Source organism: Pseudodesulfovibrio portus (assembly GCF_026000375.1).
In the GTDB taxonomy this organism is placed as follows: domain Bacteria; phylum Desulfobacterota; class Desulfovibrionia; order Desulfovibrionales; family Desulfovibrionaceae; genus Pseudodesulfovibrio; species Pseudodesulfovibrio portus.
In genome coordinates this window covers 2,214,057-2,325,000 of sequence record NZ_AP026708.1, presented here as the reverse complement: position 1 = coordinate 2,325,000, position 110,944 = coordinate 2,214,057, and the positions used below count along the sequence as shown (strand labels likewise).

Here is a 110,944-nt window from a genome sequence, read left to right as displayed (position 1 = left end):
CGGCCCCCAGCAGCTGGTACACGAAATACCCGCACACGAAGAGCAGGATGAGCGGCAGCCGCTGCCACAGGTAGGCCGTGATGTCTCCCAATGATTCCATGGTGGCAATGGACCGTTTTCACGGGAGAATGTCAATGGCGGCCCACCCCGGGAATTGGTTGTGGCAGTCCGCCGCGCACTCTGGTATCATTTGCGACCAACACGGAGGAATCATTTAAGTGGCCGAATTCGTTCATCTTCACGTCCATACCGAATACAGCCTGCTGGACGGGGCGATCCGCATCAAGGACCTGCTCTCCCGGGCCAAGGACCTGGGCATGCCCGCCGTGGCCATCACGGACCACGGGTCCATGTACGGTGCCGTGACCTTCTACATGGCGGCCCTGGAAATGGGCATCAAGCCCATCATCGGCTGCGAGGTCTATGTGGCCCCCGGCGACGTGGACGAAGAGAACGCCCACCACAAGAAGGACCACGGCGGCGGCTACCACCTGGTGCTGCTGGCCAAGAACCAGCGCGGCTACAAGAACCTGATCAAGCTCGTTTCCTCCGGCTACCTGGACGGCTTCTACTACAAGCCGCGCGTCTGCAAGAACCTGCTCAAGAAATACTCCGAGGGGCTCATCGCCCTGTCCGCCTGCCTGGCCGGCGAGGTGCCGCGCAAGCTCATGAACGAGGGACTGGAAGCAGGCTGCGAAATGGCCCGGACCTACGAATCCATCTTTCCGGGCCGGTTCTACCTGGAGCTTCAGGACAACGGCATCGGCAAGCAGACGCGGCTCAACGAACTGCTCATCAAGTGCGCCGAAAAGACCGGGCTGCCCCTGGTGGCCACCAACGACTGCCACTACCTGACCGCCGAGGACTACGAGGCCCACGACACCCTGCTCTGCATCCAGACCCAGACCACGGTTGACGCGGAAAAGCGGTTCCGCATGGAGACGCAGGAGCTGTACTTCAAGACGCCCGAGGAGATGGAACAGGCCTTCGCCCACGTGCCCGAGGCCATCGCCAACACCCAGAAGATCGCCGAGCAGTGCAACCTCGAGATCGAGCTGGGCAACTACTATTTCCCTGAATACGAACTGTCCGAGGGCGTGTCCGACCTGAACGAGGAGTTCGAACGCCTCTGCCGCGCCGGGCTGAAGCGGCGTTTGGAGAAGATCACCTACACGGTGGACGAGAAGGTCTATTGGGACCGGCTCGACTACGAGCTGGGCGTGATCAGGGAAATGGGCTTCCCTGCCTACTTCCTCATCGTCCAGGACTTCATCAACTGGGCCAAGGACAACCGCATCCCGGTGGGCCCGGGCCGTGGCTCGGCAGCCGGTTCCATCGTGGCCTGGTCGCTCAAGATCACCAACCTCGACCCGCTCCCCTACGACCTGCTGTTCGAGCGCTTCCTCAACGTGGAGCGCGTGTCCATGCCTGATATCGACGTGGACTTCTGCGAACGCCGCCGGTTGGAGGTGGTCAAGTACTGCGCCGACAAGTACGGCAGCGACCGCGTGGCCCAGATCACCACCTTCGGCACCATGAAGACCAAGGCGGTCATCAAGGACGTGGGCCGGGCCCTGGGCATGACCTTCGGCGAGACCGACCGCATCGCCAAGCTCATCCCGGAAGACCCCGGCGTCATGGCCAAGCTGCTGGGCGTGGAAAAGGCCAAGATCACCGTGCCCAACGCGGTCAAGGCCGTGACCGAGCTGGACGACATGGTGGCCACCGACCCCAAGGTGGCCAAGCTCATCGACATTTCCACCCGGTTGGAGGGATTGTGCCGACACGCCTCCACCCACGCGGCGGGCGTGGTCATCTCCGACAAGCCCATGACCGAGTACCTTCCTCTCTACAAGGGGAAGAAGGGTGAAATCGTGACCCAGTTCGACATGAAGAAGGTCGAGAAGGTCGGCCTGATCAAGTTCGACTTCCTGGGTCTTCGCACCATGACGGTCATCGAGGACTGTTTGGACATCATCCGCGAACAGGGCAAGGAAGCGCCCGACCTGGACACCCTGCACCTCGACGACCCGGACACCTTCGCCATCTTCGCCAAGGGCGACACCGACGGCATCTTCCAGGTGGAGTCCTCGGGCATGCGCAAATACCTGCGCATGCTCCGCCCGGACTGCTTCGAGGACATCGTGGCCATGCTCGCCCTGTACCGGCCCGGCCCGCTGGGCATGATCGGTTCCCACGGCGTGTCCATGGTGGACGAGTTCATCATGCGCAAGCACGGGGACATCGAGGTCACCTACCCGCACCCGTCCCTGGAGGAGACCCTCAAGCCCACCTACGGCGTCATGGTCTACCAGGAACAGGTCATGGCCACGGCCATGGTCATCGGCAACTACTCGCTGGGCGAGGGCGATCTGCTGCGCCGCGCCATGGGAAAGAAGATCGCCGAGGAGATGGCCAAGCAACGGTCCCGCTTCCTGGAGGGGTCGCGGGAAAACGATATCCCGGACAAGGTCGCCAACGAAATCTTCGACACCATGGAAAAGTTCGCGGCATACGGCTTCAACAAGTCCCACTCCGCCGCATACGCGCTCATCTCCTACCACACCGCCTACCTCAAGGCCCACTTCCCGGTGGAGTTCATGGCCGCGCTCATGAGCTCGGAAATGAACAACACCGAAAAGATCATCATGTACATCAACGCCTGCCGGGACATGGAGATCACGGTCAAGCAGCCGGACATCAACGCGGGCATGGCGCGCTTCTCGGTGAAGGACGGGGACATCCTGTTCGCCATGGCCGCCATCAAGAACGTGGGCGAAGAGGCCATCAACGAGATCGTGGCGGAGCGCAAGGAAAACGGCCCGTTCACCAACATTTTCGACTTCTGCGAGCGCGTCAATCTCCGGCGCGTGACCAAGCGCGTGCTCGAATCCCTGATCAAGGCGGGCGCGCTGGACTGCTTCAACTGCTCCCGCGCGGCCCTGCTCCAAGACCTGGAAAAGGCCGTGGCCCTGGGCCAGAAAAAGGCCAAGGAAAAGGATTCCGGCATGCTCAACATGCTGGACATGCTCGGCGGCGGCGGACAGCCCGACGCGTCCACCCAGCCCACCTGCTCCCTGTGCGAGGAGTTCGAGGACCGCGAGAAGCTGGCCCTGGAGAAAGAGGTCCTCGGCTTCTTCCTGTCCGGCCACCCGCTCCTCGCCTACCGCCAGGACATGCAGCGGCTCAGGACCTCCACCCTGGACGACTGCAAGTCCATGCCCAACGGCACCGAGGTGCGCGTGGCCGTGATCATCCCGGACTACAAGCAGTTCATCACCCGCAAGGGCGACCCCATGGCCTTCTGCACCGCCGAAGACCTGACAACGTCCGGCGAGGTCACCATGCTGCCCAACGTCTACGCCGAGGCGCGCGAGCTGCTCGACGCGGACCGCCCGCTCATGATCCAGGGGAAGATCGACCAGCGCGACGACCAGCCCGGCCCCGAGGACGCGCCCAAGTCCGCCAAGATCCTGGCCGACAAGGTCCTGTTCCTGGCCGACGCGGTCCAGGGATCGGACCAGCCCGTGTCCCTGTGGATCGGCGAGAAACGGGCCGAGGACAACCACCTCAACGCCCTCAAGGCGATCCTGCAGCGCTATCCCGGCAACACCACCGTCAACCTGGGCATCATCACCCGCGAATCGGTCATCAACCTCAAGCTCGGAAACGGCTGGAAGGTCTACCCGGGCCGCGACTTCTGGAAGGACGTGGAGGCCTGGCAGAACGGCGACGCCGTGCGCTTCCGGGCCGAGCAGGAGTGACGCCTCGCGGGAGAACGGGTGCGGAAACAGGACGGACTTATACTCGGAACGCCCATCGACCATGATGGAAAAGGATCACAGGATGGACTCACTCAAGGAACTCGACGAGCGCCACCGCCGGTTCGTGGAAGAGCGCCACTGGCAGAAACACCAGTCGCCCAAGAACCTGGTCATGGCCCTGACCGGCGAGGTGGGCGAACTCAACGAGCTGTTCATGTGGCTCACGACCGAGGAGAGCTGGAAGCTCACGGGCGACAAGAAGCGGGCCGTGGCCGAGGAACTGGCCGACGTGCTCATCTACCTGACGCGCATCGCCGACGAGATGGACATCGATCTGGTTGCGGCTGCCCACGAAAAATGCGACCTGAACGAGCGCAAGTACCCGGTCGAGGCATTTCAGGGCAACGGCAAGCGCCCGCACGAATACAAGAACGAACAGGAATAGGCTGTCGTCGGGCTGCCCGGATGGAAACCGGACCGCAGCCGGGAGAAGGTATCATGGCAGGAAAGTGGAAGCTGACCATCACGCAGGACTTTTCATCCTCGCACCAGCTGCGCAACTACGGCGGCAAGTGCGAGAACATGCACGGCCACAACTTCGGAGTGGAGGTGGTGGTCGAGGGCGACAGGCTCGACAACAGGGTCGAGTACCTGGTGGACTTCAAGGAGATCAAGCGGCGCACCAAGGCGGTGCTGGAAAAGCTGGACCATAAACATCTAAACGACGTCCCGCCGTTCACCGACATCAACCCGTCGTCCGAGAACCTGGCCCGGTTCATCTACCAGGAACTGGCGGACGACATGCCCGAAAACGTACGCCTGGCCGAAGTGTCCGTGTCCGAGAAGGACTCGTCCAAGGCCACCTACTGGGAAGAATAGATGGCTGAGAAAAAAGAAGAGAAACGCGGCGAAATCAACGGCATGTCCTATGGGAAGATCATGACGAGCATGCTCATCCCCAAGGACTCGCGCACCAACCCCAAACGCATCCTGGGCGGCATCGCCTTCATCGCCTTTGTCTGCCTCTTCCTGTTCTCGGCGCTCTCCCGCAGCTGCAGACAGGAACAGCCGCAGGAGGAACAGCGTACCGGCCAGGCTCCGACCGTCACCGAGATTTGGCGGAGCTGATCCATGCGCGTCGTCATCCAGCGCGTCTCGGACGCCAAGGTTTCCGTGAACAACAAGGTCGTGGGTGAGATATCCACCGGGTTGCTGGTCCTGGCCGGGTTCGGCAAGACCGACGACACGGACTTTGCGGACTCGCCCAAGTGGCGCAAGATGCTGGACAAGATTTTCAACCTGCGCGTGTTCCCGGACGACGACGGCAAGCTCAACCTGTCGCTCATGGACATCAAGGGCGACCTGATGCTCATCTCCCAGTTCACGCTCTACGCGGATTGCAAGAAGGGCCGCCGCCCTTCCTTCACGGACGCCTGCCACCCCTACGTGGCCGAGTCCCTGTTCGACCACTTCGTGGAGGAGGCCGGAAAGCGCGCCCCCGGACAGCTGGCCACCGGCAGATTCGGGGCCGAGATGCACCTGGACTTCACCAACTGGGGCCCCGTGACCATCATCCTCGATTCGGACGAGCTGTAAGTCGTTGAACAGGCAAGCCGGTTACGATAGAGTCGCCCCATGACCCTCAAGTCCAAACTCATCCTCGCCCTCTCCCTGATCCTGGCCGCGACCTTCCTGTTCACCAGCCTGATCAACTACGAAGTCACTCGCCGGACCATCCGGGAAGAACTGCTCCACTCCTCCCTGCCCCTGACGGGCAAGAACATCTATTCCGAAATCCAGGGGGCTCTGATTCGCCCCATCATGGTGTCCACGTCCATGGCCAACGACGCCTTCCTCAAGGACTGGGTGCACGCCGGGGAAAACGACACCCGAATGATCAAGCGCTACCTTGCCGGGATCAGAGACAAATACGACTTCCTGACCACGTTCTTCGTGTCCGTTAACTCCGACAGGTATTACAACCAGGACGGCATCCTGAAGACCATCGGGGCCAGGGACCCGCGCGACGTCTGGTTCTTCGCCTTCACCCGCATGGGCAAGGAGTACGACCTCAACGTGGACCTGAGCGAGGGCGACAACGACACCCTGTCCATCTTCGTCAACTGCCGCGTGGAAGATGCAAACGGCCGCCTTCTCGGCGTGACCGGCTCCGGGGTCAACGTCGACCAGGTCGCGGCCCGGATCGAAAAAGTCCAGAAGCAGTATTCGCGGACCATCTACCTGGTGGATCAGGACGGGCTGGTCCAGGTGCACCCGGACAAATCGCGCATCAAGCGGTTCTCCATAGCCAAGGCCGGAGGCCTCCGCGACGTGGCCGAGGCCATCCTGAGCGAGCGGGACAAGGTCACCTCCCACGAGTACGACTGGGACGGCCAGCACCACCTGCTGTCCGCGCGCTACATCCCTGAACTGGAATGGTTCCTCATCGTGGACCAGGACGAGGCCGTGGCCCTGAAATCCGCCAAGCGCAACCTGATCCGCACCCTGGCCGTGGGCGGCGGCGTGTCCGCCCTGGTCATCCTGCTCTGCGTGGCCGTGATCAACCACTTCCAGACCCGGCTGGAGGACATGGCCCAGACCGATCCGCTCACCGGCACCGCCAACCGGCGCGCCCTGGAAGAACGCTTCGACCAGGCCGCGTACAAGGCGGACCGGTACGGCATCGCCTTCTCGACCATCATCATCGACCTCGACAAGTTCAAGGAAATCAACGACACCCACGGCCATATCCAGGGCGACGCCGTGCTGAAGAGGGTGGCCGACACCATCGCCGACACCATCAGGCCCTCCGACCTGCTGGCGCGCTGGGGCGGGGATGAATTCATCATCCTCATGGACGGCGAGCTTGACGATGCCCTGACCCTGGCCAAACGCATGCTTGAGGCCGTGTGCCAGTCTCCCGATGAACCGACCGTGTCGTTCTCCTACGGCCTTGCCGAATACGAAAAGGGCGACGACCTGGGGTCCATCACCATGCGGGCCGACAAGAACCTGTATCTGGCCAAGGGCCGGTGCTGATGCCGGACACCCTGTAGACAAACCCTTTCCCTGCCGATAGGTTGGGAGCAATGCAGAAATCCCAGGCCACTCCATCCCTCCAGGGGACGCCCCCGCGCATCCTGCTGCTGACCAGCCAGTATTTCCTCATCGGCGAACTGGAGGCCGCCTGCGCTCGCCTCGACGTGCCCCATCAGGTCATGAACCTGGAAACCAAGGAGATGACCCTCGACGACTTCGTGAACCGCATGACCACCGCCCTGACCGGGTTCAAGCCGGATTTCGTGCTCACGGTCAACCACCTTGGCGTGGACCACGAGGGCGTGCTGGCCTCCCTGCTCAAACAGCACAAGGTGCCGCTGGCCTCCTGGTTCGTGGACAACCCGCATCTCATCCTGGGCGCGTACGCCAACCTCTTCGACGCGCCCACCGCCCTGTTCACCTGGGACTCGGACACCGTGACCTCCCTCAAGGACATGGGCTTTGCCAACGTCTTCTACCTGCCCCTGGGGGCCGACCCGACCCGGTTCACGCCCCAGCGGAGCCAGCCGGTGGAAACATGGCGCGCACCCATCTCCTTCGTGGGCAACTCCATGCTCACCAAGACCATCAAGCGCATCGAGGCCGCCGGGCCTTCCCAGCGTCTGCTCCAGGCGGGCATGCTGGTGGCCAAGGCCTTCGGCGACTCGGGCGAGCCCATGGCCGGTGCCTTTCTGCGGCGGGAGTTCCCCGAGCTGGCAAGCGAATACGATGCCCTGCAGCCGCGCGGACGGCAGTTGGCCTTCGACACCTTCATCACCTGGCAGGCGACCATGCTCTACCGGCTGGACTGCGTGCTGCGCATCCTGGATTTCAACCCGCTCATCGTGGGCGACCCCGGCTGGATGGAACTGCTCAAGGACCGCACGGGCTGGCGCTACCACCCGGAGCTCTCCTATTACAGCGACCTGCCGGACTTCTATCCCCTGTCGGACATCAACTTCAACTGCACCAGCCAGCAGATGAAGGGCGCGGTCAACCAACGCGTGTTCGACGTGCCGTGCGCGGGCGCGTTCCTGCTCACCGACCACCGCCGCCAGATGGAGGAGCTGTTCGAGCCGGAGACCGAGATCGTCTGCTACACCCACCCGGACCAGATCCCGGCCCTGGTGGACCGCTACCTGAACGCCCCGGAAGAACGACGCCGCATCGCAGAAGCCGCCCGCAACCGCGTCCTGGCCGAGCACACCTACGACCACCGCATGACTTCGCTCATGGAGACCATGCGCCGGACCTTCGAGTAAGATGAGCAAAAAGCCCATACTCATATTACAGATGCAGCGGATGGGGGACCTCATCCTGACGTACCCGCTCATGCTCTGGCTGGCCCGGCGCTATCCCGGCCACCCGCTGTTCGTGGCCGCGGAGAAGTCCTTCTACCTGCCGCTGATGAAGATATCGCCGGAAGCGACCTATTTCCCCTATGACGGCGCACGCCATCTCAAGCAGCACGGCTACGAGCTGGTCATCAACCTGTCCATCCAGGAAAAGGCGGCCCTGCTCGCGGGCGAGGTCAAGGCCGAACACAGGGTCGGGCCGGTGCAGGCCGAAAACGGCACCCGGTTCGTGCACGGAGACTGGCAGCTCTACCGGACCTCCCTGGTCAGGAACAACCTGTACAACCGATTTCACTGGGCCGAGCTCAACGGGCTGGACGCCGCCCCCTTCCCGGACATGAAGGCGACCGTGTTCGCCCACCCGCGCACCCTGCCCGACTCCAACAAGATCGGCCTCTTCCTCGGGGCCAGCGACGAGGCCAAACGGCCGGACGCCCGATTCTGGGCATCCCTGTCCGACGAGCTGCACGGCCGCAACCTGCGCCCGGTGCTCTTCGGCGGCCCGGCGGAAAAGGACCTGGGCGCGGAAGTCGCCCGGCTGGCCAAGGGACCGGTCCTCAACCTGTGCGGCACCCTCGGCCTGGACGAATTCGGGGCCGTGGGCCAGACCATGGGGCTGTTCATCACCCCCGACACCGGCCCCATGCACCTGGCCGCCTGGACCGGGCTGAAATGCCTCAACCTGTCCATGGGCAACGTCAACCCGTGGGAGACCGGCCCGCTCAATCCCGGCCACTTCGTGCTGCGGGCGGACATGGACTGCGCCAAGGGATGCTGGACCTGCACCCGCGACCGGCTCCACTGCCACGACCCGTTCAAGCCGGGCCGCGTGGCCGCCCTGGCCCACCGGATGATGCAGGACAACACCCCCGACAGGCTCGCGGGCCTCGACCTGCCCGGCCTGGCCCTGTTCGGGACCGGAAAGTCCGGACTCGGCCTCTATCACCTGAAACGGCTCGACCGGAAGCCGCCGGACACGGAACGGCTCGCCGCCCGGTTCTGGCAGACATACTTCGGCCACCTGTTCGGCCTCTGGGACGACACCCGGCCCAGGGCGGCCTGGACCGATCTGGCCGCTCAAGCGGGCCGGGTCTCCGAAGACCTGCTCGCCCACCTGCCGGAGATGGGCCGCCAGTTCAAACACGGGCTCAAGTCCGGCGCGCTGCTCGACGAGTCCTTCTGGGCCGACAGCCCCCCCATTGCCCGACCGTTGACCGGCTACGCCCAGATGTATCTGCAAAACCATGATTACTCCCGACCGGCCTGGACCCACGCCCTCGGTCTCATGGAACGGCTGATGGCCTGCCAGCAGTAGGCCTACCCCGTGGCCGGAACACCCCGGCCGCCCTTCCCCTGTTCCGCTCCTCGCCCGGCACAATTCCCCCTCCCACGCTCCGTTTCCGCCGTGAGCAATCACCCGGACACGGTCAATTCTGCCTACCCCATGCGGATGCTTGCCCTTGTATTTGCAGGATTTTCACTTTGGCACAGCTTTTGATTGAAAGAGTGCCGAAGGAGAAAACCATGCAGAATATTCCCGGCATTGCCCTTGAAAAAGCCGAAGAACAGATCGCGGCGGTCAAGATTGCGCCCGCCAAGAAGCGCGACCAGCAGGAGCTGTTCGCCGACCTGTTCAATGAACACGCCGACATGGTCGAGAACGAACTCGCCCTCGCTCCCGTCTCCCACAACGAAAAAATGCTCGACGCCGTTCCCCACGCGGAAACGCGGGAAGAGCCCGTCAACGCCGCCGGGACCAAGGTCCCCGTGAAGGACAACAAGGAAAAGGACATCCGGGACAACGAAGCCCGCGTCACCGAGGACGATTTCGAGGAGCTCAAGGACGATCTCAAGGGATATGGCATGTCCGACGAGGAGATCGCCAGGCTCGAGGACAAGGTCAAGTCGGAAAAGGGCATGACCTGGGGCCAGATGGCCGCCGCCATCGCCCAGAAGATGGCCGCCACGCGCACCGCCGAGATGACCGACGATCAGAAGGTGGAGCTGAAGTCCTTCTTCTCCAAGTTCGGCTTCACTGAAAAGGAATCCGACAAGCTCATCGCGCAGCTTGAGAAGGGCAACTTCTCAAAGGTCATGAAGGAACTCCAGACCAAGGTCGACTCCATGCCGCAGGACAAGTCCCTGCTGCTCGAAAAGACGGAGATCGAAGCCTTCGCCGCCGCCCTGGCCTTTTCCAAGGAATTTACCGCCAAGATCAAGGAAATGCTGGGCAACAACGCCCTGCCCAAGGACATGAAAGAGGCCTTCACCCTGATCCGCCAGGAAATGGCCGACATGGACAAGAAGGACCAGGAACTCGCCCGCGCCGTGGGCAAGGTCTTTGCCAGGGCCATGGGCGACGAGTCCAAGGCCACCACCGCAGCCCGGCAGATCACCGAGGCCGTGGACCTGAAGCCCCGCGTGTCCGATGAACAGATCGAGACCGAGGCCAAGGAAGAGCTGGCCGAGGCCGTCAAGGTCCGCAAGGACGCCATGCCCGAAGCCTCGACCCGCAAGACCGCCACGGAATCCATGGCCAACAAGGTGGAGATCAAGCCCGAGGCCGATCCCAAGACCGCCACGGACAAGCAGGAAGACGATTCCGAAGAAAACTGGGACAACCTTTTCGGCAAGATGCGCGACGACAGCGGATCCACCGGCAAGGAGCAGGGCACGGCACAGACCCAGGCACAGGCGCAGACCGAAAGCTCCACCCTGAACGCCCTGACCAAAACCAACGCCGCAGAAATGGATTCCAAGGCCAAGGCCTGGGAAAAAGTTTCCGCCCCCAAGGTCATGAAACAGGTGGACAACGCCATATTCAAGACCCTGAACAACGGAACCAAGCAGCTCACCCTGCAGCTCACTCCCGAGAACCTGGGCAAGCTCTCCATCGTGCTTCAGGTCAGCGGCAAGGAAGTGGGGGCCACCATCCGCGCGGAGAACGCGGACGCGGCCAAGATCATTGCCGACAATATTGATATTCTTAAGAGTTCTTTAGAATCGCACGGGCTGAAAGTTGACAAGCTGGAGGTCCAGACCGGCCTGACCGGGAACCAGGACTACCAGGATTGGTTCGGTGAAAACGAGCACAACCTGGCTCGTGAACGGGAAGCCATGATCGCCATGCGCAACCACATGAAGCAGATGCGCGAGGGAAAAGGCGGCGTTCTGGCTCAGGACCTGCAACAGCTCCGTGACCAGGCAATACATGCCGATCACGGGTTACACATCATTGCTTAAGCGAGGTCTATCATGGGTTACACAGACACCACAGGCGTGCTGCTGGGACAACAGGAATCCCGGCTCGCAGCTTCCAACTCACCGACGGAACACGAAACGTCGCTGGACCAGGACGCGTTCCTGACCATTCTGGTGGCCCAGCTTACCCACCAGGACCCCCTCAATCCCATGGAAGACACTGAGATGACATCCCAGCTGGCCGAATTCTCGAGCCTCGAGCAGCTCACCAGCATCAACGACGGGATCGCCACCCTGGCCACTTCCATGCAGCAGACCGACATGCTCTCCGCCGTCAGCTTCATCGGCAAGGAAGTCAAGGCCGAGGGCTACAAGATCGCTCTCAACGAGGGCAACGCGTCCACCATCTACTACGGATTCGGCGAAACGGTCTCCGGCATCATGATGAACATTTACGATTCGGAAGGCGCCATCGTCCGCACCGTGGAGCTCGGCAGCAAGGAAGCCGGTTCCTACCAGTACGAATGGGACGGCAAGAATGACGCCGGACAATTGTTGCCGGACGGCCAGTACGGCGTCGGCATCCTCGGCGAGGACACGGAAGGCGGCTACGTCATGGTCCAGACCGAAATCTCGGGCGTCGTGGACGCCGTGGTCAACGACAGCGGCACCCAGTACCTGCGCCTCAAGGACGGCCGGTACCTGAACTTCCTCAATGTCAAGGAAATCGTGGATCCGGGCAGCGCAGCTGTCGTGGACCCCGAAGAAAGCGCCGAGGAAGAGCAGAGTTAAAGGAATTTCACTGCGGGTCAAACCGCAGATCTCTGGAGAAGAGTTTAGGAGGTTACAATGAGTTTAGGAGCATCGTTGTTTTCAGGCATCTCGGGCCTGACCGTCCATTCCGAAAGGATGACGGTTATCGGCAACAACCTCGCCAACGTCAACACCACGGGCTTCAAGGGTGCACGAATGCACTTCGAAGACCTGATGAGCGCCGATTTCGCCACGGTCAACGGCATCGGTCAGGTGGGACGCGGTGTGCGGGTGTCCACCATCTTTTCCGACTACGGGCAGGGGGCCTTCGAGTCCTCTACCGAAGCCACGGACCTGGCCATTTCCGGCGACGGATTCTTCGTGGTCTCGCCCAGAGGGGAAGACAACAAATACTATTCCCGGGCGGGCAACTTCCGGTTCGACTCGGACGGTTATCTGGTCGACCCGCACGGATACATCCTCCAGGGATGGGAGATCGAGCGCAGCGGCACCTCGGTGACCACCACCAGTTCGGAAACCGCAAGCGAAACGAACTCGGCCCGCATCATCGGCGTGCCCACGGACATCCGCATGGAGAATTTCCAGTCCGAGCCCAACCCGACAACCAGCGTGACCATCGTCACCAACCTGGACCCGTCTTCCGAGGACAGCTCCACCAGCACGACCAATCCATACTTCGCCATGTTCAACAACTGGGACGGGTCCGCAGACACGCCCCTGGCATCGACCCTGTACGGGTACTCCACCACCCTGAAGGTCTACGACGACATCGGCACGGCGCACAACCTGACCGTCTATTTCGACCAGGTCACCCTGTCCAATGCGGGCGGCGACACGGTCTGGGAATACATGGTCACCTGCGAGCCCAATGCCGACCGTCGCGTCCTGGATGGTCAGGACGGCAACACGACCCGCATCGGCGAAGGCCGCACCTCTGCGGCGGGCCTGCTCATGATGGGCACCCTGACCTTCACCACGGGCCAACTGTCCGGCATGTCCGCCTACACGCTCAAGAGTAACGGCGGCACCAACATCAAGGACCTGAACAACTGGGATCTGGCGGACTTCTCGACCGGCGGCTACCCGGTCTGCACCGCCAACTTCCTGGGCAAATCCAACGCCAGCACGGCAGAGTCCACCAACGCCACGCCGATCCAGATCGACTTCGGCATCAGGAACAAGGACCTGTCCAGCAACGGCGGCGGTGCCGTGAGCATCGGCTGGGCCGGTGGTCTGGGCACCCTGCCCACCAATGCGGCCATGGTCGGCAACGCCATCAACAACACCGGCTACCTTGCCAACTTCAAGGACCCGGCGGTCAGCGCCCTGGCGACCCAGAGCTATGACACCGGCGGTTCCTCCACCCTGTTCCAGTCCCAGGACGGCTATGCCGCAGGCATCCTGCAGAACGTATCCGTTTCCCGTGAAGGCGTGCTCAGCGGCCATTACTCCAATGGCCAGGTGCTGGAGCTGTACGCCGTCACCCTGGCGACCTTCACCAACAAGCACGGCCTGCGCCGTGAAGGCGGCAACCTCTTCTCCGAGACCCTGGAATCCGGACCGGCACTGACCGGCCAGGCAGGCTCCTCGGGCAAGGGCACCATAGACGGCAACTCCCTGGAGATGTCCAACGTGGACATGGCAACGGAATTCGTGCGCATGATCACCACCCAGCGCGGCTTCCAGGCCAACACCAAGGTCATCACAACCACGGACTCGATGCTCGGCGAAGTCATCGCCATGAAGCGTTAAGTCATATAAAAAGAGGTCTTAAGTAACCCATACTATAGACTCCTTCTCCAACCACCCCCCTGACTGACCCCCAGGGGGGAAATGAAGACCTCGCAGCCCCGCTGTCTGAAAAGACGGCGGGGCTGCATCGGTTGTGCAGCTGTGGATTGTGGCGCTTCGAGCAGCGAGCCTGAAAAAGCAAGGAAGACCGCTCTGACGGGGCGGCCAGTTGATTTTTTGGAAAAGAAAGGCACCTCCAGGTTTTCTGAAAGCCGGACGCGGGAGGAGGAGGAAAGACCCACATGAGGCAGGGAGACTTCCGCGCGCTCCGCGACATACAAAGCCCTTCATTCTTGCTGTGTGTTTCGCCTTTACGGCGACTTACTTTTGGGCCGGAGCGACCAAAAGTAAGCAAAAGTCGCTCTTCTTTGCTTCGCTTATCCGCCTCCAAACCGGCTGAGAATCTGATCCGAACAGCCCGCTCCCGGATCGCCATGTCTTCGCTGCGCTACGACGCGATCCGAAAAAGCCGCTTTCGCTGTTTGGTCAGCTTCTAGGCCTTGTTTGGTTTAAGGATATGCTCAATGTAATTAATCGGTGTCAGTTGGTTATTCATAGCCATGGTCGCTCCTGCGAGCATCATTTAATTATGGTTCATTCTATACAACATGCTTCCCGACAGAAAACCCATAAGCCAACTGGACTAAAATTCGTACACACTCCCCTTCCACCCGAAGACCTATGCCAGCCCTGTTCCGGAGGCTTAGAAACCGACCGCGAGGGGGCGGCGGCTCCTTAGCCGTTGCCAGCACATACCCCATTGGCGGTTGAATCTCACGGAGAGGCACAGTGTATCGCCCACCCCGGATGGGAGCCGTCCCATCACGGATCAGATTCTTGCCGCCAAACTCGGGCGGCCAAGTTCGTAACAGCGCTTTTTGGTTCCTTTTTGGGGCTGCCAAAAAGCAACCGCAGTCCGCGAAGGACTCGCCAAAGGCGAAATGCCTTTAACTCTTCTCTCTTCATCTCTCATAAATACCGCAAGGCCGCCCTCTTCAGGCTGCTGCTCGAAGCAAAATCTTCTCTATCCACGACAAACCCTTGACAGATAACGCTTGCAGGCCCTTTTAGGGGCGGAAAAAATGTCCTTTCTAGAGTTTCTTTAGATACTTATATTCTTAATATAACTTAATAAAATGAAGTTGGCATGCATGATGCTGTACATGTCGCAAATGGATTTGAGAATCGAACAAGGAGGGTTCTGATGTCTTTAGTCATTAACCACAACCTCATGGCGATGAACGCCCAGAGGAATCTGTCCGAGCATTATGGACGGCTCGGCGTTTCCACCCGGCGTTTGTCATCCGGTCTGCGAGTCGGCACGGCTGCCGACGATGCGGCCGGCCTGGCGATTCGCGAACTCATGCGTTCGGAAATCAGCTCCCTGCATCAGGGCATCCGAAACGCGTCCGACGCGATCTCGCTGATTCAGACGGCCGACGGCGCCCTGCAGGTGGTCGACGAAAAGCTCATTCGACTGAAAGAGCTGGCCATGCAGGCTTCCACGGGTACCTACAACTCCGATCAGCGCCTGATCATCGACTCCGAGTACCAGGCCATGTGTTCGGAAATCACCCGTATCGCCAACGCCACTGACTTCAACGGTATTTATCTTTTGAACGGCAACCTGTCCGGCGACCCGTCCGTGGACCACGACGGCACCGGCCTGCAGTCCACCGGCCCGCTGAAGATCCACTTCGGCACCAGCAACGACTCGTCGGAAGACTACTACTATGTTGCCATCCAGGGTTCGAGCGCCTCCGCTCTCGGCCTCGGACACGCCTCGGCGGTGAACGCCAACGGCGCCACCTGGGAAATCCAGCACGCCGGTCAGTCGGTCTCCACCCAGGCCCTGGCCCAGGCGGCGATGGACGCCATCAACCAGGCCATCATCTCCAAGGACAAGATCCGCGCCAACCTCGGTTCCATGCAGAACCGGCTGGAAAACACCATCACCAACCTGGAAATCCAGGCCGAGAACCTGCAGTCTGCGGAATCCCGCATCTCCGACGTCGACGTGGCGCAGGAAATGACGGAATTCGTCCGCAACCAGATTCTCACCCAGTCCGCTGTCGCCATGCTCGCCCAGGCCAACTCCCTGCCGAGAATGGCCATGCAGCTCATCGGCGGCTAGTCGTAAGACACGCCCCGCGACTGAAGACGATCGGAAGCCGGCCCCGTGGAGTATTCCACGGGGCCCGATTTCCGGTCGTTTTCGGGTTGTTGTTCCTGAGTCTTATTCGTCGCAGAGGTAGTCCAGCGCGATCTTGGCGGATTCCTGTTCCGCCCGCTTCACGCTGGTGCTGGTGCCGCGGAAGACCTCGCCCTCGGGCAGGGTCACGTCCACCTTGAATATCTTCTCGTGCTCCGGCCCGCTCGTCCCGGCCAGGACATAGATCGGCCTGTCCCGGAACCGCTCCTGGGCCACTTCCTGCAGCCGGCTCTTGTAGTCCTTGGCCTCGGGCAGCATGGTCTCCAGCGGCCAGAGGTCCTCGAAGATGGCCAGGATGGACCCCTTGGCTGCCTCGAACCCGCCGTCCAGGAACACGGCCCCCATGACCGCTTCGAAGGCGTCCGCCAGGAGCGCATCCCGTTCCCTTCCGCCCTGCAGCTCTTCGCCGCGCCCCAGCCGGATGTATCGATCCAGCTTCAGCGACCGGGCAATGGCGGCCAGGGACCGCTCCTTGACCAGCTGGGAACGGATGCGCGTGAGCTGCCCTTCTGCGGCAGAAGGAAACCGGCGGAATCCCTCTTCCGAGATGCACAACTCAAGCACGGCGTCCCCGAGGAACTCCAAACGCTCGTTGTCGTCAAACCCGTCCTGTTCGTTGGCGAACGAAGAATGGGTGAGCGCGGTCTCCAGGAACTTGACTTGCCCAAACCGATGGTGGATAGAAATCTGTAGTTCAGCGGAATCCATTCAACCCCCCTTTTTTATGTTATCAGACGTCAACCTGCGCTCGCTATTCAACCCGGAATCCATCGCTGTCGTGGGCGCCTCCCGCAGTGGTCACAAGCTGGGCAACGTCATTCTCTCCAATTTGGTCTCGGCAGGGTACAGGGGGAAATTAATGCCCGTCAATCCCGCAGGGGGAGAAATCCTCGGCCTGGCCGCCAGCCCGTCCGTCAGGGAGCTGCCCCATCCGCCGGACCTCGGCATCATCGTCCTGCCCCGCGAGCAGGTGCTCACCGCCATGGAAGAGCTGGCCGACGCCCACGTCAGCGCCATCTGCGTCATCACCGCAGGCTTCCGCGAGACCGGGCGCGACGGCTTCGAGCTGGAAATGGAGATGGCGGACCTTGCCCGGCGCAGGAACGTCACCCTGCTCGGCCCCAATTCCCTGGGGCTGGTCAACACGGCCATCGGCCTGAACGCCACCATCGCCCAGGCAAAGCCCTCCAGGGGGTCCATCGCATTTTTCTCCCAGTCCGGCGCTCTCTGCTCCGCCATCCTGGACTGGGCCGACGGAGAAGGCATCGGCTTTTCCAAGTTCGTCAGCCTGGGCAACAAGGCGGGCGTATCCGAAGCGGACGTCTTGGAATCCCTCGGCAACGACCCGGAGACCAAGGTCATCATCGGCTACCTGGAGTCAGTGGACGACGGCCAGAAGTTCCTGTCCAAGGCCCGGGCCGTGACCGAGAAGAAACCGGTCATCATGATCAAGGCGGGCACCACCCCGTCCGGCGCACGGGCCACGTCCAGCCACACCGGCTCCATGGCAGGCAGCGTGGTGGCCTCCACCGCCGCCTTCAAGCAGGCGGGCATCATCCAGGTGGAATCCCTGGAATCCCTTTTCGACCTGGCCCGCGCCTTTGCCGAGCAGCCCCTGCCCACCGGGCCCAACCTGACGGTGGTCACCAACTCCGGCGGTCCCGGCATCCTGGCTGCGGACGCCTGCGAAGATGCCGACCTCCACCTTGCCCGGCCGACCATGGAGACCCTGGAAGTCCTGAGCAAGGCCCTGCCGCCGTTCGCGGCCATCTACAACCCCATCGACATCATCGGCGACGCCGATGCGGACCGCTACCGGGTCACCCTCGAGGCCGTGGCCAAGGACGAGATGAGCAACGCCATCCTGGTCCTGCTCACGCCCACGGCGTCCGCCCAGATCAAGGAGACCGCCCAGGCCGTCATCGACATTGCCGCCGACTGCGACAAGCCCGTGTTCGCCAGTTTCATGGGCGACTCCCGCATCGGACCGGGCCGCGACATGCTGCTCGATGCGGGCATCCCCTGCTACGGCTACCCCGAGCCCGCCATCCGGGCCATCTCCGCCATGCTCGCCCACCACAGGTGGAAAAACCGCCCCTATCCGGTGGAAGTCTGTTTCCGCCGCGACCAGGGCCGGGCCTCGCGGGCCATCAAGCGCGCCAAGAGACTCGGGCTTTCCGAGCTGCCCTTCAACGAGGCCATGGAGATCGCCACGGCCTATGAACTGCCCGTGCCGGAAATCCGGCTGGTCCGGACCAGCGACCAGGCCGTGCGCGCCGCCAAGAAACTCGGCTACCCGGTGGCGCTCAAGATCGTGTCCCCCCATATTTCCAGTCGTTCCGACGTGGACGGCGTGGCCCTGAACCTGGCGACCCCGCGCGATGTGCGCGACGCCTGGCTCGACATCACCAGCCGCGCCCAGCGCAAACGGCCCGACGCCTACATTACGGGCTGCCTGGTCCAGACCATGGGCCCGGTCAAGGCGCGCGCCGTGGTGGTCCGGTTCACCCAGGACCCGCAGTTCGGCCCGCTGGTCTCGTTCTCCCTGGCGGGGCCCTCCGCAGAGGTGCTGGGCGACATCAGCTACCGGCTGGCCCCGCTGACCCTGCAGGACGTGCAGGACATCGTCCGCGAGATAAAGAGCTTCCCGCTCCTGCGCGGGGTGCGCGGCGAGGAGCCGGTCAACCTGGCGGCCATCGAGGACATCCTGCTGTCCATGTCGCAGATGGCCACGGACTTTCCGGAAATCCGGGAGATGGTCCTCGACCCGGTGCTGGTGGACAGCGAGGAAGCAATGGTTACCGACATCCGGCTGACTGTCGGATAAAATTTGGCGCTTGTACTTTTCAGGCGGTCTATTATAGGAATGAAGAATGGGCGTGCGCCCCATTCAGACTCAGGAGGAAACACGGCATGGCAGGTCTCTACATCGGATCGACAACGGGATACTCGGGCAAGAACATGATCGTCATGGGCCTGGGACTACGCCTGCAGAAGGACGGTTTCAACGTCGGCTACATGAAGCCGGTGGGCGCCATGCCCATGGAGATCGACGGCAAGCTCGGAGACGAGGACGCCGCATTCGTGCAGGACGTGCTCGGGGTCCAGGCCGATCCTGAAATGGTCACCCCCGTGGTGGTCACCCAGGATTTCAAGGTCAAGGCTTTCACCGGCAAGATGACGGGCCTGCTGGACAAGATCGCCGAAGGCTACGCGACCGTGTCCGAAGGCAAGGACGTGACCCTGGTGGCCGGCTCGGGCTCCATGTACTCGGGCAAGTACTGCGACACCGACGCCATCTCCGTGATCAAGAAGCTCGGCACCAAGACCATCATCATCGACCGCTTCCAGAAAGAGCTCAAATACGACTACCTCATGGTCATGAAGGAGATTCTGGGCGACCTGATGGTCGGGGTCATCCTGAACGACGTGCCGCCCAATTTCATGGACGAGATCGACCAGCTCCTGGGCCCGGCCCTGGAGGCCAAGGGCGTCAAGATTCTGGGCGTGATCCCGCGCGACCCGCTCATGGGCGCCATCAAGGTGGGCGACCTGGCCGACCGGCTGGGCGGCAAGATCATCTCCGCCCACGGCAAGGCCGAACGGGTGGTCGAGACCTTCCTCATCGGCACCATGCAGGTCGAGAACTTCATGACCCACTTCCGCAAGAAGAAGAACTCCGCCATCATCGTGGGCGGCGACCGGTCCGACGTGCAGCTGGTGGCGCTGGAAGGCGACTGCCCCTGCCTGATCCTGACCGGCAACCTCTACCCCAACGACATCATCCTGACCCGCTCCGAGGTCCTGGAAACGCCCATCATCATGGTCCGCGAAGACACCTTCACCGTGGCCAAGAAGATGGACGACATCCTGTCCCGCCACAAACTGCGCGACGCCATCAAGATCAAGCAGGGCGCCGAGCTGGTGTCCGACAACATCGACTTCGAATTCCTGAAAAAGGAACTCGGGCTCAAGTAGTCCGTTTCATCAATTCACATACAGGGTCCCGAGCGGGGCCCTTTTTTTTGCGAGGCTGGCAATGAAACCGAGATTGATGGTTCACGGCGGCACCGGCGCGACCCGGGCGCGGATCAAGCAGGGTTAGCCCCTTCTCCCCAGCCAGACACCGAAGCCGATCACGCTGCAGGCGATCAGCTGCATGGGGGTCATGGACTCCCCGAGCAGGAGCCAACCCGCGATGAGCGCCACCGGCGAAACCAGGTTGATGGCCATGGCCGCCTTGCCCGCTGGCATGAACGTCATGGCCATGTTGTACAGCCCGAACGCGCCCAGGGTGACGAACAGGCCCAGATACCCGACACCCAGCCAGGCGGCGACGGGAATGTCCGCCAGGGGCATGGAACCGCCCAGGAACACGCCGGGCAGGAAAAATATTGCCCCGGCCACGCACTGCATGCCGGTCAGCCACCACGTGGAATAGCGCACGCTCAACCGTTTCATGACCACCATGTAGATGGCCGCGCAGGTCAAGGCGGCCACCTCAAGCAGGTTTCCCAGGGCGGGGTTCGGTGCCGACTCGTCCGGCGCGCCGCCCAGGGACAGCCAGACCACCCCGCCGATGGAAGTGACCAGGCCCACGATGCCCATTATGGACATGGGCTCCTTGAGCACCACCCACGCCCCCACGGCCACCAGCAGCGGCACCAGCGCCGAGAGCATCCCGGCCTGGCTCGAGGTGGTCAGGCTCACCGCATACCCTTCGAACAGGAAATAGAGACACGGCTGCATCAGGCACAGGAAGCCCAGCACCTTCCAGTCTCCCTGTTTGTACCGGGGCGCGGGAATCCGCTTGCGGACGCACAGCACGACCAGCGAGGCCAAGGCCATGCGCAGCCACATCGCCGTCATGGGCGCAAATCCCGCAAGAGCCGATTTGGTCGCCATGAACGAGGTGCCCCAAAGGAACACCGCCCCGGCAAGGCAGAGGGGGGCCACGAATTCAGCATATCGCCGGGCAGGATTTCCTGCTGCGGAAACGTTCTCTTCCATGATTTTCTCCTGATCTGTTTCAGGAGACACTATGGAACACGGATTTGTTTATATTGTACGAAATTGCGGATTACGCCGAGGCGTCCCGATACTGCTTGGGGGTCGCGCCCGTGTACTTCTTGAAGATGCGGGAGAAGTGGCTCTGATCGCCGAACCCGGCCTCCACTGCGGCCTGACTTATGGCCATGCCCCCGGCCAGCAGCTTTTTCCCCAGGTCCACCCGCAGCTGGTTCTGGTAGGCGTGGGGCGGCAGGCCGACGGCCCCCTGGAAGACCCTGAGCAGGTGGTAGCGGGACAGGTGGGCCACTGCGGACAGCTCGTCCAGGCTGACCCGGCCGGTCAGGTTGGCGGCCAGGTGATCCTTGACCTTGCGCACCGCCGCCTCGTTTCCCGCCGGTTCCCCGGGGCCGCCCATTTCCGCATGCCGGGCGATGACGTCGGCCAGCCCCTGTACCAGCAGCGACTCCTTTTCCAACCGGTCCGCGCCGTCCATGATGGCCTCGTGCAGGGTGCGCCAGAGCGCCGCCAGCTCCGGGTCGTCGGCCACGGGGCGGGGAAAGGAAACCGCGTCCACGGGATGCCCGAAGACCTCCGTCGCCACCGAGGACAGCCAGTGCGGGTCCACGTAGAACATGCGGTAGGCCATGTCCGAATCGGAATCCGGGTTGCAGGCGTGGACCATGTGCGGCCCGATGAAGACCATCTGCCCGCCAACGGCGGCGTGCGGCTCGCCTTCCAACTGGAAGACGGTCCGGCCCGACTCCAGGAACCCGATGGAGTAGGCGGCATGCGCATGGTCTCGGAACGCCTCCTCGTTGTACGAGGAATAGCGCACCTCCACGCCCGGCAGGTCCGGGTCGCGCCAAAAGCGCACGTCAGTGTTGGCCGGTGTCTTGCCCATGGGACGAGTCATAGGAACGAACGGGCACGGGGTCAACAATTGCCTCGGCTTGACCTCTCATTTCTGCTACCTTTCGGGCATGGCAGACAAGACCGATCTCACCACGCGGCCCATACCGGAGGTCATCCGCCAGATCGCCGTTCCGGCATCGACCGGCTTCTTCTTCAACACCATGTTCAACGTGGTGGACACCTTGTGGGCGGCCCGCATCGACACCGAGGCTGCGGCCTCGCTGGCCCTGTCCCTGCCGGTCTATTTCATCATCACGGCCATGGCCGCAGGCATCGGCACCGGCTCCACGGCCCTGATGGGCGCGGCCCTCGGAGCCCGTGACCGCGACCAGGCCTCGCTCATCGCCGTGCAGATGCTCAGCTTCGGCATGGTCATCTCCGCGCTCCTGGCCTGGTTCGGCCTGACATACTCCCCGGTCATCTTCGGCTGGCTCGGGGCCGAGGGTCCCTACCTGGACACCTGCCTGAGCTACATGAACCCCATCTTCGCCTGCAACGCGGTGACGGTAGCCCTGTTCCTGTTCAACGCCGTGCTCCAATCCCTGGGCGACACCAAGAGCATGCGCAACGTGCTCATTTTTACGGCCACGCTCAACGTGGTCCTGGACCCATGGTTCATTTACGGCGGATTCGGCCTCCCGGCCATGGGCCTGCAGGGCGTGGCCTGGGCCACGATCATCCTGCAGTTCCTTGGCGCGCTCTACCTCCTGGCCAGGGCGCGGGCCACCGGCCTGATCAAGACCGACGCCGGGCGCAACCTCATCCCCCGCCCGACCATCTACACGGACATCGCCCGGCAGGGCTTCCCGGCGGCGCTCAACTCCATGACCATCGCGCTGGGCTTCTTCGTCATCTTCCGGTTCGTGTCCCGGTTCGGCCCCGAGGCGTCGGCGGCATACGGCATCGCCACCCGCATCGACCAGATCGTGCTCCTGCCCACCATCGGCCTGGGCACCGCAGCCCTGACCATCACGGCCCAGAACTTCGGCGCGAACAGGATCGACCGCATCCGCGAGGCCATGAGGAAGAACCTCCTGTACGGCGCGGCCATGCTCCTGCCCCTGTCCGTGCCCATCTTCCTGTTCGCCGAGCCCCTGATGCGCCTGTTCACCCCGGACCCGGCGGTCATCGCCATCGGCGCCGAATACCTGCGCATCGACGCCTTCACCCTGTACGGCTACGTCCTGATCTTCGTGCCCACCTCCACCCTCCAGGGCATGAAGCGCCCCCAGTTCGCCATCTGGCTCGGCCTCTCCCGCCAGGTCGCCGCCCCCTACCTCCTGTTCACCCTGTTCACCAAATACCTCGGCTACGGCACCCTCTCCCTCTGGCTCTCCATCCTCTTCATCGTCTGGACCTCCGCCGCCATAGCCCTCTGGTTCACCCGAAAAACCCTCAAGGCCCTCCAGGAATAACCCCCCTCAGCGCGGAAGCGAAGCGACCCCGCGCCTCCCCCTCTTCGCGCTCCCCCAGCGCGGAAGCGAAGCGGCCCCGCGCCTCCCACCGCTCTTCGTGCTCCCCCAGCGCGGAAGCGAAGCGGCCCCGCGCCTCCCACCGCTCTTCGTGCTCCCCCAGCGCGGAAGCGAAGCGGCCCCGCGCCACCCACCGCACACCGTGAGGCTTGGTAGAGTGGGTCAGATGTGGATTTTCCGAGTGCGCGGCTCCCGCAGCGTACTCCCTGTACGCGAGGACAGCCGCGTGCTCGGAAAATTCGCAGATGGCCCGCTATCCCAAGCCGCTATTGACACCAAGACCGCTTACGGCTAAGGTGTCCAACTCACGGAGAGGGCCAGTAGCTCAGTTGGCAGAGCCACCGGCTCATAACCGGTCGGTCCCAGGTTCGAATCCTGGCTGGCCCACCATCGCCCCCCTGCCGGGAGAGCCTATTTGAATCGAATTGATACTGGACAACAGTTCTACGCACATATCCTGAAATTTCCCGAAAAGGCCGAAGGCCGGGTTATAGAAGAGGAACGAGATGCTCCCGAGGGGGAAACCCTACGGGAGCATCCTCTTTATGGTAGGTGGTCATAAGTATATGAAAATACAGAATATTTTGACGATTTTCAGAAAGTTGGCCCCGGAGGAGAATCAGAGTTCCTGGGACAATTCCGGCGTCCAGATCGCGGGCGCGGCCCAAGATGCGGACAAGGTCGCCGTGACCCTGGAACCGACTCCCGAGGCTGTGGCCCGGTGCCTTGAATGGGGCGCGCAGGCGGTCATCACCCACCACCCGCTGTACATGGAGCCCAAGGCTCCGGACGCGGAGGGGATGTACCTGGACGTGCTGCGCCGGGTCATGGGCGCGGGCGCGTGGCTGTACAGCGCGCACACGTCGCTGGACACGCGGCCCGGCGGCCCGGCCTTCTGGCTGGGGCAGGAGTTGGGACTCGAGAACGGGCGGCTGCTGGAAGTCGAGACCGGGCGCGCGCCGGTGGAGGCCTCCTTCTACACCGAGGAATCCATCACCCGCGAGGCCGCCGACATCTGGGCCAATCACGACGGCGTGCACTCGGTGTCCCAGAGCCGCACCGGCGAGGTCCGGCTGGTCTGCGACGAGCCGCACTGGAACGAGGTGGCGGACAGGATCGAATTTTCCCTGGGCAAACGCCCGCTGTTCTACCTGCGTTCCCTGACCGCGCCCAGGAGCGAGGTCGGGTTCGGCGAGGCGGGCGACCTGCCGCAGCCCATGGGCTGGGACGAGTTCCTGGCCCGGGTGGACGGCCTCGTGAAGCGGGACGCGCTGCTCATCTCCGGCCCGCAACCGGAAACGGTCAGCCGCGTGGCCTACTGCGGCGGGTCCGGATCGTCGCTTATCGACAAGGCGGCGGCAGCCGGAGCGGACGTGTTCATCACCGGGGACATGAAATACCACCCGGCCGTGGAGACCCCGGTCTGCGTCATCGACGCCGGGCATTTTTCGCTGGAAGAGGAAATGATGCGCCGCTTCGGCGCGGAGCTGGACCGCGAGCTGGACGGTGTGGAAGTCCGGTTCTTCGAAGGCGTGGACCCGTTCAGGGTGTACGCCCGGAAAAAATAACCAAGCGTAATTTTTACGTAGTTAATAGTAGCGAGGTAACAATGTATCAGAAACAGATTGAACAGTTGATCGTGCTCCAGGAAGTGGACGACGAGATTCTCACTCTGCGTTCAGAGGTGGAACAGGCTCCCCAGGAGCTGGCCGACCTTGAGGCGCAGATGGATGAATTCCGGGAGCGCCGCAGCCGCATCGATGAGAAGATGGACATTCTCAAGGAACAGCAGAAGAAGCTGACCAACGAGATCGAGGAAGACGCGGGCAAGATCAAGAAGTCCAAGAACAAATTGATGCTGGTGGGCAACACCAAGGAATACCACGCCATGATGCGCGAAATGGATTCCCTGGAAAAGCTCAACCGCATGCGCGACGACGAGCAGACTGCGGTCAGGGAAGAACTGACCCGCCAGACCGACGCCACCTCCTCCCTGACCGAGGAGATGAGCGACGTGCAGGAGCAGTACGGCGCGCTCAAGACCACCCTGGACGAACGGCTGGAAAAGGCTTCCAAGAAGCTGGATTCCCTGGGCCGCAAGCGCAAGAAGGCGTGCAAGGCCGTCCCGCCGCCGATCCTGGGCCGCTACGAGTTCATCCGCGAGCGCATGGAGAACCCGGTCATCGTGCCGGTTTCCCACGGCGTGTGTTCGGGCTGCAACATCATGATTCCGCCGCAGTCCTACAACGACCTGCAGCGGGGCCAGCAGATCCTGAGCTGCCCCAACTGCCAGCGCCTCATCTACTGGAAGGCCCACGTGGAGCCCGAGGCTGCGGAATAAAGCTGGGATACAGACGACATCAAGTTCGGAGTCGGACAGGTCATCGCCGCGATCTTTGATCGGGGAGGAAAGTCCGGGCTTCACAGGGCAGGACGCTGGGTAACGCCCAGGGGGAGCGATCCCCGTCAAGTGCAACAGAAAGCAGACCGCCTCCGGGGTTTCCCGGCGGTAAGGGTGAAACGGTGGGGTAAGAGCCCACCGGCTGTCATGGCGACGTGGCAGGCCAGGTGAACTCCGTCCGAAGCAAGACCGAATAGGACAGCGCTTGAGATCGGCCCGATCGAAGCTGTCGGGTAGGTTGCTCGAGCCGGTCGGCAACGATCGGCCTAGATGAATGATGACCGCCCCGCAAGGGGAACAGGACCCGGCTTATGACCGGCTCCGACTTGACTATACCGTCCGGGGGAGGCGTCCCCTTTCCCGGACGGCCAATTTTCATGAAGGTTTCCATGGACAGACCGCTCAAGAATATCTGGGGAATCATCCTCGCCGCCGGGTCCGGCTCCCGGCTGGCAGACGCTGCGGGGGGCACGCGCAAGCAGTATCTCGAATACAAATCCGCTCCCCTGTTCTGGCACAGCGCCCGGACGTTCTCGCGGGTGGCCCCGGTGCAGGGAGTGGTCTTCGTATTCCCGCCCGACGACGTCGCGGCCATGGAAAAGACGCTCCGCCAATACTTCAAGTCCGAGGACCTCGGCATCCGGTGGGCCGTGGCCCCCGGCGGCGACCGGCGGCAGGACTCGGTCCGCAACGGCCTTTCCGCCCTGCCCGCCGATTGCGGCGGCGTGCTGGTCCACGATTCGGCCCGCCCGTTCGCCTCGGCCCGCATCCTCACCGACCTCATCGACGCCCTGCAGGACGGCGCGCGCAGCGTGATCCCGACCGTCCCGGTGACCGACACCGTCAAGCGGGTGGCCGGGACCACGGTCGCCGAGACCCTGAACCGGGCCGAGCTGGCTGCGGTGCAGACGCCCCAGGCGTTCGAGACGGGGCTGCTCAGGGAGGCACACGACCGGGCCGACAAGGAGGGCTGGGAGGTCACGGACGACGCGTCCATGGTCGAGCGGCTGGCCGAGGTGGTCACCATCCCCGGCGAGGCGGCCAACATCAAGATCACCGTGCCCGAGGACCTGAAACGGCTCGAAGAGGCCGGGACCACGGTCCCGTGCGTGGGCTGGGGCTACGACGTGCACCGCTTCGGCGGGGACAACGACCGGCCCCTGGTGCTCGGCGGCGTGCCGATCCCCGGCGGCCCGACCGTCATCGCCCACTCGGACGGCGACGTGCTCCTGCACGCCCTTGCCGACGGCATTCTCGGCACCTTCGGCGGCGGCGACATCGGGCGCCATTTCCCGGACACGGACCCCAGGTTCAAGAACGCCGACAGCGGGGTGCTCCTGCGCGAGACCCTGGCCATGGCCGAACAGGCCGGGGTGCGCGTCGTACACGCGGACCTGACGGTGGTCACGCAGATCCCCCGGCTCGCGCCCCATGCCGCCCAGATAGCCAAGAACATCTGCCGACTCCTGGGGCTGGAAGCGCATCAGGTGAATTTCAAGGCCACCACCGAGGAAACCCTCGGCTTCACCGGCCAGAAAAAAGGCATCAAGGCCGTGGCTTCGGTCACCGGCCTGCGGGAGATGTGATCCATGCGGCCGATCTGGAAATTTCTCATCTCCTTCGTCATCTTCGTGGCCGTGTGCGCCGCCGGAGTCGGCTGGTTCATCGAAAACGAGGTGGAAAAAGGGCTCAACAAGGCCGTGGCCGAGACCAAGGGGCTGCGGCTCGACTATGCGGACTGCTCGGTCAACATCCTGGACCACACCGTGGGCCTGACCGACGTGCGGGCCACCCTGCCCTCGGGCCACCATTTCACGGCGGCCAAGCTCCTCATCCTCGCCTTCGACCAACTCAACCCGCTGCCCTACTATGCCACGGCCACCTGTTCCGGTCTGGACATCCCGGTCACCTACGCGAATTTCGGCAGCTGGGCCGCGCCCATGCAGAAAATGGGCATCTCCTCGGTCAAGGGCGAGGCGTCCCTGGACTACACCTACTCCCCGGACACGGCCACCCTGACCATAAAGGAACTCTCCCTGCACGACGACGACCTGGGCCGCGCCCGGCTGAGCGGCCAGATCGACCAGCTCGACATGGTCACCCCGCGGCTGGAGCAGCTCATCGGCGTCCGCATCAAGGCGGCGACCCTGGATTTCACGAACCTGAGCCTCATGGACCACCTGATCGCGGACTGGGCCAAGAAGATGGACTCGTCCACCGACGTGACCGTGGCCCGCATCGCCGCCGAACTGGGCGGGCTGGCAGACTACGCCCGCGCCCAGGACAACGCCCAGGCCGAGAACGTCATGCTCGGCCTGAAACGGTTCGTGACCGACCCCGGCACCATGACCGTCTCGGCGACGCCCGAGGACCCGGTGCCCGTGCTCTATTTCTTCATGGGCCGCGACCTGATGGAAAACCTGCGTCTGCTGGACATGAAGATAGAAACCGACTCGGACGACCAAATTTAATTAAAACATAATGATTCCAATAGCGTAAAAACGGAGTAAATCAATGAGATTGTACAACACCCTGAAACGGCGAAAAGAGGACTTCGTCCCGGCGAACGGCAACGACGTGAACATGTACGTCTGCGGCATCACGGCCTACGACCTCTGCCACATCGGCCACGCCCGCTCCAGCGTGGTCTTTGACGTGCTCTACCGCTATCTGAAGCACAAGGGATATGACGTCACCTTCATCCGCAACTTCACGGACATCGACGACAAGATCATCAAGCGCGCGGGCGAGGTGGGCAAGGAAGCCGCCGAGATCGCCGAAAAGTTCATCGGCGAGTTCTACGTGGACATGGACCGGCTGGCCATCCAGCGCCCTTCTGTCGAGCCCAAGTGCACCGAGCACATCCCGGAGATGATCAAGCTGACCGAACATCTCATCGAGAAAGGCCACGCCTACGCCACCCCGTCCGGCGACGTGTATTTCAAGGTCCGCTCGTTCGACGGCTACGGCAAGCTGTCGGGCCGCAACATCGACGAGCTGGAGTCCGGCGCGCGCATCGCACCGGGCGAGGAAAAACAGGACCCCCTCGACTTTGCCCTGTGGAAGGCGGCCAAGCCCGGCGAGCCGTCCTGGGAATCCCCGTGGGGCCTCGGTCGCCCCGGCTGGCACCTGGAGTGCTCGGCCATGAGCGAAAAATACGCCCCCCTGCCGCTGGACATCCACGGCGGCGGCCAGGACCTGGCCTTCCCCCACCACGAGAACGAGGTGGCTCAGAGCGAGGCGGCGACCGGCAAGCCGTTCGCCAACTACTGGGTGCACAACGGGTTCGTGCAGATCAACTCCGAAAAGATGTCCAAATCGCTCGGCAACTTCTTCACCATCCGCGACATCCTGGACAAGTTCCTGCCCGAGACCCTGCGCTATTTCCTGCTGACCATGCACTACAGGAGCCCGCTGGACTTCTCCTTCGACGCCCTGGAAGAGGCCGAAAAGGGCATTCGCCGAATCTACTCCGCCCTCAATCAGGTGGACGTGGAGCTGGCCAAGTCCAAATGGAAGAAATCCCCGTTCCCCGAGGAGCTGACCGGCGAGCTCGACCAGATCGAGAAAAGCTTCATAGAGGCCATGGAAGACGACATGAACACCGCCGGGGCCCTCGGCCACGTGTTCTCCGCCGTCCGCCTGGCCGGGCGCGTGTGCGAGGACAAGAACCTGCGCAAGTCGGAAGGCGGCCGCGACCTGTTCGAGCGCCTCAAGAAGGACGTGGCCCAATGGGGAGCCGTCCTCGGCATCTTCGAACGCGAGCCCGTCGAATTCCTGACCGAGCTGCGCGACAACCGCGCCGCCCGCGCCGGCATCGACCCGGCCAAGGTCCAGGAACTGCTGGACGCACGCCAACAGGCCCGCAAGGACAAGGACTTTGAAAAGTCCGACGCCATCCGCGATGAGCTGGCCGCCATGAACGTGGAAGTGAAGGACACGCCACAGGGCGCGACCTGGGACGTGATCTAGGGCCGGGAACCCCCGCCCCCGGATCTGCGTAACGCACAATTCCGATTCACCGGCCTTTGGGCAAGCCTGCCCAAAGGCCGGATTCCGTTTATCCGCATGCGCCCGCGCCTTCGGGCGTGATCAACGGTGCTTCCCCCCGGAACGGGACAGGATTCGCCGCCGCCACTTGGTGCCCTCCCAAACGGCGAGGAAGACGGCAGCCGCGCCCAGAACGTGGAGCCAGTCCCGGGCACCTATGGGGGCGAACTCCAGAAAACGGTCGATGCCGGGGGCATGGACCGCAACAATGGTCAACACCGCCGAGATAATGACGGACGCGAGCAACACCCTGTTTGTCAGGATGTTGCGGTTGAAGATGGTCGTGTTCCGGTATCGGCAGGACAGGATATTCACGAATTGGCAATAGGCCATGGTCAGCCAGGTCATGGCGCTGGCCCGCGCATACTCCAGCGTGCCGATGGCGTCCGGCCCGAGCGTCAGGTCGTGGCGATATATGTAGAAAAAGAAGTTCGCCACAGCCAACACTCCCATGAGCGCGCCCAGAAAGCCGACTTCCAGGCCGGTTGCGAAATTCAGAATGTGCTCGTCGCGGTCCCGGGGCGGCCGCTGCATGTCCTCGGGCGTGGGCGGGTCGAAACACAGGAAGGTCAAAGGCAGGATTTCCGCCATCAGGTCGATGGCGAGAATCTGAATCGTCAGGATGGGGATGGCATAATTGCCCATGGCCATTCCGGCCAGCCCCAGAAGCACGGCCAGAAGCTCGGCGATGTTCGCCGTCAGGGAGGCAAGCACCACCTTGCGGATATTGCTGTATATTCCCCGCCCCTCCTCCACGGCATCAACAAGGGTGGAAAAATTGTCGTCCAGCAGCACGACCTCGGCGGTCTCCTTGGCCACGTCCACGCCGGTCCTGCCCATGGCGACGCCGATGTGGGCCCGTTTCAGCGCCGGGGCGTCGTTGATGCCGTCGCCGGTCACGGCGACCACCCGGCCCAGATCGCCGAGCAGCCGGACCACCCGCAGCTTGTGCACCGGGTCCATCCGGGAAAAGACCAACGCGGAATGCTCACGCATCATGTCCGAGAGTTCCTCATCGGACAAACCCTCCATTTCCTTCCCCCGCACGACACGCATGTGTTCCCGGGCCCGCGCCAGCCCGATGTCGTTCGCAATGGCCTCGGCCGTGGCCGCGTGGTCGCCGGTAATCATGTAAATGTCTATGCCCGCACCGTGACACTTGCCCATGGCCTCCCGAACGCCGCTCCGGGGCGGATCGATCATGCCGACAAGGCCGAGGAAGATCATGTCCCGTTCGGCTTCCTCCGGCGAAAGGGGCTCCGGGGCGCTGTCCAGCGGGCGATAGGCCACGGCCAGCACCCGCAGGGCCTGGACGGAAAAGGCGACGTTCCGGTCGCGGATGCGCTCCTTGTCCGTCTGCGTCACGGGCCGGACTTCCCCATCCCTCAACGTGAAGCCGCAGACATCGAGCACCTGATCGGTGGCGCCTTTCAGCACCACGAGAGGCCCTTCGGGGAAGCGCCGTATGGAGCTCATGCGCTTTCGGACCGAGTCGAATGGGAAGCAACGCAGTTCCGAAAATTCTTCGCCCTCGCCCGAATCGAATATCCCGGCCTTCATGGACATGACGACCAGCGCTGCCTCGGTGGGATCACCCACGGCATACCAGCCTTGGTGGAATTCGTCCGGCGGGTGAACCGTCCCTGCGGACGCCAGGGTGGCGGCCCGAAAGAACAGCGACATCTTCCGGATATCCTGCTCCGGCACAGGGGTTTCCCCCGTATCCAGCACCTCGCCTTCAGGTCGGTAGCCGACGCCGGTGAAGACCAGGTCCCTCCCATTGACCCATGCCCGGGTCACGGTCATCTCGTTGCGGGTGACGGTTCCGGTCTTGTCCGTGCAGATGACGTTGGTGGAGCCGAGGGTCTCCACGGTGGGCAGGCTCTTCACCACGGCGTTCTTCGCGGCCAGATGCTTGCTCGCCGTGGCCAGGGCCACGGTCAACTGAGCCGGAAGGGCCTGGGGGACGCAGGCCACGGCCACTCCCAGGGCATAGGTCACCACCACCAGCCAATCCAGCCCCAGCCACAAGGCCAGCGCCAGGATGCCCCCGCAGATGACCACGACCACGACCGTCAGCCGCATGGCCAGCACGTTCAGTTCATCCTGAAGCGGCGAGCTGACCTCCATGGTCTCCTCGGCCATGGATGCTATCTTCCCCAGCTCGGTGTTCATGCCCGTGTGGGTCGTCACGCCCAGCCCGCTCCCGCTGGCGACCGTGGTTCCGGCGAACGCCATGTTCCGGCGATCCCCCAGAGTCAGATCGTCCGCCAGGCGGTCCGTCATCTTGCCCACAGGCATGGATTCACCGGTCAGGCTGAATTCGTTGGTGCGCAGGTTGCCGGCTTCGATGATGCGCAGGTCGGCCTGGATCTTGTCCCCCTCCTCGATGCGGACCACGTCGCCCGGCACCAGGGACTGAAGGGGAATCTCCTTGAGCATGCCGTCGCGGATGGCGCGCGACGGAGAAAGGATGAGCGAATGGAGCTTGCGGACGATCTGGCTGGCCTTGTATTCCTGGTCGAACCCGAGAATCGCGTCGATGACGACGATGAGGAAAATGATCACGCCGCTGCGAAAATTTTCCCACGAATCCTCGACAATGGCGAGGCCGAAGGAAATGACGCCCGCCAGGATCAGCACGACAACCAGCAGATCCTTGAACTGCGACAAGAGGATGGCAAGGCGGGATCGGGGCTTGGCCGCCACGAGGTCGTTCGGGCCGTGAAGCGCGAGCCTTTGCTCGGCCTCGTGCGAGGAGAGTCCCTGCGCGGAAGAGTCCAGCGCGGCAAGGGCTTCATCCACCGACAGGGTGTGGAATGCGGTTTCGGCCATGCCATGCTCCGTTTTGCGGATACGTTTCCCGCAAACCCTAGCACAACAGGTCTGAACTACTCCACCGCCGACAAGGAAATATCTTTCGCAAAAACACGCCCGGAGGCCAGCCTTACCGTACCTTCAGCGACCAGAAATACCGCTCTGCCCCGGCAGCCGGATAGCCAGCCACGTCGCCGAGCAGCCACCCTTCGGGGATGTCGGCTTCGGCGGGCGGCGGGTCGTTGGAGAGAATGACGGCGACACCGCCGCGTCCCGGCTCGTTGCGGAGCATGGGGTGGATGAAATCGAGGAGCCTGGGCCAGGGCATGAAGGCCCGGCTGAGGATGAGGTCGGCGGTGGCGTGGTGACCGGCCCCGGCAAGACGGGCCAGGGCGTCCTCGGCCTTGCCGTGGAACACGTTGGTGGCGGGCAGCTTGAGTCTGCCGAGGGCGCTTTTCATGAACAGGGCCCGTTTTTCGCGCACCTCCACCAGCCAGTACTCGCCGTCGGGCCAGAGGGTGCGCAGGGGGATGCCGGGCAGTCCGGCCCCGGCCCCTAAGTCCAGGCACAGCGGCTTGCCGGGAAGCTTCAGATTGGCCAGGAAGTCGGCCAGGAACAGGGAGTCCACGACCAGGGTATCGAACACGGTGCGCCAGTCGGACTTGCCCACCAGGTTCATCTTCTTGTTCCACTTGATGAGCTGGTCCAGGTAGACGGCCAGCAACCCGGCCTGGCGGTCGTCCACGGGACGGCCCAGGGCGCGGGCGGCCTTGGTCACGGCTTCGGGTGTCGGAGAGGTGTGGGCCATGGGGTGCAAATACGTTTTTTCCCGAAAACAATCCAGCCAATCCCATCCTGATTTCCGCATCCAAAACAACCGCCTCAGCATACCCCCACGCCCCTTTGGCGAGGGTGAGTGTTTATCGGACCGGTCATTTCCCGGTTGGCGAGAGTGGGTCGAGTGCAAGGCGCAAGCAACGGGCTAGGCCGAAGCGTATCCCCAATACGCGAGGATTTGCCCGTTGCGCAGCAACGCCGCAATCGGCCCGCTATCGCCAACCAGGAAGGCCGCCCACGCGGACGGCCTTCTTGAGGAGGAGGTGTGTGATGACGATTATGGCCGGGGATGGCGGTCCGGCCATGGAGAGTGTGTCGTCACGGATGTTCCGGAGGGGTTCCGGCCCATCCTTGAGTCCCTTTTACGCCGCCCGGCCATGAAAAACATTGACCTGGGTCAAGAAACCTCAACTTTCCGGTTTTTCGTCCGATAGAGACTGAGTGCCAATTCCCCTGAGCTCTTTGACTTTTTTTACAAGGGGATATAGGGACACTTATTGGAGTGAAACAGTTCGACCTGCGGGGGTATTGCAGGGCCGGGCTGTAGGGGAACCATTTTCACATTCAGGAGGGAGTGTACAATGAAACGACTGCTGATGCTCTGCCTCGCGGCGGGCATGCTCATGCTGGCCGCGTCCGCCTTTGCCGCCGGGCCCCATGACATGGAATGTATGGAATGTCACAGCACCCACTACGCCAAGGGCGACTATGCCGTGGGCGTGAAGCCGCTGTATGCCGACAACCCGGCGCGCACCCGCGTGGGCATGAAGATCGTCAACATCGACGCCCTGTGCCTGGGCTGCCACAACGAGGAAGAGGGCATCCTGCCGGTCAACATGCACACCACCCACCCCACCGGGGTGACGCCCACCTACACCAAGGTGCCGCGTGAACTGCTCAAGGACGGCGTGTTCTCCTGCGTGAGCTGCCACAACCCGCACCCGTCCAACGCCAACTACAAGTACCTGATCCTGCCCACCGCAGACGGCGGCAACATGGGTACCTTCTGCGCCAAGTGCCACCCCAACCAGTCCGATCCCGAATCCGTGGCAGCGGCCCAGTCCCTGCCCCTGACCACCGACGGCCCCGGCGCCACCATCGTCAAGGTCAAGCCCGCCGCCGAGTAACACCGAATCACCGACCACAAAAAGGGCGCAGCCACCAGCTGCGCCCTTTTTTCTATAAATTTCACTACCGTAAGCGACTTGGGTGCCAAGGGCACCCAACAGCGAGTCACCCCCCCCCAGCTCATCCGCCCCTCGCACACCCCGCCACGCCGTCAGGCTTGCAAGACCGGCCCATCGCCAAGGCCAAACCCGCCGACCACAACAAAAAAGCGCAGCCACCAGCCGCGCCCTTTCTCTTCAATACCAACACCGTGAGCGATTCGGATGCCAAGGGCATCCGACAGCGGGTCACCCCCCAGCTCATCCGCCCCTGCGCACACCCCGCCACGCCGTCAGGCTTGCAAGAGTGGGTCAGATGTGCATTTTTCGAGTGGCCGGCTCCCGCAGCGTACTCCCTGTACGCGAGGACAGCCGGGTGCTCGAAAAGTGTGCAAATGGCCCGCTATCGCAAGCCGCGACCTACGCGTCCTCGTCTACCGGGCGCGTATAGCCGCACCCCTTTTTAGGACAGGCGATGTGCTCGCCCTTGTCCTTGGTTGTCTTGCGCGTCAGGACCGGATGCTTGCACTCGGGGCAGGCCTCGTTGATTGGCCAGTTCCAGACCGCGTAGTCGCACTTGGGATAGGTGGAGCAGGAATAGAACAGCTTGCCCCGGCGCGAGGACTTTTCCACCAGCTCGCCTTCGCATCCTTCGCGCGGGCAGGGAACGCCCGTGGAGAACGGGGCGGCATAGGTGCAGTCCGGGTAGTTGGAGCAGGCGATGAACCGGGAGCCGGTGCGGGCCTTCTTGAGCAGCAGCTCGCCGCCGCAATCGGGGCAGGTGCCGACCACCTCGGGTTTCTCGGATTCCACGACCTTGATCTTGCCGTCCTCGTCGCGGGTGAAGTTGACGATGGACTTGCAGTCCGGGTAGCCGGTGCAGCCCAGGAACTCGCCGCGCCGGGACTGCTTGATGGCCATGGGGCGACCGCACTTTTCGCAGTTGACGCCGGTATCCTCGGGCTTCTCGCGCTCGGTGACGTGGATCTCTCCCTGCTCGTCGCGGGAAAAATTCTTGATGGTGCGGCAGGCCGGGAAACCCGTGCAGCCCAGGAATTCACCGGTCTTGCCGAACTTGACCGCCATGGGCTTGCCGCAGTTCTCGCACATGATGTCCGTGACCTGCTGGGTGCGGGCCATGCCGGTGCGCGCCTTTTCCAGGGTGGGATAAAAATCGTCGCCAAAGGACTTGAGCAGGTCCTCCCAGTTCTTCTTGCCCTCGGCCACGTCGTCCAGGTCGGACTCCATGCCCGCAGTGAAGCCGACGTCCATGAGCGCCTTGAAGTGCTCGGAGAGCTGGTCGGAAACGGTGAAGCCGAGTTCCGTGGGCACGAACCGCTTCTCCTCCTGGATGGCGTACTCGCGATCCAGCAGGGTGGAGATGATGGCCGCATAGGTGGACGGCCGTCCGATGCCCAGTTCCTCCAGGGTCTTGACCAGGGAGGCTTCCGAGTATCGCGGCGGCGGCTGGGTGAACTTCTGTTCCTTTTTCAGCTCGTTGAGCGCCAGGACGTCGCCTTCCTTGAGCTTGGGCAGTTCGGTGTCGTCGTCGCTGCTGCCCTTGTCCATGGCCGCCAGAAAACCGGCGAAGAGCATGCGCTCGCCCTTGGCGCGCCAGATGGTGTCGGGCGCGGCGACCAGGACCGTGGTGTCCCAGAAGGTGGCCACGGCCATCTGCGAGGCCACGAACCGCTGCCAGATGAGCCGGTACAGCTTGTACTGCTCGGCGGGCAGGTACTGCTTGACGTCCTCGGGCGCGATGGCCACGTCAACGGGCCGGATGGCCTCGTGCGCGTCCTGGGCGCCGCCCTTGGTCTTGAAATTCCGCGTCTTGGACGGGTAGTAGTCCGCGCCGAACCGATCCAGGATCAGTTCCTTGGCCGCGTCCTGGGCATCCTTGGCGATACGCACGGAGTCGGTACGCATGTAGGTGATCAGCGCCGTGGTGCCGCGCGCGCCGAGCTCGACGCCCTCGTAGAGCCGCTGGGCGATGGACATGGTCCGCTTGGCCGAAAAGCCCATGCGCCGGTTGGCGTCCTGTTGCAGGGTGGAGGTGATGTACGGCGGCAGGGGCGAACGCTTGCGCTGCTTCTCCTGCACGGAGTCCACCTTGAACTCGCCCTCGGTGAGTGCCTTTTCGAGCGATTCGGCCTCGGTCTGCGTGGAGACGTGATTGACGCCGGGCTTGACCGCCTTGCCCGAGAGCTTGTGCAGGTCCATCCAGAACGGCGGCGGGTTCTCGCCCGCGAGCAGGACCTTGAACGGCCAGTACTCGTCGGGCCGGAAGGCGCGGCGTTCCTTTTCCCGTTCCACCAGGATCTTCAGCGCCACGGACTGGACGCGCCCGGCGGAGATGCCGCGCTTCACGTTCTTCCACAGGATGGGGGAAATCTTGTAGCCCACCAGCCGGTCGAGGATGCGACGGGCCTGCTGGGAGTCGAACAGGTTCTCGTTGAGTTCCTGCGCGTTCTCGAGCGCTTCCTTCACGGCCCGGGCCGTGATCTCGTTGAACTGGATGCGCCGGATGTTGTCGTTGTATTTCTTGAGCAGCTCGGCCACATGCCAGGCAATCGCCTCTCCCTCGCGGTCCGGGTCAGGTGCCAGGTACACGGTCCCGGCCTTCTTGGCGGCGGACTGGAGCCTCTTCACGACGTCCTGCTTGCCCTGGATGACCTCGTAATGCGGGGCGAAGTTGTGCTCTTCGTCAACCCCGAGTTCGCGGGTGGGCAGGTCACGCACGTGGCCCACCGAAGCGTCGACCACATAGTCCTTTCCCAGGAACTTGGAGATGGTCTTAACTTTGGCAGGGGACTCGACGATGATTAAATCTTTCGGCATGTTCGGCTCTCATATCAGGCTCCTGAAAAACGCACGATCGCACTTTTCCACTTCGGCACTCGCGCGCTCTTGAGCAGCCTGCTAGATGTTTCCCGGTCAGTTGATAGGCGGTGTTTGGGGCTTGGAACGCTCCGCAACCCGTTCCCGCCGTGTGAGGGGGCTCTATGCACACTTTTCCGGCGGCACGTCAACCCTCTATATATTGATAATGGGTGAAATCCCGTTTTCTCCCTGCCCGTCATGTCACCACATGTCCATGAATCCGACACGTTCGGTCACAGCCCCGTAAGGCGTGGTCCCTCCAGATAGCGTACCACCGGGAAAAGTATCAATCATTTCTTTTCCAAGGAGAAAATCATGCCTGCTGAACGACTGAAACGCCGCGACTTCCTGAAGCTCGGGGCCATCGCGGGGGCCACCGCCGTGGTCGCGTCCATGCCCGCCCCCGCCTTTTCCGCGCCTGCCCGGCGCACCCTCGCCGAGTGTCTGGAACTGGACCACGTGGCCATGGCCGACGCCTCGGCCCCGGTATCCGCAGCCTGGCGCTCCATCCGCCTGACCGCCGCCGAAATCCGCAACCCCGCCATCCGGACCAGGGTCGAGGCCATCCTCGACAACCCCGCCCCCACCCTGGCCCGATCCATGGGCAAGGGCGAAAAAAAGGCCATATACAGGGAACTGACCGCCAAGGGGCTGCTCAAGGACGTCACGGAAGCGGACTTCATGCCGCCCGTCGGCAACGCGGCCAAAGCCCCGCAGCCCTTCCGGTCCGCGCCGGGCAGCGGCTACCAGTCCCATCACTCCTATCCCGGCGGCCTGGCCACCCACACCGATCTCAACACGCGCGTGTCCCTGGCCCTCTACGACGGCTACCGCCAGGTCTACGACTACATGCTCGACCGCGACGTGGTCATCGCCGCCCAGCTGCTGCACGACCTGCACAAGCCCTGGGTCTTCCAGTGGGATGAGCACGGCGAATCGCGCGGCGAGATGAAGCTCGGCGGCACCGGCGAACACCACCCGCTGGGCGTGGCCGAATCCATCGTGCGCGGCCTGCCCGCCGAGGTCTGCGTGGCCCAGGCCTGCGCCCACAACCACCCGCGCACCGAAAAGGACGAGGCCCAGGTGGTCGGCTGGCTGACCGCCGCCTCCGTCATCGCGGGCGTGGACCCGGTCAAGCACGGCCTGCTCGCCGCCGACGGCAAGACCCTGCCCATGCCGCGCCGCCAGGAAGGATTCGTCACCCACCTCGGCGACCATGACTGGGTGCTCACCGTGCCCGCGGCCCAGTGGCTCATCCCGGTCATGGAAAAGGTGGCCGTCCGCGACTACAAGATCAGCGAAAACGATCTCAGGAAAAAGCCCTTCAACCAGTTCCGCAACTACGTCTTCTCCCAGGCGACCATCATGTCCCTGTACGAGACCTACGCCGCCAAGGGCGAAGCCGAACTGACCCGCACCATCCACTCCATCGTCCGGCCCGCGTAGGCTGGATGCCTCCGGCGGCCGGGGAAGGGGAGAAGGAAACCCTTTGAAAAGGGTTGTCCCTCTCCCCTTCCCCGGACCCCATCCCCTCTTCCTTCCCAAACTTTTTGTGCCGCCTTCGGCGGGGGGCGCGCCTGCTTGGGCTGTGCGCCTTGATTTTGGCCCGGCCAATCATTTGTAGACTAAATCTAGACATAAGGTTTTGAGAAGACTGCGCTTTTGCCGGAACGGGCACTTTGACCGAAAAATCGAGTGGTTACGGGACGGGTAATCGTGGTATACCCGTACCTGTGGATGGGGAATGGAAAAAACATCATTAATTCATTAAACTAAATAAAGATCGGGCCGATAAGACAGAACGAGCATAAGGCCCGGTATTCGGATATGTTATGAATGATCGCAAACAGGAATTGGCCCAGCGCGCCGCCGAGGTGCGCGAAGCCCTGGCCGACGCCGCCAGGGAAGCGGGACGCAAGCCCGAAGACGTGACCCTGGTGGCCGTGTCCAAGCTGCACCCTGCCTCCGACATCCGGGCCCTGGCCGAGACCGGGCAGGCGGACTTCGGCGAGAACTATGTCCAGGAGGCGCTGGGCAAACTGGAGGAACTGGCCGACCTGGACGTCAACTTCCACTTCATCGGGGGGTTGCAGTCCAACAAGGCCAAATTCGTGGCCGGGAATTTCGCGCTCGTGCACAGCGTGGATTCGCGTAAGCTGGCCCAGGCATTGCATAAAAAGGCGGAAAGCCTTGGCGTGGTTCAGGACATCCTGATTCAGGTGAACATTGCGGGAGAAACGCAAAAGTCCGGAATCACAGTAGATTCATTGCCCCAACTGGCCAACGAGATCATGGGGCTTGCGGGAGTGCGGGTCGTCGGTTTGATGACGATGCCGCCGTTTTTCGACGAGCCGGAACGGGCCAGGCCTGTTTTTTCCCGGCTCAGGCAGCTGAGGGATGAGCTGGAAAAACAGCTCGGTTCACGCCTGCCGCACCTGTCCATGGGCATGACCGGGGACTTTGTCCCGGCCGTGCAGGAAGGGGCGACCATGGTGCGGATAGGAACACGGATTTTCGGGGTGCGACCTCCGAGATAGGCAGGAGAAAGGGAACGGTATGGATCTAGGGACCGTAATCGGGATTGTCCTCTCCTTCGGGCTTGTGCTGTCGGCCATCATGACCGGCTCCAGCCTGATCATCTTCGTTTCCGTGCCGTCACTCCTCATCGTCGTGGGCGGCACCATCGGCGCGGGGCTGGTCAACTACCCCATGAACTACGTCATCGGCGTGGTCGGCGTCATCAAGAACACCTTCTTTTCCAGCCTGGAAGCACCCGCCGACGTCATCGAGCGCTTCAAGGAATACGCCAACCGCGCCCGCCGCGAAGGCATCCTCTCCCTGGAGCCGCTGATCAAGGAAATAGACGACGACTACATGCGCAAGGGGCTGCAGCTCACGGTCGACGGCCTGGAACCGCAGACCATCCAGGAAATCCTGGAGACCGAGATATCCTACCTGGCCGAGCGGCACTCCACCGGCGCGGACGTGGTCGCAGCGCTGGGCACCCTGGCCCCGGCCATGGGCATGATCGGCACCGTCATCGGCCTGGTGCAGATGCTCCAGACCATGTCCGATCCGTCCTCCATCGGCCCGGCCATGGCCGTGGCCCTGCTCACCACCCTGTACGGCGCCATCCTGGCCAACCTCGTCCTCAACCCCATGTCCGGCAAGCTCAAGGCGCGAAGCAAGGAGGAAGTCCTGCTGCGCGAAATGATCATGGAGGGCATCCTGTCCATCTCCAAGGGCGAGAACCCTCGCATCATCGAGGAAAAGCTGAACAGCTATCTGCCGCCCAAGGACCGGATAATGTCCGACCAGTAACCTCGGAAGGGGCGCGTCATGGCCAAAAAGAGAAAACTCGACTGCGAAGAGATCCCCCCGTGGATGGTCACGTTCGCCGACGTCATGACGTTGATGCTGACATTCTTCATCCTGCTCGTGTCCATGGCCACCATCGACCAGCGGCGCAAGCTGGTGGCGCTCGGCTCCATCATCGGCACCTTCGGCTTCAACAAGGAGAGCTACGAGCTCTACTCCAAAAAGGACACCAAGAAGACCGTTGAGCCCGGCCCCATGGACACCGGCGACCTGGAGCCGCTCAAGGCGCTGAAGTGGGAGAACGTGGACGACGACATCAATTTCAGTTCCAACCGGTTCGTCCAGATTCTGTCCATCGACGCCAGCCTGCTTTTCGAGCCCGACACCACCACCCTGTCCGACCGGGGAAGGGCCACCATCGACGGGTTCCTGCCTCTGCTCAGGCAGGTGCGCTACCCCCTGCTCCTGGCCGGGCACACCTCGGAACTGCGCGACGAGTTCGGCCGCAACTACCTGCCCGGGCAGGACGAGGAAAATCCCGACCTGTCCTGGAAGCTCTCCCTGCACCGCACCCTGGCCCTGTATTCCTATCTCCTGGACAACGGCCTCCCGCCGGACATGCTCATGATGGAGGCGTTCGGAAAATTCCGGCCCCATTATCCGCAGAACACGCCCGAGAACCGGAGCCGCAACCGCCGCGTGGACATCGTGTTGGACAAGCGGTCCAGCGGGCTGGGCGACCGGATAATCGAGACCCTGCCTGATCAGGAGATCCGCAGGGACGTACTCAGCGTCGACGGCTTCGAGTTCGACGTTTCCACGCCCGAGGAGCTGCGGTAGCCATGGGCAAGAAGAAGAAAAAGGAAACCTGTCCGCCCCTGGCCCTGTGGCTGGTCACGTTCTCGGACCTGATGACGCTGCTGCTCACCTTTTTCGTGCTGCTTTTGACCATGGCGTCCATGGACAACGCCATCCTGACCACCGTCACCCTGACCACTGCGGACCTCGGCCTGCTCGACAAGCGCGGCTCGGGCCGGGTCAACGTCAAGGACCGGATGGTGGTGGAGCTGATGGAGAAACCGTGGGAGGTGCTCGACAAGGCGGACCGCATCAAGGACCTCCTCTTCCCGGACGACACCCTGCCCGACGAGATGGACAAGTCCACGCTCTACGAAAACCTGGACGTGCTCGCCCGGCAAAACGGCGTGGCCCTGGTCTTCACCAGCGACATACTCTTCGAGCCGGGAGGGAGCCGGTTGTCCGACAACGGCCGGTTCCTCATCGGCAGGCTGGTGCCCATGATGACCCAGACCGAGGCCCCCATCAACGTGGCCGGGCACACGGCCCGTGCCGAGGTCGTCGAGGACATGTACGAACTTTCGGGAGACCGGGCCCTGGCCGTGCTCTCCTACCTGGTGGAGCTGGGGGTGCCCAACAAGCGGTTCACCCTGTCCGCCTACGGAGACCACTTCCCGGTGGTGGACGAACTGGGCCGTCCCGTGGAGGACTCGCCCAAGAACAGGCGGGTGGAAATCCTGCTCAAGACCGCGCGCCCCATCGGGGGATACCAATAGGGCGCGGGCTCGAGTCTAAACTTTGTCTGGAAAAATGGGCCGAATGGCGATATAGGGTGTGCAACGTAAAAAAGAAAGGTGGCCGCCATGGCTGACGAAGAACTTGTACAGGAAAAAGGGAAAAAGAAAGGCGGAATGCTGAAGTGGATCATCATCGCCGTGGCGCTCATAGCCCTCGGCGTTGGCGGATACTTCGGGTATACCATGTTCTTTGCCTCGTCCGACGACGCGGCCGGCGAGGAAGCGGCCCAGGACGGGGCGGGCGGCGAAGCGCTCGAGGACCTGGAGGGACAACTGGTCCCGCTGCCCACGTTCCTGGTCAACCTGGCCGATCCATTGGGCCGCCGCTACCTGAAGCTCGGCGTGGAAGTGGAGGTCCGGGACGAGGAGGCGGCAGCCGCCCTGACCAAACACGAGGCCAAGGTCAAGGACACCCTGCTCCTGCTCCTCTCCAGCAAGACCTACGACTCCCTTTCCACCATGAAGGCCAAGGTCGAGCTCAAGCAGGAAATCGCGGATCGTCTCAACCAGATCGTGGGCAACGGCTCGGTTCTCAGGGTCTACATCACGGAAATGGTTATCCAGTAGCACGCTTCTTGCAAAATCCGCTTCGGGCCGTCCCGGTTTTTGACGGTCCGCATGGTGAACACCTATTTTCGCGAGGTAAGCGACATGGCTGACGATCAGGATAAACTTGCACAGGAATGGGCCGACGCCCTGATAGAAACCGGCGACGCGGAAGGCGGCATGGACCCGGACGATCCGCTCGGGGGCCTGGAAGACGTGGGCGACCCGTCCGAGGCCGGCAGCGCGGACCTGGGCCAGGACGACGAAGCCCTGGCCGACGAATGGGCCGCAGCCCTTGCCGAGACCGAACAGGACGAACTCAAGCACGAGAAGGAACAGGAATTCCTGTCCACCCAGACGCACGACTACGACCTGCCCGACATGGGGGCCGAAGCCAAGTCCGGCGGCTCGGGCGGCAAACGGGACCTGGACTTCATCCTGGACATTCCCCTGGAAGTGTCCGCCGAACTCGGCCGCACCAAGCTCCTGATCAACGAGCTGCTGCAACTCGGCCAGGGGTCCGTGGTCGAGCTGAACAAGCTGGCGGGCGAACCGCTGGAAATCTACGTCAACGGCAAGCTGGTCGCCCGGGGCGAAGCGGTCGTCATCAACGAAAAATTCGGTATCCGGCTGACGGATATCATCAGTCCCATCGAGCGGGTGAAGCAACTTGGATAGCACCACGGCTGCAACCACGGGCGCTGCACCCGTGCAGCTTCCCCCGGTGGATTCCGGCACGGCCATCCTGACCACGGCGGGATACCTGTTCCTGCTGCTGGCCGCCATTCTCCTGGCATTCTGGCTGCTCAAGCGGTTCGGCATGCCGGGTTCGCTGTCGAGCGGGAAAGGAGGGCCCAGGCTGGTCAGCCGCCTCATGCTGGGCAACCGCCAGTCCGTGGCCGTGGTCCGCTACCGGGACCGGGACATGGTGCTGGGCGTGACCGAACACCAGGTCACCCTGCTGGCCGAAGAGGAGGCCCGCGAGGAGGAAGCATCCCCCTCGCCGTCCGCCGGCTTCGCGGCCATACTGAAAAGGGGCTCCACCGATGCGGACTAGCGGCAGCCGATCCCTGACCGTCCTTCTGCTCGTCCTGGCAGGAGTCCTGCTCCCAGCCCTGGCGTGCGCCCAGGCACCGACCATCCCCAAGCTGACCATGGAGCTGGCCGCCGGTCAGGCCGATCCGACGGAGGTCTCCACCCTGCTGGAGATTCTGTTCCTGCTGACCGTCCTGTCCATGGCTCCGGCCATCATGCTGACCATGACCTCGTTCACCCGGATCATCATCGTCTTCCACTTCATCCGGCAGGCCATGGGCACCCAGCAGATGCCGCCCAACCAGATCATGGCCGGGCTGGCCATCTTCATGACCATGGTCATCATGTATCCGGTGGGCAAGACGGTCAACGACACCGCCATCCAGCCCTACATGGCGGAGGACATCAATTTCACCGAGGCCCTGGACAGGGCGCAGGTGCCCATCCGCGAGTTCATGTTCAAGCATACCCGCGAAAAGGACCTGTCCATTTTCTATTCCATAACCAAGGAACCGCGCCCGGAGAACAAGGAAGAAGTCTCCACCATCATGCTGATCGCGGCCTACACCATCTCCGAACTCAAGACCGGCTTCACCATCGGCTTTCTGATATACATCCCGTTCCTCATCCTGGACATGGTGGTGGCCTCCATCCTGCTGGCCATGGGCATGATGATGCTGCCGCCGGTCATGATCTCGCTGCCGTTCAAGATTCTCCTGTTCATCCTCATCGACGGCTGGAACCTGCTGGTGGGTTCGCTGGTCAACACGTTCCAGTGACCATGCGCACGGTCTTTACCCAGGGAGTATAGTATCCGATGACCCCCGAATTCGTTGTAGGATTTGCCCGTCAGGCAATCGAAATGACCCTGACCATAGCCCTGCCCATGCTCGGCATCGGCATGGCCGTGGGTATCTTCATTTCCGTGCTCCAGGCCGCCACCCAGATTCAGGAAATGACCCTGACCATGGTTCCCAAGATCATCGCCATCTTTCTGGCCCTGCTCATCTCGTTCCCATGGATCATGGACAAGATGACCTCGTACACCACCAACCTCTTCCTCAACCTGCCCAACTACATCCGATAGGTGCGCCCTCAGGGCAGCATCAGCTCGAAAATCCGCCTGGCCCAGAACACGGGCAGCCTCGGCACGAGCCACGTCAGGTACTCTTTGTACGACAACTTGTTCAGCGGGACATAGAGATACCGCCGCAGGGCCTTCTCATCCGAAACCAGGGTGTTCAGGAACAGCTTGGGCAGGGTGTACATGACCTTGGAAAACAGCAGGGAATATTCGAGATTGGCGCTGAACTCCGCCTTGGTGGTGCGCCGGTAGTCTTCGTGCATCATGTCGGTGCGGGAATTCCCGACTATCGCCTCGGCGGCGAGCTGGCCGGAACGGATGGCATAGGCCAACCCCTCACCGTAGAACGGGTCCACGAACCCGGCGGAGTCCCCGGCCAGGAGCAGGCTGCCCTTGCCCAGCCGCCTGTCCAGGCCGCCGCGCGGAATGGGGTGGCCCTTCACGTCCCGCAGCCTGCCCGCCAGGCCGATCCGGGCCGTGAACTCCTCCAGCGCCTTGGCGGGATTCGGGAACTTGGCCCGCAAGCCGCCCACGCCGACCGAATAATAGGTGCCGTGATGGAAGACCCACCCGTAGCCGTAGCCGGCCACGCCGAAATAGATGTCGATCAATCCCTCGAGGTGGGCGAACGGGTCCGGGGACAGGCGATCCACCTCCCCCTCCATGCAGATGCCTTCCCCGTAAACGCCGTCGCGGGGCCGGACCTTCGGGATGAACCGGGAGTTCGCCCCCGCGCAGATGATGCACCGGCGGACGGTGAACGATGCGCCGGAAGCCGTTTTCACGGCAACTCCCCGCTCTCCCTCATCCAGCGAGGCGACCGCCTCCCACACCACTTGCGCCCCGGCCTCCAGGGCCATATCCACGAGCAGCTTGTCGAACCTGGACCGGGTGACGAGTACGGCGATCCGCTCGTCGAGGCGCTCCACCAGCGTCTTGTCGCCGTAGGTCACGCGCGCGCCGTAACACTCCCAATCCACCACTTCCTGCGGCAGCTCGAAGTCCAGGTAGCTCATGGCCTGCTCGGACAGGGCCCCGCCGCAGACCTTCCTGCGGGGCATGGCCTGCTTCTCGAAGAGCACGACCGAAACACCGGCACGGGCGAGCCGCCTGGCGGCGGAGCTTCCGGCCGGGCCGCCTCCGATGACCGCCACCTCGAAATCATATCCCATGCGACCTACCCCCTGAACAGTTGCTCGAAAGTGAATATCAGGACCGGAATCATCACCGTGGCGATTATCTCGATCAGCGACTTGGTGTCATACGGGAATGTCCGCATGCCGTTGATCCTGGAATGGTGCACCACGTAATACACATACGGCCTGACAACCTGTTCCAGGGACGGGGTGTCGTTCCCGTTCATGACCCCTTCCTGCAGCCGGTACAGGACTTCCTGGGAATCGTCGTCGATGCGCATCTTTTCCGCAAGCAGCTTGTCGTGCACGTAGAGAATGGACCTGAAATACATGCCGAGCCCGAACGCGATGTAGGCAAAGACGCTGATGTAGGCGATTATCACGCTGTTTTCCTTGGAAAACATATCAAAGACTTCGGTCGCGAACGGGATGTACATCGAGCCCGAAAAATACAGGGCCGAACCGATGACCAGAAAGCGGCCCACATAGAGCAGGCCGCCGTACCCGTCGATGCAGAACGGGTCGAGCTTCAGGTCGAGGCCGCACATCCTCCGTATCAGCTTCTCCATCACCCAGATGCCCCAGAATCCGATCCCGGCCATGAACCCGGACAGGGCGAACAGCACGACCACCGCCCACTGGAGCACCGGCGCGAGACCGGCGTGCCCGGCGTACAGCTTCGCAAAAAACGTGAACACGAATAAGAGGGGAAAGGAAAAATAGAGGTGCCTGCTGGAAAATATATCCGAAAAGGTCTTTTCGCTCAGGGCCGCGTGCGCATCCGGGTCGATGAAATCCTTCAGGTACTCCAAAAACCATTCAAGGGACCTGTAGCCGTACCAGATCAGCACGGGGGAGACGACCAGCCAGAAAAAGCCGAAGGCTATCTGGTAGGAGATGTGCAGGCTGCCGGTGTCGGCGAATTCCACTGCATACGGAAGGGCGGCGGCCAGGGCCAGGGACAACGGCAAAATGGCAGGATTTTTTTTGGAAACCGAGACAATACATCTTGTGAGCACGGACTATCCCCTTCTTTAGACAGCAATATCAAGAAGTTATACGGCTAGCACACAGAAGACGTCCGCGCAACACATAAAGGGCGGAAAGCCATGCGGCGCTGCCCATGGCAGGATTTCTCCCGCTTTCCCTCCTCTTCCGGGAGATAATCACGACGTATCGAAATAACCTTCTCCCGCTTGCCATATTCCAGCTGTCTGGCTATATTAAAGAATATAAAGATTGGCGAGATAATGACAAAGAAATCTATTCCCCCGTGGCAACTTCCGCTTCTGATTCTGGCGCTCTTCCTGTGGACCGGTGCTCCGGCCGACGCCTACACCATTTTCCGGTCGCCCGGGCTGACGCCGCCGGACCGGATGACCCTCTCCGGATGGCTCGACGCCCTCCAGCCGGGTGAAAACCCGGCTGCCATGGACGTCCTGGAACCGGCCGCAGGGGCCATGGTCCCGGCGGACGCGGCCTCGCCCATCGTCCGCTGGCGGGACAACACGGCCTCGCTCTGGCTGGTGACCATGACCACGGGCAGCAGCACCGTGTGCCAGGGCATCGTGGACAAGGACGCCTGGGCCCCCGGCGAAGAGCTGTGGGCGGCCATCAGGGACAAGGCCGGGAACCAGCCGGTCACGGTCCGCATCGCAGGCATCGACGAGGACGGCCGACTGGTCAGCAGGGGCCGGACCTCCTTCTCCATCTCCCCGGACCCGGTGGGCGCGAAGATCGCCTTCCTGCGCAAGCGCCTTCCCTTCCGCAAGGCCAAGGACAACCCCTACGACAGCCAGATGGCCGTGGGCGACCCGGCTTCCTTCGGCAAGCCGCGCGTGGTGCTCCAGGACCAGCCCCTGTGTTTCAACTGCCACGCCTATTCCCTTGACGGCAAGGCCTACGGCATGGACATGGACTACAAGGGGGACAAGGGCGGATACGTCCTGGTGGACGTCAAGGAGAAGACCCGCGTGGCGGACGAGGACGTCATCTCCTGGAACTCCTACGACGCGCCCGGCCCGTCCAAGTATTCCATGGGGCTGTTCACATGCTTCTCCCCGGACGGGCGGTTCGCGGCCTCCACGGTGGGCGAATCCTCGGCCTTCGTCATGCTCGACGACCTCTATTTCTCCCAGATGTTCTTCCCGGCCACCGGGCAGATCGCCTATTACGACCGCCGGTCGAACACGGTCTCTCCCCTGCCCGGCGCAAGCGACGTCGACCTCATCCAGACCAACCCCGCCTTCTCCCCGGACGGAGCCCGCGTGGCCTTTGCCCGGGCCATGGTCCAGCCGAGCCTGGTCAAGGCCATCGAGGACGGCGTGCTCCGGAAAGAGGACCCGACCCAGAACATCCTCGACGTCAACGAAAAATATCCGGTCCAGTTCTCGCTCTACGCCGTGGACTTCAATGAAGGTCGGGGCGGTGTCGCCGCGCCCATCACCGGGGCCTCGAACAACGGGTTGAGCAACTTCTTTCCCCGGTACTCTCCCGACGGCAAATGGCTCGTCTTCACCCAGAGCAGGACCGGCCTGGTCCTCCAGCCGGACAGCAGGCTGGTCATCGTGCCCGCGCAGGGCGGCGAACCCCGCGTGCTGGCGGCCAACACGCCGCTCATGAACTCGTGGCACGCCTGGTCGCCCAACTCCCGCTGGCTGGCCTTCGCGGCCAAGGGCAACTCGCCCTACACAGAGGTCTACCTCACCCACATCAATGACGACGGACAGTCCAGCCCGAGCCTGCGCCTGTTCCGTTTCAGCCACCCCGAACTGGCGGCAATGGTGCCCGAGTTCGTTCCCGTCAACAGCGCCGAACAAATGACCATGGAGCTCGCCGACCCGGAAGCGGCAAAAGGCGAATCCATGGCAACAGACGGGCGGTGACGCGCCCATACCAAGGAGTATTTCATGCATCGAATCGGCAAATCGCCCGCGCTCTCCGCAGGCCTGATCATCTTGAGCCTGCTGCTCACCGCCGCCATGGCCTTCGCCTACGGCGGCGGCAGCGAAGGGACCTCCGGGGCCACGGGAGGCGTGGAGGAAGGCGACACCCAAAAAGATCTTTCCGTGTCCTTCGGCAGCGCCTCGCCGTCGACCGAGCCCACCAACGTCGACTCCTTCGGCGGCTCCACCATTTCCCGAAACGGCATGGCCGCCATCGGCCAAACCTTCCCCGAGACCGGCGGCGCGGACATGTCCCGCCACCTGGAAAGCATGGGCAAGACCCTTGAGGTCCTCGACCGTGCGCACCCCCGAGATCACGGCGGGCTGACCGTGGTCAAGGGCGTCCCGCTGGTCACCGGCGGCAACGATCCCGTTGAAGGCGTCGGCGCACCGGCCGAAACCCGGATCGGCGGCTTCACGCCGAGCAACGGGCCCAACGCCTTCGAGCGCGCCCGGAACGGCAGCGATCCCGAGCGCAACCCGGAGCAGGCAGCCATCCGCGCCAGGGTGGAAAGGGCGGTCGCCGCCGCCGGATCAAGACTGGCCGAGGCCGGAGTCCAACCGCCTGCGGCCACCACTCCCAACGAGGCCATCGCCGCAGCGGCCCAGGCCGTGGGCGCTCCCAACCTCGCCCAGATGCCGCGCTACGTCCCGTCCGCGACCTATGCCCCCGGCGCAGACCAGTAGCCCTTTCCGCACTCAGACTCAACGAGGTTTCCGACCCATGCGCAAACATATCCTGCTCACAGCATTGATTTTCTGCGGCCTCCTCATGACCGCGTGCAACATGCCCGACCTGCAATCCGCCCCGGTCGAGCCGCCGCCTCCCATGGACGTGCAGGCCCCCGTGGCGGTGCCCGTGCCCCCGGCCAAGGCCCCCAGCGACATCGAGCTGGTCACGGCTGCCCTCGTCGAACGGCTGCGCGGCGGCCGCATCTCCGTGGCCAACGTCACCCTCGACCCCGACGGCCGGCACGCCGTGGGCGAACTGAGCTTCGACTACGCCGGTTTCGACGTCCAGGATGTGGCCGTGACCGGCTACACGGTCAACGTCATCGAACCGGGATCGGCCCTGGTCGTGCTCGAAGGGGCCATCCTGTTCAAGGACATCATCAACCGGCGGACCGGCGTCTACTTCGCCACCCAGTACATCATGGACAAGGACGGCGTGAACATCACCAAGTCCGTCATGACGCCCATCCCGCCGGACTTCCCCCGCGTGGAAACGTTCTTCGTTCCCCAGTCCAAACTCAAGGAAGCGGCATCCTCGCTGGTCACCTACACGGACTACTACCTGTTCGCCATCGAGAACGCCGAGCCCATGACCTACGGCGAGGGCGGCTCCAAGTCCGGGTTCAAGAGCGAATACTACATCATGTCCTTCTGCAAGGACCGCCTGTTCCAGGATTCCTCCCTGACCATGACCGTGACCAGCCGCCCCAACGGCGCGGGCGACAAGCTGGCCGAGGCCATCTCCATCAACGACACGGGCTGGCGCATCCTCATCGCCGGCGGCAAGTTCGCTCCGGGCTCCTCGCGGAACAAGTTCCACGTGGGCGTGGCCTACCAGCAGAACCCCGGCGGCTATCTGCCCGAGGTGGTCGTGGGCGCGTATTCCAACGTCAAGCAGGACGCGGCTTCCCTGGCCGCCGCCGCGCAACGCGAAGTGGTCGAGCAGACCATGGAGCAGGGCGCGGCCCAACCCGACGCCACCGGGGAAGGCCCCCTGGCGCGCGGCGACGTCTACCTCAACCCCATCTTCCCGGAAGACGTGGAAGTCATCCAGGTCCGCCTCAAGGCGCTGGGGTTGTACACCGGCAAGATCGACAGGAACTACGGCCCGCTGACCAAGAAGGCGCTGAATGCCTTCAACAAACGGCACGGCTTCCCCAAGGACCAGTGGAACGTCGGCGTCCAGAAGGAGCTCTTCAAGGGCACCGGACAATAGGCCGGAGAAAACAGGGAGAGAGACATGCATCATACAGACACCACATCCCTCAAACGGATACCCGGTATCATGGCGGTGGCCTTTTTGAGCTTCTGCCTCCTGCTGCCCGCCACGGCCCTGGGCTATGGAGGCGGCGGCAACAACTCACGCGGAGAAACCGACAAACCCGAGAACAACCGCGTGTTCGACGACGAAACCCCCAACGTGCCGTCCACCCAATTCGGCGGCGATCCGATGTTCTCCTGGGACCCGGCCGCCATCCCGGACAAGAGCGACGAGAGCTTCTGGGAAAGCGACGAATGCATCGGTATGCTGACGGTCCTGGACTACGGAGGAACCGTGGCCTGCTTCTTCATCCCGGGATACGGCTGGTTCAAGGCCGTCCACTTCGTGGGCAAGGCCTACGCGTTCAGCATCGACAAGAACAAGCAGCAAAAGGCCTGGTCCGTGTTGAGCTGGATCGGGAACAAATCGCGCAGCGCCTATGAAACGGTCAAGGACGCGGCCTCCGGCGCGTACAGCCGGGTCAAGAGCGCCTTCGGCAAATAGGGGACCGACATGAAGAAAACATACGCCATACTCGCATTGTTCGCATTGGTCCTCACGGCGGCAGCCGCCGTCGCCCTCAACCAGAAGACCGAGGAAGCGCCTCCGGACGCCATGTACGCCGTTGCCGTGGCCGCCGACGAGATCATGAACAACGGCGCCAACCAGCTGGCCCAGCTCTCGCCCCAGGCCAGACAGGCCCTGCAGGCCGACACCTTCACCTACCAGGGCTTCGGCCCCGGCGTGGTCAACCTGCAGAGCTACGACGTGGGCTCGAACGGTGACAACAGCCGATTGCTGTACACCCGCATCCAGTTCACGGATGCCTGGCGGCGCGCCTCCCACACCAGGGTCTACCTGGACTACACCATGGGCAACAACCAGTTCACGGTCACCAGGGCCGGGATGAAGGTCGTGGAACCCGAGACCCCGCGCGTGGCCCTGTTCTTCGTGCCCACGGAAAAGGTCACGGCAGCGGGACAAGCCATATACGAGGATTGGACCACCCTGTTCAACTTCGCCCTGGACAACGCGGTCCGGCCCGGACAGGGGACCGAGCGCGCCCAGCACTACGGCTTCATCTTCTGCCTGGACCGGCTGGCCTCGGACGCCAAGTTCTATCCCGTGGTCTCCAGGAAGCGGAACGAGAGGCAAACGGACAACTCCATCGCCAAGACCGCCGGCCTCAATTTTGACGGCTGGCAGGTGGCCGTCATCGCCGGACGGCTGGAACTCGGCTCGGGCAGGAAGTTCTACGTCAACGTCATGTACTCGCCCGGCAGTTTCGCCGAAAACGGCGGCAGCACCAGAAAAGTGGCGTCCTACGACAGCTCGACCATGATCCTGACCTCCGAGCTGCCCGACCCGGCCCAGTCCGTCCCGCAGGCGGTCCCGGCCACAGGCCCGGTCCAGTCGGCTGCCCCGGCCCCTCAGGCCGCACCCGCACCGGCCATGGCACCGGCTCCTCAACCTCAAGCCGCACCGGCGCCCGCATTGGCGCCGCCTCCGCCCGCCCCGACTCCGGCTCCCGCCCTGGCACCACCGCCGCCCGCAGCAACCCTAGCCCCGGCACTGGCACCGCCGCCGCCTGCGGCCACGGCTCCCGCTCCGCAGCAGGCACCCGCCCTGGCGCCACCGCCCCCGGGCATGGCCCAGGCCCCGGCGGCTACACCGGCCCAGACGCAGCCCGCCCAGGGCCCGCTCGAGCGCGGCATGGCCTTCCTGAACCCGGTCTTCCCGGACGACGTGGCCATCATCCAGACGCGGCTCAAGGAACTCGGCCACTACGGAGGCCCCATCGACCGCACCTTCGGCCCCTTCACCAAGAAAGCGCTGGACAACTTCGCGGTCAAATACGGCTTCCCCAAGGGACAATGGAGCCTGGGCCTACAAAAGACCCTGTTCAAAGGCTCCGGACTGTAACATTCCACCCCCCGTATCGGGACTGCCCGGCACAGGGGTTTTCCGACAGGAGACACCATGAAGCTCTGTATCCTCATCTTCGCCGCCTGCCTGCTCATGCCCGCCAGCGTTTTCGCAACCTCCGGCGGCTCAGGCGGCTGCGGCGGCTGCGGCGGTGGCGGCGGTGGCGGCGGTGGCGGCGGTGGCGGCAGCGATGGAACCGGCGGCGGCTCATACAGCTCAAGCGGCCCTTCCATCCCCTACACCCCCGGCATCGAAGGCATGCCGGTCATCGATCCTGAGTACGGCGAATTCTACGGTGCCCCGCCCAAAAAGAAGCCCCACCAGGACAAGGCGACCGCCAAGGCCAAGCAGACCTGGAAAGAAAAGGCGTTGGAGACCCTCGGCAAGTACATCCAGGGAAAGGTGGGGGATTACCTCCAGAAGAAGCTCGCCTTCCCGCCCATCCTCCCGCCTCCCCTTCAGGTGGCCAAGGAGGCCTATGACGGCATCACGACCACCGTCGACATCACCAAGGACGTCCTGGACACCCTGGAGAAAGCACGAACGGAATTTCGCGACCCGTACACCAAGGCGGCGCAGGGCGCATACGGCTCGAACATGACCGGGTCCGGACCGGACGGCACCCCCAGCGATTCACCCGGCAGCATGAACCCCAATTCACCCGGCTGGGAGAACGTGGGCGGAGGCGGACCGGCCCAACCCCACGACTCCAACTTCCTCATGTAGCGAGGCCCTCCATGCGACATCTCAGACTGATCCTCATCCTCCTGCTGATCCTGGCCACGGCAACGCCCGTATCGGCCCGCGAGGCCAAGAAGTGGCCCCCGGACGCCATGGACGTCTCCTACACCCTGGCCGCCGAGCTCACGGGCCAGCGCGGCCTGTCCTTCATCTCCTTCGCTCCGGGCGTCCGGGACTACCTGGCGGCGGGCAGCGAGGGGGAATACAACGCCTTCACCAGAAGCCGCATCTCCCCCCTGTTCTACAGCAACTCCAACCCTGGCAACAGGTACAACGCGGAAGTGGGCGGCTCCATCCACCTCTACGACGGGTACAACCGCCTCGTGTCCATGCAGTACTCCACGCAGTACGCGGTCAACGGGAAGCGGATCAACGTCACCCAGGCCCTGGCGATCATGAGCTCGCCCTCGAACCTGAGCCTGGAGACGTACATGGTCCCCATGGAGGAGTTCAAGGACGGGCTCCCAGAGTCCAGGCGCGGCGACTGGCCGACCCTGTACACCTTCGCCCGTGAACACGCATACACCTCAGCCGACCCGGACCGGGGCCAGCGCGCCTACCTGGTCATGACCTTCGTCATGAACCGGCTGCCTGCGGACGCCCTGTTCGAGGTCGTGGTCAGCCCCCGGGAAAAGGCCTGGCGGACCCTGGACAACATCGCCAAGGACAAGCAGACCTACCTCGACTACGACGGGTGGCGCGTGCACATGTTCGTGGCCCAGCTCAACCCGTCCAGCCTGCGCCAGCGGTTCTACTGCAACTATTTCTACACCCCCGGCGCTGGCATCCCGGAAGCGGCCCGGAAGCGCATCCAGGCGGCCAGCTTCTCGTCCAAGCCCGAGGGGTCGCCAGCCGGACAATCCCGGGCCAATTACCAGGCTCCGGCTCCGCAGGCCTCGACCGCGCCCCCGGCCCCGCAGGCCGTGGCGCCCCGCCAGGCTCCCGCAACTCCCGGCGCAGCGGGAGGACAGGGTCCCGTCGGACGCGGCCTGTCCTTCCTCAACCCCCTGTTCCCGGACGACACGACCCTCATCCAGACCCGGCTCGCGCAGCTCGGCCACTACACCGGGGCCGTCGATGGCTCCTTCGGGCCCATGACCCAAAAGGCCATGGACGACTTCGCGGTCCGGCACGGCTTCCCCAAGGGGCAGTGGAGCCTGGGCCTGCAAAAGGCACTGTTCCGGGGAACTGGGCTGTAGCCGCCACCACTTCGAGCACACCGGGGCGGTCCATGCGGGCCGCCCCTTTTCGTGGTGACATCCAGGGTGAAAACCCGTAGATTCACCCTATGGTGGGCTCCACCGCGCAGAAAACAACCAGCACGAGAATTTCATGAACCAGACCACGCCCAAAGGACTCCACGGCTCCAAGCTGCGGGCCACCCTCGACCCGAAAAGCATACCCTTCGCCACCAGCGCGGACGTTCCGGCCAAGAACGTCTACGCCAAGCTCCAGCCCCGCGCCATCCAGGCCCTGTCCCTGGCGCTCAAGATCAAGGGCAACGAGCACAACATCTTCGTGGCGGGCGAGCCGAACATGGGCCGCACCTATTTCGTCAAATCGTTCCTCACGCCCGCAGCGGCCAAGGCCAAGCCGCCCTGCGACTGGGTCTATCTCTACAACTTCGAAGACAACGACCGGCCCATCGCGGTCTCCATGGCCGCAGGCCGGGGCCGCAAGTTCAAGACCGCCCAGCAGAAAGCCATGACCCACATCCGCCAGGAAATCCCCGCCCGCTTCGAGAAGGACTCCTTCCAGCAGAAGCACGAGGCCATGGTCAAGAAATTCAACGCCAAGCGCGAGGACCTGTTCTCCAGGATGGACGCCTCGGCGGAGAAGGAAAGCTTCTCCCTGAGCCTGGACGACGACGGCGTGCTCACCCTGTCGCCCATCGTGGACGGCGAGGTGGTCTCGGACAAGGACTTCGACAAGCTCAAGCCCGCCGTGCGCAAGAAGCTCAAGGCCAAGGGCGAGGAGCTGCTGGCCGGGGTCAGCTCCATCCTGCGCCAGATCAACCAGAACGAAATGGACATGCGCGACTCCGAGTCCCTCCTGCACAAGGAAATGGCCCAGGTGGTCATGGAGGACTGTTTCGCCCCGGTCAAGGACAAGTTCGGCGACATAAAACGGCTGGCGGAATACTTCACGGCACTGGCGGACGAGGTGGTGGAGAACGTGGACCAGTTCATGCCGCGCGACACCTCCCTGGCCGGACTCATGCCCGACGGCATGCAGACCGGAGAGGACTTCTTTTCCCGATTCGAGGTCAACCTGTTCGTGGATCACGGCAAGACCAGGGGCGCGCCCGTGGTGACCGAAGACCACCCCACGCCCTTCAACCTGCTCGGCTCCATCGAGCGCGAGGCCGAGATGGGTGCGCTGTACACGGACTTCACCCTGATCAAGGCGGGCTCCCTGCACAACGCCAACGGCGGTTTCCTCATCGTCAACATGGAGGACCTGCTCACCCACCCCAGCTCCTGGGAGGGGCTGCTCCGCGCCCTGCGCACCGGCCAGTCGCGCATCGAGGACCCGGTGGACCCGGAACAGGTCCGCGCCCGCACCATCCAGCCCGAGCCCATCCCGCTGGACATCAAGGTGGTGCTCATCGGCACGGACGAGAACTACGAGATCCTGCTCTACAACGACGACCGGTTCGCCAAGTTCTTCAAGCTCAAGGCGCACTTGCAGCACGCGGCTACGCGCAACGCCGCCAACATCCGCAATTTCATATCCATCATCGGCCAGACCGCCCGCGAGTCCGACGTCATGCCGCTGACCCGCGAAGCCATGGCCGGGCTGGTGGACTTCTCCTCCCGGCTGGCCGAAGACCAGAAGCGCCTCTCCCTGTTCATCCCGCTCATCCGCGAGCGCATGATCGAGGCCACGGCCCTGGCCCGCATGGCCGGGAAGAAAAAAGTGGACCTGGCCACCCTGAACGAGGCCGTGTTCGCCAAGGACTACAGGGCCAACCTGTACGAAGAGGAGTTCATGGCCGACTACGACCGCCAGGTGATCAAGGTGGCCACCGACGGCCAGGCCACCGGGTTGTGCAACGGGCTGTCCGTGACCCTGTTCGGCAACTACGAATTCGGCCTTCCGCACCAGATATCCTGCACCGTGGGCGTGGGCCACGGCGGCATCCTCGACCTGGAGCGCGAGGCCCAGCTGGGCGGCCCCATCCACACCAAGGGCATGATGATCATCAAGTCCTACCTGGTGCGCCTGTTCGCCCAGGACAAGCCCATCGTGCTCACCGGGTCGCTCTGCTTCGAGCAGTCCTACGCGGGCATCGAGGGCGACTCCGCGTCCGGCGCGGAGCTGGCCTCCCTGCTCTCGGCCCTGTCCGGCGCGCCCGTCAACCTGTCCTACGCCTTCACCGGCGCGGTCTCGCAAAGCGGATCGGTCATGGCCGTGGGCGGGGTCAACCGCAAGATCGAGGGATTCTTCGAGGTCTGCCGCCGCCGCAAGCTGACCGGCAAACAGGGCGTGATCCTGCCAGCGGACAACGTGGTCAACCTGATGCTCAAGGACGAGATCATCCAGGCCGTGGACGCTGGCAAGTTCCACATCTTCCCGGTCAAGACCATCGAGGAGGCAATGCTCATCCTCACAGGCCTCAAGTGCGGCAAACGCGGCGCAAGCGGCAAATACCCGCTCGGCAGCCTTTACCGCCGCGTGGACGACCGGCTGGCCGAACTGACCGGGCTGGCCGTGCCGGGCGACTGCAGGAAGTAACTCTCCCCGGCCGGTTGGCCCGCCGTTGACGGAGCAAAGTCCGGGCGGTACTGTCGGTCCAACTTTTCGGAGAGAGCGCACCATGCAATTCATAGCCTTCGGCGACGTCCACGAATCAACCGGCCTGATTACGGCCATCCCCGGCCTGGCCCAAGCGGACGGCGTCATCATAACCGGCGACATCACCAACCGCGGCAGCCGCGAGGCCGTGGACCGCGTGTTCCGGGCAGTGGCCGCCGTGAACCCGCGCATATTCGCCCAGCCCGGCAACATGGACACCGACACCGTGCAGACCTTTCTGACCGAACAGGACGCGGACATCCACCTGCGGGTGCGCGGGCTCGCCCCCGGCCTCGGGCTCATGGGCGTCGGCCTGTCCACGCCCACGCCCTTCGGCACGCCCGGCGAGGTGTCCGAGGAAACCATCGTCCGCTGGCTGGACGAGACCCACAGGCTGGCCGCCCATTTCGACCACCTCGTCTGCGCCATCCACGAACCGCCCGCCAACACCCGGCTCGACATGCTCGGCAACGGCCAGCACGTGGGCAGCCCCGGCGTGCGCGCCTTCATCGAGCGCGTGCAGCCCGCCCTGGTCGTCACCGGCCATATCCACGAGGCCACCGGCACCGACATGATCGGCAATACCCCGGTCATCAATCCCGGCATGCTGGCGGGCGGCGGCTACGTGCGCATCGACTTCAACGGTCAGACCGTCAGCGCGGTACTCGAGAGCGTGTGATGAGCAAGATCGGTTTCATCTGGGTGGGCAAGCTCAAGGAGCCCTTTTCCCGGGAAGGGTGCGCCCATTACCGGAAGAAACTGTCGCGCTTCTTCAAACTCGACGAGACCATGGTCAAGGACGCGCCCGGCAAGCTGCCGCCGCCCGACAAGGTCAAAAAGGAAGGCGAGGCCATCCTCTCCAAGATCAAGCCCGGCGACATCGTCATCCTCCTCGACGAGTTCGGCGACCGCCTCACCTCGCGCCAGCTGGCGAAACATCTCAAAAAATGGACCGACGCGCCCAACCAGCGCCCCGTGTTCGTCATCGGCGGCCCCTTCGGACTGGCCGACGAGGTCAAGGCCGTTGCCCGCCATTCCATCCGCCTGAGCGACATGACCCTGCCCCATGAACTGGCCCGTCTGCTGCTCCTCGAACAGCTCTACCGGGCCGGGACCATCCATAAAAACATGCCCTATCATCACGATTAACGGAGATTTCACCCATGCTCGACATCGATTACCTTGAACGCGTGGCCCACTATTTCGAGTCCGGCGACTGCAAATTCGAGTTCGAAAACGGCGAGGAAGAACGCCGGCTGCTCATCCTCGACTTCCTCGAACACCTCATGGAACTGGGCGAGCAGGCCGACGAACTGGCAACCAAACTCATCTTCAAGGACGCCTACGCCTCCCTGATTACCGAAGAGGGCGCAGCCGCAGCCGAGGCCGCGGAAGCTGAGGAGAAGGGGGAAAAGCAATAGGCGGCTTCCGCAAGAGCCGCTGTCGAGGTGCCTGGGCGGCACCCGAATCGCTCCGGGAAGAAAAAGCCCCGCCATTACTGGCGGGGCTTTTTTTGTACGGGAGTTCAGAAGCGATCTAGTTGACCAACTTCGCCAGGTCGGCTTCGCGGATTTCCTTGCGTTTGATCTTGCCGGAGATGGTCTTGGGCAGGTCGGTGACGTATTCGATGACGCGCGGGTACTTGTAGGGCGCGGTCAGTTCGCGGACGAACGCCTGCAGTTCCTTGGTCAGTTTCTCGTTCCCTTCGTAGCCGGGCGCGAGCACCACGGTGGCCTTGACCAGCTGGCCGCGCACCTCGTCGGGCAGGCCGGTGACCGCCGCCTCGATGACCGCGTCGTGGGCGACCAGGGCGGACTCGACCTCGAACGGCCCGATGCGGTAGCCCGAGGACTTGATCAGGTCGTCGGTGCGGCCCATGAACCAGAAGAACCCGTCCTCGTCGGCCCAGGCCTTGTCCCCGGTATGGTACCAGCCGTCGTACTTGACCGAGGCGGTTTTCCCGGGCTCGTCCATATAGGAGTCGAACAGGCCGAGTACCGGCTTGTCGATCTTGATGCAGATTTCGCCTTCCTCGCCCTGGGGCACCTGGTTGCCTTCCTCGTCGAGCAGGGCGATGTCCCAGCCGGGAACGGGCTTGCCGATGGAGCCGGGCTTGGGCTTCATGAACTTGAAGGTGGCCACCTGAAGCGTGGTCTCGGTCTGGCCGTAGCCCTCGTAGAGCGGCATGTTGAAGGCCTTTTGCCAGGCGTGGAACACCGAGTCGTTGAGCAGCTCGCCCGCCGTGGTGCAGTGGCGCAGAGCGGACAGGTCGTACTTGGTCAGGTCTTCGCGCACCAGGAACCGGTAAACCGTGGGCGGCGCGCAGAAGGTGGTGATCCTGTTGTCGGCCATGATCCTAAGCAGTTCCGCAGGCTCGAACTTGCCCCGGAAGTCCCAGACGAACACGGTGGCCCCGGCCATCCACTGGCCGTAGAACTTGCCCCACACGGACTTGGCCCAGCCGGTCTCGGACAGGGTCAGGTGGATGTCGCCGTCCTCCAGGTCGTGCCAGAGCGCGCCGGTGGTGAAGTGGGAGGCAGGGTAGTCAAAGGTATGCAGCACCATCTTGGGCAGCCCCGTGGTGCCGGAGGAAAAGAAGATGACCATGGGATCGTCGCCGCACGGGGAGTCGCCGGTGCGCGGGAAGGCCGCGTCGCCGGAGGCCATGAGTTCCTCGTAGTCGAACCAGCCGTCATTGGTCTGGCCGTCGATCTGCACGAACAGCTTCAGGCCCGGACAGTCGGGCTTGGCCTGATCCACGCGCTCGCAGATGGAGTCCTCGCAGATGACGGCGGAGATGCCCGCGTAGTTCACGCGCTCGACGATGTCCTTTTTGGTCAGCAGGGACGGGGACGGGATGGGCAGCGCGCCGAGGCGATGCAGGGCGAGCATGACGGTCCAGTACTCGTACCGGCGATAGAGCACCAGCATGATCCGGTCGCCCTTTTTGACGCCCTTTTCCTTCAGAGCGTTGGCCAGCCTACAGGAGGATTCCTGAAAGAACCGGGCAGTGAACTCGCGCCGCGTGCCCGCGTCGTCCACGTGAATGAGGGCGACCTTTTCCGGGTCCATCTTGTCCAGGACGTCGAAAGAGAAGTTGAAATTGTCCGGGCATTCAGGTTTGTACCGGGCGCACAGGTCCTTGTAATCGGCGTATTCTTCCTTGGTAAACATCAATGTATTCTCCGTGATTCTCTTGAATTTTCGTGATTATTCCGCAACCAATAATCGTAAAATCTTCTCCGGGCGGGTCGGATGCTCTCCAACCAACCCTACAGAATCACATCGAGGAACTTGACGTCCTTGCCGTCCAGGCCGCGCAGGGCGTGGGGCGTTTCCGAGTTGAAATAGAGCGAGTCGCCGGTCTCGACGATGATCGGTTCGCCGCCGAGACGGACCTCCAGCCTGCCTTCGAGCACGTAGATGAACTCCTGGCCGCGGTGGGCGGTCTCGACCATCTCCTCGCCGGACTTGGGCGGCACCGTGATCAGGAACGGCTCCATCTCGCGGCCCGCGAACTTGTAGCCGAGCGCCTTGTAGTCGTAGTCCTTGCGCCGGTCCACGGAAAAGCCCTCGTCCTTGCGCACCAGCGAATAGGACTTGAGATGCGGCTCGCGCCCGGAAATGAGCGTGGTCAGATCCACGCGGCACAGCCGGGAAACGTCCAGCAGATACCCCACCGGAATCTCCACCGTGCCCGATTCATAGGACAATACCTTGTCCTCGGTCACACCAAGCAGATCGGCCATCTCTTTCGGAGTCCAGCCGACGCCTTCACGCACCCCCACCAGCCTGGGCGCGATCTCCTTATACTGTTCCATACTTCCTCCTTGTGAAAAAAGAGTGCCTCCGGCGGCCGGGGGAAGGGGAGGAAACCCCTTTGAAAAGGGTTGTTTCCTCCCCCTCCCCCGGACCCCCTTCCCCTCCTTTTCCCAAACTTTTTATCGCCGCTTCGCGGAGTTTGGAAACGAGGGGAGCCGGTTTAAATATCAATATTGAACGGCACCTTTCGCCGCCGTCTCAATCTGTCTTCACCTTCCTCCCTTCCCGGCGGCGCGCCAAAAAGTTCTGGAAGGGGGTCCGGGGGAACCTCTCTCAAGAGGTTCCCCCCGGATTCTTCAATCTATTTCTACGCGTCCGGCCAGAGTTCGGCGGCCAGGTCGCGGAGTTTGTATTTCTGTATCTTGCCCGAGGCGGTCATGGGATATTCCTTCACGAACGTCACGAAGCGGGGAATCTTGTAGTTGGAGATCTTGCCCCGGCAGAAGTCGGTCACGTCCTCGGGTTCCAGTTCCGCGCCTTCCTTGAGGATGACGAAGGCCCCCACCTGCTCGCCGAACTTGGCCGAGGGCACGCCCGCCACCTGCACGTCGAGGATGCCGTCCATGGTGTACAGGAACTCCTCGATCTCGCGCGGGTACACGTTCTCGCCGCCCCGGATGATCATATCCTTGAGGCGGCCGGAGATGGTCAGGTAGCCGTCCTCGTCCAGGTCGCCCAGGTCGCCGGAGTGGCACCAGCCCTCGGCGTCGATGGCCTCTTCCGTGGCCTTGGGGTTGTTGTAGTACCCCTTCATGACGTTGTAGCCACGGCAGCAGACCTCGCCCTGCACGTGCGGGGGACACTCCTCGCCGCTCTCGGGGTCGACGATCTTGATCTCGATCTCCGGCATGGCCTTGCCCACGGTCTCGGTCATCTGGCGCATGGAGTCGCCGATGACGGTCTGGGACATGACCGGGCTGGTTTCGGTCAGCCCGTAGCAGATGGTGATCTCCTTCATGTTCATCTTGTCGATGACCCGCTTCATGACCTCCACCGGGCAGGGCGAACCGGCCATGATGCCGGTGCGCAGGGAGGAGAAGTCGAACTTGGAAAACAGCGGATGATCGAGCATGGCGATGTACATGGTGGGCACGCCGTACACGGCCGTGCACTTCTCCTGGTCGATGGCCAGCATGACGTCCACGGGCACGAAGTCCTCCAGGATGACCATGGTCACGCCGTGGTTGATGCAGGCGAGCACGCCGAGGACGCAGCCGAAGCAGTGAAACAGGGGCACGGTAAGCGCCAGCCTGTCTCCGGCCCGGAACTCCTGGTTCTTGCCGATCCAGTAGCCGTTGTTGCCGATGTTGTAGTGGGTCAGCTGCACGCCCTTGGGGAACCCGGTTGTGCCGGAGGTGTACTGCATGTTGACCACGTCGTGGGGGTCGAGCTCCGCCTGCCGCGCCTTGTACCGACTGTCGGAGACCATGGCCGCCATGGCCTGGAGCTCGGGCACGGAATACATGCCCCGGTGCTTCTCGTGGCCGAGGTAGAAGACGCGCTTGAGCCTTGGGAACTTGTTGGTCTTGAGATGTCCCCGCTCCTGGACCTTGAGCTCCGGGATCAGCTCGTAGGTGGTCCGGAGATAGTCGTGATTGCGGTATTCGCCGATGATGAACAGGTTCTCGGTCTCGGAGTGTTCGAGCAGGTATTTCAGCTCGTGGGACTGGTAGTGGGTGTTGACCGTGAGCAGGATGGCCCCGATCTTGGCCGTGGCGAACTGCAGGGCCACCCAATAGGGCACGTTGTTGGCCCAGACCGCCACTTTCTCGCCCTTTTTCACGCCCAGGCCCATGAGGCCCTTGGCCAGGGTGTCGACCAGCTCGCCGAACTCCCTGTAGGTCAGGCGAAAGTCACGGTCCACATAGACCACCGCTTCATTGTCGGGATACTTCTCCACCGTCTCGTCCAGGAGCCGGCCGAGAGTGAGTTCTCTGAGTACAGACATGGAAACCACCTATACGGGGAAATAGAGAACGGCGTAAATTTCAGCCTTCTCCTCGCCGCTGCACCCGACGTTGTGCGGGACGATGGAGTTGAAATAGATGGAATCGCCGGGCTCGAGCACGGTCTCTTCCTGGCCGTAGGTGATGCGCACCCTGCCGCTTTGGCAGAGGATGAACTCCTCGCCCTCGTGGGAGGACAGGGACTTGTCCTTGGCGGACTGGGGCAGCAGCTCGATGAAGAACGGCTCCATGTGGCGGTCGGTCTTGCCCTTGCCCAGTGAATGAAATTTCACGCCCGGCTCCTTGCCGTCCGGATGCATCGTCAATTCTTCCTTGCGCTCGCCCAGGCGGACCACCAGCGGGTCGCTGGACACGTTGTCGTCCAGGAAGGTGCCGAGCCGGACGCCCAGGGCGCGGGCCAGCTTGACCAGGGGCTGGAGGGAAGGATACATGTCCTCCTCTTCGATGGCGCGGATAAAGTCCTCGGTCAGGGCGGTGCGGTTGGCAAGATCCTCGACGCTCAGTTCCTGCTTTTCGCGGTAGGATCGGATTCGCTTTCCGATGGTGCTCATTCTCTCTCTCCGTAATCAGTGTGGATGCGCGTTTCAAACGGTCTGTCGTTCGACTTCAGGGCAATTATCAAGACGAATGTTCGCCGCCCTTGGCTGTATCGGAAATGCGCCCGATTGTCACCATTGCGCGAAACATCATTATAAGGGCGTTAGAGCGGTTGCCATGGTTGTCACGGGATTGTATCGTGTTCTTCTCGACAACATGCCAGCAACAAGGCAGCGGAAAGTGACCAACAAGGACAATGGCCGGTCCGACGACGGCATCAGCATAGCCCTGGCTCCCCAGACGCCACCCAAGACGGGGGGGCATGAGCCGCGCCCCGAAAGGGAGCCCTCTTCTTCCGCCGGGAAAGAAAGGGAAAAGATATACGGCGTGTTTTCGACGGAGCTCGTGGCCATGGTCGGCACCGGCACCACCAAGCGGAAGGACGTCAAGCGGGCCCTGTGGTTCGCGGAAGAGATCACGCCCGAGGATGGCGGCGAACCTGTCATCCAGGTCCAGCCCGTCAACAACAAGAACGTCCCCTCCGGAAACAAGAAAACCGTCCCGATGAGCGAATTCCTGGCCGACTACACCCCGGAATTCGAGTATTACCAGACCGTGGTCTTCCCGAAGATGAAGGAACTGGACGCGACCATCAGGCACGCCGAGGAGCAGCGGGACAAGGGCGCATACTACTCCGCCCAGTTCGGGTTCGAGGCGGCCCTTGAATTCGACGAACGGAACGTCCGGGCCAACTTCGGCCTCGGCCTGACGTACATCGCCCGGGGCGACACGGACAAGGCCGCCGACATCTTCAAGCAGGTGGTCGCCCTGGACGCCGCCTTCACCCCGGAACACAAGCACCTGTTCAACGAATTCGGCATCAACCTGCGCAAATCGCGGCTCTTTGACCAGGCCGTCGAATATTACACCCGCGCCCTGGAAATGACCCGCGACGACGAGAACCTGTACTACAATATCGCCCGCGCCCACTTTGAACGCGGAGACCGGGACAGTTGCCGGGAAAGCCTTGTAAAGGCCCTGGAACTCAAGCCCGATTTCGAGGCGGCGCAAGAATTTCTGGCCCATCTGGACAAGCAGGAACCACACCCCGATGTGTCTCTCGATTGACCGCATCTCCTTCAACTACCCGAACGGCCCCGACATCTTTGCCGACGCGACCTGGACCTTCGACCAGGGGGGCTACCACCTGGTGCGCGGCCCGTCCGGGGCGGGCAAGTCCACCCTGCTGCGTCTGCTGTGCCGACTGGAAGAGATCACCTCCGGCGTCATCCTGTACAAGGACACCGACGTGACGGCCATGGACCCGCCGCAACTCCGGCGGACGGTGGCCTATGTCCAGCAGACGCCCACCCTGATTCCGGGCACGGTGCGCGAAAACCTGCTCCTCCCCTTTTCCTTCCAGGCCAACAGGGCGCTCGCGTTGCCGACCGACTCCGACCTGGCCGAACGGCTGGACTCCTTCCTGCTCGACGGGGTGACCCCGGATTCGGCGGCGGACAAGCTGTCCGTGGGCCAGTCCCAGCGCGTCTGCCTGATCCGCTCCCTGCTCCTGGAGCCCGAGGTGGTGCTTCTGGACGAGCCCACGTCCTCCCTGGACCCGAAATCGGCAAAGGTGGTGCTGGACAAGACGGCCGAGCTGTCCGGCCGGGGCGTGACCGTGGTCATGATCTCCCACTCCGAGACCACGCCTCCCGGCGTCACCGACGCGGTGACCATCCGGCAGGGAAGGCTGGTGCGCGCATGACCCAGCCGATCATCGAAATAGGCCCGCTGCAACTGGCCCTCTGCCTGGTGTTCGTGCTCCTGGCCGGGATCACGTCCTTCCGCTATCGGCTGGGACTGGAAAAGGACCTGCTCATCGGCACGGTGCGCACCTTTGCCCAGCTCTTCCTCATGGGCTTCGTGCTCAAGTTCGTGTTCGCGGTGAACGTGGGCTGGCTGGTGCTGCTCATCTTCGCGGTCATGGTGGCCGCCGCCGTGCACACCATCAGGGGCAGGGTCAAGGAGCGGACCATCCCCTTTGTCGTCCCGACCTTCATCTCCATGATCATCACCTATTCGCTGGTGTCGGTGCTGGTCACCGGCGTCGTGGTCGGCGCCAAGCCGTGGTGGACGCCGCAGTATTTCATCCCCCTGGCAGGCATGATCGTGGGCAACTCCATGACCGCCATCGCCATCTGCCTGGAACGGCTCTTCTCCGACCTCAAGAGCCGCCGGGCCGAGGTGGAGATGCGGTTGGCCGCAGGGGCCGACTACCGCGAGGCGTCACAGGACATCCTCAGGGGCGCGATCATGGCGGGCATGATCCCGTCCATCAACTCCCTCATGTCCGTGGGGCTGGTCTCCCTGCCCGGCATGATGACCGGCCAGATCCTGTCCGGCACGGACCCGCTCATCGCCATCCGCTACCAGATCGTGGTCATGCTCATGCTCGTGGCCTCCACATCCATGGGCGCGCTGATCGTGACCAACCTCGCCCGGAAGCGGTGTTTCTCCGCCGCCCAGCGGCTTGTTCTCAGATAGATATTCCCACTCTTCGGGACAGTGTCCGGGATTTCCGGATTTTGTCCCATCTTTGGTCTTGATGGAGGCTGACACCCCGTTACGAGCATTGTCCCAACACGAAAAACTCTTTTTCCACAAAAACCAAACAAGCCTGGTATATACTGATAAATCAAATTATTCGGGAAAGAATCTGAACCATATTCACCGGACGAACAGAGCTCTTTTCCACACGCGACATATCTAGATTCGCCGTGATGGCCTGCTAGTTGCAACCACCTGTTTATTGACGGCTGATTCCATGCGAATACATTCAGCCGAATTTTCAAGTCGGGAGACAGGAGGGGTAAAAATGAAACGGATCATAAAATATTGTGCGCTTGCTTTGGTGCTGTTCATGTTGGGGGCAACTGCGAGCTTTGCCAGTGCCGTACTGCCCGGTTCCTACGGCACTGCCACGCACTCAACGCCGAAATGGCAGGAGCTGGCGACTGCGACCAGCCAGACCGGCGTCTTCTGGAGCGTTGACGGCGGCGCGACCTGGACCCAGGACACCGACCTCAAACTGGGCCTCGGGGATACCATCCAGTTCCAGTTCAACATGTACAAACGGAATTACGGCACCCACTATGCCGACTTCCTGAAGGCCTGGGCGGACTGGGGCCAGGGTGGCCCGTTCGATTCCGGCGACGTGGTGGGCTTTTGGAAACAGGAGCTCGAGGGATACGGGACCAACGCCCCCAGCGGCGATACGTACACATTTTACTCTGATGAATACACCATGACCGACGCGATGTTCGGCGACCTCTTCCTGAGGGCGAGGGTAACCTGCAGCGAATCCCTGCTGAACAACTGGAACGCTCAGTGGTCGACACCCGATGCGACATACGATCTGGCATTCCTGCCTACCGGCAACCTGTATCAGGGTGAAGTTGAAGAATGGCATCTGACGATCAGCAAGACGCCCCTGCCGCCTTCCGTGCTGATGTTCGGCACCGGCCTGATCGGCATGCTGGCCGTGACCCGGAGGCGGTTCCTCAAATTCTAGCCGGCTCCCGGCTGTCCGGGTAAACCGGACGGATCAGAGGCCGCATGCGAGCAGACACCGTTTCGCACAATGACTGCAAGGCCCCCGCCCCGGACATGTTCCGGGACGGGGGCCTCAAATATGGTTGCCCGCCGCTTCCGGCCCCTAGGTCAGGTCCGCCTTGGCCAGCACGGCGATCAGCCGCTTGAGCATGTCCGGATCAAATGAGCCGCGTAGGGACTTGATGTGGGTCAACGCCTCGAACGGGCTCAGGATGCGACCGTCCCTCCCCTTGCGGGTCAGGTTGTCGTAGACGTTGCACAGGATGAGCACCTTGACGTAGGCGGGCAGCAGGTCGCCGGTGCAGCCCGAGGGGTAGCCCAGGCCGTCCGTGCGTTCATGATGGAAGAGGATGCACTGCAACGCCTCCTGCGGCAGAGGCAGGGCCGAACACAACCCCACGCCCAGGGCGGGGTGGGACTTGACCAGGTCCTTGTCCGAACGGCTCAGGTTGTCGAACCGCTTCTTGAACAATTCGGGCGGCAGCTCCATCTTGCCGATGTCGTGCAGCATGGCCCCTATCCCCACGCCCACCAGGGCGTCGGAGTCCTCCTTCATGAAGGTGCACAGCACGGTTATGGTCAGGACCATGACCGCGATGCCGTGCCGGAACAGCTCGTCTCCGTCCTTGATGAACCGGGCCAGCTCCTTGAGGGCGTCGTCACGGGCCAGGAACTTGAGGGAGTTGCCGATAAGCGCCCGGATACGCGCGAACTGCCGCTGGTCGATGGGCTTGGGCAGGGACCGGCTGAAACTCTCCCTGGCCAGGGCCACGGTGGCCTCGTTCCACGCCCGGGCCCGCTCGCGCACCGGGATGGACTCGTCGTCCAGCAGTTCCAGGAGATTGTCCTGGAGGTAGACCATGTACTGCACGTAGTCCGTGGTCTTGACGTACAGGTGGTCCACGTCCAGGAGGCTCAGCCGCTCCTTGTGCTCGTCCGTGAACAGCTCGCCCTTTTCCGCGTACAGCACGAGCTTGCCGTCCTGCTTGAGGAACAGGGAGAACCCGCCCACCCTGGACGGGATGACCATGTAGGGGGAGACCTTGATCAGGGAGACCGTCTGTTCCGGTCCGTTGCTTTTGTTTCCGGCACCCGCATCGCTGCCCATGTGCGCTCCTTGAGGACCTTTGATCGATCTGGTTGGTTCGGCAGCCCGGCCGTCCGCGAGGGACCCGTGGCTTTCCGCCCCCGCCTTGCAACGGGTTTGGCCTTTACTCCGCATACGGAAACATACGCGACGGCTTCATGGGTGTAAAGCCGCAGGCCCACCAATAAGACCGACGAGGCCGTGCCGGACGGTACGCGGACGCAAAAAACCTGAAAAAGTCGCCTGCCCGCCACGATCTTCCCCCTGCTTCCGCTTGCCTTCATTTCAGGAATGGTTACCCTCCCAAAATGACCAAAGCCACCGAACACAAATCCATCCATATAGAAGGTGCCCGGCACCACAATCTCAAGGACCTGACCCTGGACATCCCCCGCGACAGCCTGGTGGTCGTGTGCGGCCCGTCCGGGTCGGGCAAGTCCACCCTGGCCTTCGACATCGTCTACGCCGAGGGCCAGCGCCGATACGTGGAGTCGCTCTCGGCCTACGCCCGCCAGTTCCTGCCCCAGATGGACAAGCCGGACGTGGACAAGGTGGAGGGGCTGTCCCCGGCCATCTCGCTGGAACAGCAGACCGCCACCCGCAACCCGCGCTCCACCGTGGGCACGGTGACCGAGGTCTACGACTTCCTGCGCGTGTTCTACGCCCGGCTGGGCAAGTTCTACTGCCCCGAGTGCGGCCAGCCCATCGAGGCCCAGACCACGGACCAGATCGTGGACACCATCCTGGCCCTGCCCGAAGGCACCAAGTTCATGCTCCTGGCCCCGCTCGTCGAGCACCAGAAGGGCACGCACAAGGACCTGTTCAAGAAGCTCAAGAAGGACGGCTTCGTGCGCGTGCGCGTGGGCGGCGAGCTGTACTCCCTGGACGAGGTGCCCGAGCTGGAGAAGAACAAGAAGCACACCATCGACCTGGTGGTGGACCGCCTGGTGCTCAAGGATGGCATCAAGAAGCGGCTGGCCGACTCCGTGGAGCTGGCCCTGGAAAAGGGCGACGAGCGGCTCATCGTGTCCGTGGTGGGCGGCGACAGCCCCGGCGACACCGCCATGTCCACCCTGTCCACCTGCCCCGCCTGCCGCATCTCCATGCCGCGTCTCACCCCGCAGCTCTTCTCCTTCAACTCGCCCCAGGGGGCCTGCCCGACCTGCAACGGCATCGGCACCGTTGAATATTTCGAGCCCGACCTGATCGCGCCCAACAAGGGCCTCTCCCTGAACGACGGCGGCATCATCCCGTGGAAATCCGCCTACCGCCAGGAGCAGTACGGGCCCAAGCTCAGGGCGCTGGGCAAGCTGCACGGGTTCAACGAGAACACCCCGCTGTCCGACTTCTCGCCCGAGGCCTGGGACGACCTGTTCTACGGCAATCCCAAGGTCAACTGGCAGGGCGTGGTGCCCATCCTGGAATACGGCCAGCAGATGTCCGGCGTCTGGGATCACTGGACCGCCCGCTTCCAGCAGTCCCGCCCCTGCCCGGACTGCGATGGCGCGCGCCTCAAGCCCGAGGCCCTGGCCGTGCGCGTGGCCGGGAAAAACATGTTCGAGTTCGCGTCCATGTCCATCCAGCGGGCGCTCGACTGGCTCCAAGACCTCGATTTCAGCGGGCACGACACCCTCATCTCCGAGCCGCTCCTGAAGGAGCTCACCCACCGCCTCGGGTTCATGGTCAACGTGGGGTTGGAATACCTCTCCCTTGGCCGGAACATGGCCACCCTGTCCGGCGGCGAGGCCCAGCGCATCCGGCTCGCCTCCCAACTCGGCTCCGGCCTTGTCGGCGTGACCTACGTGCTGGACGAGCCGTCCATCGGGCTGCACCCCCGCGACAACCAGCGGCTCCTGGACACCCTGCGCTCGCTCCAGTCGCGCGGCAACACCGTGCTGGTGGTCGAGCACGACGAGCCCACCATCCGCGAGGCGGACCACGTCATCGAGATCGGCCCCTCATCGGGCTGGCTCGGCGGCGAGATCGTCTACCAGGGCGACGTGGACGGCCTGCTCGAGGCGGATACCCTGACCGGCAAGTACCTGCGCGGCGACATGTTCATCGAGCCGCCCGCGACCCGACGCAAAGACACGGGCCGAATCCGACTCCTCGACGTCCAGACCAACAACCTCAAGAATCTCGACGTGGACATCCCCCTCGGCGTCATGACCTGCGTCACCGGCGTGTCCGGATCGGGCAAGTCGTCCCTGGTCATGGACTCCATGTACAAGCACCTGCTCCTGCACATGGGGCAGAAGGCAAACAATCCCGGCAAGATCGGCGGCATCGACGGCCTGGACAAGATAGAGAAGGTCATCTCCATCGACCAGACGCCCATCGGCCGTACCCCGCGCTCCAACCCGGCCACCTACACCAAGATTTTCGACGAAATCCGCAAGATCTTCGCCGGAGCCAAGGAGGCCCGCAAGCGCGGCTACAAGCCCGGCCGGTTCTCCTTCAACGTCAAGGGCGGCCGCTGCGAGGCGTGCAAGGGCGACGGCCAGATCAGGGTCGAGATGCACTTCCTGCCCGACGTCTACGTCACCTGCGAGACCTGCAAGGGCAAGCGGTACAACGCCCAGACCCTGGAGGTCGAATACAGGGGCAAGACCATCGCCGACGTGCTGGACATGACCGTGCGCCAGGCGCGCGAGTTCTTCGCCAACCATCCCGCGCTCATGCGCAAGCTCGACGTGCTCGCCCAGGTCGGCCTGGAATACCTGCGCCTGGGCCAGCCCGCCACCACCCTGTCCGGCGGCGAGGCCCAACGCATCAAAATCTCCCGCGAACTCGGCAAGCGCAGCCTGCCCGGCGCGCTCTACATCCTGGACGAGCCCACCACCGGCCTGCACATGCACGAGGTCGGCAAACTCATCCACGTGCTCCACGCCCTGGTGGACAAAAACGCCACGGTCATCGTCATCGAGCACAACACCGACGTCATCAAGGCCTCGGACCACGTCATCGACCTCGGCCCCGGCGGCGGCGAACACGGCGGCCAGATAGTCGCCTCCGGCACGCCCGAGGAAATCCTCGCCAACCCCGACAGCGCCACCGGACAGTTCCTATAGGGGATGCTTCCGGCGGGTCTGCCGACGGCCCCCTTCGGGGAGACCAGGGCGCTGCCCTGGACCCGCTCAAGGCCGAGGGCCTTAAGAATCCCATATCCCGCCTGCGGCGGGTACCCCAACACAACGCAAATCGACCGGTCACCCATTCGGGATGACCGGTCGATTTGCGTTGTGTTGGGGCGAGGTTGTTTGAAGGGAGGGGTTGCGCCGAACATTAAAAACATATTATCGGTCTATATACATTAATTATTTTCAAGGTGCTACGATGATAAGATACCTGTTGTTTCTCCTTGCGATCGGCCTGTTCACGGCAGGTGTTTGCACCGGCCTTCCCGAAAATCCTCCAATATCCATGGCCGAATTGGACAGAACGCTCGCAGCGATCTATCACGCAGAACAACTGAAGCTATGTGACGAATGCAATGACATCTCGGATGGAACGGATAAAGCAAATCAGCTTGCTCGCTTAGCCTGCAAATCAATGTTCTGCTCATACGTTATTGCGGATGACGATGTCCTCAAGGTCATCGCACTCTTAAAACAGGCAGCAAGCCTTGGGAGCCCCAAAGCCAATTACGATCTAGGCTGCATGCTGAACAAAATTGATAAAGATCGTGCTGCAGAACATATAAAAACCGCCGCTGAGTTGGGCCACCCCCTAGCGCAGGCCCGTTATGCTGTTCGCCTGTATTCTGAAGGAGACATAAACGCCGCTATTCAGTGGTACGAAAAAGCAGCCTCTCACGGCGACAAGGACATAGCAGCGCGTTTCGGAATGTTGCTCTACATGAATTCCTTCATCGAAAACGATCCCCAACAACGAGCCCGGGGAAGTTCCATGATACGTGAACTCGCCAGAGGCGGAAATATTCAGGCGCAGGAATGCATGGTTTATTCGACCATGGGCGGGGACTTCGATGAAGACTACGCGTGGCTCCTGGCCCAAGCCGAATCAGGCAACGCGCAATATTTTTACATTGCAGGCTTCATATATGACCAGGGGGCAGGAGTAAAAAAGGATCTTAAAACCGCAAAGACCTGGTACGAAAAAGCAGTCAGGGCCAGATCAGAATTGGGAGGCCTGAGATTGTTCATGCTTCTTGAAAACGAGGCAACCAACCAATAACAGCGAGTCATGCCGACCCGCTGTTACTGGTTGCATGCAACGAAACACCCCGTCCGTGCCGGACGGGAACTACTTCTTTCTCTTCTTTTTCATTTCCTTGATCTTCTCGGGCGCATCGTCTCCAACTCCATCCTCGATTTCCTTTGCCCGGCCCTTGCGGAGTTCCTTTTGTTCCTCGGCCTGCTCCCTGAGCTGTTCGCGCTCTCCGGCCTCGTCGAGCTGCCGCTGCTCGCGCTCTTCCTTGCGCTGTTGCAGCTCCTCCTCGGTCATGGACCGCTCCTTCGGGTCCTCCGCCACGTTTCGGCGCACTTCCTCGCCCTTGCCGCCGCCTTTGCCCTTGGCCCAGGCCGGTGCGCCGAACAGCGGGGCCGCTCCCACCAATGCCAGGACGGCGAGTCCTTTCAATACCTTGCGCCGGGTTGTCGTCGCCTTCATGTCCACCCTCCTTGCAGGTTGAAACGAATATCCCAGTAAAGGATATACGAACCGGAAGGGCATTCGGTCAAAACGATCCTCAAAAAAATAACGGCAGGCCGAACGACCTGCCGCTTTTGCTTGGTTGAGCCGGGTTGGAGAATGACCGCGCTCACTCGATCCTGGAGCCGTTGTACAGATACCTGCCGGCGCGTTGGGCGTCGAAATAGACCGCCGCGCCGATCAGGTAGCGGGCCGCGTCCTCGGTCACCGACTGCGTCAGCGGCAACTCGATGGCGGTTCCCTTGTACCCGACTTCCACCGTGGAAGGATTCTCCCTGATCGCCACACTCTCCCGATCAAAGACAACCATGCCGTCCAGATGTGCTTCAGCCTTTCTGATCACTTCTTCTCTCATGACAGCCCCCAGTGTTTATCCAACTGGGTATATTACATTCGCTTTTGTGGCAATGAAAACCGGATTTGCGCGATCAACCAACCCAATTGCGCAGTTTTTCTCCACCATGACCCACCTACTCATGGGAAAGACACAGATTATAACCCCACAACCCTTACTCCGTTGCTCCGATTGCGCTACATATAAGAATAATGACGAAAAACCCGCCGCCCACACATCGACCGCAGCCATTCGGCCCCCGATTCCGGCTCCTTGGACGCGGGCTCGTCACTGCCACGTTCCTGGCCGTCCTGTTCGCGGCTGCGCCCTGCGCGGCGCAAAGGACATACCGGATCAGTTACTCGCCCGGAGCGGCCATCCATGCCATTGCCAAAGAAAGGGTGCAGTCCGCCTACGAACGGGCCGGGCTCGCCGTGGAATTCGTCCCCATGCCGCACAAGCGGTCGCTCCAATCCGCCGACGAGGGCAGCGTGGACGGCGAGGTGGGCCGCATAGAAGGCATCGAGAAAAACTATCCCGATCTCGTGCGCGTCCCGGTCAAGGTCATCGACCTGCTCGCATGCGCCTATGTCCTGGACAGGTCGCCGATACGGCGATACAGCCCGAACCTGCTGAATGAATTGAAGGTCTGTGCGGTCTTCGGCGTGCAGTGGGCAAAGGACCTCCTGAACTGCCGAACTGCGGAGATGGTCAGCGACTATGACAAGCTCATGGCCATGCTGGTCGAGAAGCGGGTGGATATGGTCCTGGGGAGCGCCCTCAGCGTCGAGGCGGTCCTCAGCAAAAAAGGGGACTGGAACAAGCACGTCCGCAGACTGAATCCGCCCGCCTCCTGCCAGCCCCTCTATCACTACGTGCACAAGAATAACGCGCGGCTCGTCCCGCTGCTGGAGAAGGCCCTCAGGGAATTGTGGGCCGAAGGCCGGTGGAACACCAGCCCCTCGCCATAGCCGCCCCTGGAACCGATCACCGTTTCCGGCAATACTCCACGAACCTCACGAGCAAAGAGGCCGACTCCGGGGTGTCGCAGACCGTGGCCCGTATGCCGGTCACGTCGCACCCCTCTTGCAGCAGGTCCGCCTCGCGCATGTCGATGTAGTGGCGAATGGCGTCGGCGTCGAACTCCGGGTGGAACTGGACGCCCCAGGCATGCTCGCCCACACGGAAGCACTGGTGCGGGTCGTGGGTGCCCGTGGCCAGCAGGGCCGCGCCGGGCGGGACCCTGAGCGCGGTCTGGGAATGGGTGACGTGGCCCTTGAACACTGCGGGCAGGCCGACGAGCAACGGGTCGGCCCCGGCCTCGGCCGTCAGGGTGATGTCCGCCGTGCCGATCTCCACGCCGTCAGGGTGGTAGCCAGCCTCGCCGCCCAGGGCGTCGGCCATGAGCTGGTGGCCGAAGCAGATGCCGAGCAGCGGCAAGCCCGCGTCCACGGCCCGGCAGACCCACGCCTTGGTGTCGTGAATCCACTGCATGCCGTCCGTGACCATGTCGTGGGAACCGGTCATGGCCGCGCCCGCGAACCCCGCCGGGTCGGGCAGGGGCTCGCCCGCCTGCACGTCCACGCACAGCCATTGGCCGTCCGCAAGGCCCATGCCCTCAGCGGTCCAGTGCTCGAAATCCTTGCGCTTCCGTGCGTAATCCGGGAACGTGCCGCCGGTCCTGACGATGAGAAATTTGTCCATTTTAAACCTACAAAAACGTAGTTAAGTTGCCGTGTTAAGGCGATGATGCGACAAGCCCGAACCGCTGTCAACCGCCTGCCCGACTTGAACACCGGGCCCGGTTTGCGGTACTGTCGGTCAACACCTCGGAGAAAACCATGAGCAATGCAGATACGATCAAAAGATGGAGCCGCCGCGAATTCATCAAGGCGGGCGGGATGACCGTTGCGGGCGCGGCCCTTTCCGGATGCGCAAAGAACCCGGTCACGGGCGAGAACCAGCTCATGCTGGTCAGCGAGCAGCAGGAAATCGCCATGGACAGGCAGGCCTCGCCGCAGCAGCTGTCCACGGACTACGGCGTGGTGCGGAGCATGGACCTCGACGACTACGTGGGCAAGGTGGGCAAATCCCTGTCCGACACCTCGCACCGGCCGCACATGCCCTTCAACTACAACGTGGTCAACGCCAACTACGTCAACGCCTACGCCTTTCCCGGCGGGACCATCGCCTGCACGCGCGGCATCATGCTCGAGGTGGACAACGAGGCCGAGCTGGCCGCCCTGCTCGGCCACGAGATCGGCCACGTCAACGCCCGGCACACGGCCTCGCGCATGAGTTCACAGATACTCATCAGCGGGGCTGCGGGGCTGGGCGGCGCGCTCATCGGGGCCAAGTACGGCAACACCTGGGGCGCGGTGGCCGGCGGCCTCGGCGGCATAGGGGTGGGGCTGCTCCTGGCCTCCTACTCCCGCGACGACGAGCGCCAGGCCGACGCCCTGGGTATGCAGTACATGACCAACGCGGACTACAACCCGGACGGCATGATCGGGCTCATGGAGATGCTCAACGAACAGCACGACCGCGAACCGAGCGCCCTGGAGGTCATGTTCTCCACCCATCCCATGAGCTCAGAGCGGCTGGCCACTGCCCGCCAGCGGGCCAACACCAAATATCTCGGCGCAAAGCAATACGCCTTTTACCGCGAGCGGTACATGGACAACACCGCCAAGCTGCGCGCCATCGGCCCGGCCATCAAGGACATGCAGAAGGCGGAAAAACTCGGCGGCAAGAAGCAATACGACGAGGCCGAAACCACCATGCGCACGGCCCTGCTCCAGGTGCCGGACGATTACGCCGGGCTGCTGATCATGTCCAAGCTCCTGGCCGCCCAAAAGAAATACGACGAGGCCCTGGCCTACGCCGAACACGCCCACCAGGTCTACCCCGAGGAGGCCCAGGCCAGCGCCATGACCGGCCTGCTCGCCCTCAACGCCAAGAAATACTCCCGCGCCTACGACGGCTTCCAGGCCTACGACAAGGCCCTGCCCGGCAACCCCATGGTCGGATTCTACAAGGGGTATTCCCAGGAAAAGATGGGCAACCGCAAGGAAGCGGCCCAGGAATACTACAAGTACCTGCAGAAGGTGCGCGAGGGCGACGCCGCGAACCATGCCTACTCGCGGCTGGTGCAGTGGGGCTATCTCAGGGGCGAGGTCACTCCCGGAACGTCCGAGTTCGAGATAATGGCCTAGAGAGGCTCCCGGATCAGGCCGAACAGGTCGTCCAGCATCCTGTCAGGGGGTGGATCGAGGTCGGGTATCGGGCCGTGGTTGAGGGTCAGCACGGCGGCCAGCCCCGCGCCCTTTGCCCCGGCGATGTCATAAGCCGGGCTGTCCCCGACGAAAAGAATCCTGTCCAGGGGCGCGTCAAAGGCCCCCACCGCCTCCCGGAAGAGCGCGGGCGACGGCTTGATGCTGCGGAAATCCGAGGAAAAGACCATCTTCTCGAACAGGTGCAGGATGCCGGAACCGCGAAATTCGTCGAGCCAGGTGTCCTTGGACGCCCAGATGTTGGATACGATGCCCAGCCGGTGGGTGGCGGCGAGTTCCATGAGCAAACCGGCGTACTCCGGGGAGACGGTGCCGCACTCGTGACGGGCGAATGTCCGCTGAAGAAGCCGCAGCTCCTCCGGGTCCAGGCCTTCGGCTTCCTTCGCGGCCGCCATTGCCTGGTCCAGACTCGGAAAGTCGTCGAAATAGGCCGAGTCGCCGTACCGGCTGATGAGATACTCGAAGCTGGTGCGGATCACGGCGTTGACGGCCGCGTCCCCCAGGCGGTCGCCGCCCATGCCCCGGTAGGTGTCGGCGAAATTCTCTTCGGGGCCGAACCGGTCCACACCGAACATGAACGTCTTCTGGACGTCGAGCAGGATGACGTCGAAGCCGTCGATGAAACGCGGCGCGCCGGTTCCGGACCTCACGCCAGCTCCTCCCGCACCCGCCGCGCCAGGTTGTCAGCGTCCGGTCCCAGGGGGACCAGCTCGATGTCTTCGGGGGTGGCGGCCCCCAGGCCGAGTTCGACGGCCCGGGCGATCTGCTCCTGTTCGAAGACGGCTCCCCGGGCGACCTCGGGGGTGGTCCCGTACAGGCGCAGGATGGCCACGCCGACGGCGTCAACGGCCACGGGGTCGGTCCCGACGACGATCACGCCCGGCTCCACCTGTCTGCCCGCGTGCGGGCCGCCGGAGACGAACGCACGGAGACCGTCCATGACGATCAGGTCGTTGCGGAAAACCTGGCTGATCTCGGCGATGAGGGTGCGCTGCCGGCGCGAGCCGTGCAGCTCGTTCATGTAGTTGTAGCCGGTTGCCGGGTCGTACTTGGCCACGGCACCCACCGCGTTTTTCAGCGACAGGGTGAAGTGGCCGCCGTACTGGTGGGTCTTGAGGCAGCAGGTCTGGACCACGCGGTCCGCCTCGGCGAAGTGGCGCTCCAGCAGAAACCCCTTCTTCCAGTGGCTGTCGAGCGGCGCGTGGTGCACGTAGCCGTCCGCGCCGAGCCGGTCCATGACCACCACCTTGAACCCGACCTCGCGGGCCACGTCATGGACCCCCAGCTCCTCGAGCACCCTGGCGGTGACGCCCATGCCGCTCCGCTCCACCAGGGCCATGGGCCCGGCCCCGGCGTCCTTGAGGCCCTGCGTCAACGCCCGGAGCGTGTCCGGGTGGGTGGAGGCGGGGAACGGGTCCGCGCTGTTGTAGTTGGCCTTGAGGGCCACGGTCGCGCCCCGGAACCCGGACAGGTCGAACTCGGCCAGAGCCCGGGCCACGCCCAGAGCCCGATCATCGGTTTTGACCAGGACCACCCTGGACTTCCCCCGCGCGAACACGGGCGCGGGCAGCCCGACCCCCGAAAGGATACCGGCCCCCAACATGATGACGTTCCTGATAAACCGCCGACGATCCAATACGCTGTTCAATCCGGACATGGCTCTTCCTCCATCATCAAAGATAGAAGGAAGAACCATTCCTGTAAAGCGCAACCGACCGCAGGCGTCACATCGAAGGAACAGTGACGCACCTTGCCAAAGCAGTGCAACCGCGCGAATGCGCCTATAAAAAGTTTAGAAAAAGGAGGGGATGGGGGTCCGGGGGCAGGGGAGGAAAAACCCTTTTCAAAGGTTTTTTCCTCCCCTTCCCCCGGCCGTCGGAGACGAATTTACCCGCACTTGGTGTAGGCGCAGGACTTGCAGATGTGGCAGCCTTCCTCGAACACGAGGGGCTCGCCGCAGTCGGGGCAGAGTTCCTTGTTCAGGGAGGCCACGTTGCCGTCCACGTTCTCGCCGCTCAGGTAGCGGGACTCGAACACGTGGGCGATGGCGTCCGGGATGGACTTGACCAGGTGCTTCTTCATGAACTTCGGGTTCTCGCCGCCGATGCCCTTGAGCTGCTGCACGATCTCGCGCACCTCAACGCCGGAGCGCAGGGCCAGGGACACGAGACGGCCGATGGCCTCGGCCTTGGCCGTGATGGACCCGCCGGACTTGCCGATGGTGGCGAAGACCTCGAACGGCTTGCCGTCCATCTCGTTGACGGTCAGGAACAGCATGCCCAGGCCCGTGGGGATCTTCTGGGTGAAGCCGTAGATCACGTCCGGGCGGGACTTGACCACGGACTCGCCCTTGGCCTTGTCCTTCTTCTTGTCGCCGTCGCCGGTGCACAGGACCTGAGAGGTCTTGGACCCGTCGCGGTAGACCGTGACGCCCTTGCAGCCGTATTCGTAGGCCTTCCAGTAGATGTCCCAGATGTCTTCCTTGGTGGCGGAAGCGGGCAGGTTCACGGTCTTGGACACCGCGTTGTCCGTGAATTTCTGGAAGGCGGCCTGCATCTTGAGATGCCAGATGGGCTCGATGTCCATGGAGGTGACGAAAATCTTGCGCAATTCCTCGGGCAGGTGGTCCATCTTCCTGATGGAGCCGACCTTGGCGATCTCCTCCATGAGCTTGCCGGAATAGGCGTCCACGTCCTTGACGGCCTGCTCGAAGAACGGGTTGGTCTCCACCAGCTTGTCGTTGTCCATGACGTTGCGCACGAAGGACAGGGCGAACAGCGGCTCAACGCCGGAGGAGCAGCCGCCGATGATGGACAGGGTGCCGGTGGGCGCGATGGTCGTGGTGGTGGCGTTGCGGTAGGGGCCGAGGTTGGCCTCGCCGAAGGTGGACTCCGGGTAGGCCGGGAACGCGCCGCGCTCGGCGGCCAGAATCTTGGACGCGGACCGGGACTCGTCGTGGACGAACTTCATGACCCGCTCGGCCAGGTCCACGGCGGTCTGGGAGTTGTACGGAATCTTGAGCTGGTAGAGCAGGTCCGCCCAGCCCATGACGCCCAGGCCGATCTTGCGGTTGGTCTCGACCATCCTGGTGATCTGCTCCAGGGGATACTGGGAGGCGTCGATGACGTTGTCCAGGAAGCGGACGGACAGGTGGACGATGCGCTTGAGCTCGTCCCAGTCCACCTCGGAATCCTTGCCGTTCCTGCCCTTGGCGTAGCACTTGCCGAGGTTGATGGAGCCGAGGTTGCAGGCCTCGTAGGGCAGCAGGGGCTGTTCGCCGCACGGGTTGGTGGACTCGATCTCGCCCAGCTTGGGGGTCGGGTTGTCGCGATTGATGCGGTCCAGGAACACGATGCCCGGATCGCCGGACTCCCAGGCCTTCTGCACCAGGATGTTGAACACCTCGCGGGCGTTGAGGGTGCCCACGGTCTCGCCGGAGTTGGGGGCCACGAGATCGTAGTCCTCCTTCTTCTCGACGGCCTTCATGAAGGTCTCGGTCAGGGCGATGGACAGGTTGAAGTTGTTCAGGTCGCCGTCCCGCTCCTTGGCCTTGATGAACTCCATGATATCCGGATGGTCTACGCGCAGGATGCCCATGTTGGCCCCGCGCCGGGTGCCGCCCTGCTTGATCTGCTCGGTGGCGCAGTTGAAAATCTTGAGGAACGACAGCGGGCCGGAAGCCACGCCGCCGGTGGAGCCGACCACGGAATCCTTGGCCCGGAGCCGGGAGAAGGAGAAGCCCGTGCCGCCGCCGGACTTGTGGATCATGGCCGCGTGCTTGACCGCGTCGAAGATGCCCTCGATGTCATCCTCCACCGGCAGGACGAAACAGGCCGCCAGCTGCCCGATGTCCGTGCCCGCGTTCATCAGCGTGGGGGAGTTGGGCAGAAACCGGTAGGAGGTCATCAGGTCGTAGAAGTCACGCGCCAACGATGCGGGCTTGCAGCTTGAGTTCTTGTACTTGCCCTCCTCTTCCGCGATGGCCGATGCCACCCGCCAGAAGAGTTCCTTGGTGGTCTCATAGACGATGCCTTCGGCGTCCTTTTTCTGATAACGCCGTTTCAATACTATCTTGGCGTTTTCATTGATGATCGGGTCCGGAAGGTTGGCGGGCATCTTGAGCTTGGGCATACAGAGAACCTTTTTAACAGTTTGTAATGTTTAACTTTTTACGAACGAATCGCCGAGCCGAGATGCTGGCGCTAGAGAATGTCTAGACTACAGAAAGAGACCTGAAAACGCCAGCCCAAATTTGAATTTCCCGAGAGATCGCCGGGAGCCCTTGGCCTGTCTCACTCCATGGACACCGGAGCCAGCTAGGAATGGCTCTTATTTCAAAAACGGTATTTCCGGGGGCACATTTTCGTCGGCGCGGAGACGAAAAAAAGGCCCCGCGCTCGACACGCGGGGCCCGATCTCCGAAGGCGTGAAGGGGCTATTTTTTCCAGACGTGGAATTCATACCCGTACATGCCCGGATACCTCCGGTACAGGTCGATCTCCACCCGGGTCATGTCGATTATGGCCCGTCCGTCGGGATCGTCGCCGTACACGGGTTCGATGGCATTGATCCGTTTTTCCACATCGTCGTAGAACGCGTCCCAGCAGGACGCATCCATGGTGAAGTTGCCCGTCACGGAGTACCCCGCGGCCTCGGCGGCCCGATTGTTGGCCGCTGCGGTGCGCATGACCGGATACCCCTTGGCCCAGTGCTCGCGGACGGGGGCGGGAGCGTCGGCAGGGTCCACCAGCCAGACCGCGTCGGTGATGCACAGGAATCCGCCGGGCCTGAGGAACGGCTTCCACGCTTCAAGGGCGTTGTCCACGCCCATGATGTAGGCCGCGCCCTCGCACCAGATGCAGTCGAAGGACTCGGGTTCGGCCCGGACATCGGCCATGTCCATGACCGCCGCCGTGACGCGGTCGGCCACGCCCGCCGCCTTGGCCCGCTCGACCATCCGGTCCAGAAACGGCCGATATATCTCGGTGGCCGTGATCATGCCGCCGGAGATGCGGGCGAGGGGGATGGTGGCCCCGCCCGTGCCGCAACCCAGCTCCAGGATATTCGGGCGGTCGGGCATGCCCTCGCACAGGGCGTAGGCACGCCTGGTCATTTCGTGACTGCCCGGGCCCTCTCGCTCCAGCCCCTCGTATATCCTGAAGAACATCTCCATGAACCGGCCTGATTCCTTGTTGATGTTGAATATCTCGTGGGGCGCGGCGGCCATGGCCCGGATGGCCGAGATTTCGCTGTCCGGAATGTGCAGGCGGCGGAGGAACAACTCGTGCTGGTCCGGCGCGGTGCGCTCGAAGCGGACGTGCCAGTTGCGCATGTCCTCCTCGGAAAATCCGGCGGCGGACAGCAGCGACACCCAGGTGGCCTTGTCCATGGCGCCGGTCTCCTTGAGCAGGTCGGCCCGGCCCAGCAACCCGGCGATGAGCCGCTGCTGCTCGCGCAGGTCGTCCATCTCCCGGTTCAGTTCGCCCAGCCGATTCTCCAGGGCCTCGGCCACGGAGGTTTCAGCCCCCCCGTCGAGCATGTGCGCGATCTCCTTCAGGGCAATGCCCGCCCGCCGGTATTCGCATATCTTCGACAGCCGCGCGTCGTCGGCCCCGGAGTACTGCCGGTACTCGCCCTTCATGTGCCCGCCGGGCGAAAGCAGCCCGATGCGGTCGTAATACAGCAGCGTGGACCGCGACAGCCCGTGCCGTTTAGCCAGCCTTCCTACCGTGTACGTCATTCGCGATTCTCCGGGGCAGCCCGATGTATCAGCCCCGGAACATGTCGCCGGTCTCCAGGTAGTGGGCCAGGATCTTGGCGAGCATGCCCATCTGGGCCTTGAAGGCCCGGGGCTTGTCCTTCACGTATTCATTGCCTTCCGCGTTGAGCGGCGTGATGTGCTGCGTCCACCGCAACACGGTTCCCGCGCCGTCGGGCGTCAGCTCGATGACGAACCGGATCACGCGGGCCTGGTTGGTGCGCACGAACTCGATGCGCTGAAACGGCTCGAAACGGCTCGTGACCCAGGTCTCCCGGCCACACTCGCCGGGGAAATCCCTGAGAAACACGCAATCCAGTTCATTGTACCCCGATGCCGAGCGCACCAGATCGCATTCCCAGTGTTCGATCCAGTCGTATTCTCTTGTCGGGCACAGCTGGGGCCAGATGGTTTCCGACGTGAAATCCAGGTACGTTTCCTCGGACACGGTCACGGGGTTACTCACAAATTCAGCCATGGGTTTCTCCTTGTTGGCGTTCATTCACGCCCCCATGCCTGAACTATGAACCTATAGACAGGTAAAGGAGAAAGACAACTTTTTTCTCATACGGGCAAAAAGCGGATTTACGTCCGAAATAAATTAATCTATGAGGCAAATCAGCGGTCCTGTTCATATTATTTCAGCAAAGAGAGCTTTCACATGCGTATTTCCGATCGTCTGGCCCGGATCAAGCCGTCGGCAACCCTGGCCGTGAACACCAAGGCCCAAGAATTGCGCGACCAGGGGCGGGAGATCATCTCCCTGGCAGTGGGTCAGCCCGACTTCCCCACCCCGGCGCACGTCTGCGAGGCGGCCAAGGCGGCCCTGGACGAGGGTTTCACCCGCTACACCGCCGTGCCGGGCATCCCGGAACTGCGCAAGGCCGTGGCAGGATACTATACGAAATTCTACGGCGCGGTCGCCTCGGGCGACAACGCCATCGTCTCCAACGGCGGCAAGCAGGTCCTCTACAACCTGCTCATGGCCGTGGTGAACCCCGGCGACGAAGTGCTCATCCCGGCTCCCTACTGGGTCAGCTACCCGGCCATGGTCCAGCTGGCCGAGGGCGTTTCCGTATTCGTGCCCACCACCGCCGACGAGGACTACCTGGTCACCGTGGACGGCCTCGAAGCCGTGCGCACGGACAAGACCCGCGTACTCATCCTCAACTCGCCGTCCAACCCCACGGGCTGCTGCTACACCCGGGAACAGCTCGAAGCCATCGCGGCCTGGGCGCGCAAGAACGACATCTTCATCATCTCCGACGAGGTCTACGACCGTCTGGTCTACGCCCCGTTCTCGCCCGTGTCCCTGGCCAAGACCTGGGAAGCGCACCCCGAGACCATCGCCATCGTGGGTGCCCTGTCCAAGTCCTTCTGCATGACCGGCTGGCGCGCGGGCTACGCCCTGGCCCACGAGGACCTGATCAAGGCCATGAACAAGATTCAGGGACAATCCACCTCCAACATCAACTCCATCACCCAGAAGGCCGCCCTGGCCGCCCTGACCGGACCCTGGGACATCGTGGACGAGATGAAGGAGTCCTTTGTCCGCCGCCGCGACCTGGCATACGACATCATCACCGGCTGGGGCGCACCCTGTCCCAAGCCCGACGGCGCGTTCTACCTCTTCCCGGTGCTGGACCAATTCTACACCGACGACGCCCCGGACTCGGCGGCCATGTGCACCAAAATCCTCGAAGAGGTCGGCGTGGCCCTGGTGCCCGGTTCCGCCTTCGGCGACGACAAGTGTATCCGCTTCTCCTATGCCGTGGATGACGCTACGCTGGTGGATGCCCTGACCAGGGTCGGCAAGGTGCTCAAGGGCTAGGGAGTGTCCCTGGACCCGCTGGTGAGCTAGTGGACATCGTTGGATTTTGCTGCCGATTGGCGGTGGATTCGATGTAGTCTGATCAGATGAAAAAATTGGCCGCGCCATGTCGAGACATGGCGCGGCTTTTTTTGTGTGTGGGGGGAAGAGAAGACTTTTGGGGTGTGAAGCGCATTCGCGTTGAACCTCTTTCGTTCTCCCCTTGAAGTGTTCCGCCACTCGGCGGCCCTATTTTTGGCTGGCGCCCCAAAAATAGGGGAAAAAGGGCGCTTTTGTTGTAGCTCGCGCTGGCAGGCCCAAGAGCCTGTAGGCGACTTTGCTGCCCGTCTGCAAACTGGCCTGCGGCAAGGTCGACGGGCTGCGCAAGTCGCCCGAAACAGGCTCTAGGACCCGCCAGCGATTGTCTTCCGCGACCGTCCATCTCTGCCACCTCCGACAGGTGCACCTTTCGAAACCGCCGCCCGGACAATTATCGTTTGCACCCGCCTTGATCGCGGGCCTAGAAGCCGACAGCGAGGGACGGCGGCTCCCGAAACGCAGTACGTGCGCCTAATCAGGGCCAACACCTCCCCGGACAATCAATGCCAGCCATCCCCCACGGATGGGAGCCGTCCCGAGCTGATCGGATTCTCCCCGCGATCTTGGGGCGGCCGCGCTACAAAGCGCACTTTTTGCTTACTTTTTGGTGCGCCAGCCACAAATCCGCAGGACAGCGGATTTGGACCGCGCCTGATAAGGCGCGACCCCGAAGGGGTGGGGGCCATGGACGGCCCGAATCAAAAGTCAGCCGCTGTAAAAGCGGAACACATAAAAAGAAGAACGCGCACCGTCCAACGCGAATGCGCGTCAAACCTCTTAAAAAAAAGGGCGCACCATCCCATAGGAAGGTGCGCCCTTTTCGGGTCGACGTTGGTGTCGGCTACAACGTCAACCCCAGCGGGGCGAGGTAGAATTCGCCCTTGAAGGTCAGTTCCGCAGCGCCCTGCAAAAACACATCGTCCCCTTCCAGGAACACGGTCAGGACCTCGCCGCCGGTGGTGGTCAGGTTGGCGTATTCGCCGGTCAGGCCGAGCTTGCTGGCCAGCAGCTGGGTGGCCGCCGCGCCGGTGCCGCAGGCGTAGGTCTCGGCCTCCACGCCGCGTTCGTAGGTACGCAGCAGGATGGTGTTCCCGTCCACGACCTGGGCGAAATTGACGTTGGTCCCCGAAGGGGCGAACCGGGCGTGGTAACGCAGCTTGGGGCCAAGGTCCATTATGTCCACACCCTTGACGTCGTCCACGAAGACCACGGCGTGGGGCACGCCGGTGTCCGAAAAGTGCACGGTCAGCGGTCGGCCGTCCACATCGAGCTCGATGCCGGTCTCGGTCTTCACGGGCGGAGTGAGCTGCACCTTGACGCGGCCCGCGTCCGGACCGTCCAGGAGCACCTGCGCCGCTATCGGCCCGGCGTCGGTGCCGAACACGTGGCTGGCCGGGGCCAGGCCCAGGGCGTGGGCGAGCTTGCCCGCGCAGCGCGAGGCGTTGCCGCACATCTCGGCGCGGGAGCCGTCGGAGTTGAAGAAATGCCAGCGGTAGTCCAGGGACGGGTCGCCGGACTCCTCCAGGAAGAACAGCCCGTCCGCGTATACGCCGAAGGCGCGGGCGCAGACCGCCCTGGCCCAGTCCGCCATGACGGATTCCGGGACCTTGATCTCGCGGTTGTCGATGACGACGAAGTCGTTGCCGCACCCCTGCATCTTGTAGAAGGGCACGGACTCGGTGAATATGTTCATGCGGTTTCGCTCCATTTGCCCCCAGCTAAACGGGGACAAAGGATATAGTCCAATTCTTTTTGCGTATGAATGAAAAAAGTCACTCCCGGAGCCATTCCTCGGCGTCGGCAATGGTGTCGAACACCCGATAGTTGACCGACCGGTTTCGCAGCATGGTCTCGAAATTTTCATTCCGCGCCTTGTTGGCCGGATCGGGCACGCTGGCAAAACGGTATCCCTGGATGGCGGCCATGACAATCTGCTCCGACTCCCCGACCAGATAGGCTTCATGCGTGTCGACCCCGAGAACAAGACCCCGCTCGTCCAGCAGGATGCGTTTCAGGCCGGAAGCCCGTACGGCATCCATGAGCCTGGAAACTTCATTCCTGAACGTTCCGGCGGGCACGGCCCCGCTCATGCGGACCAGCGCATACGTATTTTTGGGCTCGACCTCTAACCGCACACCAACTCCTTCCGATACTTCTTCAGATATACAAATAATTGAGCAAGTCCCGGCGGGATGTCAAGTTGATTGACCTTGCAATTAGTCCCGGGCAAAGGTAACGCAGGCCACGCTGCCAAGGAGAAAACCATGTCCAAACCCTGCGTGGGATGCGGGTGGTGCTGCATCCAGGACCCCTGCATGGAATCCCACAGACGATACGGCTACATGCGCCGCTGCCCCGACCTGTTCTGGGACGAGGCGGCAGGACGGTACATGTGCGGCCTGATGCTCGACCCGGAGACCGCCGTGGAGGTCAAGCGCTCCCAGCACGCCGGGCAGGGATGCTACGCCCCGCTCAACTCCTGGCGCGACGATGTGCGCAACCGCGACGACGACTGACCTTATTTTCCCCTCCCCCCTTGCCTGAATTCGTTTTTCGGGCGATACTCTCCTTGGACCCTAACATTCTTCACCCTGGAGAGCCCCATGCGCGTTACCTTTGCCGGAGTGGGCGAAGCCTTTGACGAGAACCTGCCCAACACCTCGATCCTGGTTGAATCCGGAACTTCCTCCATCCTGCTGGACTGCGGCTTCAGCGCCCCCGGACCGGTCTGGAAACTGGGGGACCGTGCCGGCCGCCTGGACGCCATATTCGTTTCCCATTTCCATGCGGACCACTATTTCGGCATTCCGGCCCTGCTGGCCAGATTCGCCGAGGAAGGGAGAAAGGAACGGCTGACCATCCTCGGCCCCACAGGCATTGAGGGCCGCGTCAGGCGGCTGCTGGAAATGGCCTACTCCAACATCCTGGCCAAGGCCGGGTTCGACGTCTACTTCCTCGAGTGCACCCCGGGCGACGAATTCAAGCACGCAGGGTTCAACTTCGCCTTTGCCATGGGCGACCACCTCATGCCCTGCCTGGCCTTGCGGCTCACCGCCGACGGGAAGTCCCTGCTGTATTCAGGGGACGGGCGGCCCACGGACAGCACGCGGAAGCTGGCCCGTGGGTGCGACTTCATCATCCACGAGGCCTATGCCCTGAACAGGGGAGTGCCCGGCCACGGTACGGTGGAGGCCGCCCTGGCCTTCGCAGCCGAGTCCGGAGCCAGGGCGTGCGCCCTGATCCACATGGACCGCGCAGTCCGCCACGCTAAAAAGGATGAGATCATGGGTCACATCGCCTCCCTTTCGGGCCTGCACGGCTTCCTGCCCGAACCCGGCGACACCTTCGACGTCTGACCCTGCCTCGCCCGACCGTCGTCATATTATCATTTCCTTTTGGACGGCCCTGTGCCACGTTCTTGGCGCACGCACAATCACACTACACCCCACAGTCGGAGCACCAGGACGCCATGGCCGGAAAATACGATCTTATCGTCTACGATTTCTTTGAAAAAACTCATGGCGCAATAGTGCTCATCAGCGAGGACCTGCTCTTCAAGCGGACCATCTCCTCCACCATCTTCAAGATCATCGCCACCAAACGGGACTGCTTCTTCGCCTTTGAGGGGTTCCAGTCCGGGCTCAAGCAGATCCAGGCCCTGGAGAATAAAGGGGTGGAGACCATCGTCTTCATCGAGCGCGTCCTGGGCGGCCACCCGACCACGGACACCATCATCACCCTCAAGCGGCTCATGCCCGAGCTGAAGATCATCGTCCTGGTCGGCGAGACCAAAAGGGAAAACATCGCCTACTTCTACGAGGTGGGCGTTTCAAACGTCATTGCCAAGCCCGCCTCCATGAACAACATCATCGAGAAGATGGCCTTCACGGTCAAACCGCAGGGCAAGCTCAGCGAATACATGACCGTGGGCAGGAAATGCCTGAACGCCGGTCGTCTCTTGGAGGCCAAGCAGATCGCGGACAAAATCCTCCGGATCAAACCGGAAAGCCCGGCGGGCCTGATGCTCAAGGGCGATGTGTTCATGGCCGAAAACAACCCGGAAAAGGCGCTGGACTGCTTCCACCGGGCCCACGACAGCTCCCAGCTCTACCTGGAGCCGCTCAAGAAGCTGGTGGACGCCTATCAGGGATATGACGATGAAAAGTCCATGAAATATCTCAAGAAGCTCGACAAGCTCAGCCCGCTGAACGCCGAGCGGAAAACCCAGATCGGGAAGCTCCACGTCCGACGCCAGGAGATGGACCAGGCCGAGACCTACTTCGACCAGGCCATCGAGACCGCCACCAGGGAAGCCATGAGCCTGATCAGTTCCGTGGCCGAAGAAATCTCCGAGGCCGTGGACCATACCTCTCCCCGGCTGGCCGAAAAATACCTGAGCAAGGTCCTGGAAGCCAAACAGGGCACCCTGACCAAGGACGACATCACCCTGTTCAACCGGCTGGGCATCGCCCTGCGCGGCCAGGGCAAGTGGAAGGAAGCCATGGAGAATTACACCAACGCCCTGAGCATCTCCCCTGACGACGAAGGACTGCACTACAACATGGGCATGGCCTACTTCGATGGCGGCGACAAACGCAAGGCAGCAAGATGCTTTGAGAAAGCCCTCAAGATAAACCCCGACTTCTACAAGGGGTCCGAGGCGGTGGCCATGAACCTCGGCACCATTTTCAGCGAGCTCAAGGAGTACGAGTGGGCCGTCCCCTGTTTCGAGAGCGCGCTGAAACTGAACCCCGACAACGACACCGCCCGGGGCAAGCTCGACACCATCAAGGGTCGTGGGCGCTGAGTCCGCCCGATTGCCCAACACCCCCATTTCGCGTATCATCCTTAAGTAATCCGCTCTGCTGCCCGATGGGACATAAAAGGGAGTACCCATGCCCCCAGAGAGCCCAGACCAGATCGTCCGAGATTTTCTCGACAAGGACGAGGGAGTCATCGTCTACCTGTCCGATGACTTCGTGTTCACGCGCGCCCTGAGAAACATCGTTTCGCGGGTCATCGGCCTGCGCGGCGAGACCCTCCTGCCCTATTCCTCCACCGAAGCCGCCCTGAACAAATGCCTGGAGCTCCGCGACGCGGAAACCCCCTGCGTGGTCTTTGTCGAGCGCATGATCGGGAGCCAGCCCTCCACGGACTTCATCATCCGTCTGAAAAAGGAATTCCCGGACGTGACGATGATCGTCCTCACCTGGGAGGCCACCCACGAGACCGTGGCCTACTTCTTCGAGCTGGGCGTCAGCCGGGTGCTGGTCAAGCCCGCCTCGGCCAACAAGGTCATCGAGGAACTGGCCGCCGCCATCGCCCCGCCCGTGGAACTCAGGCAGCACCTCGAGCGGTGCGCCGAACTGCTGGAAAACAGGGAATACGACGAGGCCCTGGAGGCCTCGGACCGCATCCTCATGATCCGCCCGGACAGCGCCCGGGGGCTGGTCCTGCGCGGCGACGCCCTGATGGGCGTGGGCCGCACGGACAGCGCCATCCAGTGCTACATGGCCGCCCACGAGGCCAAGCCCATCTTCATGGCCCCGCTCATCCGGCTGGCCGGTGCCTTCCGCGACATGGAAGACGAACGCGCCCTGGCCTACCTGAAGGAGCTGGACGACATCAGCCCGCTCAACCCGGAGCGCAAGGTGGACATCGCCGAACACCACCTCAGGCAGGGCGAGCACGACAAGGCCGAGGAGTACCTCGACCGGGGCATCTCAGTGGCCGAACGCGAGGCGACCAGCATCGTGGGCGACCTGACCCAGCGCATCGTGGACGCGGTCTCGGCCATCGCGCCCAACCTGGCCGTCAAGTATCTGAACCGCGTCATCGACACCAAGCGGGTGCTCGGCCGCGACGATCTGATCCACTTCAACCGGCTGGGCATCATCCTGCGCGGCGAAGGCCGCTGGGAAGAGGCCGTGGAGGTCTACGGGAAGGCCCTGACCATCGCCCCGGAGGACCCGGTCATCCACTACAACATGGGGCTGGCGCTGTGGGAGGGCAACCAGCGCACCCCGGCCATGGACAGCTTCGAGAACGCGCTGCGGATCGACCCGGGCTTCTACATCGGCAGCGTGGGCGCGGCCCTCAACGTCGGCTCCCTCTATCTCGACCTCCGGCAGTACGACGACGCCATCCCCTTCTTCGAGCACGTCCTGGACATCGACCCCGACAACTCCCTGGCCCGCAGGAAGCTGGACGAGGCCCACGACAGGACCAAGCTCGCCCCGGAGCCCTCGCCGGAGGAAAGCTTCGCCATGAGCCTGGCCGAAGAGGAAGACGTCATCGACCTGGACTCCCTGCCCGAACCGCCGAAAAAGAAGAAGAAAAAGAAAAAGCGGCGGCCCTTCACCAATCTGGAACTCTAGGCCCTTTCCGGTTTACCTCGAGATCAGCACGATCCCGCCCAGCACGCAGGCACAGCCCGTGAGCTGCTGCCAGCCTATGGGTTCGCCCAGCACCAGGGCGGACAGCACCAGCGCCGAGACCGGCATGACTGCGGTGAACACCCCGGCCGTGGACGGGGGGACCCTGGTGATGCCCGCGAACCAGAAGACATAGGCCAGGACCGTGACGGCCGCGCCGTAGTAGGCGACCACCAGCCAGCCCGTGGCGGTGATGGCCGTGAAATCCGTCTGCAGGGCCTCGACCGCGCCCATGGGCAGGAACCAGAGCAGGCCGAACAAGGAAATGATGGTCGACACGGCCAGCGGGGACAGCGGCTCGGGAACGGTCTTGCGGATGAGCAGGAACAGGGACTCGAAGACGACCGCGCCGAGCACCAGCAGGTTGCCCGGCACCGGGTTGGAGCCGACGCCCCCGCCGGACTGCACCAGGTTGATGACCGCCACGCCGAGTACGGACAGGACGATGCCCAGCCCGGTTTTCCGGGACGGCCGATCCCCCAGGAACAGCCAGGCCATGATCCCCATGCAGGCCGGGGTGGTGGAGGTGACGATGCCCGCCGAGGCCGGGCCGGTCATGGTCAGCCCGTAGAGCAGGAAGACCGTGAACAGGAACGACCCGCACAGGGACTGCACCCCCATCATCAGCCAGGAACGGCGGGAGATGCGCGGCAGCCCGCCCTCGCGCAGCAGGACGACGGGGACGAGAATGGCGAGGGCCAGGATGAAGCGCAGGCCGGACGCCAGGAACACGGGCAATTCCATGACCATGATCTTCCCGGCCACCACGGAGCTGCCCACAAGGACCATTGCCAGGGACAGGTTGACATAGGCGATTGTTGTTTTGGACATGGCCGGACCATGCCCCAAACGCGGTCAGGAGTTTTGAACGATCTTGCGGTATTTGCCGGGGGTGATCCCGGTCTGGCGCTTGAACAGCCGGGTCAGGTGGGCCTGGTCCGAGAAGCCGCACTCCGCAGCGATGTCCGCGATGCGCTCCCCGCGCGCCAGCCGTTGCCGGGCCCGCTCCACCCTGGTCTGGGTCAGGTAGCCGTGGGGCGTGACGCCGATCCGTTTCTCGAACACCCGCACCAGATGGAAGGGGGACAACCCGGCCAGCCGGGCCAGTTCGGTCAGCGGCATGTCCTCGGCGAACCGGTCCTCGATGACCTCCCGCGCCCGCCGCACCGCATGATGCTCATGGCCGTACTCCGGCCACGCGCCGGTTTCATCCGCGTGCCGGGAAATCCAGTGGGCCAGCAGCCACAGCAGCCGCGTCTCCTTTTCGATGAGCGAGACATCCGACCGCTCCAGCAGCCTGTGGGTGCGGGCGATGCACCCGGCCAGGGCGGGGTCGTCCAGCACGCCCTGCCGGAAATGGGGAAGATCCGGTCGCGCCATGAGCGCCCGGGCCCCTTCCATCAACGCCTCGGGCTTGAGGTAGAACATGCGGTAGGCCCAGCCTTCGCGGTCCGCGCCGTGCCCGTCGTGGGCCTCGCCGGGCACCACCAGGTTGACCTGGCCTTGGGCGGCCACCACGCTCGCGCCCCGGTAGTTGAAACGCATGGCCCCGGACTCGATGCAGCCCACGGCGAACCCCTCGTGGAAATGCCGGGAAAAGGACTGGGTCACGAACCGCGCGCGCAGCATGTCCACCCCGCCCAGAAAGGGGAGGGTCATGACGTGCGTTGTTTCCCTGGCTGCGCCCTGCATACCCCCTGCATGCCCCGCTTCCCCTCAAAAGGCAACTCCAGCCCCCTTCGAAAGCGGGGCGGAAGGGCTGCTCCCGGAAGCCGGAGGCACCCCCTTTCTATACTTGGATTGTCAGACCTTTCATGCTAGTGCCTTCGTCCACGAGCTATGTTAAGGAGATAGACACTCATGAGAGCGAAAATACATCTGGAATCCGCGCTGAAAAAGGCGCTCGACACCTTCGGCTGGGCCTGGCCCGAAAAGGCGGTCATCGAACCGCCCAAGGACAAGCAGTTCGGCGACATGTCCGCCAACGTGGCCATGATGCTGGCCAAGGAGGCCAGGAAGGCCCCCCGCGCCATTGCCGAGGACATCAAGGAGGCGTTGTCCGCCGATCCGCTCATCGAGAAGATCGACATCGCCGGACCGGGATTCCTGAATTTCACCTTTGCCCCGTCCTTCTGGCAGGAGACCGTGTCTGCGGTCCGCGATGCGGGCGAGGACTACGGCAAATCCACCATGGGCAACGGCACCAGGGTCCAGGTGGAGTACGTCTCCGCCAACCCCACCGGGCCGCTGCACATCGGTCACGGTCGCGGCGCGGCCCTGGGCGATTCCCTGGTGCGCATCCTGGAAAAGGCCGGATACGACGTCGAGGCCGAATACTACATCAACGACGCGGGTCGCCAGATGCTCATCCTGGGCGGCTCCATCCTGTACCGCGCCCGGCTGGAAAAGGGCGTGGACGTGCCCGAGCCCGAGGACTTCTACAAGGGCGACTACATCGCGGACATCGCCCGCGAGGTCCTGAAGCTCCACCCCGACCTGCTGGACAAGCCCGAAGACGAGGCCCTTGAGATCTGCAAGGTGTACGGCAAGGACGACATCCTCGACGGCATCAAGGAAGACCTGGCCGCCTTCGGCGTGCGCCACGACGTCTGGTTCTCGGAAAAATCCCTGGTCACCGACGGCAAGGTGGACGAGACCTTCGCCGACCTGACCGCATCCGGCATGGGCTACGCCGCAGACGGCGCGTTCTGGTTCAAGTCCACGGAACTGGGCGACGACAAGGACCGCGTGCTCAGGAAATCCAACGGCGACACCACCTATTTCGCGTCCGACATCGCCTACCACGACAACAAGTTCAAGCGCGGCTTCGATCTCGTCGTGGACATCTGGGGCGCGGATCATCACGGCTACGTGCCGCGCATGATGGCCGCCTGCGAGGCCCTGGGCAAGCCCGGCGGCCTGCACGTCATCCTGGTCAACCTGGTCAACCTGCTGCGCGACGGCCAGCCCATCGCCATGAGTACCCGCGCGGGCCAGTTCGAGACCCTCAAGGACGTGGTGGACGAGGTCGGCTCCGACGCCGCCCGGTTCATGTTCCTGTCCCGCAAGTCCGACTCCAAGCTCGATTTCGACCTGGAGCTGGTCAAGCAGAAGTCCATGGACAACCCGGTCTACTACGTGCAGTACGCCCATGCGCGCATCTGCTCCCTGAACAAGAAGGCGGCCGAGGCGGGCAAGTCCGCCGCCCCCGTGAGCCCGGAATCCCTGGCCCTGCTCGACACCGAGTGGGACATGGAAATCCTGCGCCTCCTCGACCAGTACCCGGACTTTGTGGAGGCTGCGGCGCGCGCCCAGTCCCCGCACATGATCTCCATGTATTTGCAGGAACTTGCCTCAACGCTGCACAGGTACTATACAAATTGTCATGTGCTCAGCGCCGGGGACGACGTGGCTGCGGCCCGGCTCATGCTGCTCGATTGCGTGGCCGGCGTCGTGAAGAACGGCCTGGGCCTGCTGGGCGTCAACGCACCCGAATCAATGTAGGGATATGGCAGACAACACCGAACCGAAATACAAGGTCAAGGTCCCGAAGCTCAACGCCGCCAAGCGGTCCTACAGCTTCACCCTGTCCCTGCCGGGCATGATCAGCGCGGTGGGAGCCGGCGTGCTCGCGCTGACCTTCTTCTTCGTCATGGGCATCCTCATCGGCCGAGGCTACCGGCCCGAGGCGGACATCCCGCAGCTTGAACCGATCATGCCGCGCAACGAGCACGGCCAGGCGGTCGGGCAGGAGCCGCCCACAATCCTCACTCCCGAGGAACTGGAGTACCAGGATCGGCTCCAGGCGCCGACCGAAATGGACGCCGTCGAACCCGAACCCAAGCCAGAGCCCAAGCCTGCTCCGAAGCCGGAGAAAAAGGCGGAGGTCAAGCCCGCGCCCAAGCCCGAACCGGTTGACGCCGAACCGGCCCGACCCGGCGAACCCGTCTACGACTACGTCTACCAGGTGGCCGCCTTCCGCAAGGTCGAAATGGCCGAGGAACTGGGCAAGAAGCTCGAAGCCGCAGGCCTGACCACCAACATCACGGCGGGCGACGCCAAGGGCTCCACCTGGTACCGCGTCCAGGTGCTCCACTCCGGCACCCCGGCCTCCACCGACCGGATGCGCGAGATTCTCTCCGGATTCGGCATCCAGAAGCCGTTGCTCAAGAAAAAGACCCAAGTACAATAAGAAGCAGCTTTTCTTTGGCAAAAACAAGGCCCGTGATCATATGCAGGTACGCGCCAGTTCACCTCCTCCCGATGCGGGAAACGCACCGCCACATCGCTTGAAGGCTCTTCTGCTCTCCTTCACCACGATGGCGGTTCTGCTCGTCCTCGGGTCCGGCACCGTATCCGCCGATACCATCGACGTGGTATCCGACTCGTGGCCGCCCTATGTCTTCGAAGACAACGGATGCATCGCCGGAACCGACTACGAGACGGTCAAGGCCGTGCTGGAAGGAATGGGTCATCAGTTGAGGCTGACCTTCTATCCCTGGAAACGGTGCATCGCCATGGTCGAAGACGGCTCTGCCGACGCTCTCATGGATGCGGGCAAGACCCAGCAACGGGAAAAAACACTGATCTTCCCGAAAGAACCGTTGTCCTCGAGCCAGACCGTACTGTTCCACATGAAGGGCAGGCTGTTCGTCTTCCGCTCCCTCGCAGATCTGAAGGGACTGAAGGTCGGCACCCAACTCGGTTATTCCTATTCCGACGAGTTCAACCAGGCCCGGGGATTCATCAAGGAGCCGGTGGAATCCGTCGAGATCAACATACGGAAATTGCTCTACGGCAGGATCGACCTCTTCATGGCCAACCGCAATTTCGGCCTTTTCGAAGCCCAAAGGATGGGCGTCTCGGATCAGATCGACCACTTGCAGGAGACAATCAGCTCAGGCGACGTGTACCTGGCCTTTTCCAGGAAGAGCCCAAAGAACGCCTTGGCGGTCGAGTTCGCAAAAGCCCTGAAGCAGTTCAAGAAAACGGATCGCTATCGGGCCATCCTGAAAAAATACGGGCAGTAGGCGGACGCCACGGGGGCACACGACCGAATCGGCATCCGTGATGCCGCATCTCCCCCCGGCCCTCCCCCGGCCAGTCAAATTCATTGATTCCAGACCGGGACATGGTAAGCATGGAGCCGGTGCCCCTAACCCACGTCGCAAAACCCGCCCCGAGGTCAGGACGAATGACGATTTTTAAGGATGCCGCCTACGAGAACGAAACGTTCAAGAACGTTCAATGGGAAGACGAACTTGAGGATATCGAGTTCTACAATTGCGTTTTCACGGATTCATCCTTCCAGTCCAGCCGGTTGACCGGATGCAGCTTCGACAGCTGCGAGTTCACCCGGTGCAACCTCTCGCTGGTGGAAATACGGAACACCGCATTCCTTGACGTTCACTTCAGGGACTGCAAGATGATCGGCATCGCCTGGAGCGCGGTCGGCGGTTTCCTGACCGCCGGGTATGACCGGTGCATCCTGAACAACAACATCTTCTCCGACATGAACCTGACCCGGTTCACGTTCACGTCCTGCGCCCTGGTGGAGGCCTCGTTCCACAACACGCGGTTGCGGCATGCCGCCTTTGACGACTGCGACCTGAGCGGCTGCACGTTCTCCCAGGCGGACCTGAGCTTCGCCGACTTCACCACATCCCGAAACTACTACGTCAACGCCACGGAAAACACGCTGCACAAGACCCGGTTCTCACTGCCCGAGGCGGTCTCGCTGCTCGCCAACCTGGACATCGTGCTCGAATAACCCGGCAGCGGGGCGCACTCGTACAATGGGCACAAAAAAGGGCGACCCCGACGGGCCGCCCTCTTCATTCGTACCAATGATCCCCTACACGCTCAGCTCGGCGTGGCGTTTGCTGAAAATGCGCTTGGCCATGTAGATGAACGGCGTGTCCAGACCGGCCACCACGACCTTGATGACGTAGGTGGAGAGCAGGATTTCCAGGAACACGTTCACAGGGAACAAGCCCCAGAAGGCGATGACGCAGAAGATGGCCGAGTCCAGGAGCTGGCTGACCATGGTCGAGGCGTTGTTGCGTAGCCACAAGAACTTGCCGCCGGTGCGCTCCCTGATGGCGTGGAAGGCCCACACGTCATGCAGCTGGGAGACCAGGTAGGCGATCATGGACGCCAGCGCGATGCGCGGCAGGAAGCCGAACAGGGCGGACAGGTGGGGCTGGGCAAAATCGTCTGCGGCAGGCTGGAAATAGAGCGCCATCTGCATGTACCCGACCATCATGACCAGGGCCACGAACCCGAGCAGCACGCCCTTCTTGGCCTCTTTCTTGCCGTAGAATTCACTGAGCAGGTCGGTGGCCAGGAACACGCTGGCATACAACACGTTGCCCAGCGTGGTGGTCAAACCGAACAATTCCACGGTCTTCAGGACCTGGATGTTGCACAGCAGCAGGTTGAAAACCAACAGCCCGAACAGGCCGACGCGACCGAACAGGCGGAACACCACAAGGACCATGCACAGGTCCACCAATGCGAAAGATATCCAAAGCAATTCGTTCATGGAGGTCGGTGTGCCCCTTATTCCCGCCGAGGTCAAGTATGGTGATGCCTCCGGCGGCTGGGGGAAGGGGAGGGAAAACCCTTTGAAAAGGGTTGTTCCCTCCCCTTCCCCCAGACCCCCATCCCCTCCTTTTCCCAAACTTTTTGTGTCGCCTGCGGCGAAAGAACAAAAAAAGGGGCCGCAGGAGTGCGGCCCTTATTGATCATTATTTCAGGCTTGTGAGAGTGGTGCAGCTGTGCATTTTCTCGGGTGCGGTTTAACCGCAGGCGTAGCAGCGCTACGTTGAGGATTAAACTGGGCCCGAAAAATGTGCAGATGCGCCGCTATCGCAAGCCGCGCCCCAAGGGCATCAGCCCTTGGTCACAAGCCCGTAATTCTTCTTGCCCTTGCGGATGACCAGCAGCTCGCCGCCGATGAAATCGTGGTCCGCGAGTTCCCGACCGTCTTCCAGGCGTTCGCCGTTGATGTACACGCCGCCGCCCTTGATGTCCTTGCGGGCCTGGCCCTTAGACTTGACCAGCCCGAGATCCACGAGCATCTGGGGCAGGTCGGGCAGGTCGGCGGACGCGTAATGCTTGTTGGGCGCGGACTCGAGCGCCGAGCGCAGGGTGGCCGGGTCGATGGCCTTGAGATCGCCCTTGCCGAACAGCGCCTCGGTGGCGGCCAGGACGCGTTCCAGCTCGTGCTTGCCGTGGATCATGGTGGTGACCTCTTCGGCCAGCCGTTTCTGGGCGGCGCGCAGGTGCGGGGCTTCCGCGACCTGCTTTTCCAGCTCCGCGATGTCCTCGGGTCCGAGGAAGGTGAACAGCTTGAGGAACTTGATCACGTCGGCATCATCGGTGTTGATGAAGAACTGGTAGAAGGCGTAGGGCGAGGTCAGGTCCGCGTTCAGGTAGACCGCATTGCCCTCGGACTTGCCGAATTTCTTGCCCGAGGCGGTGGTGATGAGCGGGAAGGTCAGGGCGAACGCCTCGGCCTGCTCGTCGTCGTGGGCGTACCGGCGGCGGATGAACTCGCAGCCCGCAGTGATGTTGCCCCACTGGTCGCCGCCGCCTATCTGGAGGCGACAGTCGTAGTTCTTGTACAGGTGGTAAAAGTCGTAGGACTGGAGGATCATGTAGGAGAACTCGGTGTAGGAGATGCCGGATTCCTCGCGACCGATGCGGCCCTTGACCGACTCCTTCTGGAGCATCCAGTTGACCGTGAAGTGCTTGCCCACGTCGCGCAGCAGCTCGATGGCGGTCATGTCCTTGGTCCAGTCGTAGTTGTTGACGATGTCCGGACGCTCGCCGGTGTTGCGCTCCACGAACCGGCGCACCTGGCGCTTGATCAGCTCCAGACGCTCGTCGAGCAGATCGGAGTTGGACAACTCGCGTTCCTTGTCCTTGCCGGACGGGTCGCCGATGCGGCCCGTTGCCCCGCCCATGAGATAGAGCGGATTATGCCCGGCCCGCTTCATGCGCACCAGGCAGAGCAGGGGCACGAGGTTGCCCACGTGCAGGGATTCGGCGGTGGGATCGAAGCCGCAATACATGGTGGCGCCTGGCTTGGACAGGAACTCGCGCACCTTGTCTTCGTCGGAAACCTGATTGATCAGCCCGCGCCACTTCAACTCATCGTAGATATTCACTTTTACCCTCTTGGTCTCGTCAATTCCGTGACAGGTCACGCTCTGTTGTTCTGCTGGAAGGCGGTCATGGAAACCGCCTTGCCGGAGGTATCATCTATGTCAAAAATCGCGCCTTGTAAAATCCCCGGACCCGATGCGGCCTCGAGCTGCCGGGGCAGTCCGGTCAGGTAACGGTCGAGTATGATTTCCGGCTTCATGCCCAGGCAGGAGTCCTCGGCGCCGCACATGCCGAGGTCGGTCAGGTAGCCCGTGCCGCCGGGCAGTATCTTGGCATCGTTGGTCTGGACGTGGGTGTGGGTGCCGACCACGGCGGACACCTTGCCCTCCAGGAAATACCCCATGGCGATCTTTTCCCCGGTGGCCTCGGCGTGGAAGTCCACGATGGTCACGGGCACGTCGGCGGGCAGAGCGTCGATGACCGTTTCGGCGGCCGCGAACGGGCAGTCGATGGGGGGCATGAAGGTCCGGCCGATGAGGTTGACCACGGCCACGGGCGGGAAGCCCTTCTTGCGGAAGACGCGGACGCCGGAGCCCGGCAGGTGGTCGGGGTAGTTGTGGGGCCGGAGGATGCGCCCGTCGGACTCGAGCAGGGAGTAGAGGTCCTTGAACTTCCAGATGTGGTTGCCGCCGGTGATGCCGTCCAGCCCCGCCTTGAACAGCTCCTTGGCGTGCTTGGCCTTGAGCCCGTAGCCGCCGCTGGCGTTCTCGCCGTTGGCAAAGGCGAAGTCGACGGATTCCTCTTCCCTGATGCGGGCGAGGTTCTCCCTTACGGCCCGCATTCCGGGCCTGCCGACGATGTCGCCGAGAAACAATATGCGCATGGTATTCCCTTGGATGGAACCGTTGATGGAGAGACTGATAAGGGCTGAACGGGAATTGTAAAGGGGCTAAATCCGCTGAAAGACCGTGGGGGCGACCGGCTTGATGGGCAGCTTCATGCCTGACAGGGACTCCGAATGGCCGATGAACAGATAGCCGCCGGACTTGAGATTGTTGCAGAACTTGTTGAACAGCACTTCCTGGGTCTGGCGGTCGAAGTAGATGACCACGTTGCGGCAGAAGATGATGTCCTGCTGCTGGGGCAGCTTGAAATTTTCCATGAAGTTGAGCCGCTGGAAGGTGACCTTGCTGGTCAGGAGCTTGTCCATCTTGACCAGCTTCTTGTCCTTGGACTTGAGCATGTACTTTTTCTTGTACTGCATGGGCACGTCCGCGACCTTGTCCATGGAATAGACCGCGCGTTTCGCCTCGGACAAAATCTTCCGGGAGATGTCCGTGGCCAGGATGGAGAAGTCGAACCCCTGGCGGGAGGCGGCCCACTCGTACAGAACCATGCCCAGGGTGTAGGGCTCTTCCCCGCTGGAGCACCCGGCCGACCAGATGCGCAGCGCGTTGTTTTTGCCCACTCCCCGGCTCCACAATTCGGGCAGCGCCGTGTTGTTCATGATATCCCAGTGCTTGGGCTCGCGGAAGAAATGGGTGGTGTTGGTGGTGACCACGTCGATGAGATGGGACCGTTCATTTTCCCTGCCGTCGGGAGAAAAGACGTAGTCGCAGTATTCCTTGTATCCGCTCAAGCCGAGGGCGCGCAGCCGTTTCTGGAAGCGGCTCTGGAGCAGCACCTTCTTCGACGGCGGCATCTTGATGCCGAACTCGGAATGAATGAGTTCGCTGAACCGCTGGAATTCGGACTCGCCCATCTCCGAACGCACCAGGCTCATGCTGCTCTGCATGGTCTGCCTGAGCCCTTCGGAGGTCTGGTCATTGGCGGCGGATGGATCTTTTCTCATTCAGCTGCGCTCCAAAAATTCGAAGATGGATACATAGAGCCAGATGGTAAGTGACAATAGTGGCACTGCGCCATGATAATCTCTGCCGGCTTATAAAAAAAGCACCCGGACATCAGGGAAGTCCGGGTGCGCGGTCGACGTCTGATTATTTCGCGTAGCCCACGGCCCGCTTTTCCCTGATGACCGTAACCCGGATCTGGCCGGGATAGGTCATGTTGTTCTCGATCTTCTCGGCGATGTCCTTGCAGAGCACGTAGGTGTTCTCGTCGCCCACCTTTTCCGAATCGACCATGACGCGGATTTCGCGGCCCGCCTGGATGGCGTAGGCCTTCTGCACGCCGTCGAATCCGGTGGCCAGCCCTTCCAGCTCTTCCAGCCGCTTGACGTAGTTCTCAAGCAGCTCCTTGCGGGCGCCGGGCCGGGCGCCGGACAGGGAGTCGGCGGCCTGGACCAGGTTGGCCAGGATGGTCATGGGCGGGGTGTCCTCGTGGTGCGCGGCGATGGCATGGATGATTTCCTTGGACTCGCCGTGCTTCTTGGCCAGGTCCGCGCCGATGATGGCGTGGGGGCCTTCGATCTCGTGGTCCACGGCCTTGCCGATGTCGTGCAGCAGCCCCGCGCGCTTGGCCTCTTTCTCGTTGAGGCCCAGTTCGGCGGCCATGACGCCGCACAGGAAGGCGACCTCCATGGAATGCTGGAGCACGTTCTGGGAAAATGAAGTGCGGTAGTGCAGCCGCCCGAGCAGGTTGATGACCTCGGGGTGGATGCCGTGGACGCCCACGTCGAAGGTGGCCTGCTCGCCGATCTCCTTGAGCTTGGTGTCCATCTCGGACTCGACCTTCTTGACGATCTCCTCAATGCGGGCCGGATGGATGCGGCCGTCGTGGATGAGGCGTTCCAGGGCCTGCTTGGCGACCTCGCGCTTGAGGGGGCTGAAGGCCGACAGGACCACGGTCTCGGGCGTGTCGTCGATGATCAGGTCCACGCCGGTAGCCGCCTCCAGGGCGCGGATGTTGCGGCCCTCGCGACCGATGATGCGGCCCTTCATGTCTTCGGAGGGCAGGGTCACGGCGGTGACGGTCTGCTCACCCGCATAGTCGCCCGCATAACGCTGCAGGGCCAGGGAGAGTATCTCCTTGGCCTTCTTGGAGGCGTTTTCCTTGGCCTCCATCTCGATGTTGCGGATCATCTTGGCCGCCTCGTGGCGGGTGCGGGACTCGATTTCCTTGAGCAGGTTCTCACGGGCTTCCTCAACGGTCAGGCCGGAGATTTCCTGGAGTTTGCGCTCGTGCTCGTCGGCCTTGCGCTCCAGGTCCTCCTCCAGCTCGCTCAAATGTTTTTCCTGCTTGATGAGCTGCTTTTCCAGCTCCACGGCCTGCGCTTCCTTGTCGGCGGCCTTCTCCCGCTTGGCGTCCAGGCGCTCCTCCTTGGAATGCAGCCGCTTTTCTTCGCTCTTGAGCTGGCTCTCGCGGTCCTTGAACTCCCGCTCCAGCTCCTTTTTCTGATTATAAATTTCGTCCTGAGCCTGCAGGCGCGCTTCCTTTTTCAACGCCTCGCTCTCTTTCCTGGCCTCTTCGACGATGCGTTCGGCCAGCCCCCTGGAATCGGAAACTTTCTTGTCGGAGACGTATTTGAAGAGAATGAACCCGGTACCCAGTCCGGCAAGCACCCCTCCGCCGACTATGGCGATTTCGAAAAGCATGGGGATTACTCCTTCATTGTATGTTGACAGACTATGGGCGGTCTGTTGACGCCGTAACGCAAGTTGAAGAACGCGAAAAAACGCGCCTTTCTTTGAAGGGAAGGGTGGCGGGAACTTGGATAAGGAAGGTGGCTGTCTATATCTTTGCCCGAAAACGCCGCTTATTGCGGTCGGGCGGTATAAATCCCCGGGAAAGCGCCGTGTTGCCGGTATGTTTTGAACCTGGTATGTCCAGGTGGGCACGTCTCGCGGACCTTCAGGCTTCCCGGCCTGTGCCGGGCATGCTCACCGGCCCGCTGGAGTCCTAGCCCTTTTATAGAGCATTGGCTCAATAACACTCTGGGCAATCACGCACGCCCCAGGGTAATTCCTTGGCGACCTTGGCCCCGTCCAGTTATCGGTCCGGTTCCGTTGAGGTCTTTTCCAAAATCTCTCCGATCTTCCCTTCCAGCCGCTGCAGTTTGTCCCCAGCGACCAGATAATCATCAGCCAGGCTCAGGAGCAGGTATGTGAGCACCCTTTCCTTGCTGATGTCGCCCGCTCCGGCCACAAGCTCCTTGTACTTGTTTTCGATGAAGGCCTGAGCGGCTTCGATGCGTTTATTATCCGCATCCGTCTTGAAGGATATGTCGAGTCCCAACAGGGTCAGCGTGTAGCGAGGCATCGTAAAACGCTATCATTCCAGCTCGTTTTGGATTTTCTCCAAAAGCGTGTCGATACGAGATTCGATGTCGCGCCGCGTCTGCCTTTCAGCCTCGACCTCCTCCCTCAAGCGTTGGTTTTCTTCTTTCAGTTGATTGATTTTATTCAACAACAAGTTGAAACGTTCTTCAAGTTGGGCAACTAATTCCATACCGGATATCTATTCTTTTTTTCATTGCAAGGCAATGCTTTCTTGCCTTGGTTATTGATATATTACTCGGATCACTTCTTGAGGCGGCGCTTGATGTTCACCTGCTTGCCCCGGGCGATCCCGGCCTGTCCTTCGGGCACGTCCTTGGTGATGGTGGAACCCGCGCCCACCAGGGCGTCCCGGCCAACGGTCACCGGCGCCACCAGGGCGGTGTTGGAGCCGATGAACGCCCCCTCGCCGATGGTGGTGACGAATTTGTTTTTGCCGTCATAGTTGCAGGTGATGGTCCCGGCCCCGATGTTGGCCCCTGCCCCCACCTCGGCGTCGCCCAGGTAGGTCAGATGGCCGGCCTTGGCGCCCTCGCCCAGCCGGGCCTTCTTCATCTCCACGAAATTGCCCGCCCGCGCATCCCGCTCCAGCACCGCGCCGGGCCGCAACCGGGTGTAGGGACCGACCTGGGCCCCCTCGCCCACCGATGCGCCCTCGATGTGGTTGAACTGGCGCACCACGCAGCCGGTCGCGAAGCGTGAATCGAGGATGTAGTTGTAGGACCCGAGCTTCGCCCCGGCAGTCACAAAGGAGTCGCCGTAAATTTCGCAGTGGCCGAATATCTCCGCTCCCGGCTCCACGGTGGCACGCGGGCCGATGATCACGGTGTCCGGGTTGTGGATGAGCACGCCGTCGTCGAGGAGCTCCTCCACTATCTGGCGGCGCAGGGCGTTCTCGGCGGTGATCAGCTCGCGCGGGGAGTTGATGCCCATGAGCGACAGGTCGTCGCCCGCCTGGACTCCCTCCACGGACAGCCCTGCGGCCACGGCCAGCTCCACGAGGTCGGTGATGTAGTATTCGCCGGACTTGTTCTCGTTGGACAGCCGGGACAGGAGCGGTCCCATGGTTTCGAGCTTGAGCAGGTACACGCCCGCGTTGACCTCGCCCGTGACCGGGCCGTGCCGGTTCAGGTCGTAGTCCTTGGCCTCGACGATGGCCGCCACCCGCCGCTCGGGGTCGCGCACCACGCGACCGAAGGCGCCCGCGTCGCGCGGGGTGATGGTGGTGAAGGCCAGGTCGCAGCACCCCTGTGCGGCCATGAGCCGATCCAGGGCCTCGGTCGTGACCAGCGGGGTGTCGCCGTTGATGACCAGGCAGTGGGTGGCCCCCGTCTTTTGCAGGGCGTCCCAGGACACCTGGAGGGCGTGGCCCGTGCCGAGCTGCTCCTTTTGCATGACGAACCGGTCGGCCATGTCCGGGAAAGCGGCCCGCACGGTGTCGGCGTCGTGGCCGACCACGGTCAGGATGTTCTCCCTCACCAGGGGCTTGAGCGCCTCATACACATAGAAAAGCATGGGTTCGCCGAGCAGGGTCTGCAACACCTTGGCCCGGGGGGACCGCATCCGCGTGCCCTTGCCCGCAGCCAGGATCAGGGCGGTGACTTTGGTTTCAGCCATTATGATCTCCGTTGTTCGGATAGGTTCGTATTTCCGGACACAAATTACCCGCTTGGAACGAAAAGGACAAGGGCGGTTTTTCAAATGATGTCAAGTACCGATTTTATCTTATAGCGTGTTTTTATTCTCCATTCGTTCCCGAATCCGGGTTGTGCCCAAAACCCGTGGTACGCTTTGCGGCAAAACCAAACCGCCCGTCCCGAAGACGGTCAAAGGAGCGATGAAATGGCGCAGAACGAATCAAAACGCACCGGCGAAGACCAGCTTGTCCACGGCCTTCCCAAACACATGTCCGCCACGGCCACCGGGGAGAACCTGGACCAGTACATGGCCGGGCAAAAGGCCCAGGGAAAGGTGGAGGGCGAATTTTACTGGACCGCTCACCCCAAGCCCGGAGCCTGCGAGCGATGCCTGGACATGGCCAAGGAAACCTACCCGGAGGAGCCGAAACGCCCGCACCCCAACTGCAAGTGCGTATATAAGAAACACGACATCAAAGATCCGGAGACAGACTGGATGTTTGATGGTACACATCTGTGTATCAAGGGCGGGCCGTGCTTCGCGGCGGTGTCGGGCGGATTCGGCAAAGGCGCTCTGCCTCCGGGAGTATACAATATCATCACGAACGCGATTACCCTTGAAAATATACAAGAAACCCAAGGGTACTGTGATAAACACGGGAATTGCTGGTGGGTGAAGATTGCGCCTACTTTCGACGCAAATGGGCGTGGAGGCTTCGGCATTCACCCCGATGGCAATAAATCAGGTACACTCGGGTGCATAGGGCTGTCCGCCCGAGACACCTCCGAAGCCAAGGGGCATTTCAAAAATGTCGAAGGACAAAAAATACTTGTTAAATAGGATTTGGACAGCCGCAATTCTTGTGGCTGTCACATTTTTGCTTATCTACACCCCCGCCGAAGCGGCGGAGATCGTCGACGTGTCACCGGTGCATTGCAGGCATGGCCTGCATCAACCAGACGGGGGCAAGTTTGCGGTGTTTGTTTTCTGCGACGATGCACTGGGAACGCAGTTGGGGATCATATACACCCAACCCGGAGTAGGACCTGTGGAACCCAGCTCGGAGTGGAGTAACGGCAACAGATTTTGGCAAGAGGGCGAATGGGTGTATGACGCCATCAATCTTCTCTGGTCCCCTTCCGGCGACTATTTGTATGTCACAACCGAGGGGGTATACGGATTCAACGGCTTTTATGAACTCGACCTCAGGAAAAGGGCGGCAACGAAACTGCTGAGCGGGAGTGACGGGGGCGACTTGAGAATCGAGGCGGTGGAGAACGGCTTCGTTGAGGTCAACGGCAGGCGTTTCAGGATGAAGGACTGACCCGCACATTGCGCGGATACCATTGGTCAACGCTAACCTATGCGAAAGGGAAAAGATTCTGGTCAAGTAACCGATGGTTGGGTGCATTGATCCCGATGATTCTATTCTTCGGAATCAGTACACCGCTTTTCGCATCCGACCTTGAAGCCATCCGGGCGGACGTCGCTTTTTTTGTTACGGCAGTTCATGGAAAGCAGAGCATGTCGGAATATAAGACTTTATGTGGATTTTAGGATAATTCCGACCAGTTGCTTATGGAATCGGTTTGTGAATCTCTTGGACATGACACAACCTCCGACCAGTGTGTGGCCTACTCCCGGTGCAGGGAAAAAGATCCTCTGAACACACGATCATACTACCTGGCCGCTCTGTCGACAATCGTGCCAAATGCCAAGTTGGCTGAAATCACGATCGAAGAAGGAAAATGGGAAAAGACCGAACTCCCTTACGTGTTCGTCCATGCAAAGATCGGCGAAGATCTGTTCACCTTTTATCGTGTGACCAAGCCGACATATTAGGTGCCTTTCGGAAAGCTGATACCGATTAAGGTCAATCACAAAAAAATCGACCTTTCCTCAGCCAACCTTATGGAAGTCTTTAACAGCGACCCGTGCAGAGATGCATTGCTGATCCCCCCCCATAGTCCCGCCGCCATATAAAATGGATGCAGTTCGAGAAGATGTGGATTTGTTTTTCTCTACCATCCATGGTTCTCGGTCATTGAAAGACCATTACTACTTGAATGGAGTTGGCGGTGGAATCGAGTTGGAGTTTGAACTTGCTGTCTGCGAAGAACTGGGCTTCGATTCAAGCTCGGAAGATTGCATCAAATATCTGCGTTGTCGCTATGGGAAGAGTGCCATGTGTACCTCGTACTCCATGACAGCCGAGTCCAGCGTCATTCCTGTCGTTCCAAAAGACGCCCCAAAGAAGATTGTTGTTGAATATTTGGGTGCAGAACAGATTCCGAATATGCTGGTACATGTTGAGGTGGATGGTCATGTCTTTGTGTTTTCCCGAGTCGCAGACAAGGATGTGGCTATCCAGTTTGGCCACTTGGCCTTGGTGGAACTGGACGGACAAGATATCATGCCTCCCCCTGTTGCCCTCATGGAGGTTTTCAACAGCGACCCGTGCAGGCGCATCCTGCTCGACAAACAATAAAAAGAACGCCCGCACCGTCCGGTGTGGGCCGTTCTTGTTTCCGTTCTCCCTACATCCGCGGCAGGACCTCCAGCTCCATCTCCGTGGCCGCCTGCCTGATGAACGCCTTCATCTCCCGCCCAAGGTGCGGGCTGTAGCGCATGAGCAGGATGCCCTTGAACTTGTCCACCACCGTGAAGATGCCGAGGTTGTCGTGCCCCTCCAGCAGGAACCGGAAGAGCCCGATGTCGGCCGGGGCGATGCGCACATAGGTGCGCGCGGACCACTCGGGAGCGGGTGGGCAGACCCGTTTCCGGGGCCGTCTGCGTGACGAGGATTTCATGGGCTCTGTCTATCGGCTGGCCGGGGGAATGGCAAGTTCCGGGGGAAGGCCCCTTCCCCCAGACCCCCATCCCCTCCTTTTCCAAAACTATTATAGGCGCATCCGCGCGGGTCCTGATTGAGAACGGTCGGGCCTCTCCCCCACACACCGTTCCAACACGCCACCATCTCAAATTCCCGACAACGAAGAGCGGCCCTTGTGGCGTGGGCACCGTCCCGGAAGATTCGCGCCATGTTGTCGGCGGCGCGCCGCCGACAACATGGCGCGAAAATTTCGGGACATTCCGTCACCCCCCACCCCTCATCAACTCTCCCGACCACGCGCGCCTCTCGCCGCAAGGCGACACGGGATTCTCAAGGCCCCCGGCCTTGAGCGGGTGCAGGGCAGCGCCCTGCCCGTCGGAGACGCCCTGCGGCGAGCACTCCCCCCCCCAAAAGGAGAGCCGTCACGCCCTTTCGAGCCAGGCGAGCTTGCGCAGGATATCCTCGTCCAGGAGCCGCCGACCTGCCTCGGCTGCCCCGTTGATGGCGGCGGGGTCGTGCATGGTCTGCATCTTGTACTTGTTGCCCAGGGCGTTGCCCTGCTCCTGCATGCTGGTGCGGGAGGCCGCGCCGGTGCGCTTCTTGTGGCGCACCGCGAGATGCCCCTGGTAGACCGGGAACGTCCCGGCCTCGCACAAACGCAGGTCGTGCTCCATGTCGTCGTACTGGGACGGGGAAAGCTGGATGGCGAAGTCGCCGGACTCGACCAGCGTCCGAGAGCGGAAGAGATGGCAGCAGCCCATGACAGAGGCGCAGGGGCGCATGAAATCGAACCCGCCGCCGTCCAGCGTGCGGATATGCAGGTCGGACAGCCTGAACGGATGGGGCGCGGCCCTGGTCAGATCCATTGTCGCGGCCGGGTCGGCCAGGAGGTGGCTGTCCGCGCCCTGGATGAGCAACGGGTTGAAGTGGTCCACCACCTTGCATCCCCAGACGCCCGCCTCCGGGTACTCCGCCACTGCCGCGCCGAGCCGGGCCAGCCAGTCGGCGGGCAGCTCCACGTCGTCGTCGAGGTAGCAGACGAACTCGTGCGCCTGCACGTCCTCCCGGTGCAGCAGCCAGTTGCGGGCCGCTGCCGCGCCGATATTCACGGGCAACGAAATGACGGTGAACCGGCCCGCGCCCAGCAGGGACTCGAACCGGGAAACCCACTCCCGCAGGACTCCGGCGGTGCCGTCCGTGGACCCGTTGTCCAGCACGAACAGCGACGCCCCGGCCAGATCGGAATCGGCCAGGGAGATCAGGGTCTCGGCCAGCTCGTCCGCCTTGTTCCAGGAATAGAGGCACACGGCCACGGAACCGGGCACGGGCTCGCGCCGATCGGCCACGCCGTTGAGCGCGTCGAACGCCCGCAGGATTGTTCCCGCGTCCCAGGGGCGGCGCATGGCCTGATCACGAAGGGCCTCGGCATCCACCCATTTTTCAGGCGCAAACAGGTCGCTCACCCGCTTCAAGGCTCTTTCGATCACGACTTCGGCACCCGATTCTGAGCCGGATTCAATCAATTCGACAACAAATTCATGGTCGCCTTCCATGCACCCGGCAACCACACCCTGTTCGATCCAGAACAGGTTTCCGGGCTGGTCGGCTGCACCGGCCCGGGTGAACGTTTTGAGGGACTTGAAATCCCGCTCCGCCTGGAGCCGACGGTATTCGTCGAGGTCGGACGGGGGGTGCCAGCGGTCGGCCAGAAGTTGAAGATGCTGCGTGACGGCAGGTTCCAGCAGTCCGCGAGCCTGTTCCAGGGCCAGGAGTTCGCAGGCCATGGCCCCGTCCAGCGGATTTTCGCGGATCGCCGTTTCCAGGGCGTGGGCCGCCACCGGGAAAAGCTCAAGGTCGCCCGAGCGCAGGCACCAGCCCGCCATATCGAGCAGATGGCCCTTGCCCGTGAAGCCCAGGCGCAGCTTGGCGCGCAGTTCTTCGGGCAGGGACAGCCATTGCCGGGCCGGAGAATCAGTGCTCGGAATGGTCATGGTCCGTCTCCACGGATTCGGGGGGTGCGGCCACGTCCTCCACGGCCAGCGGCTCGAACAGCCGCTCGCCCATGTACACGCGCATGAGGTTGAATCCCTTGACCTCCGGGGTAAGCAGCCTGCGGACGACGTTGCGCCCGTTGACGCCCATGGCGTGCCGCCGGATGGGGTCCTCGGCAAGCTCGCGCATCCTTGCGGCCACACATTCCGCGTCGTCGGACGCGCACAAAAAGCCGTTGATCCCGTCGCGGACCACCTCTGGCACGCCTCCCACCGAGGTGCAGACGGCGGGCAACCCCAGGTCGAACCCTTCCAGGAGGGTGTTGGGCAGGGACTCCATGCGCGAGGTCATGACGTATACGTCCGCAAAGCGCAGCTCGTCGAGCACCTGCTCATGGGGAATGGTGCCGGTGTTGCGCAGCCGCTCCCGCACCGGCCCGGCCAGCAGGTCGTCGAACTTGTGCAACTTGTCCTCGTCCACGCCCACGGACACGAACTCCATGTCGCGCGCGCCCTCCTCGCAGAGCAGGTTGGCCGCGCGCAGAAAGACGTCGAACCCCTTGATGTGGACCGAGTTGCCCACGTAGATGAACCGGCACCCCCGCTTCTTGCGCGGCCTGGGGTCGCCGTGGTCGGGCCCCACGTAGGCGTTGTAGACCACGTTGAGCAGGGATTCCTTCACATGATGGCCCCGCAGGACCTCGGCGCACTGGGCCGAGTTGGCGATGACCCCGTCGGCCATGCGCGTCCAGAGAAAAAACACGGTGTTGGGCCTGGAGATGACGCCCCGGTTGATGAACAACTTGCACTTGGCGCCCATGAGCCGGGCCAGCACGCCCGCCTTGTAGGCCCGGTTGTGGAAGGTGTGGACCACGTCGATCCCCTTTTCCTCCACCAGCCGCTTGAGAAA

Annotated in this window: 99 protein-coding genes, 1 tRNA gene, 2 other RNA genes and 1 riboswitch (2 of these 103 only partly in view); of the genes, 64 read left to right on the top strand and 38 right to left on the bottom strand. The window is 62.6% G+C overall.

All coding sequences use genetic code 11. The features are described from left to right. Positions 1-100, bottom strand: partial view of an SLC13 family permease gene (locus OO730_RS11215; protein WP_264981557.1) — the start only. Its footprint begins 1,151 nt before the window's first position; only the first 100 of its 1,251 coding nucleotides appear in the window; the start codon lies at positions 98-100; its stop codon lies off the left edge, out of view. Positions 101-218: 118 nt separating this feature from the next. On the opposite strand from OO730_RS11215, the gene dnaE reads away from it, so the two are divergent. The 12 genes from dnaE to OO730_RS11155 all read left to right on the top strand — a co-directional run bounded on the left by dnaE (position 219) and on the right by OO730_RS11155 (position 16,058). Continuing rightward, entirely contained in the window at positions 219-3,764 is a 3,546-nt protein-coding gene (dnaE, locus tag OO730_RS11210; protein WP_264981556.1) for a DNA polymerase III subunit alpha, read from the top strand. 82 nt (positions 3,765-3,846) lie between these two features. Then, positions 3,847-4,209 carry a nucleotide pyrophosphohydrolase gene (locus OO730_RS11205; protein WP_264981555.1) on the top strand — a complete coding sequence of 121 codons (363 nt, stop codon included), beginning with the start codon at positions 3,847-3,849 and terminating at the stop codon, positions 4,207-4,209. 53 nt (positions 4,210-4,262) lie between these two features. Continuing rightward, the gene (queD, locus tag OO730_RS11200) at positions 4,263-4,643 is read left to right on the top strand and encodes a 6-carboxytetrahydropterin synthase QueD (RefSeq protein ID WP_264981554.1); all 381 of its coding nucleotides are present in this window, start codon (positions 4,263-4,265) and stop codon (positions 4,641-4,643) included. Further along, on the top strand, positions 4,644-4,892 hold the full coding sequence (locus OO730_RS11195) for a hypothetical protein (RefSeq protein ID WP_264981553.1): 249 nt from the start codon (positions 4,644-4,646) through the stop codon (positions 4,890-4,892). It begins immediately after the preceding gene. A gap of 3 nt (positions 4,893-4,895) precedes the next feature. Next, positions 4,896-5,360 carry a D-aminoacyl-tRNA deacylase gene (gene dtd, locus OO730_RS11190; protein ID WP_264981552.1) on the top strand — a complete coding sequence of 155 codons (465 nt, stop codon included), beginning with the start codon at positions 4,896-4,898 and terminating at the stop codon, positions 5,358-5,360. A gap of 39 nt (positions 5,361-5,399) precedes the next feature. Further along, positions 5,400-6,803 carry a sensor domain-containing diguanylate cyclase gene (locus tag OO730_RS11185; RefSeq protein WP_264981551.1) on the top strand — a complete coding sequence of 468 codons (1,404 nt, stop codon included), beginning with the start codon at positions 5,400-5,402 and terminating at the stop codon, positions 6,801-6,803. A 50-nt stretch (positions 6,804-6,853) separates the two neighbouring features. Beyond that, positions 6,854-8,065: a CgeB family protein gene (locus OO730_RS11180; RefSeq protein WP_264981550.1), complete on the top strand. Its 1,212-nt coding sequence runs from the start codon at positions 6,854-6,856 to the stop codon at positions 8,063-8,065. Between the two features lies 1 nt (position 8,066). Continuing rightward, positions 8,067-9,473: a glycosyltransferase family 9 protein gene (locus OO730_RS11175; RefSeq protein ID WP_264981549.1), complete on the top strand. Its 1,407-nt coding sequence runs from the start codon at positions 8,067-8,069 to the stop codon at positions 9,471-9,473. A 209-nt stretch (positions 9,474-9,682) separates the two neighbouring features. Further along, on the top strand, positions 9,683-11,401 hold the full coding sequence (locus tag OO730_RS11170) for a flagellar hook-length control protein FliK (RefSeq protein ID WP_264981548.1): 1,719 nt from the start codon (positions 9,683-9,685) through the stop codon (positions 11,399-11,401). A 12-nt stretch (positions 11,402-11,413) separates the two neighbouring features. Then, positions 11,414-12,151, top strand: coding sequence for a flagellar hook assembly protein FlgD (locus OO730_RS11165; protein ID WP_264981547.1), 738 nt, complete (start codon positions 11,414-11,416; stop codon positions 12,149-12,151). A gap of 57 nt (positions 12,152-12,208) precedes the next feature. Next, on the top strand, positions 12,209-13,885 hold the full coding sequence (locus tag OO730_RS11160; RefSeq protein WP_264981546.1) for a flagellar hook protein FlgE: 1,677 nt from the start codon (positions 12,209-12,211) through the stop codon (positions 13,883-13,885). Positions 13,886-15,128: 1,243 nt separating this feature from the next. Next, positions 15,129-16,058, top strand: a complete 930-nt coding sequence (locus tag OO730_RS11155; RefSeq protein ID WP_264981545.1) for a flagellin — start codon at positions 15,129-15,131, stop codon at positions 16,056-16,058. A gap of 102 nt (positions 16,059-16,160) precedes the next feature. Here OO730_RS11155 and rnc read toward each other — a convergent pair whose 3' ends face one another. Next, positions 16,161-16,844 carry a ribonuclease III gene (gene rnc, locus OO730_RS11150; RefSeq protein ID WP_264981544.1) on the bottom strand — a complete coding sequence of 228 codons (684 nt, stop codon included), beginning with the start codon at positions 16,842-16,844 and terminating at the stop codon, positions 16,161-16,163. Positions 16,845-16,860: 16 nt separating this feature from the next. Between rnc and OO730_RS11145 the strand changes: the two genes are divergently transcribed. Next, positions 16,861-18,963 carry an acetate--CoA ligase family protein gene (locus tag OO730_RS11145; RefSeq protein ID WP_264981543.1) on the top strand — a complete coding sequence of 701 codons (2,103 nt, stop codon included), beginning with the start codon at positions 16,861-16,863 and terminating at the stop codon, positions 18,961-18,963. 86 nt (positions 18,964-19,049) lie between these two features. After that, on the top strand, positions 19,050-20,114 hold the full coding sequence (locus OO730_RS11140; RefSeq protein ID WP_264981542.1) for a phosphotransacetylase family protein: 1,065 nt from the start codon (positions 19,050-19,052) through the stop codon (positions 20,112-20,114). 123 nt (positions 20,115-20,237) lie between these two features. Here OO730_RS11140 and OO730_RS11135 read toward each other — a convergent pair whose 3' ends face one another. Both OO730_RS11135 and OO730_RS11130 read right to left on the bottom strand, forming a co-directional pair. Further along, the gene (locus OO730_RS11135) at positions 20,238-21,146 is read right to left on the bottom strand and encodes a DMT family transporter (protein ID WP_264981541.1); all 909 of its coding nucleotides are present in this window, start codon (positions 21,144-21,146) and stop codon (positions 20,238-20,240) included. Between the two features lie 70 nt (positions 21,147-21,216). Further along, positions 21,217-22,047 carry a helix-turn-helix domain-containing protein gene (locus OO730_RS11130; protein WP_264981540.1) on the bottom strand — a complete coding sequence of 277 codons (831 nt, stop codon included), beginning with the start codon at positions 22,045-22,047 and terminating at the stop codon, positions 21,217-21,219. On the opposite strand from OO730_RS11130, the gene OO730_RS11125 reads away from it, so the two are divergent. From OO730_RS11125 to cysS, 8 genes are all read left to right on the top strand, one after another. After that, on the top strand, positions 22,046-23,473 hold the full coding sequence (locus tag OO730_RS11125; RefSeq protein WP_264981539.1) for an MATE family efflux transporter: 1,428 nt from the start codon (positions 22,046-22,048) through the stop codon (positions 23,471-23,473). The genes OO730_RS11130 and OO730_RS11125 overlap by 2 nt on opposite strands. A gap of 371 nt (positions 23,474-23,844) precedes the next feature. Then, positions 23,845-23,920: transfer RNA gene (locus tag OO730_RS11120), tRNA-Ile, on the top strand. Between the two features lie 176 nt (positions 23,921-24,096). After that, positions 24,097-25,098 carry a Nif3-like dinuclear metal center hexameric protein gene (locus tag OO730_RS11115; protein ID WP_264981538.1) on the top strand — a complete coding sequence of 334 codons (1,002 nt, stop codon included), beginning with the start codon at positions 24,097-24,099 and terminating at the stop codon, positions 25,096-25,098. Positions 25,099-25,139: 41 nt separating this feature from the next. Beyond that, positions 25,140-25,871 carry a zinc ribbon domain-containing protein gene (locus tag OO730_RS11110; RefSeq protein WP_264981537.1) on the top strand — a complete coding sequence of 244 codons (732 nt, stop codon included), beginning with the start codon at positions 25,140-25,142 and terminating at the stop codon, positions 25,869-25,871. A 27-nt stretch (positions 25,872-25,898) separates the two neighbouring features. Continuing rightward, positions 25,899-26,258: RNase P RNA component class A (gene rnpB / locus OO730_RS11105), an RNA gene on the top strand. A 62-nt stretch (positions 26,259-26,320) separates the two neighbouring features. Beyond that, positions 26,321-27,517, top strand: coding sequence for a 2-C-methyl-D-erythritol 4-phosphate cytidylyltransferase (gene ispD, locus OO730_RS11100; RefSeq protein ID WP_264981536.1), 1,197 nt, complete (start codon positions 26,321-26,323; stop codon positions 27,515-27,517). A gap of 3 nt (positions 27,518-27,520) precedes the next feature. Then, a complete protein-coding gene (locus tag OO730_RS11095; protein WP_264981535.1) occupies positions 27,521-28,402 on the top strand; it encodes a hypothetical protein in 882 nt (293 codons plus the stop codon). Positions 28,403-28,445: 43 nt separating this feature from the next. Then, complete coding sequence (cysS, locus tag OO730_RS11090) at positions 28,446-29,903, top strand: cysteine--tRNA ligase (RefSeq protein ID WP_264981534.1); 1,458 nt, start codon at positions 28,446-28,448, stop codon at positions 29,901-29,903. Between the two features lie 120 nt (positions 29,904-30,023). On the opposite strand, the gene OO730_RS11085 is transcribed toward cysS, so the two are convergent. Together OO730_RS11085 and OO730_RS11080 are read right to left on the bottom strand one after the other, a co-directional pair. Then, positions 30,024-32,816, bottom strand: a complete 2,793-nt coding sequence (locus OO730_RS11085) for a cation-translocating P-type ATPase (protein ID WP_264981533.1) — start codon at positions 32,814-32,816, stop codon at positions 30,024-30,026. Positions 32,817-32,928: 112 nt separating this feature from the next. Next, positions 32,929-33,606 (bottom strand): 16S rRNA (guanine(527)-N(7))-methyltransferase RsmG, encoded by a 678-nt coding sequence (locus OO730_RS11080; RefSeq protein ID WP_264981532.1) that lies wholly within the window; start codon positions 33,604-33,606, stop codon positions 32,929-32,931. 610 nt (positions 33,607-34,216) lie between these two features. On the opposite strand from OO730_RS11080, the gene OO730_RS11075 reads away from it, so the two are divergent. Beyond that, a complete protein-coding gene (locus OO730_RS11075) occupies positions 34,217-34,762 on the top strand; it encodes a cytochrome c3 family protein (RefSeq protein WP_264981531.1) in 546 nt (181 codons plus the stop codon). A gap of 459 nt (positions 34,763-35,221) precedes the next feature. Here the strand turns inward: OO730_RS11075 and topA are convergent, their stop codons facing one another. Next, a complete protein-coding gene (gene topA / locus OO730_RS11070; RefSeq protein WP_264981530.1) occupies positions 35,222-37,639 on the bottom strand; it encodes a type I DNA topoisomerase in 2,418 nt (805 codons plus the stop codon). Between the two features lie 357 nt (positions 37,640-37,996). Between topA and OO730_RS11065 the strand changes: the two genes are divergently transcribed. The 10 genes from OO730_RS11065 to fliQ all read left to right on the top strand — a co-directional run bounded on the left by OO730_RS11065 (position 37,997) and on the right by fliQ (position 45,262). Beyond that, the gene (locus OO730_RS11065; protein ID WP_264981529.1) at positions 37,997-39,127 is read left to right on the top strand and encodes a twin-arginine translocation signal domain-containing protein; all 1,131 of its coding nucleotides are present in this window, start codon (positions 37,997-37,999) and stop codon (positions 39,125-39,127) included. Positions 39,128-39,513: 386 nt separating this feature from the next. After that, a complete protein-coding gene (locus tag OO730_RS11060) occupies positions 39,514-40,218 on the top strand; it encodes a YggS family pyridoxal phosphate-dependent enzyme (protein WP_264981528.1) in 705 nt (234 codons plus the stop codon). A 19-nt stretch (positions 40,219-40,237) separates the two neighbouring features. After that, positions 40,238-41,002 carry a motility protein A gene (locus tag OO730_RS11055; RefSeq protein ID WP_264981527.1) on the top strand — a complete coding sequence of 255 codons (765 nt, stop codon included), beginning with the start codon at positions 40,238-40,240 and terminating at the stop codon, positions 41,000-41,002. 18 nt (positions 41,003-41,020) lie between these two features. Next, positions 41,021-41,839: an OmpA/MotB family protein gene (locus tag OO730_RS11050; protein WP_264981526.1), complete on the top strand. Its 819-nt coding sequence runs from the start codon at positions 41,021-41,023 to the stop codon at positions 41,837-41,839. Between the two features lie 2 nt (positions 41,840-41,841). Further along, positions 41,842-42,573, top strand: coding sequence for an OmpA/MotB family protein (locus OO730_RS11045; RefSeq protein ID WP_264981525.1), 732 nt, complete (start codon positions 41,842-41,844; stop codon positions 42,571-42,573). An 87-nt stretch (positions 42,574-42,660) separates the two neighbouring features. Continuing rightward, complete coding sequence (locus OO730_RS11040) at positions 42,661-43,161, top strand: flagellar basal body-associated FliL family protein (RefSeq protein WP_264981524.1); 501 nt, start codon at positions 42,661-42,663, stop codon at positions 43,159-43,161. An 84-nt stretch (positions 43,162-43,245) separates the two neighbouring features. Next, on the top strand, positions 43,246-43,818 hold the full coding sequence (gene fliN / locus OO730_RS11035; protein WP_264981523.1) for a flagellar motor switch protein FliN: 573 nt from the start codon (positions 43,246-43,248) through the stop codon (positions 43,816-43,818). Then, on the top strand, positions 43,811-44,197 hold the full coding sequence (gene fliO, locus OO730_RS11030; protein WP_264981522.1) for a flagellar biosynthetic protein FliO: 387 nt from the start codon (positions 43,811-43,813) through the stop codon (positions 44,195-44,197). The genes fliN and fliO overlap by 8 nt, the downstream gene beginning before the upstream one ends. Next, complete coding sequence (fliP, locus tag OO730_RS11025; protein ID WP_264981521.1) at positions 44,187-44,954, top strand: flagellar type III secretion system pore protein FliP; 768 nt, start codon at positions 44,187-44,189, stop codon at positions 44,952-44,954. Before fliO ends, fliP begins: the two co-directional genes overlap by 11 nt. Positions 44,955-44,992: 38 nt before the next feature. Next, positions 44,993-45,262, top strand: coding sequence for a flagellar biosynthesis protein FliQ (gene fliQ, locus OO730_RS11020; RefSeq protein WP_264981520.1), 270 nt, complete (start codon positions 44,993-44,995; stop codon positions 45,260-45,262). Between the two features lie 8 nt (positions 45,263-45,270). On the opposite strand, the gene OO730_RS11015 is transcribed toward fliQ, so the two are convergent. Next, positions 45,271-46,431, bottom strand: coding sequence for a geranylgeranyl reductase family protein (locus OO730_RS11015; RefSeq protein WP_264981519.1), 1,161 nt, complete (start codon positions 46,429-46,431; stop codon positions 45,271-45,273). Positions 46,432-46,436: 5 nt separating this feature from the next. Beyond that, positions 46,437-47,414, bottom strand: coding sequence for a hypothetical protein (locus tag OO730_RS11010; RefSeq protein ID WP_264981518.1), 978 nt, complete (start codon positions 47,412-47,414; stop codon positions 46,437-46,439). Between the two features lie 231 nt (positions 47,415-47,645). On the opposite strand from OO730_RS11010, the gene OO730_RS11005 reads away from it, so the two are divergent. The 11 genes from OO730_RS11005 to OO730_RS10955 all read left to right on the top strand — a co-directional run bounded on the left by OO730_RS11005 (position 47,646) and on the right by OO730_RS10955 (position 59,219). Next, a complete protein-coding gene (locus OO730_RS11005; protein WP_264981517.1) occupies positions 47,646-49,280 on the top strand; it encodes a TolB family protein in 1,635 nt (544 codons plus the stop codon). Between the two features lie 24 nt (positions 49,281-49,304). Then, the gene (locus tag OO730_RS11000) at positions 49,305-50,027 is read left to right on the top strand and encodes a hypothetical protein (protein ID WP_264981516.1); all 723 of its coding nucleotides are present in this window, start codon (positions 49,305-49,307) and stop codon (positions 50,025-50,027) included. A 37-nt stretch (positions 50,028-50,064) separates the two neighbouring features. Then, the gene (locus tag OO730_RS10995) at positions 50,065-51,288 is read left to right on the top strand and encodes a peptidoglycan-binding domain-containing protein (RefSeq protein ID WP_264981515.1); all 1,224 of its coding nucleotides are present in this window, start codon (positions 50,065-50,067) and stop codon (positions 51,286-51,288) included. A 24-nt stretch (positions 51,289-51,312) separates the two neighbouring features. Continuing rightward, on the top strand, positions 51,313-51,837 hold the full coding sequence (locus tag OO730_RS10990) for a hypothetical protein (protein ID WP_264981514.1): 525 nt from the start codon (positions 51,313-51,315) through the stop codon (positions 51,835-51,837). A gap of 9 nt (positions 51,838-51,846) precedes the next feature. Then, positions 51,847-53,256, top strand: a complete 1,410-nt coding sequence (locus OO730_RS10985; RefSeq protein ID WP_264981513.1) for a peptidoglycan-binding domain-containing protein — start codon at positions 51,847-51,849, stop codon at positions 53,254-53,256. A 57-nt stretch (positions 53,257-53,313) separates the two neighbouring features. Then, positions 53,314-53,985 (top strand): hypothetical protein, encoded by a 672-nt coding sequence (locus OO730_RS10980; RefSeq protein WP_264981512.1) that lies wholly within the window; start codon positions 53,314-53,316, stop codon positions 53,983-53,985. Between the two features lie 11 nt (positions 53,986-53,996). Continuing rightward, on the top strand, positions 53,997-55,199 hold the full coding sequence (locus OO730_RS10975) for a peptidoglycan-binding domain-containing protein (protein WP_264981511.1): 1,203 nt from the start codon (positions 53,997-53,999) through the stop codon (positions 55,197-55,199). 133 nt (positions 55,200-55,332) lie between these two features. After that, positions 55,333-57,738: a Lon protease family protein gene (locus OO730_RS10970; RefSeq protein WP_264981510.1), complete on the top strand. Its 2,406-nt coding sequence runs from the start codon at positions 55,333-55,335 to the stop codon at positions 57,736-57,738. Between the two features lie 82 nt (positions 57,739-57,820). Beyond that, on the top strand, positions 57,821-58,477 hold the full coding sequence (locus OO730_RS10965; protein WP_264981509.1) for a metallophosphoesterase family protein: 657 nt from the start codon (positions 57,821-57,823) through the stop codon (positions 58,475-58,477). Next, the gene (locus OO730_RS10960) at positions 58,477-58,947 is read left to right on the top strand and encodes a 23S rRNA (pseudouridine(1915)-N(3))-methyltransferase RlmH (RefSeq protein WP_264981508.1); all 471 of its coding nucleotides are present in this window, start codon (positions 58,477-58,479) and stop codon (positions 58,945-58,947) included. The genes OO730_RS10965 and OO730_RS10960 overlap by 1 nt, the downstream gene beginning before the upstream one ends. 14 nt (positions 58,948-58,961) lie before the next feature. Next, positions 58,962-59,219, top strand: a complete 258-nt coding sequence (locus OO730_RS10955; RefSeq protein ID WP_264981507.1) for a hypothetical protein — start codon at positions 58,962-58,964, stop codon at positions 59,217-59,219. Between the two features lie 115 nt (positions 59,220-59,334). Here the strand turns inward: OO730_RS10955 and OO730_RS10950 are convergent, their stop codons facing one another. The 4 genes from OO730_RS10950 to OO730_RS10935 all read right to left on the bottom strand — a co-directional run bounded on the left by OO730_RS10950 (position 59,335) and on the right by OO730_RS10935 (position 64,138). After that, the gene (locus OO730_RS10950; protein WP_264981506.1) at positions 59,335-60,972 is read right to left on the bottom strand and encodes an AMP-binding protein; all 1,638 of its coding nucleotides are present in this window, start codon (positions 60,970-60,972) and stop codon (positions 59,335-59,337) included. Between the two features lie 98 nt (positions 60,973-61,070). Next, positions 61,071-61,619: a helix-turn-helix domain-containing protein gene (locus tag OO730_RS10945; protein ID WP_264981505.1), complete on the bottom strand. Its 549-nt coding sequence runs from the start codon at positions 61,617-61,619 to the stop codon at positions 61,071-61,073. 308 nt (positions 61,620-61,927) lie between these two features. Beyond that, positions 61,928-63,568 (bottom strand): AMP-binding protein, encoded by a 1,641-nt coding sequence (locus OO730_RS10940; RefSeq protein WP_264981504.1) that lies wholly within the window; start codon positions 63,566-63,568, stop codon positions 61,928-61,930. Positions 63,569-63,577: 9 nt separating this feature from the next. Beyond that, positions 63,578-64,138, bottom strand: a complete 561-nt coding sequence (locus tag OO730_RS10935; RefSeq protein ID WP_264981503.1) for a helix-turn-helix domain-containing protein — start codon at positions 64,136-64,138, stop codon at positions 63,578-63,580. Between the two features lie 226 nt (positions 64,139-64,364). On the opposite strand from OO730_RS10935, the gene OO730_RS10930 reads away from it, so the two are divergent. The 4 genes from OO730_RS10930 (at position 64,365) to OO730_RS10915 (ending at position 67,695) form a co-directional block, all read left to right on the top strand. Continuing rightward, entirely contained in the window at positions 64,365-65,252 is an 888-nt protein-coding gene (locus OO730_RS10930) for a tetratricopeptide repeat protein (RefSeq protein WP_264981502.1), read from the top strand. Further along, positions 65,236-65,889 carry an ABC transporter ATP-binding protein gene (locus OO730_RS10925; RefSeq protein ID WP_264981501.1) on the top strand — a complete coding sequence of 218 codons (654 nt, stop codon included), beginning with the start codon at positions 65,236-65,238 and terminating at the stop codon, positions 65,887-65,889. Before OO730_RS10930 ends, OO730_RS10925 begins: the two co-directional genes overlap by 17 nt. After that, complete coding sequence (locus tag OO730_RS10920; RefSeq protein ID WP_264981500.1) at positions 65,886-66,668, top strand: ABC transporter permease; 783 nt, start codon at positions 65,886-65,888, stop codon at positions 66,666-66,668. The genes OO730_RS10925 and OO730_RS10920 overlap by 4 nt, the downstream gene beginning before the upstream one ends. Before the next feature lie 376 nt (positions 66,669-67,044). Continuing rightward, positions 67,045-67,695 carry a VPLPA-CTERM sorting domain-containing protein gene (locus tag OO730_RS10915; RefSeq protein WP_264981499.1) on the top strand — a complete coding sequence of 217 codons (651 nt, stop codon included), beginning with the start codon at positions 67,045-67,047 and terminating at the stop codon, positions 67,693-67,695. A 144-nt stretch (positions 67,696-67,839) separates the two neighbouring features. Here OO730_RS10915 and OO730_RS10910 read toward each other — a convergent pair whose 3' ends face one another. Continuing rightward, the gene (locus OO730_RS10910; RefSeq protein WP_264981498.1) at positions 67,840-68,844 is read right to left on the bottom strand and encodes an HD-GYP domain-containing protein; all 1,005 of its coding nucleotides are present in this window, start codon (positions 68,842-68,844) and stop codon (positions 67,840-67,842) included. Between the two features lie 36 nt (positions 68,845-68,880). Further along, a riboswitch (cyclic di-GMP riboswitch) is annotated at positions 68,881-68,955 on the bottom strand. Positions 68,956-69,131: 176 nt separating this feature from the next. Here OO730_RS10910 and uvrA point away from each other — a divergent pair. Then, entirely contained in the window at positions 69,132-71,894 is a 2,763-nt protein-coding gene (gene uvrA / locus OO730_RS10905; protein WP_264981497.1) for an excinuclease ABC subunit UvrA, read from the top strand. Between the two features lie 265 nt (positions 71,895-72,159). Next, positions 72,160-73,020, top strand: a complete 861-nt coding sequence (locus tag OO730_RS10900) for a tetratricopeptide repeat protein (protein WP_264981496.1) — start codon at positions 72,160-72,162, stop codon at positions 73,018-73,020. Positions 73,021-73,089: 69 nt separating this feature from the next. Here the strand turns inward: OO730_RS10900 and OO730_RS10895 are convergent, their stop codons facing one another. Next, on the bottom strand, positions 73,090-73,455 hold the full coding sequence (locus OO730_RS10895) for a hypothetical protein (protein ID WP_264981495.1): 366 nt from the start codon (positions 73,453-73,455) through the stop codon (positions 73,090-73,092). A gap of 151 nt (positions 73,456-73,606) precedes the next feature. After that, the gene (locus tag OO730_RS10890) at positions 73,607-73,852 is read right to left on the bottom strand and encodes a hypothetical protein (protein ID WP_264981494.1); all 246 of its coding nucleotides are present in this window, start codon (positions 73,850-73,852) and stop codon (positions 73,607-73,609) included. 191 nt (positions 73,853-74,043) lie between these two features. On the opposite strand from OO730_RS10890, the gene OO730_RS10885 reads away from it, so the two are divergent. Next, the gene (locus tag OO730_RS10885) at positions 74,044-74,802 is read left to right on the top strand and encodes a substrate-binding periplasmic protein (protein WP_264981493.1); all 759 of its coding nucleotides are present in this window, start codon (positions 74,044-74,046) and stop codon (positions 74,800-74,802) included. 16 nt (positions 74,803-74,818) lie between these two features. On the opposite strand, the gene OO730_RS10880 is transcribed toward OO730_RS10885, so the two are convergent. Next, on the bottom strand, positions 74,819-75,535 hold the full coding sequence (locus OO730_RS10880) for a glutamine amidotransferase (RefSeq protein ID WP_264981492.1): 717 nt from the start codon (positions 75,533-75,535) through the stop codon (positions 74,819-74,821). A 137-nt stretch (positions 75,536-75,672) separates the two neighbouring features. On the opposite strand from OO730_RS10880, the gene OO730_RS10875 reads away from it, so the two are divergent. Further along, positions 75,673-77,046, top strand: a complete 1,374-nt coding sequence (locus OO730_RS10875) for a M48 family metalloprotease (protein ID WP_264981491.1) — start codon at positions 75,673-75,675, stop codon at positions 77,044-77,046. On the opposite strand, the gene OO730_RS10870 is transcribed toward OO730_RS10875, so the two are convergent. The 5 genes from OO730_RS10870 to OO730_RS10850 form a co-directional block, all read right to left on the bottom strand. Then, the gene (locus tag OO730_RS10870; RefSeq protein WP_264981490.1) at positions 77,043-77,774 is read right to left on the bottom strand and encodes an HAD family hydrolase; all 732 of its coding nucleotides are present in this window, start codon (positions 77,772-77,774) and stop codon (positions 77,043-77,045) included. The genes OO730_RS10875 and OO730_RS10870 overlap by 4 nt on opposite strands. Continuing rightward, positions 77,771-78,781: a DUF362 domain-containing protein gene (locus OO730_RS10865; protein ID WP_264981489.1), complete on the bottom strand. Its 1,011-nt coding sequence runs from the start codon at positions 78,779-78,781 to the stop codon at positions 77,771-77,773. Before OO730_RS10865 ends, OO730_RS10870 begins: the two co-directional genes overlap by 4 nt. A gap of 230 nt (positions 78,782-79,011) precedes the next feature. Beyond that, a complete protein-coding gene (locus tag OO730_RS10860) occupies positions 79,012-81,255 on the bottom strand; it encodes a vitamin B12-dependent ribonucleotide reductase (RefSeq protein ID WP_264981488.1) in 2,244 nt (747 codons plus the stop codon). A gap of 304 nt (positions 81,256-81,559) precedes the next feature. Then, positions 81,560-82,864 carry a MerR family transcriptional regulator gene (locus OO730_RS10855; RefSeq protein WP_264981487.1) on the bottom strand — a complete coding sequence of 435 codons (1,305 nt, stop codon included), beginning with the start codon at positions 82,862-82,864 and terminating at the stop codon, positions 81,560-81,562. Between the two features lie 28 nt (positions 82,865-82,892). Beyond that, on the bottom strand, positions 82,893-83,360 hold the full coding sequence (locus OO730_RS10850; protein WP_264981486.1) for an SRPBCC family protein: 468 nt from the start codon (positions 83,358-83,360) through the stop codon (positions 82,893-82,895). Positions 83,361-83,543: 183 nt separating this feature from the next. Here OO730_RS10850 and OO730_RS10845 point away from each other — a divergent pair, with 183 nt between their 5' ends. After that, positions 83,544-84,713 (top strand): pyridoxal phosphate-dependent aminotransferase, encoded by a 1,170-nt coding sequence (locus OO730_RS10845; protein ID WP_264981485.1) that lies wholly within the window; start codon positions 83,544-83,546, stop codon positions 84,711-84,713. Positions 84,714-85,632: 919 nt separating this feature from the next. Here OO730_RS10845 and dapF read toward each other — a convergent pair. Together dapF and OO730_RS10835 are read right to left on the bottom strand one after the other, a co-directional pair. After that, positions 85,633-86,484 (bottom strand): diaminopimelate epimerase, encoded by an 852-nt coding sequence (dapF, locus tag OO730_RS10840; RefSeq protein WP_264981484.1) that lies wholly within the window; start codon positions 86,482-86,484, stop codon positions 85,633-85,635. Between the two features lie 79 nt (positions 86,485-86,563). Then, on the bottom strand, positions 86,564-86,926 hold the full coding sequence (locus tag OO730_RS10835; RefSeq protein WP_264981483.1) for a hypothetical protein: 363 nt from the start codon (positions 86,924-86,926) through the stop codon (positions 86,564-86,566). A gap of 129 nt (positions 86,927-87,055) precedes the next feature. Here OO730_RS10835 and OO730_RS10830 point away from each other — a divergent pair, with 129 nt between their 5' ends. From OO730_RS10830 to OO730_RS10815, 4 genes are all read left to right on the top strand, one after another. Continuing rightward, positions 87,056-87,307 carry a hypothetical protein gene (locus OO730_RS10830; protein WP_264981482.1) on the top strand — a complete coding sequence of 84 codons (252 nt, stop codon included), beginning with the start codon at positions 87,056-87,058 and terminating at the stop codon, positions 87,305-87,307. An 87-nt stretch (positions 87,308-87,394) separates the two neighbouring features. Then, a complete protein-coding gene (locus tag OO730_RS10825) occupies positions 87,395-88,147 on the top strand; it encodes an MBL fold metallo-hydrolase (protein WP_264981481.1) in 753 nt (250 codons plus the stop codon). Between the two features lie 113 nt (positions 88,148-88,260). Beyond that, complete coding sequence (locus OO730_RS10820; RefSeq protein WP_264981480.1) at positions 88,261-89,598, top strand: tetratricopeptide repeat protein; 1,338 nt, start codon at positions 88,261-88,263, stop codon at positions 89,596-89,598. An 88-nt stretch (positions 89,599-89,686) separates the two neighbouring features. Next, a complete protein-coding gene (locus OO730_RS10815) occupies positions 89,687-91,168 on the top strand; it encodes a tetratricopeptide repeat protein (RefSeq protein ID WP_264981479.1) in 1,482 nt (493 codons plus the stop codon). Between the two features lie 12 nt (positions 91,169-91,180). Here OO730_RS10815 and OO730_RS10810 read toward each other — a convergent pair whose 3' ends face one another. Beyond that, positions 91,181-92,056 carry a DMT family transporter gene (locus OO730_RS10810; RefSeq protein ID WP_264981478.1) on the bottom strand — a complete coding sequence of 292 codons (876 nt, stop codon included), beginning with the start codon at positions 92,054-92,056 and terminating at the stop codon, positions 91,181-91,183. 24 nt (positions 92,057-92,080) lie between these two features. Next, complete coding sequence (locus tag OO730_RS10805) at positions 92,081-92,917, bottom strand: AraC family transcriptional regulator (protein ID WP_264981477.1); 837 nt, start codon at positions 92,915-92,917, stop codon at positions 92,081-92,083. Between the two features lie 168 nt (positions 92,918-93,085). On the opposite strand from OO730_RS10805, the gene argS reads away from it, so the two are divergent. The 4 genes from argS to OO730_RS10785 all read left to right on the top strand — a co-directional run bounded on the left by argS (position 93,086) and on the right by OO730_RS10785 (position 96,995). Then, positions 93,086-94,729, top strand: coding sequence for an arginine--tRNA ligase (argS, locus tag OO730_RS10800; protein ID WP_264981476.1), 1,644 nt, complete (start codon positions 93,086-93,088; stop codon positions 94,727-94,729). A gap of 4 nt (positions 94,730-94,733) precedes the next feature. Further along, positions 94,734-95,417 (top strand): SPOR domain-containing protein, encoded by a 684-nt coding sequence (locus tag OO730_RS10795; RefSeq protein WP_264981475.1) that lies wholly within the window; start codon positions 94,734-94,736, stop codon positions 95,415-95,417. 97 nt (positions 95,418-95,514) lie between these two features. Further along, positions 95,515-96,255, top strand: coding sequence for a substrate-binding periplasmic protein (locus tag OO730_RS10790; protein ID WP_264981474.1), 741 nt, complete (start codon positions 95,515-95,517; stop codon positions 96,253-96,255). A gap of 164 nt (positions 96,256-96,419) precedes the next feature. Beyond that, positions 96,420-96,995 (top strand): pentapeptide repeat-containing protein, encoded by a 576-nt coding sequence (locus OO730_RS10785; RefSeq protein ID WP_264981473.1) that lies wholly within the window; start codon positions 96,420-96,422, stop codon positions 96,993-96,995. Between the two features lie 84 nt (positions 96,996-97,079). On the opposite strand, the gene OO730_RS10780 is transcribed toward OO730_RS10785, so the two are convergent. From OO730_RS10780 to glmU, 9 genes are all read right to left on the bottom strand, one after another. Continuing rightward, positions 97,080-97,769 (bottom strand): queuosine precursor transporter, encoded by a 690-nt coding sequence (locus OO730_RS10780; protein WP_264981472.1) that lies wholly within the window; start codon positions 97,767-97,769, stop codon positions 97,080-97,082. A 349-nt stretch (positions 97,770-98,118) separates the two neighbouring features. Beyond that, complete coding sequence (gene tyrS / locus OO730_RS10775) at positions 98,119-99,399, bottom strand: tyrosine--tRNA ligase (RefSeq protein WP_264981471.1); 1,281 nt, start codon at positions 99,397-99,399, stop codon at positions 98,119-98,121. 35 nt (positions 99,400-99,434) lie between these two features. Further along, on the bottom strand, positions 99,435-100,220 hold the full coding sequence (locus OO730_RS10770) for a TIGR00282 family metallophosphoesterase (protein WP_264981470.1): 786 nt from the start codon (positions 100,218-100,220) through the stop codon (positions 99,435-99,437). Positions 100,221-100,286: 66 nt separating this feature from the next. Beyond that, positions 100,287-101,132: a CheR family methyltransferase gene (locus OO730_RS10765; protein WP_407681923.1), complete on the bottom strand. Its 846-nt coding sequence runs from the start codon at positions 101,130-101,132 to the stop codon at positions 100,287-100,289. A gap of 202 nt (positions 101,133-101,334) precedes the next feature. Then, entirely contained in the window at positions 101,335-102,891 is a 1,557-nt protein-coding gene (rny, locus tag OO730_RS10760; RefSeq protein WP_264981468.1) for a ribonuclease Y, read from the bottom strand. Between the two features lie 180 nt (positions 102,892-103,071). Continuing rightward, positions 103,072-103,259, bottom strand: a non-coding RNA gene (gene ssrS, locus OO730_RS10755) — 6S RNA. A gap of 26 nt (positions 103,260-103,285) precedes the next feature. After that, the gene (locus OO730_RS10750) at positions 103,286-103,555 is read right to left on the bottom strand and encodes a cell division protein ZapA (protein WP_264981467.1); all 270 of its coding nucleotides are present in this window, start codon (positions 103,553-103,555) and stop codon (positions 103,286-103,288) included. 12 nt (positions 103,556-103,567) lie between these two features. Continuing rightward, complete coding sequence (locus OO730_RS10745) at positions 103,568-103,744, bottom strand: hypothetical protein (RefSeq protein ID WP_264981466.1); 177 nt, start codon at positions 103,742-103,744, stop codon at positions 103,568-103,570. 71 nt (positions 103,745-103,815) lie between these two features. Further along, positions 103,816-105,189 (bottom strand): bifunctional UDP-N-acetylglucosamine diphosphorylase/glucosamine-1-phosphate N-acetyltransferase GlmU, encoded by a 1,374-nt coding sequence (gene glmU, locus OO730_RS10740; protein WP_264981465.1) that lies wholly within the window; start codon positions 105,187-105,189, stop codon positions 103,816-103,818. Between the two features lie 225 nt (positions 105,190-105,414). On the opposite strand from glmU, the gene OO730_RS10735 reads away from it, so the two are divergent. The 3 genes from OO730_RS10735 to OO730_RS10725 all read left to right on the top strand — a co-directional run bounded on the left by OO730_RS10735 (position 105,415) and on the right by OO730_RS10725 (position 107,698). Further along, positions 105,415-106,050, top strand: a complete 636-nt coding sequence (locus OO730_RS10735) for a DUF2778 domain-containing protein (protein WP_264981464.1) — start codon at positions 105,415-105,417, stop codon at positions 106,048-106,050. Beyond that, positions 106,019-106,534 (top strand): hypothetical protein, encoded by a 516-nt coding sequence (locus OO730_RS10730; RefSeq protein WP_264981463.1) that lies wholly within the window; start codon positions 106,019-106,021, stop codon positions 106,532-106,534. Before OO730_RS10735 ends, OO730_RS10730 begins: the two co-directional genes overlap by 32 nt. 681 nt (positions 106,535-107,215) lie before the next feature. Continuing rightward, positions 107,216-107,698: a hypothetical protein gene (locus OO730_RS10725; protein WP_264981462.1), complete on the top strand. Its 483-nt coding sequence runs from the start codon at positions 107,216-107,218 to the stop codon at positions 107,696-107,698. A gap of 49 nt (positions 107,699-107,747) precedes the next feature. On the opposite strand, the gene OO730_RS10720 is transcribed toward OO730_RS10725, so the two are convergent. The 3 genes from OO730_RS10720 to OO730_RS10710 form a co-directional block, all read right to left on the bottom strand. Next, complete coding sequence (locus tag OO730_RS10720) at positions 107,748-108,020, bottom strand: DUF4911 domain-containing protein (RefSeq protein ID WP_264981461.1); 273 nt, start codon at positions 108,018-108,020, stop codon at positions 107,748-107,750. 445 nt (positions 108,021-108,465) lie between these two features. After that, complete coding sequence (locus OO730_RS10715; RefSeq protein ID WP_264981460.1) at positions 108,466-110,034, bottom strand: glycosyltransferase family 2 protein; 1,569 nt, start codon at positions 110,032-110,034, stop codon at positions 108,466-108,468. Further along, positions 110,015-110,944, bottom strand: partial view of a glycosyltransferase gene (locus OO730_RS10710; protein ID WP_264981459.1) — the end only. It continues 1,164 nt past the right edge of the window; the window shows 930 of its 2,094 coding nt (coding positions 1,165-2,094); the start codon falls outside the window, past its right edge; it ends in the stop codon at positions 110,015-110,017. The genes OO730_RS10715 and OO730_RS10710 overlap by 20 nt, the downstream gene beginning before the upstream one ends.

Bases quoted from the DNA above. Each gene is read 5' to 3' on its own strand.
- OO730_RS11205 (WP_264981555.1), top strand. From the start codon at position 3,847: ATGGACTCACTCAAGGAACTCGACGAGCGCCACCGCCGGTTCGTGGAA.
- queD (WP_264981554.1), top strand. From the start codon at position 4,263: ATGGCAGGAAAGTGGAAGCTGACCATCACGCAGGACTTTTCATCCTCG.
- OO730_RS11195 (WP_264981553.1), top strand. From the start codon at position 4,644: ATGGCTGAGAAAAAAGAAGAGAAACGCGGCGAAATCAACGGCATGTCC.
- dtd (WP_264981552.1), top strand. From the start codon at position 4,896: ATGCGCGTCGTCATCCAGCGCGTCTCGGACGCCAAGGTTTCCGTGAAC.
- OO730_RS11185 (WP_264981551.1), top strand. From the start codon at position 5,400: ATGACCCTCAAGTCCAAACTCATCCTCGCCCTCTCCCTGATCCTGGCC.
- OO730_RS11180 (WP_264981550.1), top strand. From the start codon at position 6,854: ATGCAGAAATCCCAGGCCACTCCATCCCTCCAGGGGACGCCCCCGCGC.
- OO730_RS11175 (WP_264981549.1), top strand. From the start codon at position 8,067: ATGAGCAAAAAGCCCATACTCATATTACAGATGCAGCGGATGGGGGAC.
- OO730_RS11170 (WP_264981548.1), top strand. From the start codon at position 9,683: ATGCAGAATATTCCCGGCATTGCCCTTGAAAAAGCCGAAGAACAGATC.
- OO730_RS11165 (WP_264981547.1), top strand. From the start codon at position 11,414: ATGGGTTACACAGACACCACAGGCGTGCTGCTGGGACAACAGGAATCC.
- OO730_RS11160 (WP_264981546.1), top strand. From the start codon at position 12,209: ATGAGTTTAGGAGCATCGTTGTTTTCAGGCATCTCGGGCCTGACCGTC.
- OO730_RS11155 (WP_264981545.1), top strand. From the start codon at position 15,129: ATGTCTTTAGTCATTAACCACAACCTCATGGCGATGAACGCCCAGAGG.
- rnc (WP_264981544.1), bottom strand. From the start codon at position 16,844: ATGGATTCCGCTGAACTACAGATTTCTATCCACCATCGGTTTGGGCAA.
- OO730_RS11145 (WP_264981543.1), top strand. From the start codon at position 16,861: ATGTTATCAGACGTCAACCTGCGCTCGCTATTCAACCCGGAATCCATC.
- OO730_RS11140 (WP_264981542.1), top strand. From the start codon at position 19,050: ATGGCAGGTCTCTACATCGGATCGACAACGGGATACTCGGGCAAGAAC.
- OO730_RS11135 (WP_264981541.1), bottom strand. From the start codon at position 21,146: ATGGAAGAGAACGTTTCCGCAGCAGGAAATCCTGCCCGGCGATATGCT.
- OO730_RS11125 (WP_264981539.1), top strand. From the start codon at position 22,046: ATGGGACGAGTCATAGGAACGAACGGGCACGGGGTCAACAATTGCCTC.
- OO730_RS11130 (WP_264981540.1), bottom strand. From the start codon at position 22,047: ATGGGCAAGACACCGGCCAACACTGACGTGCGCTTTTGGCGCGACCCG.
- OO730_RS11115 (WP_264981538.1), top strand. From the start codon at position 24,097: ATGAAAATACAGAATATTTTGACGATTTTCAGAAAGTTGGCCCCGGAG.
- OO730_RS11110 (WP_264981537.1), top strand. From the start codon at position 25,140: ATGTATCAGAAACAGATTGAACAGTTGATCGTGCTCCAGGAAGTGGAC.
- ispD (WP_264981536.1), top strand. From the start codon at position 26,321: ATGGACAGACCGCTCAAGAATATCTGGGGAATCATCCTCGCCGCCGGG.
- OO730_RS11095 (WP_264981535.1), top strand. From the start codon at position 27,521: ATGCGGCCGATCTGGAAATTTCTCATCTCCTTCGTCATCTTCGTGGCC.
- cysS (WP_264981534.1), top strand. From the start codon at position 28,446: ATGAGATTGTACAACACCCTGAAACGGCGAAAAGAGGACTTCGTCCCG.
- OO730_RS11085 (WP_264981533.1), bottom strand. From the start codon at position 32,816: ATGGCCGAAACCGCATTCCACACCCTGTCGGTGGATGAAGCCCTTGCC.
- OO730_RS11080 (WP_264981532.1), bottom strand. From the start codon at position 33,606: ATGGCCCACACCTCTCCGACACCCGAAGCCGTGACCAAGGCCGCCCGC.
- OO730_RS11075 (WP_264981531.1), top strand. From the start codon at position 34,217: ATGAAACGACTGCTGATGCTCTGCCTCGCGGCGGGCATGCTCATGCTG.
- topA (WP_264981530.1), bottom strand. From the start codon at position 37,639: ATGCCGAAAGATTTAATCATCGTCGAGTCCCCTGCCAAAGTTAAGACC.
- OO730_RS11065 (WP_264981529.1), top strand. From the start codon at position 37,997: ATGCCTGCTGAACGACTGAAACGCCGCGACTTCCTGAAGCTCGGGGCC.
- OO730_RS11060 (WP_264981528.1), top strand. From the start codon at position 39,514: ATGAATGATCGCAAACAGGAATTGGCCCAGCGCGCCGCCGAGGTGCGC.
- OO730_RS11055 (WP_264981527.1), top strand. From the start codon at position 40,238: ATGGATCTAGGGACCGTAATCGGGATTGTCCTCTCCTTCGGGCTTGTG.
- OO730_RS11050 (WP_264981526.1), top strand. From the start codon at position 41,021: ATGGCCAAAAAGAGAAAACTCGACTGCGAAGAGATCCCCCCGTGGATG.
- OO730_RS11045 (WP_264981525.1), top strand. From the start codon at position 41,842: ATGGGCAAGAAGAAGAAAAAGGAAACCTGTCCGCCCCTGGCCCTGTGG.
- OO730_RS11040 (WP_264981524.1), top strand. From the start codon at position 42,661: ATGGCTGACGAAGAACTTGTACAGGAAAAAGGGAAAAAGAAAGGCGGA.
- fliN (WP_264981523.1), top strand. From the start codon at position 43,246: ATGGCTGACGATCAGGATAAACTTGCACAGGAATGGGCCGACGCCCTG.
- fliP (WP_264981521.1), top strand. From the start codon at position 44,187: ATGCGGACTAGCGGCAGCCGATCCCTGACCGTCCTTCTGCTCGTCCTG.
- fliQ (WP_264981520.1), top strand. From the start codon at position 44,993: ATGACCCCCGAATTCGTTGTAGGATTTGCCCGTCAGGCAATCGAAATG.
- OO730_RS11015 (WP_264981519.1), bottom strand. From the start codon at position 46,431: ATGGGATATGATTTCGAGGTGGCGGTCATCGGAGGCGGCCCGGCCGGA.
- OO730_RS11005 (WP_264981517.1), top strand. From the start codon at position 47,646: ATGACAAAGAAATCTATTCCCCCGTGGCAACTTCCGCTTCTGATTCTG.
- OO730_RS11000 (WP_264981516.1), top strand. From the start codon at position 49,305: ATGCATCGAATCGGCAAATCGCCCGCGCTCTCCGCAGGCCTGATCATC.
- OO730_RS10995 (WP_264981515.1), top strand. From the start codon at position 50,065: ATGCGCAAACATATCCTGCTCACAGCATTGATTTTCTGCGGCCTCCTC.
- OO730_RS10990 (WP_264981514.1), top strand. From the start codon at position 51,313: ATGCATCATACAGACACCACATCCCTCAAACGGATACCCGGTATCATG.
- OO730_RS10985 (WP_264981513.1), top strand. From the start codon at position 51,847: ATGAAGAAAACATACGCCATACTCGCATTGTTCGCATTGGTCCTCACG.
- OO730_RS10980 (WP_264981512.1), top strand. From the start codon at position 53,314: ATGAAGCTCTGTATCCTCATCTTCGCCGCCTGCCTGCTCATGCCCGCC.
- OO730_RS10975 (WP_264981511.1), top strand. From the start codon at position 53,997: ATGCGACATCTCAGACTGATCCTCATCCTCCTGCTGATCCTGGCCACG.
- OO730_RS10970 (WP_264981510.1), top strand. From the start codon at position 55,333: ATGAACCAGACCACGCCCAAAGGACTCCACGGCTCCAAGCTGCGGGCC.
- OO730_RS10965 (WP_264981509.1), top strand. From the start codon at position 57,821: ATGCAATTCATAGCCTTCGGCGACGTCCACGAATCAACCGGCCTGATT.
- OO730_RS10960 (WP_264981508.1), top strand. From the start codon at position 58,477: ATGAGCAAGATCGGTTTCATCTGGGTGGGCAAGCTCAAGGAGCCCTTT.
- OO730_RS10955 (WP_264981507.1), top strand. From the start codon at position 58,962: ATGCTCGACATCGATTACCTTGAACGCGTGGCCCACTATTTCGAGTCC.
- OO730_RS10950 (WP_264981506.1), bottom strand. From the start codon at position 60,972: ATGTTTACCAAGGAAGAATACGCCGATTACAAGGACCTGTGCGCCCGG.
- OO730_RS10945 (WP_264981505.1), bottom strand. From the start codon at position 61,619: ATGGAACAGTATAAGGAGATCGCGCCCAGGCTGGTGGGGGTGCGTGAA.
- OO730_RS10940 (WP_264981504.1), bottom strand. From the start codon at position 63,568: ATGTCTGTACTCAGAGAACTCACTCTCGGCCGGCTCCTGGACGAGACG.
- OO730_RS10935 (WP_264981503.1), bottom strand. From the start codon at position 64,138: ATGAGCACCATCGGAAAGCGAATCCGATCCTACCGCGAAAAGCAGGAA.
- OO730_RS10925 (WP_264981501.1), top strand. From the start codon at position 65,236: ATGTGTCTCTCGATTGACCGCATCTCCTTCAACTACCCGAACGGCCCC.
- OO730_RS10920 (WP_264981500.1), top strand. From the start codon at position 65,886: ATGACCCAGCCGATCATCGAAATAGGCCCGCTGCAACTGGCCCTCTGC.
- OO730_RS10915 (WP_264981499.1), top strand. From the start codon at position 67,045: ATGTTGGGGGCAACTGCGAGCTTTGCCAGTGCCGTACTGCCCGGTTCC.
- OO730_RS10910 (WP_264981498.1), bottom strand. From the start codon at position 68,844: ATGGGCAGCGATGCGGGTGCCGGAAACAAAAGCAACGGACCGGAACAG.
- uvrA (WP_264981497.1), top strand. From the start codon at position 69,132: ATGACCAAAGCCACCGAACACAAATCCATCCATATAGAAGGTGCCCGG.
- OO730_RS10900 (WP_264981496.1), top strand. From the start codon at position 72,160: ATGATAAGATACCTGTTGTTTCTCCTTGCGATCGGCCTGTTCACGGCA.
- OO730_RS10895 (WP_264981495.1), bottom strand. From the start codon at position 73,455: ATGAAGGCGACGACAACCCGGCGCAAGGTATTGAAAGGACTCGCCGTC.
- OO730_RS10890 (WP_264981494.1), bottom strand. From the start codon at position 73,852: ATGAGAGAAGAAGTGATCAGAAAGGCTGAAGCACATCTGGACGGCATG.
- OO730_RS10885 (WP_264981493.1), top strand. From the start codon at position 74,044: ATGACGAAAAACCCGCCGCCCACACATCGACCGCAGCCATTCGGCCCC.
- OO730_RS10880 (WP_264981492.1), bottom strand. From the start codon at position 75,535: ATGGACAAATTTCTCATCGTCAGGACCGGCGGCACGTTCCCGGATTAC.
- OO730_RS10875 (WP_264981491.1), top strand. From the start codon at position 75,673: ATGAGCAATGCAGATACGATCAAAAGATGGAGCCGCCGCGAATTCATC.
- OO730_RS10865 (WP_264981489.1), bottom strand. From the start codon at position 78,781: ATGTCCGGATTGAACAGCGTATTGGATCGTCGGCGGTTTATCAGGAAC.
- OO730_RS10860 (WP_264981488.1), bottom strand. From the start codon at position 81,255: ATGCCCAAGCTCAAGATGCCCGCCAACCTTCCGGACCCGATCATCAAT.
- OO730_RS10855 (WP_264981487.1), bottom strand. From the start codon at position 82,864: ATGACGTACACGGTAGGAAGGCTGGCTAAACGGCACGGGCTGTCGCGG.
- OO730_RS10850 (WP_264981486.1), bottom strand. From the start codon at position 83,360: ATGGCTGAATTTGTGAGTAACCCCGTGACCGTGTCCGAGGAAACGTAC.
- OO730_RS10845 (WP_264981485.1), top strand. From the start codon at position 83,544: ATGCGTATTTCCGATCGTCTGGCCCGGATCAAGCCGTCGGCAACCCTG.
- dapF (WP_264981484.1), bottom strand. From the start codon at position 86,484: ATGAACATATTCACCGAGTCCGTGCCCTTCTACAAGATGCAGGGGTGC.
- OO730_RS10830 (WP_264981482.1), top strand. From the start codon at position 87,056: ATGTCCAAACCCTGCGTGGGATGCGGGTGGTGCTGCATCCAGGACCCC.
- OO730_RS10825 (WP_264981481.1), top strand. From the start codon at position 87,395: ATGCGCGTTACCTTTGCCGGAGTGGGCGAAGCCTTTGACGAGAACCTG.
- OO730_RS10820 (WP_264981480.1), top strand. From the start codon at position 88,261: ATGGCCGGAAAATACGATCTTATCGTCTACGATTTCTTTGAAAAAACT.
- OO730_RS10815 (WP_264981479.1), top strand. From the start codon at position 89,687: ATGCCCCCAGAGAGCCCAGACCAGATCGTCCGAGATTTTCTCGACAAG.
- OO730_RS10810 (WP_264981478.1), bottom strand. From the start codon at position 92,056: ATGTCCAAAACAACAATCGCCTATGTCAACCTGTCCCTGGCAATGGTC.
- OO730_RS10805 (WP_264981477.1), bottom strand. From the start codon at position 92,917: ATGCAGGGCGCAGCCAGGGAAACAACGCACGTCATGACCCTCCCCTTT.
- argS (WP_264981476.1), top strand. From the start codon at position 93,086: ATGAGAGCGAAAATACATCTGGAATCCGCGCTGAAAAAGGCGCTCGAC.
- OO730_RS10795 (WP_264981475.1), top strand. From the start codon at position 94,734: ATGGCAGACAACACCGAACCGAAATACAAGGTCAAGGTCCCGAAGCTC.
- OO730_RS10785 (WP_264981473.1), top strand. From the start codon at position 96,420: ATGACGATTTTTAAGGATGCCGCCTACGAGAACGAAACGTTCAAGAAC.
- OO730_RS10780 (WP_264981472.1), bottom strand. From the start codon at position 97,769: ATGAACGAATTGCTTTGGATATCTTTCGCATTGGTGGACCTGTGCATG.
- OO730_RS10770 (WP_264981470.1), bottom strand. From the start codon at position 100,220: ATGCGCATATTGTTTCTCGGCGACATCGTCGGCAGGCCCGGAATGCGG.
- OO730_RS10765 (WP_407681923.1), bottom strand. From the start codon at position 101,132: ATGCAGAGCAGCATGAGCCTGGTGCGTTCGGAGATGGGCGAGTCCGAA.
- rny (WP_264981468.1), bottom strand. From the start codon at position 102,891: ATGCTTTTCGAAATCGCCATAGTCGGCGGAGGGGTGCTTGCCGGACTG.
- OO730_RS10750 (WP_264981467.1), bottom strand. From the start codon at position 103,555: ATGCCTCGCTACACGCTGACCCTGTTGGGACTCGACATATCCTTCAAG.
- OO730_RS10745 (WP_264981466.1), bottom strand. From the start codon at position 103,744: ATGGAATTAGTTGCCCAACTTGAAGAACGTTTCAACTTGTTGTTGAAT.
- glmU (WP_264981465.1), bottom strand. From the start codon at position 105,189: ATGGCTGAAACCAAAGTCACCGCCCTGATCCTGGCTGCGGGCAAGGGC.
- OO730_RS10735 (WP_264981464.1), top strand. From the start codon at position 105,415: ATGGCGCAGAACGAATCAAAACGCACCGGCGAAGACCAGCTTGTCCAC.
- OO730_RS10730 (WP_264981463.1), top strand. From the start codon at position 106,019: ATGTCGAAGGACAAAAAATACTTGTTAAATAGGATTTGGACAGCCGCA.
- OO730_RS10720 (WP_264981461.1), bottom strand. From the start codon at position 108,020: ATGAAATCCTCGTCACGCAGACGGCCCCGGAAACGGGTCTGCCCACCC.
- OO730_RS10715 (WP_264981460.1), bottom strand. From the start codon at position 110,034: ATGACCATTCCGAGCACTGATTCTCCGGCCCGGCAATGGCTGTCCCTG.